Raw genomic sequence first — 115,343 nt, forward strand, 5'->3', positions numbered from 1 at the left:
GTAAAAATTAAGGGCGAACTTCCAGCTAAGAATATGGCCTTAGCCAAAGTCACCCTACGCAAACAAGGTGTAACTGTCCGTAATATTCGGGAAAAGCGTAAAAATATTCTTGAGGGTTTATTCAAGAAAAAAGTATCAACACTCGATATAACAATTTTTACTCGACAACTTGCAACGATGATGAAAGCAGGTGTGCCACTGGTACAAGGCTTTGAAATTGTAGCGGAGGGTCTAGAAAACCCAGCCATGCGCGAGGTGGTCCTCGGGATTAAAGGTGAAGTTGAAGGTGGTAGTACCTTTGCTTCCGCTTTAAGAAAGTATCCTCAACACTTCGATAACTTGTTTTGTTCTCTTGTAGAGTCTGGCGAACACTCTGGTGCGCTTGAAACCATGTTGGACCGTGTGGCAATTTACAAAGAAAAAAGTGAATTACTTAAGCAGAAAATTAAGAAGGCTATGAAATATCCAGCAACGGTTATTGTAGTTGCTGTGGTTGTTACCATTATTTTGATGGTTAAAGTAGTTCCTGTTTTCCAAGATCTGTTTTCTTCTTTTGGTGCAGATTTACCTGCATTCACCCAAATGGTCGTAAATATGTCGAAATGGATGCAGGAATACTGGTTCATTATGATTATTGTGATTGGAGCAGTGATTGCTGCTTTTCTGGAAGCCAAGAAGCGCAGTAAAAAATTCCGTGATGGATTAGATAAACTTACACTGAAACTACCTATCTTTGGTGATCTGGTTTATAAGGCGATTATTGCCCGTTATAGCCGTACTTTAGCCACCACGTTTGCCGCTGGTGTTCCGCTCATTGATGCGCTTGAGTCAACGGCTGGTGCAACCAACAATGTCATTTATGAAGAAGCCGTCATGAAAATTCGTGAAGATGTTGCTACTGGTCAACAACTCCAATTTGCAATGCGTGTTTCAAATCGTTTTCCATCTATGGCTATACAAATGGTCGCAATTGGTGAAGAATCTGGTGCGCTAGACAGCATGCTCGATAAAGTTGCTACTTATTATGAAAATGAAGTTGATAATGCCGTTGATGGTTTAACTTCAATGATGGAACCTTTAATCATGGCAATTTTAGGGGTGCTCGTAGGTGGTCTAGTGATTGCTATGTATCTTCCAATTTTCCAAATGGGCTCAGTCATATAATGCAAGAAATTATTGCTTATTTTATTCAAAACTTAACTGCACTTTATATTGCAGTCGCACTATTGAGCCTATGTATTGGTAGCTTTTTGAATGTGGTAATTTATCGCACCCCCAAAATGATGGAACAAGATTGGCAGCAGGAATGTCAAATATTGCTTAATCCCGAACTACCCATCATTGAGCATGAAAAGCTGACATTAAGTAAACCTGCTTCATCATGTCCTGCATGTCAGCAACCGATCCGTTGGTATCAAAATATTCCAGTTATAAGCTGGTTAATGTTAAGAGGAAAATGTGGCGATTGCCAACATCCTATTAGCATTCGTTATCCAGCGATTGAATTACTCACGATGCTATGTTCATTAGTAGTCGTCATGGTTTTTGGTCCAACCCTACAAATGCTTTGGGGGCTAGTGCTCACTTGGGTTTTGATTGCTTTAACATTTATAGACTTTGATACTCAGCTACTACCTGACCGTTTCACCCTACCTTTGGCTGCTCTCGGCTTAGGTATTAATACCTTTAGTATTTACACCTCACCTAACTCAGCCATTTGGGGATATTTAATCGGCTTTTTATGTCTTTGGATTGTGTATTACTTATTTAAAGTGATTACAGGCAAAGAAGGTATGGGTTATGGCGACTTTAAACTGCTTGCCGCATTAGGCGCGTGGATGGGGCCATTGATGCTGCCATTAATTGTGCTATTGTCATCTTTACTAGGTGCAATTATTGGCATCATTTTACTAAAATTACGTAATGATAATCAGCCCTTTGCGTTTGGGCCCTATATTGCCATTGCGGGTTGGGTTGCCTTTTTATGGGGTGACCAAATTATGAAAATTTATTTGGGAGGTTAAGATGGCTTTTATTCTGGGAGTTACAGGTGGTATTGGCAGTGGAAAATCTGCTGCAACACAATGGTTTGAATCCCAAGGAATCCAAGTCGTCGATGCCGATATTGTTGCTCGCGAAGTGGTTGAAAAAGGCCAACCTACCCTTCAAAAAATCCAACAAACTTTTGGAGATTGGGTACTTCAACCCGACGGCAATCTAGACCGCCGTGCACTACGTGAATATATTTTTCAAAACCCTGAAGCAAGACAAACGCTTGAGAAAATCACGCATCCAGCCATTCGCCAATCTATTATTCAACAGCTACAAAATCCAAAAAGTCCTTATGTGATTTTAGTTTCACCCCTACTTTTTGAAACCAACCAGCATGAATTGGTTAATCACACTTTATTAGTTGATGCGAGTGAAAAAACTCAAATTCAGCGTGCAAGCCAACGTGATGGGCAAAATCAAGAACAAATCCAGAAAATTATTGCAGCACAAATGCCACGCGAGCGTAAACGTGAACTTGCCAATGACATTGTGTTTAATGACGGATTACTCGAACATTTATATCAGCAATTAGAGCCTTTACATCAAAGCTATTTGAAGCGCGCCAACTAATCTTGCTTATTTTGCTGCTGAATCTTTTGTGCCAAGCTATCTTGTCGAAACCAGCGCCAAGGTTGTAAGGCACCTATTCCCATTCCCACCAAGCCCACAACAATTGATGGACTTAATGACTCACCAAGTAAAGGTACAGCTAAAATGGCAGCAATAAATGGGGCCAAAGTGACAATACTTCCCGTTTTAAAAGCACCAAGTCGCTGGATCGCTGCTACATAAGTCAAAGTTGCGATAATAACGACAAACACACCGTGGAAAATGCCTTGTATCGCTAGATGAACAGGACTGACTTCTATGAAATGCTTTGGTAAAAATAGAGCATAGATGGGTAAGTAAATAATTGCAGACCAAATCGCGACACTTGCCATAGAGTGCCATGCAGAAAGTTTCCACTGTTTAAGTAATACAGTGAAAATACCCCACCAAATCGCACTAATAAAAAGAAGTAAATCCCCCACGCCAAAAGCAGAAGCATTACCTTGCAACATCAACACACTCATGAGAGCCAAGGCAGTGATCATAACTGCCAGACTCACCCATGTATGCTTATCAAATGGTTGTCTAAATAAAATGTATGCTGCAATTGCAGTACAAATAGGAATACAACCATTTAAAAAAATGGCAGCATGTGCAGCGGGAGCATAGAGAAATGCGGTGTAGACCGTAAGACAATAAATGACTCCGCCAATGAGTGCCAAAATAACAGCGTGCTTACTCCATAAAAAAGCGAGATCTTTCTTATAGATCAGAATCGGCATCAAAATCAGGAAGGCGATAGCAAAGCGTAGCGCAGCAATGTCCCAAGCACTGATGTGCCATTGTGCATTTAAACGGGCAAAAAGTGTAAACCCGCCCCAAATGCACATGGTCACCAATACAAAAAAATAACCTTGCTTACGGGGAGACATATCAAGACTGCTTACAAACTAGAAAGGCAGCTAGATTATACCTCAGAACGCTGACGGCAAGCCTCATAAAGTGCCATACCTGTTGCCACGCTCACATTTAGACTCTGTAAATTTCCAGACATCGGAATATAAACTTTATGATCACACTGTGCCTGTGTAATTGGACGTAAACCTGTATCTTCGGCTCCCATTACGATCACGACTGGGCCAGAGAAATCACATTTTTGAATTGGCATTGCACTTTCATCAAGCATAGTGCCAATCACACGTGTATGAGTCGTCTCTTTGAGATGGGCTAATGTACGAGCCAAATTTGTTACTTGAATGAATTTAACTTTTTCAGCTCCACCCGCTGCAACTTTACGAGCTGTTGGGGTTAAACTTGCCGAACGATCACGAGGTACAATCACTGCTTGCACGCCCATTGCAGCAGCGGTACGGATGCAAGCCCCTAAGTTATGCGGGTCTGTCACCTGATCTAATGCCAGCAATAAAGCATCTGGGGTTTCAGCCAAGATCTGATCTAGATCTTTTTCATTTAAAGTCGGATGCGGACGTACTGCTGCAACCACACCTTGATGAAACGGTAGACCTGCAAGCTTTTCGAGACTATCACGGCTTGCTTTTTGTACACTAATTCCAAAAGGCTCTGCCAATTGCAAAATCTTTTGCAAACGCTGGTCATCCCGTCCTTTTAAAGTAAACAGGGTTAGCACACGTTCCGGTTCAAGTTCTAACAATGACTCCACTGAATGAACGCCATAATAATATTCCGGTTTTGCCATGCATGACCTCTAACAACGTTTGAGCAAAAAAATAAAAATCCTGCAAAGCCAACTTCACAGGATTTCTTTGGGCATAGTGTACCCGATTTGAATAGGAATTTCTTAGCCTTCTAAATGGCACACGTAATCGAGCACTTCATCAGTTTCGATTTTAAAAAGACTATTACCAGGCACATAAAATGATTGGCCTGCACGGAACAACTCACTTTCATTACTGTCCGCGATTGTTACACGGCATTCACCTGAAATAATTTCCATACGCTCAGGAACATGGGTTTCAAAAGTTAAAGCTTGCTCAGTCGGCAAAATAACACCTAGTGTTTTTTTTGTTCCATCTTCAAATTGCACGGTATGGCTGATACATGCTCCACCAAAATAAACGTTTGATTTTTTGATGACCGTTACATGATCAAATTGGGTTGAACTCATGCACATTCTCCAGATAATGCCGTATTTATATAAATTATGATGAATGTAGTTTAATTGTGCCTAAATAACTAATCAATCAGTTTTCATACGGATAGACTTGTAATTTCCACTGCTGTGCCTGAATTTTTTTGGCAAAAGCATAAGGTAAGTTAATCTCAATATTTCGACTATTCGACACAATTGCATCGTATCTGCAAACTTCGACCTGATTTTCATCTAGAAGTACCCAACACACTCTCTGTGCAGTTGGATGGGCAACTGCTGTAGCAATTACTGGTGAACCGTCATTCATTCCTACATGAAAATTTTCGCTGTCGTTTTGCATTAACGCCAGATCATAAACTGGAAAATCGATAGCTTCTGAATCGAATTGCTGGCTATCGTGTATAAGCACACTTTGTTTTAAAGTCGGCCAAATACAGTAGCGCAAATAATGCTGATCCATCACCCGATTATCCAGATAACGTCCGGTGGCAACATAATCCCTGATATGTGCTTCAATATTATGAAAAATCCCCGTACATCCACCCCACATTCCCGCCAAAATTAACTCGGTATGAGAATAATTATCTCGCATTAAGTGAAACCATTTATCACTCTTGAGCCAAGCATCGACAGCTGCTTTTTCGCGGTGCGAGACAATGGAGTCAGCATCACGTATCAGAAAACGCTTAATTGTCGGATCATCCATCACCAAAAAGCGCCAAAACAAACCAGATAACTGTTTTTGAGAATCTGTAACCTGAATAACTTGCGCACCCTTCTCTTTTAAACGCTGTTGCACCAGTACTGGCACAGTATCATCGACATAAAAGCGACATGTCCATTCTGGATAAATTTGTTTGGCTAACTGAATATTTAAAATAGAGGTTTCACAATAGCGGGGGTTTGCCCCAAACAATGAAAAAGCAATAATATTTTCTTGAGGATTTGCACTAAATGCTGATGGTGCATGATCTGGAATCGCCAAAACAGGTTCTTTCTCCGCTAATTCTTTTTTGGTTGCAATTGCCAAACGTCCAAATTTGATTGTTTCTTCTTTTTTCTTTAAATGATGACAAACTTCTGTGAGCCCATCATATAAGTTTGTATTTACATTAGCTCCACTTGCTTGAATCGCTTGTAAATAATGTTGATAGGCATCGTTATAACGGCCTAAGCGCAATTCGGTATAAGCTAAATCTGATAAGGCGCCAGCATGCTTGGGAACCAAATTAACAGCTTGTTTAACATGTTGATAAGCTTTGGCATAATTCCCTTGTGCTGCTGCCTGTTTAAACGCATTAAAATGCTGATTTAAAATTTTATTCATTTCCGCAGGATTGTTTTTTTTATGGCGGTTGATCATCCCTATTGGTGGTTTCGGTAAGCTTAATGTTTTTTTCATTGTAAATATCCGCAATCTTGCTGTTCTATAATTTCAGTTAGAATAATAGATCACTTGTAGCAAATTCAAAACTTCTCTATCTTTAACCCATAATTTGGCGCGTTGGATGCGTTTATGCTCACACATTTAACTTTAATTAATTTTGCATTAGCTGATCATTTGGCTATTGATATAGAACAAGGATTTAATGTTCTAACAGGCGAAACAGGTGCCGGAAAATCATTATTACTGGATGCACTCTCTGCCTGCCTAGGGGAACGTACAGATACAAATTATGTCCGTTATGGTTCGGACAAAGCGGATATCACCGCTGTTTTTACCTATCAAAATAATAGTCCTGAAGCAAAATGGCTCCAAGACCACGAGCTAGATGATGATTCTGGGGAAATTCATTTACGTCGTGTTATTTTTGCAACTGGCCGTAGTAAAGCATGGGTTAATGGTCGCCCAAGTAGTCTATCTGAACTCAAAGAATTAGGCCGTTTGCTGGTTCAGCTCTATAGTCAGCACAGCCAGCAGCAGCTGCTTGAACCACCTTATCCAAAGCATTGGCTAGATCGTTATAACAATTTTTATGCTGAAGCAAATGATGTACGTGAAGCCTATAGCACATGGCAACGTACCATTCGTTTGCATCAAGCAGCCTTAGATGCACAAGCAACCCGCCTACAACGCATTGGTACTTTAGAGCATCAAATTGAAGAGCTCGAAGAGGTCATTCAAACTGACTATAAAGAAATTGAGCAAGAGTTCGATCGCCTTAGTCATCATGAACATATCATGCAAGATTGTAGCTATAGCCTAAATGTGCTTGATGAAGCTGAGCAAAACATTACTCAAGAAATGTCTTCGATTATTCGCAGATTAGAATCCCACGCGGGCCGTAGCGAACAACTTTCCGAGATCTATAATTCTTTACTGAATGCTCAAAGTGAAATAGATGATGCAACGGCAAACTTGCGTCAATTTATTGATCGTCAAAGTTTTGATCCAGAGCGAATGGAAGAACTAAATTCTAAGTTGGAAGTTTTCCACCGTCTGGCACGTAAATACCGAACTCAACCAGAAACGCTTAAAGAAGAATATGAAGCTTGGCAAAGCGAGCTTGAGCAATTACATCAACTTGAAGACCCAGAAACACTGGCAGAACAAGTTGAGAAATCGCATAAGGAGTTCTTAGAGAAAGCTCAGCATTTAGACAACATTCGTCGTGAAGCTGCTGCTCCACTTGCTAAACAATTAACCGAACAAGTCAAACCTTTAGCACTACCAGAAGCACATTTTGAGTTTAAGTTTGAACCATTAGAGCAACCTACCGCTGAAGGCTTAAGCTTTATTCAGCTGTTATTTACTGCCAATAAGGGTATTCCTCCACAACCATTAGCACGCGTCGCTTCAGGTGGTGAACTTTCACGTATTGCGTTAGTTATGCAAGTCATGAACGCTGAAAAAACCGAAGCAGAAGTGTTAGTGTTTGATGAAATTGATGTCGGGATTAGTGGTGGTACAGCAGAAGTTGTGGGACGTTTACTTGCCGACTTAGCCCAACATGTTCAACTTTTATGTATTACCCATCAGGCACAAGTTGCTGCACAATCAGATCAGCATTTATTAGTTAAAAAGCAACAAACTGATCCGGCAAGCAGTACAATTGTGGAACTAGACGAAAATCAAATCATTTTTGAGTTAGCTCGCATGTCAGGCGGTGTTGAAATTAATGAAACAACCTTGCAACACGCAAAACAATTACGCCAACTTAAATTTCAGGCTTCTTCAAATTAATAAAAAATGAGAGAAAAAGATTGGCGAAATCCGATTAACTCTTGTATGTTGATAAAAAGAACCTATATAGATAAAAGGGTCGAGAGACCCTCTAGTGACATTTTTTGAGGGAGAACCGCTTAGGTGACCAAACAATATCTGACTCACCGTTGTCTGATTGCCCCGCCAGAAATGGCAGATGACTTTTTCGCAAACACTGTAATTTATCTTGCCCGTCATGATGAAGAAGGTGCTCAAGGCATTATTATTAACCGCCCTTCCGGCATTCAAATTAAAGAATTACTCAATGATCTCGACATTGAAGCAGACAATGTAAATCCACATGTGGTTTTACAAGGTGGGCCATTACGTCCCGAGGCTGGATTCGTTCTTCATACTGGACAACCGACATGGCATTCATCTATTGCTGTAGGTGAAAATGTTTGTATTACTACCAGTAAAGATATTCTTGATGCGATTGCCCACAATGAAGGTGTTGGTCGATATCAAATTGCTTTAGGTTATGCGAGCTGGGGTAAAAACCAGTTAGAAGATGAAATTACGCGCGGTGACTGGCTCATTTGTGATGCCGATATGGATCTGATTTTTAACCTGCCTTATGACGATCGTTGGGATGCAGCTTATAAAAAGATCGGTGTAGATCGTGCATGGTTAGCATCTGAAATCGGACATGCTTAATGACCGAAACACAATCAAAATCGATTATGGCTTTTGACTTTGGTACTCAAAAAATGGGAATGGCGATTGGCCAGTCTTCAATTGAAAGTGCCAATCCCCTCCCTCTATTTGTGATGAAAGATGGTATTCCAAACTGGGATCAGCTCTTAAAAATCGTGAAAGAATGGCAACCTGATCTATTTTTGGTTGGTTTGCCTTTGAATATGGATGATAGCGAGTCAGAACTTTCTACACGTGCCCGCAAATTTGCGAGACGTTTACGGCATCAAACCAATATTGAAACATTAATGGTAGATGAACGTTTAACTACACGTGAAGCACGAGAAGAACTCGGTTTCTACCAAGAGCAAGGTCGAGCAAAAAAACTTTCGGCAGATAGTTTTGCAGCTGCCTTACTCATTCAGAGTTGGTATCGAAATCCGGTCGGTTTAACACCGTAAAATAAAAAAGGAAGGCTAAAGCCTTCCTTTTTTATTTCTCGTTTTAGTTGTCGATAATATGTACAGTTGCCGTACGTCCAGAGACGAAAGCAAGCTGGTTCTTTGGTGTTTCATCCAATACGATTTTCACAGGCACACGCTGCGCTAAACGAACCCAACTGAACGTTGGATTTACATTGGCAAGAAGTTTAGAACTGCTTGAGCGTTCACGATCTTCGATACCAGATGCAATACCTTGTACATGGCCTTTAATTTTCTGGCTATCCCCCATTAACTGTACACTGGCCTGATCGCCGACATGAATACGGTTTAACTTCGTCTCTTCAAAATAGCCCACAACATAGAGTTGTTTACGATCAAGTAGTGCCGCAACAGCCTGACCAACTTGAACATAGTTACCTGGGCGCATATCAAAGTTAGATAAAGTACCATCAGCTGGAGCAATCACCGCAGCACGATGCATATTAAGCTCGGCCAAATGCAAGTTGCTCGTTGCCGCCTCAATCAGAGCCTGTTGTTGCTTAACAGTTGCTTCCGCTTGTTGAATAGCAGCTTGGAGTTGCTCATGTTCAGCATGAGATTGATCACGTGTTGCGAAAACTTGATCTTGTTCTTGTTTAGAGATAGCGCCATCCATAAGGTTTGAATAGCGGCTTGCGTTTTTCTCGGCTAACTTAATATTCGTATCCGATTTAATCAGGTTCGCTTTTGCTTGTGCTAAACCAGCTTGCGCTTGGGCAAATGCTGCATTTGCTTTTGCTAAATCAGATTTTGCCTGCTCTACATCTAAAGCTCGGCGAGAAACATCAATTTTAAAGAGCACCTGACCTTTTTTTACAGTCTGGTTATCTTGAACCAATACTTCTGTCACAAGCCCCGCGACATCTGAAGATACTTGAATAACGTCACCACGAACTCGACCATCACGCGTCCACGGCGCTGCATTATAGTAATTCCATAAATGCACAATGGTATAGACCGCCACCATTAATGCGACAATCAAAATTACTGGACGGATGACTTTTTTCAAATCCACCTGATTCATTTCACTCACCTAACTCAATCTTTAATTTCGCAAACATCTCTACGCACCGACCCCAACAAAAATTTGATGTATTACCAAAAGTAATAAGAGGTAAAAACACAAATTAAAAATACTAGGTAATGCAATCCAGCCTTGTGCAATCAACTTATTTGTTAAAGGACTTAACCCACGGAAACAGATATATGCCAAGAGTGCTTGAACGAGCAAAGAAGGCACATAAATACCATAAACATTAAACTCACCCATTTGCTGTGGCTCCTCTTAGGGTGCTGTTTTCATTCATTTGCTCTGATGAAACATGGCACATGCTATAAGCAATATTGTTCAGTGAAATGAGTAGTCTTTGTCGCATAGTCATATCTTCAACATTTGAAGCAAGCTGTTTTAATTCAAATAACGCTCGGTAGATTCGCTCTACTAAAGCGGTCATATCATTTTCATCGTTTTCTTTAGCTCTAAACAACTCATCCAGATTTTGTTGCAAATCGCCAATATGCTGAGTGAGTTCGGATGTTTGAGGAAACTGATTGGCTAACTCTTGCAATCGGCTTAAATCAACAATACTACTCGACTCAATCAGAGCCTGATGAATTGAAGTTTTAATCTCGTCTGATTGCACCATTTTGCTGTTTAGAATCCCAATCCGATCTAGCATACTGCGTAGATGAACTTTAAAATCAAGACCATATGGCAGATAGATCGCTTGTCGCATGGCGCGATAATGCAAGGCTAAAATACGGCTTGCACTTGTATCTGGTGACATGGCACGAACAACGTCAATGACAATCAAAGACACTAAAACACCTAAGATCATGGCAAATGAACTATCAAGATAAGACACTGCATCCATGCTATAAGCATTGTGCAGGTTTAATCCCATCATGGTATTAATACCCAACACCATACCTACTGGCATCAGCATCTGGTTAGCCATCATAGACACTGCGAATAAGAACATCGGTAATAAAACCAGTCCAAGTTCCCAGAAAGTGGTGACATGCGGGAAAATACCAAATGCATAAACGAAGACTAAAACTGCTGAAGCTATACTGCCCCAGATAAAAATACGCAGAACCGGAACAGGGTTGTCTAAGGCTGTTAAAATACAGGCGGTTACTGCGCCCATCTGTGCCATCATAAATCCAGCTTTCCACCCCGAAACAATCCAGACTCCAGTCACAATAAATGTAATAAGGACTGCACTGATACCACCTCGTATTGCCACACCATGGTCACGGTGCAAACTTGGATATTTGGTCGTCATTGGGGTAATGTTGTCAGGAATTTCTTTATTACCTTGCTGAATTCGCTGCCACAAGACTTTAACAGCCAACACATTGCTAATGAAATGGCGTACATCCATTTTCATGGCTGCAACTAAAACTTGTTGGTGTGTAGAAGCCGACTCCATCAAACTTGCAAAATCACTTTCAAATTCATCAGGTAACTGCAAAATATTTTCATCAACAATCAGGTCTTTTTGCTCTAAAAACTGTACAACATGAGCTGAAAGCTGTTGCAGTTTTTCTGCATGAGTCTCGATAAATCTAAGTTCTTGAAGCTGCTTAATACGCTCAGATAAAGCGACTAGATTAGCGACCACCATTGAGATTTGATGAAGCATTTCCTGCAAGGGTTTGGTCATACCATGCAGTTCGCCCTTTTCATAGCTCAAATGTACTGCCAAGGCATGAATATCTGTGGTGTCGCGAGTAATGGCAGCCAAGAGCTGAGTATTGTTCTGCTGCGAATCTGTATTTAATAAATTAGCAAACAGATTTTCTGTATCTTTTAGGGTTTTTATCACCCGCTGTTTAATTGCCGAGCCAATATGCATTGGAAGAATCGTGGCAGAAACCACTGCACTTGAAATCACACCAATCGAAATTTCTATAACCCGAGCTAAAGCAATATCGAATATATTGTATTGATCAATATAGGTAATCGCATTGAAGACGATCATGGCTGTCGAGTAACCAGCCAGCATAAAAGCATAACTACGTGGAGTACGATCGAGTAACGACACATAAAGCGCAAAACCCACCCACAACGACAACACCACGGTAAATATCCAAGGTGTATTAATTAAATGTGGTGTTAGAGTTAAGGCAATCACAGCTCCGCCAATTGTCCCTACCACTCGATAGACACATTTAGAGGACACCATTCCTGAATATGGATTGGCAATAATCAGGACCGTACCAATCGACCACATCGGGTTAATCAGATCTAATTCAAACGAAACAAATAGTGCCAACATTCCGGCAATAAATGTTTTTAAGGCAAAGATCAGATCAAGCCTACTCGGGCGGAACGCCAGTATTTGCTTTAATAACATGAACTCATCTCAAATACAGATTTGAACTGATGAGCATGCCCTTCAATATTTGATTGTCTTTCTAAAGACAACACAACTTTGCCATTTGCCTCAAAGCAAATGATATGAGGAGCATCCTTCAATACAATGATTTTTCCACATCTCGCCTGATTGGCAGAGATGATTTCAGTTTGGGCGCCATTTAAACGGCCAAGCTTTGGAAAGAAGAGGTATCAAGAAATCAATCTGGAACCGATCAATTTCTCGATTAGATATTTTGTTTGGCAATTTTTTCAAAATAAAGCTATTTAGTCAACTAAAATATCTCTATTTGATAATTTGATATATTTTTTAATTATCGTATATGATGTATAAGCCAAGAGAAGTTTTCTCTTTGTCAGAGTAAAATACTCAAATCACGCATTTATTTTAGAATTGAGACAAACCTTCTTTTTTTCTGTTATAAAAACTCAAAGATGACTCGTTGTTAAAGGATACGAACAAGACATTATGGCAATTTCAAGTTTTGGCAAAATTTTAACAGTACTGGATCTATTTTCAGTTTCGCGTCCAATCATTAATGTCGATATTATTTGCGAAGAACTTGGCTTGTCCAAACCAACGAGTTACCGTTACCTCAAAGAACTAGTATCGGCTGATCTATTAAAGCGTATTAATGGAACCTCTGGCGATTATACCTTAGGCTCAAAAATTGCTGTTCTTGACTATATATCCAGAACAACCGATCCATTAGTTCAGATCAGCACACCGTTTATGCGAAATATTGTAGAACGTACCGAACTGTGCTGTTTGCTTACCTATTTAAATGATGACTATTGCATTGACATACATCATGAAATATTTAAAGACACTGAGCTACTTTCATATGGCCGAGGGTGCCCAAGACCGATTTACGTTGGATCATCTCCAAAAACAATGGTTTCGCATTTAAGTAAGCAGCGCATGCAAGACTACTACCACCGTTATCAGCAAGAATTAAAACAATCAGGTTTTGCTGAAGATGAACCAAGCTTTATTCAGCGTATGCGTAAAATTAAAAAACAAGGGTTCTATTTCTCACAAGGTGAGATTGACCCAAATGTTTCAGGTCTAGCGGTTCCTGTCCGTTTTTCAAACAAAGAAGTACCTTTGGCTTTGACCTTAGTTGCCTCTAAAAATCGTTTTGATTTTTTAAATGTTGAAAAGCTCATCGAAATTTTGCAAGAAAATGCAGCACTTATTGAACAACGTTTTATGGAGTTATCTGAAAAAGGGGAAATCTAAACCCCCACCTTATGATAATTTAAACTTTTCTTACACTTTAAAACATTGAATATATCACAATATTCTCATATTATGATTTTAGCTCCTATTGATGATTCTTTTCATCAGCAGCTCATCAATAGAAGCATCCCCCTCAGAGGAATAAGCTCATGCTACCATCATGAGCTTTTTTCTTGCCCTATTTTTATAACAACTTAAATTGCCGAAAAGTAAGATTAATACGTGGTTGTAAAATCTTTGTTGAGCGATTTAAACGGTGTTGCCAATATTGTTGAGTCTCACCACGCATCACAATGAGTTGGCCTGGCTGTAGCCACAATTCAACTTTCTCTTTACTTTGAATATGCCTAAAAGAAAATTTACGGGTAGCACCAAAGCTTAGAGAGGCGATTGTTGTCGTTCTTGCCAAAGATACATCCGAGTCACTGTGCCAAGCCATTCCTTGAGTTCCATCTTCATAAAGATTTGCCAAACAAGAATTAAATTTTTCTGAAAGTATTTGTTCTACCTGTTGTTTTAGTTTGGCGAGTGCTTTGTCCCAAGGTAAAGAATCACGTGCGACACCCGAATATTTATATTGATAGTAATCATCTCCATACCATGCAACTTTTCGAGCTGTAATAAAGTGTTTGCCATACAACTTAGCCTCGTCATGTTTCCATGCGAGGTGCTGGTAAAGATAATGAAAATATTGTTCAGCTTCTTCAGGGCTTAAAATACAACCATAGTCCTGAACTTCACCATCGTAGGGTAATAAATTCTCACAAGGCTCTGGAGAAAATAAATCCAAGGTCATACGGTCTCTCCATGTTGCTTTGACATCTCCCAAGCTAACAATGCCAATTTACGCCCTTTTTGCCAATGATATTCTCCAACCATCCCTGTGGCACGGATCACTCGATGACAGGGAATCAGATATGCAATCGGATTTTGTCCAATTGCTGTAGCAACGGCTCTGACTGCTTTAGGCTTCCCAATTTGCTCTGCAATGTCTTGATAAGTACGCAATTGGCCTTCTGGAATGGTGAGCAAGGCTTCCCATACTTGCAGCTGAAATGGGGTTCCAGCCAAATTAAGAGGAAGTTTCTGCTGTAAGTGTTCTGAAAAATCCTGTTCAAACCACTTTGCAATTTGTTGATGCCAAATCGGTGATTGATTTTTTAATTGAGCTTTCGGAAAAGACTGTTGAATGAGATGTTCAATATTGTTGTGAGTTTCGATAAACCTTATAGAACATATCCCTTTTTCACTACTGACAACCAACAACTCACCGAAGGGACTTGTCTCAACCGAATAATTAAGGATAATGCCTTCGCCTTGTTGTTTATATTCACCAGGCGTCATCCCTTCAAGCTGAATAAACAGATCGTGTAAACGTCCTGTGCCAGACAACCCCGTATTTAAAGCAGTTTCCAATAAACTCCGCTGTTGCATCAGATAATATTTAGCCTGTTGCAAACTCATATATTGCACAAATTTTTTCGGGCTAATCCCTACCCATTCTTGAAACTGGCGTTGAATATAACCTGAACTTAAATTCATATGGCTCGCAACATCGTCCAGACTCGGTTGCTGGTCTAGATGTTCATATAAATATTCAATTACATTGGCAATTACAGCAAATTGCCGAGAAGAAAGCATTTGCATGTGTCACCTCCTTAGCACTTATATCTTACATTAAAGTAGCCAAAGCCCTATGACGACCCGATTCTTGCACTCTTTAAAAATAAAAAAAGCCTTTCATTGTAGAAAGGCTTAATCATTCAATATGCAGCACTTAAGGTTGCTTTAAATAAGGCCAAGCTGCTTTAAGATAAATAAACATTGACCATAAAGTTAAAATGACTGCCGTATATAACAAAGCATATGCGAGCATTTCTAAAGGCTGCCAATTGAGTAAGAACACACTAATGGCAATCATCTGAAAGGCTGTTTTATATTTACCTACAGTCGATACTGCCACACTGGTTCGTGCGCCAAGTTCCGCCATCCATTCACGTAAAGCAGAAACTGTAATTTCACGTGAAATAATCACAATTGCTGCAAAAGCCATTGAGATCGTTGGATTCCACTGCACTAAAACAATCAGTGCAGCCGCCACCATGAGCTTATCTGCAACTGGATCTAAAAAACGGCCAAATGCTGAAGTCTGGTTTAAAGTTCGTGCTAAATAGCCATCAAACCAATCGGTAATAGCAGCAAACACAAAAATAGCCGTCAAGATAATATGACGACTCATACTACCTTCATGCTCACCAATACCCATTGCAGGCGGCCAATACGCGATCACCAAAAATACAGGAATAAGCGCGATACGCGCTAATGTTAGGATATTTGGGATATTCAGGATTCGCCCTGTGGTCATAAACACCGCCAATTAAGTCTTCATGCATCTTGTAACAGACAAAAATACTTTCTTCAATATTGTATCTATCTGTAACAGCCACTTTATACGAAATATATGAATCGAGGAAGTGGACTGCTTAGGTAAATACCGTAACAGTTTGCCGTAAAATTGCAATTAAATGATCATTTTGGTCCCAAAGATGGGCATATTCTGTGGAATAACCTTCACCTGCATATTCAGTTACCACTTTATATTTAAACCAGTCACACAATTGATGTTGGAACGGATGGACATAGGTAATGTGCCAAGTTAAAGAACTTGCAGGAGCAACTTGCTTAAACATCGGCAATACACCAGGCGGCCAAATATCCATCAAAACAATTAAATCTGGCAAAGTCATTTGACGATTTTCATGCTTATCGGGATTAAACCTTGACCATCCTCCAAAGTCAGCATACTGACTTCCTGTAACAGGATAATGACCTTCCGCCCAGCATACATCAAAATGTTGATAGCATTCTGGCATTTGTCTAGCAAAAGGAATAGGTTGCAACTCTTCAGGTTGCCTATAAACTGGAACGATAGGCTCATGTCGTACTTCAATATTCGACGCACGCGGCACACCAAAGCTTGCGACCAAAATCGTTTGTACCGCACCATCTTGCCATAAACGGGTTTCAAGCGTAGTGACCGACTTTCCTTCCCTTAAAATTTCAATAGTCAATTGGGCAGCTCCCTGCTGTACAGGGCCCACGAAAGTAACACTACAACTTAATAATCTTTTATTTGGATCTTGAATATTGCAGCAGGCTTTTTGCATGAGTAGTCCAGCAACAAGACCACCAAAAACAGTTCGCCCTTGTAGCCACCCTTCGGGTATTTCAATCCATTCCTTTTGTTTTATTTCTTCAAATAATTGCAGTAATGACATTCACTTCCCTAAAGCACTCTGACTCTTGATGAAACATCTTTCATCATTTTAAAGGGAATGTGAATGATCATTCTTGTACTTATATACCAACTATTTGGTCACTCGGTATAGAAACCTATCTTTATTCATGCAGAATTTTATAAATCGTTCTTGCCATCATTTCACCAAAACCGGGCACAAGAGTAAGCTCTTTTTCGGATGCTTTTAAAACGCCCTGAATCCCGCCAAAATGAGTTAATAAATCTCGACGGCGCTTTGGACCCAACCCTGGAATTGCTTCTAAAACTGAGGTACTTCGGCGTTTATCACGTTTAGCACGATGTTTAGTAATCGCAAAACGATGGGCCTCATCACGCACCTGCTGAATCAAATGCAATGCCTTATGGTCTTCTGGCAACTGGATTTTTGTGCCATCAGTAAAATGTAGAGTTTCAAGCCCAGGTTTACGCCCTTCACCTTTAGATACACCCACCATAAAAGCGTCTAGCCCAAGCTCTTGCATGACCTCCATCGCCATATGGAGTTGGCCTTTACCACCATCAATCAACAGCAAATCAGGCAATATGGCCTTTTTATAACGGCGTGTTAAAGCTTGTCGCATAGCTGCATAGTCATCGCCTGCTGTGATGTCTTGAATGGCAAATTGGCGGTAGTCACGCTTACGAGCACCCCCTTGATCAAACACGACACATGAAGCAATTGGAGCTTCACCCATGGTATGACTAATATCAAAACACTCAATACGATCGACAGGTCTTCCCACCACTTGCTCTAACTGATGGAAACGTTCATTAAGTTCTAAATGATTACTCAACTGCCCCTTAATGGCATGTTGAACGTTCATTTCGGCTAGCTCCAGCCACTCGGCACGAGTTTCTCGAACATTACTCTTAATCTGAACCTTTTTGCCAAACTGCTGTGCCAATGCTTCTTCTAATTCTTTACAGTCAGGCAAAGCAATATTTACGATGAGCTCATTGGGAACTTCATCGGCAACCTGAAAGTAAAAGTTCGCCATAAAGTCACTCAGCATTTGCCCAAGATCATCACCGAGCATGTCTGGGAAATAACTTTTTCCACCCAGCATTCGCCCATTGCGTACATACATAATTTGCACGCATGTCACACCTGCCTGATATGCAATTGCCAGAATATCCGCTTCGCCTTTAACTTTAAACACGGCTTGTTGCGCTTGAACTTCACGAAGTAAAGATAATCGATCACGGTAAAAAACAGCTTTTTCAAATTCAAGCTCAGCCGCTGCTTGTTCCATTTTGGCAATGAGTTCTTGATTAAGCTCTTTGGTATCACCTTGCAAAAAGCGAATACTATTATTAACGTCTTCTTTATAATCTTCGGGCGAAATCAGACCTACGCACGGAGCTGAACACCGCTTGATTTGATATTGCAAACATGGACGCTTGCGCTGTGAGAAATAGCTATTTTCACACTGACGTACATTAAAAAGTTTTTGCAAAACTAGTAACGTATCACGTGCACTATAAGCACTTGGGTACGGGCCAAAAAACTTACCAATTTGGTGCTTACCTTTACCACGCCCACTGGCAAGCCGAGGATAAGGTTTATCAGCCGAAACAAAAATATAGACATAAGACTTATCGTCCCGCAGCATAATGTTATAAGGCGGGCGGTGTTGTTTAATTAAGTTTTGTTCTAAGAGTAAAGCTTCGGTTTCTGAACGAGTAACCAAAGTTTCAATATCATAAATTCGTGCAACTAAAGCTTGTGTTTTAGGATGCTCAATCGTTTTAACAAAATAACTCGACACCCGATTTTTTAGATTTTTTGCTTTGCCAACATATAATAATTCGCCCTCCTTCCCTAGCATTTTATAAACACCTGGAAGCTGGGTCATGTTGGCTAAAATTTTTTCAATATGAGGACGAGCGTTTTGATTCACTATTGGCATGCATGGCTTAATACTGAATACCTAATGTGATGTTTTCACCCCTAATTTTCAAGTGCTTTACTGTGCCAGAACATAAATTTGGAAACAGATTTAGATATGGTCCGACAGATTGTGTCGTACTCGCTTAAGAATCTAGACGATAGTAACTATATTTAACGTCTTTTTCTTTGTAGACCGCATAGGTTTTTTGACGAAAATCCGAGAACCAACCATTGCCCGTATAGCCTGCAATATGACCATAGGTGTGACCACTTGTTCGCTCAATAATGTAAATGTCACCTTCTTGTGGACGGTTGAAAGCAGGTTTAATTTTCTTATAACCATTCTTTTCTAGCGTTTGCCCCCAATCAGAAGCAGCTACAGGATGCTTTGACACATCTGCTCCAGCCGCTTGTAGAGCAATGCGGATATTTTTGGCGCATTTCTCTTTACTATGGTTGGCAGAGATACTTTCGAGCTTACTCGAGAACTTATGCAAATTAATATTTTGGTCTTCAGCTTTATGATTTTGAGTTTTAGATCGTTTAGATTTTCCAGTCGTTGAAGCTACTTGTCTTAACATCACTTTTGTTTTTAAATCGCCTTGAGAACTGTCTTCTTTTCTCTCTTCGATATGATGAACATGTGCATGAGCTGCGTGATGAGCATGAGCCATTTTAAAACCTACTTCCGCTGACCAGTCTTCGAAAAAACCGCGCCATTGTAGAATCAAAATTGCCTATTGGCTCTTAATAGTTGTAACAAATTACCAGCACTGTGAAATAGGTCACAAAATTAATCATTTAGATCAATAATCAATACATTTTTCATATTATCTACTTAGTACAAGTTTACATAAATTTATTTTTTATAAAAAAATATTAAAAAACAAAATATTATTAAAGTCTACATAAAATAATATTTTAATAAAACTGAAAAAAATAATGTCATTTAACTTTTTTAATATTTGGATTCAACTCTTAAAATATCCATAATATATAAATATATATATCTTAATCTTTAATCTAATCGGTAGCATGATCTACTCAACTCAAGGTTTTTCAAAAGACTGGAGCCAAGTTCCTCTATGCAGTACAGACCAACCAGCATGTATTACAGGCCTTTCTACGTTGAAACCTGTAAATTTAGAAAATGGAAAAATTGTCTTTGATTTCGATACAGATGGATGTTTAGCTTCAGCACCAGTACAAAAACAAGGTGAAAACTATTTCCCTAATAATGGTTTGGATACTTCAGGCACTTTAGAGGGTCAATGCAGCTATAGGGATCAATTGAGCAAAGCAAATATTATTTATAAAGAAAAATGTACGACTTATCAGAATTCCATTTACTGCGGTCGTATTTTTGCACTTTACACTGTTAAAGATAAAGCCGTAAATGGTAGTTTAGACTTCATAGGACACCGACATGATCTAGAGCACGCTGTAGTCTGGATGAAGGATGGTAAAGTGACGCATATAGGTGTAAGTGCACATGGAGAACTAATTAATACACCCGCCAATCAATCTCCACTAGCAAAAGAATATGGTAATAATGCCTACGCCGTTGTTTACCATAAAGATGGGGTATTGACACATGCTTTGCGTTTAGCAACATCCAAGACATCAAATAATATTCAAGTCGTTAATGAGGTTCCAGAAAATCCAACAGGAAAATGGGTTTTACCTAATGTGATTGAAATTGATCAGGTACCTACAAATTACATTAATACTCTTTTTAGCTCGGACTACGGTCAAGCAACACTTGAAATAAAACCATCTCGAATTATTAATTTTTTAAATAGTAAGAAACCTGCTGAATGGAACAATGTGACTTTTTATTAATTAAAACTTAATTTATTGGAACTTTAACTATTTTTAGAGAATTGATATTTAAAATAATTTAAATAAAATTGCTTAAAGTAAAAAACGCCCTTTGGGGCGTTTTTTATTAAAATACATATGGTCGAACAAAAATCAAAAAGAAAATCCCAAGCATCAAGAACCATTTCAAGAAATAATACAACTTACGGTTCGATGCTTTTAAGGCTTTAGCTTTAATACGAATTTGATAAAGATAAGCAAAAGCTTTATTTAAGCCACCTGTTTGGTCGCCTGTTTCATTCGGTGAACTTGCCGCAGTCATCACTTTACGACCAAACCAATGGTTGAAACGCTCCATCCATTTTACTTTCATTGGACGTTCAACGTCTGCAAAGAAAATAATACGGTTTTGATCAGTCTTATTTTCAGCATAGTGAATATAAGTTTCATCAAACACAACACTTTGACCATCACGCCAAGAATATCTTTCGCCATCGACGTCAATAAAACAACGATCATCATTCGGCGTAATCAAACCCAAGTGATAACGCAATGAACCTGCATACGGATCACGGTGTCTTACCAAACGGCTGTCAGGTGCAAGCTCGGTAAACATTGCTGCTTTAATTGTCGGCAATGTTTTAAGAAGTGCTGTAGTTTTTGGGCAAAGCTCAGCAGCAGATGGATGACTCGATTCATACCATTTTAGGTAAAAACGCTTCCAACCTGTTTTAAAGAATGAGTTAAAACCTAAGTCGTTATAGGTACTTGAAGCTTTAATTCCGCCTTGGTCATATAAAGCTTTCGCTTCATCTCGAATCATTTCCCAATTTTCATCCAGCACTTTTAGATCTTTAAAATGCTGTGTGTCGATATAAGGCTGATTCGGCACCTTTGAAAAGATGTACATTAAAAAGTTAATCGGTGCGAGCAAGGTTGAATGGTCAAAAAATTGACGATAAAACGAGTGACGCACTTTGCCGCGATGTTGGATATACAATGCTGATATCACAAAAATCGCTAATATGATCCACTTAATCATATTGCTACTCTTTCAAAAGATTAGGGGCAACTTCACCTTATATTTAAGGAGAGAGAAACCGGAAGTTTATTTAATTGGCGCAAATTTTAACAAAATTGACTTAGAAAAAGCGAATGTAAAAAAATTAAGTCAAATAATAGACAGCGCTGGTGTAATAAAAATTTTAAATATAGTGTATTTTTCCATAAATTTAAGGAAGTTAAAATTTATTACTATTATTACTGTTATTTACAGATGATCCCACTAACAATTGACATTTTTGACAAAAAATTAACTTTTAAAACTTATTCGTTTTTTATATAAAAATTTGATAATTCCAATGCTTTATCAAGAAAAAGTTAAATTAAAACAAATGTCTTTCGTTGTTAGCTATCTTTATGATTTCTTTTATGCATTTCATATAGATGAATTGAATAGTAAATAAGATGACCCTTGCGTCACGGCTTGATACAACTTGTCAGGTTTTTTTTAGATATAGTTATCGTAAGATTAGCGAAGCATAAATGTGTACCTAAGATGTGCACACGCTTCATAACATCAACTTAGAAGTCCTCCAAAACTAAGGAGATCAGGCATGATCCACGCTGGCAATGCCATTACCGTCCAAATGCTTTCGGACGGAATTGCAGAATTCCGCTTTGACTTACAAGGTGAGTCGGTCAATAAATTTAACCGTGCAACAATTGAAGATTTCCAAGCTGCTATTGCTGCGGTAAAAGCAAATAATGATATTAAAGGCTTAGTTGTTACCTCAGGCAAATCGACATTTATTGTTGGGGCAGACATTACCGAATTTGGTGAAAACTTCGCACAAGGCGAAAAAGCAATTGTTGACTGGCTTATGCCTGTTCACGAAATCTTCAATAGCTTTGAAGATTTAGAAATTCCAAAAGTTGTTGCTATTAACGGTATGGCGTTAGGCGGCGGTTTTGAAATGTGTTTAGTTTGTGACTATCGTGTGATGTCAGAAGCTGCACAAGTGGGCTTACCGGAAATTAAACTTGGTATTTACCCAGGTTTTGGCGGTAGCGTACGTTTAAGCCGTCTGATCGGTATCGACAATGCGGTTGAATGGATGGCGATGGCTGCTCCTAAAAAACCGGCTGCTGCTCTAAAAGATGGTGCTGTAGATGCGGTTGTAGCTGCTGATAAATTACTTGAAGCTGCAACTGACTTAGTTAAGCAAGCAATTTCTGGTCGTTTAAACTGGAAAGCAAAACGTCAAGAAAAGCTTGAAGCTGTAAAATTGAACCCACTTGAACAAATGATGGCGTTCAATACTGCAAAAGGTGCAGTGCTTGCTAAAGCAAACCCTGCTCAATACCCTGCTCCAAAATTATTATTTGATTCATTACAAGCGGGTGCAAGCCTTGCGCGTGACGAAGCATTAAAAGCTGAAGCTGAAGGTTTTGCAAAAGCTGCGATTACACCACAAGCTGGCGCATTGATTGGTTTATTCCTCAATGACCAAGTTGTTAAGAAAACTGCTAAAAAATATGAAAAAGGTGCACACCCTGTAAACCAAGCAGCTGTACTTGGCGCTGGTATCATGGGTGGTGGTATTGCTTACCAAGCGGCAAGCAAAGGCACACCAATTATCATGAAAGATATTGGTAATCCACAACTTGCTCTAGGTATGAAAGAAGCGAACAGCTTGTTAACTAAACAAGTTGAACGTAAGAAAATGAAACCTGCGCAAATGGGTGAAACGCTTGCACGTATCCGTCCTACTTTAAGCTACGATGAGTTTAAAGAAGTTGACATCGTGATCGAAGCAGTTACAGAAAATCCAAAAGTAAAAGAAATGGTACTTGCGGATACTGAGAAGAATGTTCGTGAAAATACGATTATTGCTTCTAATACTTCTACGATTTCAATCACACGTTTAGCAAAAGCATTACAACGTCCTGAAAACTTTGTAGGTATGCACTTCTTCAACCCAGTTCACATGATGCCGCTTGTAGAAGTGATTCGTGGTGAAAAGACTTCTGAAGAAGCGATTGCAACTACTGTTGTTCTTGCCCAAAAAATGGGTAAAACACCAATCGTTGTAAACGACTGCCCAGGGTTCTTGGTTAACCGTGTATTGTTCCCTTACTTTGGTGCGTTCGACCTTCTTGTAAAAGATGGCGCAGACTTCCAACAAGTTGACAATGTAATGTCTAAGTTTGGCTGGCCAATGGGTCCTGCTTACCTCATCGATGTTGTTGGTATCGACACAGGTGTACATGGGGCAGAAGTCATGGCTGAAGGTTTCCCAGACCGTATGAAGCCAGACTTTAAAGGTTCAATCCAAGCAATGTACGAAGCTAAACGCCTTGGTCAAAAGAATGACGTTGGTTTCTACAAATACGAACTCGATAAGAAAGGCAAAAAAGCAAAAACTGTTGATCCAACAGCGTATGAAATCATTGCTCCTTTCGTAACGGGTGAGAAACGCGAGTTTGATAACCAAGAAATCATTGACCGCATGATGCTTGCTTTCTGTAACGAAACAGTTCGTTGCTTAGAAGACAACATTGTTGCAACTGCTGCTGAAGCAGACATGGCAATGATTATGGGTGTAGGTTTCCCTCCATTCCGTGGTGGTCCATGTCGTTATATCGACCAGACTGGTGTTGCTGAATACGTTGCACTTTGCGACAAATATGCACACTTAGGTAAGGCTTATGAAGCGCCGCAAATGTTGCGCGACATGGCTGCTAACAACAAAAAATTCTACGGTTAAGGAGCAACGTGAATGGCTACTTTAAATCCACGTGACGTTGTCATCGTTGATGGCGTACGTTCTGCAATGGGTAAAACCAAAAACGGTATGTTCCGTAATGTACGTGCTGACAGCTTATCTGCTGAATTGGTTCGTGCACTCGTTGCTCGTAACCAGTTTGATGTAAACGAAGTTGAAGACCTAATCTGGGGCTGTGTAAACCAGACTCTAGAACAAGGTATGAATATTGGCCGTAACATCGGCTTATTGGCTGACTTACCAAAAACTGTAGCAGGTCAAACTGTAAACCGTCTTTGTGGTTCATCTATGCAAGCACTTCATACTGCTGCTGCACAGATTGCAACCAACCAAGGTGATATTTTCATTATTGGTGGTGTAGAGCACATGGGCCACGTAGGTATGATGCACGGCATCGATCTAAACCCAGAAGCATCTAAACACTATGCAAAAGCATCTAACATGATGGGCTTAACTGCTGAAATGTTAGGTCGCATGAATGGCATTAGCCGTGAAGAGCAAGACGCTTTTGGTGTTGAATCTCACCGCCGTGCTTGGGCTGCAACTCAAGAAGGCCGTTTCAAAAATGAAATCGTTGGTGTTGAAGGCCACGATGCAAATGGTTTTAAAATCCTTTGCGACATCGATGAAGTAATTCGTCCAGATGCAAACCTTGAAGCGTTCAAAGCATTACGTCCTGTATTTGACCCGAAAGGTGGTACGGTAACGGCTGCTACATCTTCAGCTTTATCTGATGGTGCTTCTGCAATGTTACTTATGTCTGCTGAACGCGCACAAGCGTTAGGTTTAAAACCACGCGCTGTAATTCGCTCTATGGCAGTTGCAGGTTGTGATGCAGCAATCATGGGTTACGGTCCAGTTCCAGCAACTCAAAAAGCGCTTAAACGTGCTGGTTTAACGATGGCTGATATTCAAACTATCGAGTTAAACGAAGCATTTGCTGCTCAAGGCTTATCAGTAATGAAAGGCTTAGGTATTTACGACAAGCAAGACATCATTAACTTAAATGGTGGTGCGATTGCTTTGGGTCACCCACTAGGTTGTTCTGGTGCGCGTATCACCACTACGTTGTTGAACGTAATGGAACAACAAGATACTCAAATCGGTCTTGCGACCATGTGTATCGGCCTTGGTCAAGGTATTGCAACAGTGATCGAACGTGTTTAATTAACAGCAAGATAAAAAAATCCCCGCTCAATGCGGGGATTTTTTTAACGGCCAGCTAATCCATTTTCGATTTTCTTCTGTAAATCTATAATGTCATTAATATTTACTTTCATCGTACCCTCACGATAAGCATCGACATTACTTCGATTAATATTCAAATCTTTTAACATTACAAAGATGCCATTGGTTGGATCAGAAGACTGTATTCCACCCGCCACAGCTAGAATATATTCTCGTAAAAATGGAGAAAGTTGTGAGAGATCAGGCTGTGCCATAACAGGTTGATAGTCTACTGTCGTCATGCCTTCAGGCACCAAAGCATTTTGTATATCATAATGCGTTTTATACTCATGATGTTGCAGCGCCTGACGCACTTTTTTATCTTCTTGGAAGGGTACAAATCCCACCTCTTCACGTAGCTCAGATTCAGCCATAACGCGTATTGTTGGTAAAGTAGCCACTTCTTCTGCTTGAACAGTCGGTAAACCCATAAAAGCAAATGCAGCAATGAAGGCTGATTGTTTTAGAAAGTTCATAACTTGCTCCAAAAATCACTCACCTTATTTCAACTAAAAGATGATGATTAAATTAAAAGTATCTATAAATAGGCTACAACAAAGTCGAATTTGATTCAGTAATGCTCAGATAAACGGTAAATATAATTAAAATTTTTAATGTAATAGTAAGGGACTTTCTAAAATATTTTAGAAATTAGTCTGAGTATAACTAAGTCAGATCATACTACTAGATTTAAATATTAAGATCTTTTGTTTATAGTCAGACTTTTATAAATCCATTGAATTCAACAGAAATAATGAACTTTAAAGTATTAAATCAGAATATTCTTATGAGCTGCCTACTCGTCAGTTTCTTTCTCACTGGTTGTGTGAGTAACCGAATTATTGGTGAAAACACGCGAGAGCTATTTACAAAATATGACTCAGGCCATGAATGGATCACTTTAATTGAAGATGATGTAATTGCATTTGGTAAACCATCAGTATCTCTCCCTAATGAACCAGAGGACAGTGTTGTCATCGCCGGGAAAAAATATAGTTATGTCATTAGTAAAGGCGGTAACGATTTCATTCAATTAATTAATCAATTAAATCCACAATATATCCAAATAAGTAATGAACTAGATTTTAATGCTCCAGCTCCGGATAGTAATCATTTTTACGGACATATTAGATTTTCTTACACCCCACCTAATGGGAAATTGAACGAGAAAGAATCAGCTTTATTTAAACAATATGGTGTAGTTCCATGTGGCTGTGCAAAGACATCAGAACCACATAAATTTGATTTAAATATTAAAGGAACTGTTTATCCTCCTGTAAACAATCTTAAAACAATAACCCCTTTATCTAAGCCATATCACATCAAAATCCAATATCTTCACGATAAGAGCGAAAAAGTGACCTTATCAACAAAGGAGAAGCTAGCAAGTTTACCACTGCTTCCGTTTACCTTAACTTTTGATCTGATCGCCTTACCTGCGAAAGTCATGGGTATCATTTATCAGCCCTAATAGACTCCGAATAAAAATTACAAACTTTCAGTAAAGATTAAAAATCCCCGCTTACTACGGGGATTTTTATTAATCATTTAACATCTGTTTTAAAGAATCAACTAATTGCGGAAATTTCGTATAACCTTCTCTACCTAAAAAATGCCCGCCATTAGGAACAGTAATGTATGGTGCATCAATTTCTTTCGCCAATTCAATAGTCAGTTTGGGCGGCACCAAATCATCATTATCAGATAAATACACCAGCTTTTTCTTTGTGTCCTTAAAGTAATCCGTATCGACTTTACTCTTCGTTATATAAATATTAAGAACAGAAGAATCTGAAATGAGACCAGAGAATCCAGATACTAGAATCATTCCTCCAATATTTTGATAATCATGTTTTTGCAAAAAGTGCAGTAACGTAATCACCCCTAAACTGTGCGCAACAAAATAGGTATCCTCATCCACCTTAGGGATCTGTTGATCTAAAACCTTCTGCCAAGCATCTACATCCGGATGCTCAGAATCTGGAAATGGAATTAAGGTAACAGTCGTATGCTCATCTTCTATTTGATGCTTTAAATCTTGAAACCAGTGATCATCTATAGAAGCAGAGTAACCGTGAAGTACAAATATTTGACGCATGTTCTTCTCCTGAAGTTCAAGTGTTCTGGCATTTGCAACAAATGACATTAATCCGAATAACACCAATAAAATGAGTTTTCTGATCATTGAACAAGTACCATTTTGAAAGATAAAAACATGCTAAACTATGACACCACTGTTAAGGTCAACCCCATTTTATGAACTTAGCTAAAGTTGCCGAGCTCACAAAAGTAAGTCCTCGTATGCTGCGTTATTACGAGAGCTTAGGGCTTATACAGCCTCTTCGAGCAAGTAATAACTATCGAAGTTATACGCAAAAAGATATTGAAAACATTAAGAAAATTAAAATATTAAATGATGCTGGCATGCACCTAAAAGATATTCAGGTTTTGCTGCCTTGTTTTGATTTAGATGAACGAGTATTTACACTATGCTCAGTGGTTCAAGAAAAACTACAGACTGAACTCATGCATGTGTCTGAGCAGTTAAACAAACTGCAAACTTCTCAAAGTTTATTACAATCTTTTTTAACCAAAGGAAAAGTCGAGAGCACCAAATCATAATATTTGATGCTCATGCTTTGCTTATTCTTTTAAATCTCCTTCGAGTGCAGCTACATTCTTTTTCTTAATTTTTTCAATTTTTGCATTTAGCTTTAGAACATCTTGATAAAGCCCGTTAAATTTTTTGACCTGAGCATTTTCATGAAAAAGAATCATCTGATCTTTCTTTTGCCATTCATAATTTTTTAGAAGTTTAAACATTTCTTCTGCTTTATCTAAAATTTGTAGCTCAATCATAAAAATTGCATGATCTTGATCTGCTTTTTGTTGAGTTCCCAATTTCATTTCAAGAAGTTGCCTCATCTCTGCATCAACAGATAACTCTTGAACCTTCGCTAAGAAAGTTTTATGAATCTTTTCATATTCAGTCTGATACTGATCTGACGCTTTACGGACATCAGCTAGCATCTTTTCGGTTTCTGCAAATTTTTGTTTTTTATCAAGATCTAAACGGTCCACATTTAAAAAAGTATCCCATTTAGCTGCTTTAAGTTCTCTTAAGTATGCATTACGTGCATTAATATTTTGAATCCAATAACTTAAAAGAAATTCTGAAATTTGCTTATAGTGTCCTGCCAAACGCTTATCGTGAATATCGAGCTGGACGGGTTTAGACCAGTCTTGTGCTTGGTCATAAAGCTGATTCATTTTTTCAGTCATGACGACATCAAACATTTGACTACTGTCTTTGGCCTGCTGCTGTTTGATATGTTGATAGGTGAAAAAAATAATGCTTGTGATAACAATCAGACTTGCAATCGCAATCAAAACTCGGCGCATACACACCTCCTATTTCCCTTCTTATAGTTTTGCTCTTTATAGTTATAAAATAGAGCTTATTCTTCTTTATATGCCATTTATTTCACAATACGCAACACTGTATTCGCTACCCAAAGCTTTAAATCCTTATCCATCATCCCTATTATGATGGGTAATTAAAATTTATGAGATTCTCCCATGCGTGTTGATGTCTGGTCTGATGTAGTTTGCCCTTTTTGTTATATTGGTAAAAAACGCCTTGAGCATGTAGCTGCTGAAGCAGGTATTGATCTTGAAATTCACTGGCATAGTTTTGAATTAGATCCTGATGCGCCAGCTAAACATGACACTTCAAATACTGAACGTCTAGCTAAAAAATATGGCCGTACCTATGAAGAGATGGAAGAAATGGAGCGCAATATTGCGGCCATGGCTGCTTCTGAAGGTATTGATTTTCAATGGCAAAAAGCCAACTCAGGCAATAGTTTTAATGCACACCGTATTATTCACCTTGCGCAAAGCAAAGGTTTAGGTAATGAAGCTAAAGAAGCTTTTTTCCATGCTTATATGACCGAAGGTCTCGCAATTGGCGAACGTGAAGTTGTAGAAGAAATTGCATCTCGTATTGGTTTAGACAATGCTGAAGTTGAATACGTACTAGATACCAACGAACTATCTGACTTTGTCCGTCATGATGAAAAAATTGCACGTGAGCAGCTTAATGTAACTGGCGTGCCATTTTTTGTATTTGACCAAAGAATCGCTCTTGCTGGCGCTCAACCACGTGAAGTCTTTTTACAAGTTTTGGAAAAAGCACAAATCAAAGCAGATAGTGAAGAAGTCGAGCAAGATGATGCAGCTGCTTGTACCGATGAAACTTGCGATATTCCAAAGAAATAAATGAACACAATTAAAATGTGATCAAATCGTATGTTTTATCATCATTTTAGCAATAGAGCGTTCTAAAAAAAGAACTATCTAATTGCTAAAAATCAGTTTATTATTGCCGCTTAGAATATTCGCGCTGTAATGTTCTGTTTTTTATGTGTTTAATGATCGGAATTTGAAGTTTCCTTGATCTATCATCCCCCTTCACTGGGGGATTTTTTTTGGCTAAAAATAATCGCTAATAGCTTAAACTTTTTCATTTATTTCAAATATGTAAAAAAAGTTAAATTTACTTAACTTTTGTGTCTCCCTCTTGATTTTATTAGAAAAATCAACAAAAGTGGAAACAACAACAAAACATAAAGATAGATATGAAAACATTTCATGTAATGCCGTACCGGCAGCTTTTTGCACTTTTAACGATTGGATTTGGTTCAGTATGCATCGCTCATGCAGAGACCGCCTCTTCTTCTGCAAACCAACAAGTAGGAAGTACATCATCTGGAGTACAAACTGAAGTCACCACAGACGAAAATCTCTTAGATCAAATTCCGCGTTGGGTGGACGCAACCCCAACCATTTTTCCAGAGCAATCTAATGAGCCTATTGTTCCACCTACCGAACAAACCGAAGATCAAACCTGGGTTGATCGTAAGCAAAAGAAAATTCGTAATTGGGCCGATCGTACTTCTGAAAAAATTGATAATTGGTTTGGTGAAGTTGATCCACAAAAACCAGCTAGTGCAACTATTCGGGTAATGGTTGATAACTATTGGAATGAATACGACAACTTTGAAATTAAGCCCAGAATTCGCGGTAAAATTAAGCTCCCTACGCTAGAAAAACGTTTAAGCGTGGTATTTGGTGATGATTCTTTAGATGATGAATTTAATAACAGTCCAGCCAATATTAATCAGAATCCGAATCAAGATCCAAATAAAAAATTAGATGGCAAACGAACTCGAGATGACAACAGCTCAATTGCCTTACGTTGGTCAAATTTTTCTAAAAAACTGCCTTTCGAAACCGATGCCGACTTAGGTATTCGTTCTGGGGACGATATTTATGTTCGTTTAAAAGCATCGAGAGATTGGCAACTTCGTAATGATTTTAAGTTTTATGCTGAACAAATTTATCGTTACGGCATAGACAGCGAAAACTACTTACGTACTAATCTTGAACTTACCCATGCTAGACCGAATCAACCGATTTTATCCAATCAGTTCAGCCTAACCTATGCCGATGATCAAGATGACGATCTAGCTTGGGAAAACCGAACATTCCGCGAGCACAGTTTCTTTGCAAACAACCGTTTTAACTATGGTATTTATACTAGCGGTTATTACAACGACAATGACTTACGTTTAAACAGTTGGGGACCCTTTGTTTCATGGCGCCAACCCGTTTTACGTGAATGGTTCTTTGTACAAGGCGATGTAAATTACTTTAATGACCACCGCGAAGACCGTAATCATTTTGTCAGCACCTTCTTACGTTTAGAAGCACTTTTCTAAGCTAGCAAACATCACCTTGGACCTCATCCAAGGTGATAAATAACAAAATACTTTTAAATAAAATTTTAAGCTTAGCCTTCTAAAGTACTGTTCTAATTTTTGTTTTTGATTCCTTATCTTTAAAAATGAATCAATTTTCTTCTCCATTTCAAAATAAATCGACAGTCTTCATTTGTATTTATAGTTTAGGTGTATTAGCTTTACTTCCACATACTCATTTTTTTTATAACTCTTTAAAACACCAACGGTCACGGCGTTATCCCTATTCTTCTACGAGTTTCGCTAAAGTAAAAAGACAATCACTTTCACGCTCACCTTGTGAAGTAGAAGCAAACAATACTTTATCTGATGCTGGTTTAATTCAAGAGCTTATGGCTGTATTTGGAAATGATACGTTATGGAAACGTGCGACTCAACCTGAACAAACGTATAAAGCTTTGGGTAAAAGAAAGAAGAAGAATTCATCAACTCAGGTTTCAGTCACAAATCCACTGAGTGCGAGCTGGGCCACCATTTCAACATGGATGCCTTTTGAAAATGACCTCGATTTAGGCTCAAATTCAGATAGTGATATCTACGTACAATTTTTAGCAAAGAAGAAATGGAATTTGAGACATAACATTAGAATTGATACAGAACAGATCTTTCGTTACGGCTCTACCAGCCGAAATTATTCTGAAACTACCCTAAACTTAACGCAGAAAATGCAAGATAACACATTATTTTCTAATAAATTTAATGTGAACAAGAGCGAAAATGAAGATTACAACTGGGGCAATTGGACTTTTCAACAATTTGAGTTTGTGAAAGATAATAGCCTGACTTACGGTATTTATAGCGGTGGCGTATATACTAAAAATGATATTCGACTAAATAGCTGGGGGCCTTATATTTCATGGCGTCAACCGATATGGAGAGATTGGATTTTTATGCAAAATGATCTTAATTTTTTTAACCATATTGATGATGATCCGAAACACCAACTCAGTGTGCAAATGAATCTTGAAGCTAATTTTTAAACAAAAATCATCAGGTTGTGGATAACTCTTTCTTTATCCACAAAAAAGCCCCTGACAGTTCAGAGGCTTTTTTTATATCAAAAAATTATTTCAACAATAAGCTATTAATGCGTTTCATGTAAGCTGCTGGGTCTTCAGGTAAACCACCTTCAGCAATCACAGCCTGATCGAAAATCACATTTGCCAAGTCATCAAATTGCTCTGAGCCTTCAAGTTTTTTCACTAAAGGATGCTCAGGGTTAATTTCTAAAATTGGCTTAATTTCAGGTACGGCTTGCCCCGCTTGTTTAAGCATACGAATAAGTTGTGGAGACAACTCACCTTCACTTGTTACTAAACACGCTGGAGAATCAACTAGTCGTGTAGTTACACGTACTTCTTTAGTTTTAGCCTTTAATGAGTCACTTAGTTTCTCAACAACAGGCTTAAACTGTTCAGCTGCTTGCTCAAGTGCTTTCTTCTCTTCAGCATCTTGCAAATCGCCTAAATCAACAGCCCCTTTCGACACATTCTTTAATGGTGTACTGTCAAACTCTTGAACAAAATTCATTGCCCATTCGTCAACACGCTCTGCCATTAATAACACTTCAATGCCTTTTTTCTTAAACAACTCAAGCTGCGGCGAGTTTTTCGCTGCTGCTAGACTGTCAGCAGTCACATAATAGATGGCTTTTTGGCCCTCTTTCATACGTGCCTTATAGTCAGCAAAAGAAGTCGTTACTTCATCATTTGTTGAAGTCGCATAACGTAATAATTTTAAAATACGTTCACGGTTACCAAAGTCTTCGCCCAAGCCTTCTTTAAGTACTGAACCAAACTCACTGTAGAAGGTCTTAAATTTTTCTTGGTCTTTTTCATCTTCCGATTTAGCCAAACCATCAAGTACAGTTAATACACGGCGTGCGTTACCTTCACGAATCGTTTTGACATCACGGCTTTCTTGCAACAACTCACGGCTAACATTAAGCGGTAAATCAGCGCTGTCCACTACACCTTGCACAAAGCGCAAATAGTTTGGAATTAAATTATCCGCATCGTCCATAATAAAGACGCGTTTTACATATAGCTTAATTCCCGCTTTTGCTTCACGAGTAAAAATGTCATGTGGTGCTTTACTTGGAATATAAAGTAACTGGGTATATTCCGTACTACCTTCAACACGGTTGTGTGCCCAAGCGAGTGGTGCTTCAAAGTCATGAGTTAAGTTTTTATAGAACTCAATATATTGCTCTTCAGTCACTTCGCTTTTGTTACGTGTCCATAAAGCACTTGCCGAGTTAATCGCTTCCCACTCGTCAGTTTTGACCATTTGGCCGCCTTTAGGCTCTTCACCTTCAGCAACTTCTTCTTCCTGCCAAACTTCTTTTTGCATTTCAATTGGCAAGCTAATGTGGTCAGAATATTTATTAACGATTTGCTTAACTTTATAAGATTCTAAATAATCAAGCGCATCATCACGTAAGTGAAGAATAATGTCAGTACCACGTGAGGCTTTATCAATTTGCTGAACTTCAAACTCGCCTGTACCACCACTAATCCAGCGCACCCCTTCAGATGCCTCTAGACCCGCACGGCGTGATTCAACCGTAATCTTGTCGGCAACAATAAAACCTGAATAAAAACCCACACCAAATTGACCAATCAACTGAGCATCTGCTTTTTGATCGCCAGTTAATTTTGACATGAAATCTTTAGTACCTGACTTAGCAATTGTACCTAAGTTATCAATTGCTTCTTGCTGGCTTAAACCAATACCATTATCAGAAATCGTTAACGTTTTATCTTCTTTATTTAAACTGATTCGTACATGTAAGTCTGGATCATTTTCATAATATTCAGGATGATTAATTCCTTCAAAACGTAACTTATCACATGCATCTGATGCATTAGAGATAAGCTCACGTAAGAAAATCTCAGGGTTAGAATAGAGAGAATGCGTCACTAAATGTAAAAGCTGGGCAACTTCTGCTTGGAAACTATAATTTTGTGATGCTTGTTCACTCATAAATCACTCCTTAAATTTTGAAGCTGTTTGTTCTCGAATGCTTTATGAATGGAGTACTTCTAGAATTTTTCAATCCTGAATATCAAAAATTTTTACTCTAATTAAAATGGGCCGTGGCTTAACACCCTATCTTGCAATATCGTATCTAACTGCTTTTGACGTTGTTGGTAAGCTTTGCTAATACAACTGACATTGGCAGCACAAGCATTTCTTTTTTTCAGCCATTGTTGCTGAGTATCTTTCTGGTTATCTCGCCCACCCATAGGTAAAGCATGCAAAACGATTTGATACGTCGTTGCCATTTTTACATCTGCATCATTTAAAGAACGGTTTTTACAAATACTTTTTTCCGTTTTCGTTTTTGCAGCATCGCACGAAAAACTTGCAGCTTGTAAATTTTGAGTAAAAGCAATACCACTCAAAAGTGCTAAACAAATCGCTAATTTGTTATTCATGTTTTTATTCCCATGCTTGTAATGAATAGAAATTAGTTTAGAAAAAAACTTGCAGAAAATATGTATAAAACTGTCTGTTTTATGCTTTTTTTAGTGCAAATAAAATCCATAAAAAAACCTCACATAAAATATATGTGAGGTGCCTGAGTCTAGGTTTATTATTATATTTTTCTATTTATTATTATGCTTAAAATTTATAGCTATAACCTAAAGTATAAACAAACGGATTAATATCTAGATCAAATTTAGCACCATTTGTTAAGGTAACTTCTGGGCTTAAATCAGCATAACGTACATCTACAAATACACCCCAGTTTTTAGCATCAGCAGGTTGGAAATTAAAACCAACTTGTCCTGCCACACCAAAGTCTTCTTTTACTTTGTCAGCAACGCCTTGCTCGTCCCAAGGAATAAATGCTGTAGCACCAATACCAATATACGGAGTGAAACGTGTAGAGTTTTTAAAATGATATTTTGCTGTAATTGTGGGTGGTAACTGTTTAATACGCGCTACATTTTTACCATCTAGCAATACATCATGATTAACCGGTGCTGCTAATAATAATTCTGCCGAAAATGGAGACTGACCAAAAAAGTATTCTACCGATGGTGTAAATGCATATTCATGATCTGCTTTTACCACGCCTAAAGGTGTTGTTGTATCTTCAGATGGAGCAATAACACTACCACCAAATTTCACTTGCCAGTTACCAGCAAAAGTAAAAGAAGACATCCCCATTAATGCAATAACCAAAGCTTTTTTGAACACTTTAATATCTCCAACCTTATTTATATTTATAATAAACATTTATTTTAAAACCATGCAATACTCATTATAAAATTATTTTATAGTTTATTTTTAAACTACTGTTTTAAATAAAATTATATATTATCCAACTATTTTAATAGGTTTTTATCCCAACCTCATTAATCAAGATTATTTTATATTACCAACTATTTTAATATACTTTCAAATTCCGAGTATTTTAATATAATTTATTTTAAATACATGTTTTATTTAGACAATAAAAAACCTTCTTAATTTAAATCTAAAGATCATGATTAAGAAGGTTTATACTTTAATATTTTATAAAAACTTTATAAAACCATTGCAGCAATCCAGCCAAAAATTAATAGCGGAATATTAAAGTGAATAAAGGTAGGTACGACTGTATCCCAAATATGATCGTGTTGCCCATCTACTCCTAAACCAGCTGTTGGCCCTAAGGTTGAATCAGAGGCTGGCGATCCAGCATCACCTAATGCTGCTGCTGTACCAATAAGTGCAATCGTTGCTAATGGTGAGAAACCAAACTGCACGCATAAAGGCACGTAAATAACAGCTAATACAGGAACACTTGAGAAAGATGAACCAATACCAATTGTCACAAATAAGCCAATACAAAGCATTAAGAATGCTGCAAGTGCACGGTTATCTCCAATAATCTCGACTACACCATTTACTAACTGATTAATATCACCAGTATGAGTCATTACTGAGGCGAAACCGGCAGCAGAAATCATGATAAAGCCCACTAAAGCCATCATTCGCATGCCTTGTACAAAAACATCATCTGCATCTTGCCATTTAAAAATTCCGGCAGTAGATAGAACAGCAAAACCGACTAAACCACCCAAAATCATCGAACCTGAATACAGCTGCGCAGCAAGTGTCAAGCCAATCGCGAGTAGTGCCATCAAGATCGTTTTCTTTGCAATAACTGGTGCTTGCTCTGCTTCATGCTTTAACTCTTCAGCATCTGCTTTTAAGTCGGCTGTTTCAACTTGAGTAGTTGCACGAATAGGTTTATCTAAATCAATCGTGGTCACAGGTGTAATCGCACGATCAGCATAAATTCTTGGTTTACGGTAGCTAATAAATACAGCAACCAAGGTGCCTAATACCATACCTAAAACAGGAATAGCCATGCCAATTGGCATCATTGCCCGATCAACATGCAAGCCGTACGCTGCCCCAATTTTGTTGATATTTCCCATCAGAATCTGTTCAAGGAAAATTGCACCAAATCCAACCGGAAGAAAAATATAAGTACCAACCAAACCTAACGTAAGTACACAGGCTGCGGCGCGGCGGTCTAATTTTAAATGGTTCATTACCCGTAACAGTGGCGGAACCAGTACAGGAATAAAGGCAATATGAACTGGAATAAGGTTTTGAGAGAAAATAGCAGAAATTAATAAAATACCTAAGAGGAGATATTTCACTTTAGTCTGACGGCTTTTTCCAGCTTCCATTCCCAATAGACCAATCAGCTTATGGGCAAGTAAATCAGGTAAACCAGATTTTGATAGAGCCAGAGCAAATGCCCCTAACACTGCATAGGCAAGTGCAACTTCAGCACCATCGCCAAGACCAGCGTTAAAAGCTTCAACGGTTTGAGAAAGGCTTAAACCTGCTACGAGGCCGCCCACAATGGCAGAAACCACTAAAGTCAGTACGACAGAAACGCGCGCCAGTGATAATAAGAACATCACTGCAATCGCAATAACGACAGCATTCATGAATAAGTTCAGAGCAAAACAAAAGGCGATATTCTAGCAGATTCATATCTATGAAGCCGAAAATATCGCCGAATTAACAGTTTTATGCAGTTATTTAACTGTTACGCTTGAGCTTTAATAAACTCACGAATATGAGTTGCTATTTTCTCTGGCTCACTCAGAATGGCCCAGTGATTTGCATTAAGCTCTACATATTCAAATTTTTCAACCCACTTTGGCATGGCCTCAGTGATGTATTCTGGGCTTACAAAAGTATCATATTTTAAAATAACAGCTTTTACTGGACACTGCGCATAACGTTGACGTGGGTCGGTTAAGCGAGGAATAAAATTGGCACGATATAAATTAATGCCATATTTACCATCAGCATTAATATTATTATTTAAAGGTAAATTACTTTTCCTCTCCAACTGAGTAAGAACTTTCCCCCATTTTTCTGGGCTAAAAAGAGACCATACAGTTGGTGCTAATAACGGAAGATGGAATGCCCCGATATACCAAGATTTGGTTAATATTTTTAAGATTTGAGATGGTGAAGATTTAAATTTATCACGTAAAAATAAAGCGGCATGATCAAGACATGGTCCAGAAATGGTGGTGTATGATGATAAACGACCTTTGAACTTAGGCTCGGTGACAGACTCCCAAGACTGAATTGATCCCCAATCATGTGCAGCCATATGGAATTGGCGATTTGGCAATAGCTCATCAACAACTTCTTGGAGATCTAGAGATAAACGCTCTAAACGGTAATCACGTATACGTTTTGGTATAGATGATAAACCAGCTCCACGCACATCGTAAGTAACAATATAGAAGTCATTGATTAAATGCTCAATGATTGATTCCCATACTTCTTGATTGTCTGGATAACCATGTACTAAAACCAAGGGAGTATTTTTTTCGTCACCCCATGTTTTAGCACAAAGCGTTTGTTGATCACTTGTTGTTACTGTATGAACTTTTGGCTGCATAATCATTTCCTATCTTGTTTTTCAATCGATCATGTCGTTAGTCGGATAGAGCATTGCCATCAATATAAAAAAGATGATACTTATCTAGTATGAATACTGTTGCAATAAAAAAAATTGACTATTATGGCTATTTTAAGAAGACTTCAGAACAATCCTACGATTTCAAAATTTCTATTTAATCACTATCCCCCTTATCGTGGCGCAGGGATTTATATTGAAATCATGAATTTAGAACTTTGCCATGTGCGTGTAAAAATGCCGCTGACGTGGAAAAACCAAAATTTAGTCGGTACACATTTTGGTGGAAGTCTTTATTCAATGGTTGACCCATTTTATATGATGATTCTTATGCATCATCTCGGATCAAAGTATATTGTTTGGGATAAAGCAGCTGAAATTAATTTTCTTTCCCCAGGACGCAGTACTGTACATGCAGATATTCGAGTTGATTTAGCTGAAATAGAACAAATTCGTGAACTTGCCGAGAACTATGAACCTGTTTTAAGAACATATCATCTAAACATTTTTGATGAATCTGGGGTAAGAATTGCAGAGGTTCAGAAAACGCTTTATATCAGACGAAAAAAAGCAAAACCTTTTCCTCAATAAAAATAAGCGCTAAAAGCGCTTATTTTTTATTTGTTAATTTTTTATCTTTTCTCTTCAATCGCAGCACCAGCACCACCACCGATTGCACCGCCAATTGCAGCACCAGAGTCACCACCAATGAGTGCTTTACCTACGACTGAACCGATACCAGCACCAATCGCACTCTTAGTCGTTGTCTGTTTACTGCCGCCTTGGGTATTAGAACCTACGCCTGCACCTACCGCTGCGCCTAAGCCTGCACCAATACCACCACCTACGTGGTTACCTAAACCACCACCAAGTGCTCCACCTGCTGCTGCTGCACCAATACGTTGGTCAGATGGGCTCATATTTTGGCAGCCTGTGAACATAAGTGTAGACAACATTAAAGCAGAAACTAATCCAATTGTTTTTTTCATGACCGTTCTCACAATGATCTGTTCTAGAGAAAAGAATAATCCCCTTTTATGAGGAATTTGATCAGATTGTGTTATCCGTCTGTCCTAATCGATTGATATTTTGTAAAGCTCTGCCTTTTATATTTATTAAGCAAAATTTTAATTATAAAAAAGAAGTCTTTAATCACATAAAGACTTCTATAGTTTAACAATTATTAAGGATACTTTTAGTACTTCCCTTTCTTCTCTTCATAGGCTGCACCAGCACTACCACCCAATGCTCCACCTGTAGCAGCACCAGCGTCACCACCAATAATTGCTCCACCTAATACAGCGCCGACACCAGCACCAATTGCACTATTACGTACGGTTTTACTACTAGACCCTTTTGCATTAGCCGCAACACCTGCACCCAGTGCCGCTCCTAGACCTGCACCGATATTACCGCCCACGTGTTTTCCTACCGCACCCCCTGCGCCACCACCAATAGCAGCTGAACCAATACGTTGACTTTCTGGGCTTGCATTTTGACAACCAACAAACAAAGTTGTAGACATCAGGCCAACACTAACAATCATCATCATTTTTTTCATTAGATTTACTCCAGTCTTCATAAGCAGGTAGCCTAATGTGTTTTTGTGGAGTCTTTATCCCGCTTAAGTAATAAAATAATTGCTCTTTAATATGTTTATGTAATTACAATTTAAAATTGTTATAAATAAATATAAATAAAAAAGGCACCCTAAGGTGCCTTTTTTAGTGCCAGTCTAAACTTAGAATTGCTCAGAGTTTAATGCTTGGCTAAATGCTTGGTCTACTTCGCTGAAGTCATTATGAAGCTCATGCTCTGCAGCTTCTGCTTCTTGACGACGACGCTCTAAGTGGTATGCAAGACCAGTACCTGCTGGAATCAAACGACCTACTACAACGTTTTCTTTCAAGCCACGTAAATCATCTTCTTTACCTGTTACAGCCGCTTCAGTTAACACACGAGTTGTTTCCTGGAACGATGCAGCAGAGATGAACGAGTCAGTAGAAAGCGATGCTTTCGTAATACCCATCAATTGACGTTCAAACTTCGCAGGGAACTTGTTCTGAGCCAAGACAGCTTGGTTCTCTTGAACAACGCGGATGTAATCCACTTGCTCGCCTTTAATGAAGCTTGTATCACCGCCATCAGTGATATCAACTTTACGCAACATTTGACGTACGATAACTTCAATGTGCTTATCGTTGATTTTTACACCTTGGAGACGGTAAACGTCTTGAACTTCGTTCACGATGTAGTTAGTTAATGCAACTTCACCTTTCAAGCGCAAGATGTCATGTGGGTTTTGTGGACCATCAGAAATAGTCTCACCACGGTTCACATGCTCGCCTTCGAATACGTTGATTTGACGCCATTTTGGAATCAATTCTTCGTAAATCTCAGAACCATCATCAGGAGTAATTACCAAACGGTTTTTACCCTTAGTCTCTTTACCGAAGCTTACAACACCTGATACTTCAGCAAGAATTGCATGCTCTTTTGGCTTACGCGCTTCGAACAAGTCAGCTACACGCGGAAGACCACCGGTAATATCACGAGTACGTGATGTTTCTTGTGGTACACGACCAATAACGTCACCCACACCAATTGTTTCGCCATCACGGACAGTTACGATTGTATTTTGTGGCAAGAAGTAGAACTGTTCGCCGCCATCTGTTGTATCCAACACGATTGCAGGACGTAAATCTTTACCAGAAGCAGGACGAGCTGTTACAGGCAAGATTTCAACAGTAGTCATACCAGTTGCATCATCAGTTTTCGATGTTGCAGTTACGCCATCAGCGATTTGGCTGAAGCGCGCTTTACCAGCAACTTCTGTTACTAATGGATGTGTATGCGGATCCCAAGTCGCTACGATACCGCCAGCTTCTACAGCTTCACCATCTTTCAACAAGATGCTTGCACCGTAAGGAAGTTTATAACGCTCGCGCTCACGACCTAAATCATCGGCAATACCAATTTCACCTGAACGTGAAACTGAAACCAAATGGCCTTTTGCATGTTGTACAGTTTTCACGTTATGGAAACGTACAGTACCTTTGTTACGTACTTGAACACTGTTCGCAGCAGAAGTTCGGCTCGCAGCACCACCAACGTGGAACGTACGCATCGTTAACTGTGTACCCGGCTCACCGATTGACTGTGCAGCCATTACACCGACTGATTCACCTGGGTTCACCAAGTGACCACGTGCAAGGTCACGACCATAACAACGAGCACATACACCGAATGTTGATTCACATGCGATTACAGAGCGTACTTTAACTTCATCGACACCAGCTTCTTCAAGCTGAGCTGCGATTTTCTCGTCAATTAACGTACCACGAGGTAATACAACTTCATCATCAGATGCACGACGTACGTCTTCAGCAGTTACACGGCCTAATACGCGGTCACGTAATGGCTCGATGACATCACCACCCTGAATGAATGGAGTCATTACTAAACCACCCGCTGTACCACAGTCAGGTTCAGTAATTACCAAGTCTTGCGCTACGTCTACAAGACGACGAGTCAAGTAACCAGAGTTCGCAGTTTTCAATGCTGTATCGGCCAAACCTTTACGCGCACCGTGTGTTGAAATAAAGTACTGAAGTACTGTTAAACCTTCACGGAAGTTCGCTTTAATCGGAGTCTCAATAATCGAGCCATCCGGTTTTGCCATCAAACCACGCATACCAGCAAGCTGACGAATCTGCGCCGCACTACCACGGGCACCCGAGTCAGACATCATATAGATGCTGTTGAATGATTTTTGTTTCTCGTCTTCACCTTGTTTGTTTTTAACAAGTGTATAAGACAAGTTATCCATCATTGCTTTAGCAACTTGGTCGTTTGTACGCGCCCAGATATCGACAACTTTGTTATAACGCTCACCAGCAGTTACGAAACCTTGTTCGAACTGTTGTTCGATTTCACGAACTTCTGTTTCTGCTTTATCAATAATTGTGTGCTTAGTAGGTGGAATGAGCATGTCTTCCATACCTACAGATACACCTGAACGAGTCGCTTGACGGAAGCCCAAGTACATTAATTGGTCAGCAAAGATAACTGTATCTTTCAAACCAAGTTTACGGTAGCAAGAGTTGATCAATTTAGAGATGTTCTTTTTAGTCATCTCAAGGTTGATCATGTCAAAGCTCAAGCCTTGTGGAACAATTTCCCAAAGCAAACAACGACCAGGTGTTGTATCAACAATAATAGTTTGATGTTCACGTTCACCATTTTCATTGATAACAGTTTGGTGTACACGTACTTTAACACGCGCATGGATCGCAACCTGACCAGTAGCAAGTGCACGGTTTACTTCATGAGTATCCGCGAACACCATGCCTTCACCTTTGGCATTTACAGCATCACGTGTGATGTAGTAAAGACCCAAGACAACGTCCTGAGAAGGAACAATGATTGGCTCACCGTTTGCTGGTGACAAGATGTTGTTTGTTGACATCATCAATGCACGAGCTTCTAACTGTGCTTCAAGTGTCAATGGAACGTGTACCGCCATTTGGTCACCATCGAAGTCGGCGTTAAACGCAGCACAAACGAGTGGGTGAAGACGGATTGCCTTACCTTCAATAAGAATAGGTTCAAATGCTTGAAGACCTAAACGGTGAAGTGTTGGCGCACGGTTCAACATTACTGGGTGTTGACGAATTACAGAAGCAAGAACGTCCCAAACTTCCGGAGTCTCACGCTCAACCATTTTCTTCGCAGCTTTAATGGTAGTCGCCTGACCTGAAGCTTGTAGTTTCGCGAAAATGAACGGCTTGAATAATTCAAGTGCCATTTTCTTCGGAAGACCACATTGGTGAAGACGTAAAGTAGGACCTACAGTAATTACCGAACGACCAGAATAGTCAACACGCTTACCTAATAAGTTCTGACGGAAACGACCTTGTTTACCTTTGATCATATCTGCCAAAGATTTTAATGGACGCTTGTTAGAACCAGTAATTGCACGACCACGACGACCGTTATCAAGCAATGCATCTACAGACTCTTGTAACATACGTTTTTCGTTACGTACGATGATATCTGGAGCAGCAAGGTCAAGAAGACGCTTCAAACGGTTGTTACGGTTAATGACACGACGATATAAATCGTTCAAGTCAGAAGTCGCGAAACGACCACCTTCAAGTGGAACTAATGGACGTAAATCAGGCGGAAGTACCGGAAGTACATTCATCACCATCCATTCTGGCTTGTTGTTTGAATCTTTGAATGCTTCCATCAATTTCAAGCGCTTAGACGCTTTTTTCAACTTCGTTTCAGAAGTTGTTTGAGGAATTTCTTCACGTAAACGTGCGATTTCAGCTTCAAGATCGATATCTTTCAACAAGTCCTGAACCGCTTCTGCACCCATTTTCGCAGTGAATTCATCACCGTGTTCTTCAAGTGCATTGAAGTATTCTTCGTCTGTTAAAAGTTGATACTTTTCAAACGGAGTCATACCTGGGTCAGTTACAACGTATGATTCGAAATACAATACACGTTCGATATCACGAAGTGTCATATCTAATAATAAACCGATACGGCTCGGTAACGATTTTAAGAACCAGATATGTGCAACTGGAGAAGCAAGTTCAATGTGACCCATACGTTCACGACGAACTTTCGCTGTAGTTACTTCAACGCCACATTTTTCACAAATGACGCCTTTGTATTTCATACGCTTGTATTTACCACACAAGCATTCGTAATCTTTTACTGGACCAAAAATTTTGGCACAGAACAAACCGTCACGTTCTGGTTTAAAAGTACGGTAGTTAATTGTCTCAGGTTTTTTAACTTCACCATGAGACCATGACTTAATCATTTCTGGTGACGCAAGACCAATACGGATACGGTCAAACTCAATTGGTGCATGACCATCTGAGTCCGTTTTCTTACGCATGATATCGAGCAAGTCTTTCAATTTTTTTCTCCGTGTGTCGGGAAGCAATGCTTACCCGACTGGGTCACAAATATTGTTTTTACCTAAAAAATCGTGAGTCTTACGACTTAATCACCATTTTTCAGTTCAATGTTGATACCTAAAGAACGGATCTCTTTGGTCAATACGTTGAACGATTCAGGCATACCCGGATCCATATAATGGTTACCATCTACAATATTCTTATAGATGCGTGTACGACCTTCAACGTCATCCGACTTAACAGTTAACATCTCTTGGAGAGTATATGCTGCGCCGTAAGCTTCGAGTGCCCAGACCTCCATCTCACCGAAACGCTGACCACCGAATTGTGCTTTACCACCAAGCGGTTGCTGTGTAACAAGAGAGTAAGAACCAGTTGAACGCGCATGCATCTTGTCATCAACCAAGTGGTTCAATTTGAGCATGTACATGTAACCTACAGTTACAGGACGATCAAACTGTTCACCAGTACGGCCATCAAACAATACTGTTTGACCTGTACGAGAGATACCAGCTAACTCAAGCAAGTCTTTAATTTGACTTTCTTCAGCACCATCGAATACAGGAGTAGCCAAAGGTACACCAGCACGTAAGTTGCCTGAAAGTGCCAAGACTTCAGCATCAGTTAAGCTATCAAGATCTTCTTGCTCACCACCGACTTTGTTATAAATCTTGTCTAAGAATTCACGCAGTTCTAAAACTGTACGCTGTTCTTTCAACATTTTCTCGATTTTATCACCAAGCCCTTTAGCCGCCATACCTAAGTGAGTCTCAAGAATCTGACCCACGTTCATACGAGATGGTACGCCCAACGGGTTCAATACGATATCTACTGGTACACCGTTAGCATCGTGTGGCATGTCTTCAACAGGTAAGATGTTAGATACAACACCCTTGTTACCGTGACGACCAGCCATCTTATCACCAGGCTGAATACGACGTTTAACAGCTAAGTAAACTTTAACAACTTTCAATACGCCAGTTGTTAATTCATCACCTGTTGCAAGCTTACGTTTCTTCTCAGCGAATTTCTCGTCAATTTCTGCGCTCTTTTCTTTTAAGAACACTTGAATTTGAGTTAAACGCTCAGCGATTGCTTCATCTGCCGGTTGAATTTCAAGTAAATCAACAAGCTCTAAACCAGATAACACTTCTTCAACGAGTTTGTCACCACGTTTAGTTGAACCACCGCCATTAGACTCTTGGCCTTTAAGCAAACGAATTACACGCTCACGAGCTGCTTCTTCAAAGATCTTGTATTCTTCTTTCAAGTCTTTACGGTAAGCATCAAGTTGTGCTTTTTCGATCGCCAATGCACGGTCATCTTTCTCTAAGCCATCACGAGTGAAGACTTGAACATCGATAACTGTACCTTTTGTACCAGATGGAACACGTAAAGATGAATCTTTAACGTCAGCTGCTTTCTCACCAAAGATTGCACGAAGCAATTTTTCTTCAGGAGTTAACTGAGTTTCACCTTTAGGCGTTACTTTACCAACAAGAATGTCACCTGCTGTAACTTCAGCACCGATATAAACGATACCTGATTCATCAAGTTTAGAAAGTGCAGCTTCACCAACGTTAGGAATATCGGCAGTAATTTCTTCTGCACCTAACTTAGTATCACGCGCTACACAAGATAATTCTTGAATATGAATAGAAGTTAAACGGTCTTCTTGAAGTACGCGCTCAGATAATAAGATCGAGTCTTCATAGTTGTAACCATTCCAAGTCATGAACGCAACGCGCATGTTTTGACCAAGCGCAAGCTCACCCATATCTGTAGACGGACCGTCTGCCAAGATATCACCGCGAGCAACTTTGTCGCCCAAATTCACGATAATATTTTGGTTGATACAAGTGTTTTGGTTAGAACGCGTATATTTAATGAGGTTGTAGATATCTACACCCGCCTCACCAGCAATCATTTCATCTTCGTTTACACGAATAACGATACGAGAAGCATCTACGTATTCAATTGCACCACCACGGTTTGCGATCACACACACACCTGAGTCACGTGCAACGTTCGCTTCCATACCTGTACCTACAAGCGGTTTATCCGCACGTAGAGTAGGAACTGCCTGACGTTGCATGTTTGAACCCATAAGCGCACGGTTCGCGTCATCGTGTTCAAGGAATGGAATAAGTGATGCAGCAACAGATACGACCTGCTGAGCAGAAACGTCCATATGCGTCACTTTTTCTGGTGGCATACGTACGAATTCACCTTGATGACGAACAGAAACAAATTCTTCTGTTAAGTTGCCATCTTTATCTACTGCAGAATCGGCCTGTGCAATAACAGTACCTACTTCTTCAATCGCAGAAAGATATTCAACTGCATCAGTTACTCGACCATCTACCACTTTACGGTAAGGTGTTTCCAAGAAACCGAAGTCATTTGCTTTTGCATATACTGAAAGCGAGTTGATCAAACCAATGTTTGGACCTTCAGGCGTTTCAATTGGACATACACGACCATAGTGAGTTTGATGTACGTCACGGACTTCAAAGCCCGCACGTTCACGTGTTAAACCACCAGGCCCAAGCGCTGATACACGACGTTTATGCGTAATCTCAGATAATGGGTTGTTTTGGTCCATGAACTGAGATAATTGGCTTGAACCAAAGAATTCTTTGATTGCAGCTGCAACTGGTTTAGCGTTAATTAGATCTTGTGGAGACAAGTTATCTGTTTCTGCTTGGCTTAAACGTTCTTTAACAGCACGTTCAACACGTACCAAACCAACACGGAATTGGTTTTCAGTCATTTCACCAACAGAACGTACACGACGGTTACCCAAGTGATCGATATCGTCGACTTCACCTTTACCGTTACGGATTTCAACTAATGTACGTAATACATCAATGATATCTTCGTGCGATAAAATACCTTCTACTTCACGTGACTTCTGGTCAGTACCAACTTCGTATGGACGACCCAAACGACGGTTGAACTTCATACGACCTACTGGAGATAAGTCATAACGCTCAGAAGAGAAGAATAAGTTATTGAATAAGTTTTCAGCAGCTTCTTTTGTTGGCGGCTCGCCTGGACGCATTACTTTATAAATTTCAACTAATGCTTCTTCACGGCCAGCTGTTGTATCTGCACGTAATGTGTCAGCAACAAACGAACCACGGTCAATATCGTTCGTAAACAAGATATTGAACTGTTTAACACCACCTTCTGCCAACTTCACCATAACTTCATGGCTTAACAAAGTATTCGCAGCAATTACTTCACCATCACGCAAAGTAATATTTTCAGCAGTGATACGCTCATATAAGTATTCATCAGGAACTGAAAGTTTTGTTAAACCAGCAGCTTCCATTTGACGTACATGACGAGCATTAATACGTTTACCTTGCTCAACAATAACTTTACCGTCATTGTCAGCAATATCAAATTGAGCCATTTCCCCACGTAAACGTTCAGGTACTAGGTCAATCTGATAACTGCCCATGTCAAGATACACAGGTACTTTTTCATAGAACAAATTCAAGATTTGTTCGTTGTTATAACCTAGTGCACGTAACACAACAGTAGCAAGTAATTTACGACGACGGTCAATACGTACGTAAACTAAGTCTTTTGCATCAAATTCGAAGTCTAACCATGAACCACGGTAAGGAATGATACGTGCTGAATACAACACTTTACCACTTGAGTGGGTTTTACCTTTATCGTGATCAAAGAAAACGCCTGGTGAACGATGTAATTGAGATACGATTACACGCTCAGTACCATTAATGACGAATGTACCGTTTTCAGTCATGAGTGGAATTTCACCCATATAGACTTCTTGTTCTCGTACGTCTTTAATTGATTTAGTTTCGCGATCTTTAATAATCAAACGAATTTTAACGCGCATTGGTGCCGCATAAGTCGAACCACGAAGAATACATTCGCGTACATCGAACTCAGGTTTACCAAGGCTATACTCAACAAATTCTAAAGCAGCATTGCCAGAATAACTTTCGATAGGAAAAACTGAACGAAATGCGGCTTGGAGACCGATATCTTCGCGGTTTTTTGGAGTTTTGCCATCTTGCAAGAATGTTCTGTACGAATCGACCTGAATCGATAGTAAGTACGGTGCATCCATTACTTGGGGCAATTTACCAAAATTCTTACGGATCCGTTTCTTTTCGGTATATGAGTATGCCATCTGGAGTCCTCGGAAAGTAAACCAAGCCCGCCTGCAGAACGGGCTCAGAAGGAATTACGCAGGCCGATATGGCCACCACTGTTTACAAATGCTGCAATTTTTAGTGGTATAAAAACGCTTAACAATATTTTTAAAAAAGAAAAATATTGGTAAACATTTGAAATTACTTGTTTTATTTGAATTTTTCTAAAAAACAAACAAAACTAACAAAAATCGAGCCGATTATTGTAACGCAAAAAGGCTGATGACCCAAGAGCCATCAGCCATTTTATGGAGCCGATTTAAAAACCGACTCCTTTTACAATTACTTAAGTGTAACTGTAGCACCAGCTTCTTCAAGTTTCTTCTTAAGTTCTTCGCCTTCTTCTTTAGAAACGCCTTCTTTAAGAACTTGAGGAGCACCTTCAACTAGGTCTTTAGCTTCTTTAAGACCAAGGCCAGTTGCTTCACGAACTGCTTTAATTACAGCTACTTTGTTAGCACCGAAAGAAGTCAACTCAACGTTGAATTCAGATTGTTCTTCAGCAGCAGCAGCAGCGCCACCAGCTGGAGCAGCAACAGCAACAGCTGCAGCTGAAACGTTGAATTTCTCTTCGAAAGCAGAAATTAATTCAACAAGTTCAAGAACAGTTTTTTCAGCAACTGCGTTTAAGATTTCTTCGTTAGTTAAAGCCATGAGAATAACTCCAAATGGATATTGAATGGTGTGTAAAATTGATTAAGCAGCTTCTGACTCGTTTTTCTCTTTGAGCGCTGTAATAAGGCGACCCAATTTCGAAATAGGAGCTTGAAGGACAGAGGCAAGCATAGTAAGAGCTTTCTCTTGGTTCGGAAGGTTTGCAATTACGCTAACGTCAGCACCTTGATAAACTTTGCCGTCAAATGCAGCAGCTTTTAACTCAAATGCTTTGTTAGTTTTAGCAAAATCTTCGAACAAACGTGCAGCTGCACCCATGTCATCTTCAGAAGTTGAAAAACCTAGAATTGTTGGACCAACAAGGTTGTCGTTCAAGATATTGAATTGAGTATCTTGAAGTGCGCGTTTAGCCAAAGTGTTACGTACAATACGTGTAGAAACACCTAACTTACGAGCTTCAACACGAAGTGTTGTTAATTGCTCTACGCTTAAGCCTTGGTAGTCAGCAACAACGGCTGCAAACGCCTTAGAAGCAACTTCACTTACTTCCGCAACGATCTGTTTTTTGTCTTCAATAAGAAGAGCCATTGTAAAACCTCCTAAGGTGATTTATGTACCCAATGGGCACACTCCCAATTCGTAAGCCTTTCGACTTACACGCGGAGGAGGAACAAATCACACCACCGCGTCTACGCAGGCTGGTTTATTAAGAAAAGTGCTATTCGAAAACGACATCTTTTCGCCTGAGGTCTTTGACGCTGATAAATTCTCATTTATCAATTCAAAGTCCGCCTGACGGGTAAGGGATAAAGCTTTGCTCCACCCAACCAAATAGAAAACATTTCTATTTAAGTTCTGTCCCCAATCAGGACTTTAAAATTCTTTACTAAGTCTAAACTTAGTTAGAAACGTTGTTTACATCAACTGTAAGACCAGGACCCATAGTTGAGCTCAAAGTGATCTTTTTGATGTATACACCTTTAGAAGTCGCAGGTTTTAACTTTTTCAAGTCAGCAACTAAGGTTTCAACGTTTTGACGGATAGCAGCAGCATCAAAGCCTAATTGACCGATCGCAGCATGGATAATACCCGCTTTGTCTACACGGTAACGAGCCTGACCAGATTTAGCGTTTTTAACAGCATTCGCTACGTCAGGAGTTACAGTACCAACTTTAGGGTTTGGCATTAAACCACGTGGACCAAGAATTGTACCGAGCTTACCAACAACACGCATAGCGTCAGGAGCAGCGATTACAACATCAAAGTCAAGGTTTCCACCTTGGATGCTTTCAGCAAGGTCATCAAAACCTACAACATCAGCACCAGCTTCTTTAGCAGCTTCTGCTTGCGCGCCTTGAGCAAATACAGCTACACGTACAGTTTTACCAGTACCTGCAGGTAATGTAGTTGCGCCACGAACAACCTGATCAGATTTACGTGGGTCTACACCAAGATTTACAGCTACATCCAAAGATTCTTTGAACTTTGCAGCAGGTAGGCTGTTAAGAACTTGTACTGCTTCTTCCAAAGTGTAAACTTTGTTTGCTTCAACAGCAGCAGCAATGGCTTTTTGACGTTTAGTTAACTTTGCCATGTCTTATAGCTCCACTTCCAAGCCCATAGAACGTGCAGAACCAGCGATGGTACGAACACGTGCGTCTAAATCAGCACCAGTTAAATCTGGTTCTTTAGTAGTCGCAATTTCTTCTAACTGAGCACGAGTCAACTTACCAACTTTAGTTTTGTTTGGTACAGATGAACCCTTTTGAATACCAGCAGCTTTCTTAAGAAGAATAGAAGCTGGAGGAGTTTTCATGATGAATGTGAACGACTTGTCGTTGTACACAGTAATCACTACAGGAATTGGAAGACCTGGTTCAACTTTTTGTGTAGCAGCATTGAATTCTTTACAGAATGCCATGATGTTTACACCACGTTGACCTAACGCAGGACCAATTGGTGGAGATGGATTTGCTTTACCAGCTGGAACTTGCAGCTTGATATAGCCGTCAATCTTCTTAGCCATTTTAAAATACCTCTGGGTACAAACGCCGCTAGGCTCCCCAATCTTTACGCAACACTACTGTTACAACAACAATGCCCGATAAAATCGGGCGCTTTTCAACCAATTGAGATTAAATCGTTTTTTCGACTTGGCGAAACTCGAGTTCAACCTGAGTTGGTCGATTAAATACATTAATCGTCAACGTTAAACGTGACTTATCGTATTGAACTTCTTCCACCACACCTTTAAAGTCTGTGAATGGACCGTCAATAACAAGTAATTCTTCACCTGGCTCAAACATCGTTTTAGGACGTGGCGCTTCACCAGTATTACGTACACGCGCAAGAATCGCATCTGCTTCACGTTGAGTGATTGGTGCTGGTTTTTCAGGTGTACCACCGATAAAACCTAGAACCTTTGGACATTCTTTAACGATATGCCAAGTATCATCATTCATTTCCATTTCGACTAACACATAGCCAGGAAAGAATTTACGCTCAGATTTACGTTTCTTACCATCCTTCATTTCTACCACTTCTTCGGTAGGAACAAGGACATCACCAAAGCTATCGGCAACAGCGCTACGCTGGATTCGTTCTGTAAGTGAACGCATCACTTGTTTTTCATAGCCAGAGTAGGCATGAATAATGTACCAACGTTTCATAGCTCTTTTACCCGATAATCAACTTAATTAACCAACCCAAACCATAGTCAAAGCACCATAAAACCAATGATGCAACAACTACAACCAATAGAACCTGCCACGATGTAGTGACTGTTTCTTGTTTTGTTGGCCAAGTTACTCGACGCAATTCGACTCGTGCATCTTTTAGCAAGCGAACGAAGCCTTTACCTTGATGGGTGGCGTATAATAAACCTAAAGCCACAACGATACAAGCAAAAATTGCCCCAACGCGCACCCAAACATTATTTGCAGGTGCCCAATACGCTGGCAAATGTTGATTCACCATGGTAGCTAAAAGCAACAATGCTATTGCTATCACCCATAGAACAATATCTAAAGGCGAACCAGAACGAACAACTTCAGCAGAATTATTTCTTTGAGGAATTGGCGCGTCGCTCAATGCGTCACGCGATTTATCATTCGACATTTTTGTACTCGTCGTAGAACTCGCGACTTATTATATGAACAACTAAGCCAGCATCAAGCTTTTTATTTCAAAATATGGCAGGTCAGGAGGGACTCGAACCCCCAACATTCGGTTTTGGAGACCGACGCTCTACCAATTGAACTACTGACCTATAATGCAAGTTGAGAGCCAAAGCCCTCAACCTGAGACGTAATCCGTCACTATAATATGCTTATGCAGTTACTTTCGCAACAACACCAGCACCTACAGTACGACCACCTTCACGGATCGCAAAACGTAGACCTGGGTCCATCGCGATTGGGTGGATTAATTCTACTGACATTTCAACGTTGTCGCCTGGCATAACCATTTCAACGCCGTCTTGTAATTGGATTGCACCAGTTACGTCAGTTGTACGGAAGTAGAACTGTGGACGGTAACCATTTAAGAATGGAGTGTGACGACCACCTTCTTCTTTAGAAAGTACGTATACTTCTGCGTCGAATTTAGTGTGTGGCTTGATTGTACCTGGTTTAGCAAGTACTTGACCACGTTGTACGTCTTCACGCTTAGTACCACGAAGTAAGATACCACAGTTCTCACCTGCACGGCCTTCGTCAAGAAGTTTACGGAACATTTCTACGCCAGTTACAGTTGTTTTAACTGTATCTTTAATACCAACGATCTCTACTTCTTCACCAACTTTAACAATACCAGCTTCTACACGGCCTGTTACTACAGTACCACGACCAGAAATTGAGAATACGTCTTCGATTGGCATTAAGAATGCTTTGTCGATAGCACGTTCTGGTTCTGGGATGTAAGAGTCAAGCGCTTCAACAAGAGCAAGAACTGAAGACTCACCATATTGACCAGCATCGCCTTCCAACGCTTTAAGCGCAGAACCACGGATAACTGGAGTGTCATCACCTGGGAAGTCATAAGTAGAAAGAAGTTCACGAACTTCCATTTCTACTAATTCAAGTAATTCTTCATCATCAACAAGGTCACACTTGTTCAAGAATACGATGATGTAAGGTACACCAACCTGACGAGAAAGAAGAATGTGTTCACGAGTTTGTGGCATTGGACCGTCAGTCGCAGCACACACAAGGATCGCGCCGTCCATCTGAGCAGCACCAGTAATCATGTTTTTAACGTAATCGGCGTGGCCCGGGCAGTCAACGTGCGCGTAGTGACGAATTGGAGAATCGTATTCTACGTGTGAAGTATTAATTGTAATACCACGTGCTTTTTCTTCAGGTGCTGAGTCGATTTGTGAGTAATCTTTCGCTTCACCGCCGTAAGTTTTTGCACAAATTGTTGCAATCGCAGCAGTTAAAGTTGTTTTACCATGGTCAACGTGACCGATTGTGCCCACGTTTACGTGTGGCTTATTACGTTCAAACTTAGCCTTAGCCATGTTTATAGTCCTCGTTTACGTCGAACACAATTCTGAGCAAAAACTCAGCATCGACATATCGCCTAAAAAATCAAACACCCAATACTTGAAAAGCAGACTAATAAGCCTGCTTTTTAAATCTTTGTAGAAAATCTACTAAACTGTATCTGGAGCTCTTATCGAGATTTGAACTCGAGACCTCTCCCTTACCAAGGGAGTGCTCTACCACTGAGCTATAAGAGCGATTATCCTTCGATGGAGCGGGAGACGAGGATCGAACTCGCGACATGCAGCTTGGAAGGCTGCCGCTCTACCAACTGAGCTACTCCCGCACTGTGTTGGTATATATACCACTTCAATCGAAGTTAATGGTGGTGAGAGAAGGATTCGAACCTTCGAAACTTTCGTAGCGGAGTTACAGTCCGCCCCCTTTGACCGCTCGGGAATCTCACCATATCACACTTATTTCAGTGTTGTTCTTTACTTCACAACTACACACCTTTAAGATGGTGCCGGCACACGGATTCGAACTGTGGACCTACTGATTACAAGTCAGTTGCTCTACCAACTGAGCTATGCCGGCTCTTCTTAGTGTTTCGTACGTTTCGTATCGGAACGGTGTGCAGTTTAGCAAAACTTCCAAACGATGCAAGCGGTTTTTTAAAAAAAACCGCTAAAAACTCATAAAATCAATCCGTTTGATGATAATTCAACCGCTTTGATCACTGCGCGAGCTTTTATTTGCGTTTCATTCCATTCAGATTCAGGATTTGAGTCCGCTACCAAGCCTGCTCCAGCCTGTACATAGACCTTTTTATCTCGAATAACACAAGTACGGATTGCAATCGACATATCCATTTCGCCGTGCCATCCTAAATATCCCACTGCCCCACCAAACACACCTCTTTTCACAGGCTCAACTTCATCAATAATTTCCATTGCACGAATTTTTGGTGCACCCGATAAAGTACCTGCTGGGAAAGTTGCTTTAAATACATCTAGCGCATCGATATCGTCACGAACTTCGCCTTGCACATTTGAGACAATGTGCATGACATGTGAATAGCGTTCAATCACCATTTGATCCGTTACTTGGACCTTACCTATTTTTGATACGCGCCCCACATCATTTCGACCAAGGTCAATCAACATTAAATGCTCAGCGATTTCTTTTTCGTCAGAAAGCAAATCTTTTTCTAGCGCAACATCTTCTTCTTTAGTTTTACCACGCGGTCTGGTCCCCGCTAAAGGCCGAACTGTAGCAATGCCATTTTCCAAACGAGAAAGAATTTCTGGCGACGACCCTACAATATGGAATGGCTTTTTATCAGTAATCGTTTGCCCTTGTACCAAGAATAAATAAGGCGATGGGTTCAGATGACGTAAAGCACGATAAACCTGTAAAGCCTCCCCATCGAAATCAGAAACCATACGCTGCCCCGGAACAACCTGCATCACATCACCAGCACGTATATATTCTTTAACTTTTTCGACTGTCTCTAAGAATTTCGTTTTACCAGTAATTGATTCAAAATGTGGAGGTGTATGCGGCTTAGCTTGCAAACTAACTGGAGTAGCTAACAACTGTTCCAATTGATCTAATTTTTGCTGAGCGTCTTCATAAGCATTACTCTGCTCTGTATCCGCATGCACAATTAGAAATAAAGTATCTTTAAGGTTATCAAAAACAATGACTGTCTTTGATAGCATTAACCATAAATCCGGCAATGTAATTGGGTCAGCTGTAGGAACATTCTTTAAACGTGGCTCGATATAACGGACTGCATCATAGCCTAAATAACCCACTAATCCGCCAGTAAAACTCGGTAAGTTTGGCAAGAGCTCAGCAGATGGCACTTTAAATTGCTTCTGAAATTCACGAATATACTGAAATGGGTCTTGGCAATCTTGTTGTGTAATTGAGCCATCAGCATGTTGTATAGACAGAACACCTGCATTACATGAGAAAACCGTCGACTCACCTAAACCAATCATAGAATAGCGCGCCCAATTTTCGCCACCTTCGACTGACTCAAATAAATAAGCTTGCGTGTGGTCTTTAAAACGAGCGAAAACAGATAAAGGGGTTTCTGTATCTGCTAAGCGTTGGCGATAAACTGGAATCGTGTTGTAACCAGCAGCCTTGAGTTGCTCAAATTGCGCTAATGTTGTCATGAATTTTCTCTAATATGGTTTCGATTTAAAAGTGTGTTTTTCTAGATTCGGTTTAGACACGCCATCGAAAAACCATACGCTTATTCATTCTGATCTCCATTTCATTCATTAGATAATTAACTCAGCAAGACTATCAACAACTTGTTGAGGTTGGCAATCATAGATATTTTCTCCATGATTATAGCCATAGCTAACCACAATACAATCAATTCCAGCACGACGCGCAGCCTCAATATCATTACTTGAATCGCCAATCATTAATGATTGTGAAGCAGATATTTTTAGGCTTTGCATGCAATGCAATAATGGCAATGGATGAGGCTTTCTCTCAGGTAGGCTATCCCCTCCAAGTACGACTTGAAAATAAGGAGAGAGCTGTAAAGCATCAAGCAAACCTTGAGCAAGTTGTACAGGCTTATTGGTAACGCATGCCATTTGTATATTCAAAGTTTTACAATGTTTTAAAAACTCGGTTACACCAGGATAAATTTGAGTATTTACACAGAGTTCTACACTATATATATCAATAAATTTTTGTAATAAGACTTTGTGCTGTTCAGGATCTAATTTTCCAAAAATATGAAGCAGAACACTTTCACAGAGTTTTGAAGCTCCTTTACCTACCCATTCTCGTATTTGAACTTCTGTTACCAATGGCCAACTTAGCGCCTCTAAACTTAAATTCATAGACCGATACAAATCAGCAGCAGAATCAACCAACGTCCCATCTAGATCAAATAAAATTAAATCGCGCTTACTTAGTTGTGCAACAGACATCTTTTTTCTACTCAAAATTAAAAAGGCATGCGTTTAGCATGCCTTGATTGTAAAAGCAGCAACGGATTATTTAAAGAATAACCATGCCAATACAGCTAAAATTACTAAAATAATAATAGTGATTAAACCAACTGAGGCATTCTTTTGTTGCTCTTTTTCTTCTGCAACACGTGAAACTGGTTCATCAAAAGCGATAGGTGTTTGCTGTTGCGCATTAATATCTACACCCTCTGGAATAGGTGCAGGTTTTGGAATAGAAATATTCTGCGGCATACCATCGCGACGAACTTCGACTTCTGCAGCGCGCTCTGCAAGGCTCGGCATTCCTTGATCGCTTAAATCTGGGGATGATGTTGTATGTACAGGCTCGGCTTCAATTTCAGGTAATTCCGTGATTTTCTGTGCAGGCGCTAGTACAGAAAATTTAAAACTAGCGAACTGAACAATATCACCATCATGTAGCTGCTTTTCTTGCTCAATACGAATATCGTTTACAAATGTGCCATTCGATGAATTAAGGTCTTGCACCCATAGCGCTTGATCTTTTAAAAGCAATGCAGCATGGCGACGTGAGATTTCAGCAGCTTGTAACAACACATCGGCATCTTGATGACGCCCTACCAACATATCACGATCAACATTAATTTCTTGGCCAGTAATTTCACCAGTAATTGCTTGTAGTTTCCAAGTCATGCGTATGTCCTATTCATTTTTTATCAATCATAACATGCTACTACTGTGCTGTGCTTGGGCGCAGTGTCGTTGTTGTTACTGTATTTTTAGTACGATTAACTTCAGGATCAGGTAACTGTAATGTTTGCTTTTGAACTGCTGGCTCTACCGCTACAGGTGTAGTTACCGTCGAGGTTTTTCCGCCCGAAGGAACCTGTTGATAATTTTTTGACTGAGGAGCAATACTCGGTGGTGTCATTTTTTGATTATAGACATCATCAACCTGTTCAGGCAGTTTTGCAAAATTGCCGTTTTTATCCATAGCCAATTGTAAGCTATAAAGCTGGCTATAGCGCTGCTGAGACAAACGGCGCACATCATTTGCATCACCCACAATTGTTGGGTGGATAAAAACAAGAAGGTTACGCTTCACATTACTTCGAGTATCCGAGCGGAATAATCTACCTAAGTATGGAATACTGCTTAACCCAGGAATACCTTGACGGTTAAATTCAACATCATCAGATACTAAGCCACCCAAGACTACTGTCTGTCCATGCTCAGCCAATACAGCTGTTTTTATAGCACGTTTGTTTGTAATCAAATCGGCAGCCTGCCCCTTACTCGCCTGAACATTTGAAACTTCTTGTTCAATTTCAAGTCGAACTGTGCCATTTTCACCTATGTGAGGTATAACTTTTAATGTCACCCCCACATCTTTACGCTCAACCGTGGTGTATGGGTTGATCCCCGTACTGTTTGTAGTGACCGATCCTGTTACAAATGGAACGTTTTGACCGACAACAATATAAGCTTCTTCATTGTCCATCGTTACAATAGAGGGGGTAGACAATAAATTAGAAGCTGTATTCTCTTTTAAAGCTTGAATTAAAGCTCCATAAAGCTGGCGAGAACCATCCGCACCCTCTTTATACTTCCCTAATGCAATTGAACTACCGGCTCCAATTGCACTTCCCAAACCAGAAGCACCGCCAGTTAAATAACCTGCTGCCAATGAAGCCAGACTTGAACCTGCATTGGTAAAGTTAATTAGACCAATACCACTATTAATGTCACCAAGTGCCCATTGCACCCCTAATTGATCGGCATCTTTACCTGAAACCTCAATAATCGCAGCTTCAATCAGAACTTGCTGACGACGAACATCAAGCTGCTGAATAGCAGATTCAATTTCACGCATTAACTGTGGGTCAGCTTTAACTACCAATGAGTTTTGCGCATTGTCTGCAATAATGCTCACACCATTTTGGCTAAAGCTAGAGATATTGTTCTGATTATTATTGCTCGAATTACCGTTTAAATTAATAGATGGCGTAGAAATTGAGCTACCATTTGAACCAGAGGTATTTGAACTAGAATTCTGGTTATTACCCATCAAATTATTGATCGGATTCGATGAGTTAGAAGAACTATTATTACTATTTGACGAAGAAACTGCTTGTCCTGTTACGAGGCCTTGCAAAATCTCAGATAAATTTTTTGCACTTGCATATTTCAATCGAAAAACTTTTAAACCACCTAAACGGTCGGCCGAAGGCACATCCAGCATTTCAATCATGTGGCGAATGCGCTTACGCGTTTCAGGATCACCCTTAACTAAAATACGATTGGTTCGGTTGTCTGCAATAATACGGATACGGGCACCGTTAAAATCTTTCGATGCTCCCGTAGCACTCATTGCCTCCAGTTGAGTAATGATTTCTTCAGCTTGGCTCGACTGAAGGCCTATTGCCTCAATATCATTCTGACCAGTACCATCTAAATTACGAATAATATTTTCAAGTTGATAAATATTTGCCGCACGGTCCGAAACAATCAGTGCATTAGTCCCCGCAATTGCAGCCATATGTGCAAATTGTGGCATTAAAGGCCGAAGTGCTGGAATTAAATCATTAGGATTGGTGTTTTCAAGCCAAATGACTCGGGTAACAATCTGATCACCACGCAATTTATTTCGCGAGTCGTAAGGAATTCCCGAATTTTTAACATTGCTATCCGGAACTAGCTTAATAGTGTTACCCGAAGGAATTGCCACCACCCCATTCACATTTAAGACCCCAAGGAATAGGTCGTAAACTTCATTTTTATTGAGGGGTTTATTCGATATTACTGTGACATTACCACGTACTCGTGGATCTACTGCAAAGTTTTTACCCGTAATGTCTGCCACTTCATTAATAAAAGCAGTTAAGTCAGCATCACGTAAATTGATCTTCCATGTTTGGGCATAGACGCTGCTGCTCACTGTCGCAATCAATGGGGCTGCTGCAAGTAATGCCCAAAGTGGACGTTGATGATTCAATAAAGCCATAACTTGCGATAATTCCTAACTCTTATGGTGACGTGTTATCACTAAAAATTTTGTTGTATGGTCATCACTTGATCACCACGTTTTATTTCTATTTTCACTTGCCCAGCTCGACGAGCCTGTTCAAGTAACTGCACATCCGTTTGTCCCTGCCCAACCGTTTGACCGTTTAAAGAAACAATCCGATCACCCGGCCTTAAACCTAACTTATTTCGAAGCGCAGTGGGTGTACGTTCTGTAACTTCAAAACCCTCACTAGAGTTCCCACTAACACCCATGTCACGTAGATATTGTTCACGGTTGCCTTGCATTTGCTGAATGGCCTGTCCTAACGCCTCTTGAGTCGTATTAACAGGTGCTGATGACTGAGGCGCAATAGCAGTTGGCTGTGAAGCATCTGGCGTCATAGGTTGATATAAACCGTTTGGCAAACCTTTAAATTGGAGTTCACGAGTACTTCCATTACCTCGACGTAATATCACATGATCCCAATAAACTTCTGCTAACTGATAAGATGTAGAACCTATTGTTTCTCCTACCCGATATCGGTCAGCAATATTATCTAGCTTAATAACAGCCGAAGAAAAACGGTTCGGATAACCCAGCATTACGCCTTGTAATTCTAGGTTGACATTTTCCTGAGCTGCATTGGCTGAAGGTTCATTAAAAAGCGAAAAAGTACTAATGTTAGGAATTTGCGGCTGCTGTGATCCTAACTCGACTCGATCAAACTGCATCATTTGAGGAGGGGCAATTACCCACCAAAATAATGAAGCTAATTTCCAACACAACCATAAAACCAAAAAGGCAAATACAACTACACTTAACCGATCTAATTTTTGCCACTGTAATTGCTGTAATTTTTCAATCCATACTTTCATTAGTTACCCCCTTGTATTAAGGGTTGACGAGAACTAATGACAAACGTATCTAAACCAGCTTTTCCATCATAAGATGGGATATTCAGTAATAACCTTTGGGTAAGCTGTACATCAAGCATCATGTTGGCATCTAATAAAAGATTCGCCATTTTTTGACTGCGTTGATCACGTATATCAACTTGTAATTGTCCATTCTGATCCGTTAATTGGCCATTTAAAGAAGGCATATTCATACGGTCTTGACGATCACCAATATTATAAATTAAAGCACCGCCACCCCAATGTAATTGACCATCAACTGCGGCGAAACCCTGCTCTTTCTTATAATTAAACTCAATATCTTTCAGTTGAATGCTGTTCGTAGGCCATTGCCAATTCACAATTTGTTTTAATGTTTCAGACGCAATTTGACCATTCATAGCCTTTACAATTACTTTTTTCCCCACACCATAGCCCATTACCCCAGCTAATTGGGTATTACCACTATGGATATCTACATCAGCAGCGAACCTTAATAAAAACAGGTCAAGAGGTCTAGTTTTCCAATGAATCGAACCTCTCAAAGTACCACGCCGCCAATCTGCTTGGCCTTGCCAGATATTTCCACTTACATTGTGTAGAGTTTGATTATTCTTTGAAAATTTAGAAATAAGCCAAGTCGCCGGGATCTGTAAAATAATAAAAATTAAAAATGCAATGAGGGCAAAAAACCACCACTTCCATTGCTTAGACTTTTTCTTCATTCAGCCTTACCAACATGCAAATTATCGTCCTTATTTTGAGAGTAGCTCCCTAGTCTGACATTATGCATACTTTTTCAACATCGCCAATTCACTTCATATAAAAAAACCAAGCAATCGGGCTTGGCTTCGGTATTGAGACTATAAGTTGAACGTATGACAAAATCATGAAAACTTGGCGCTCAATGAAGTAAATGCACATTTGATCTCAACAATTCATTTAAAGAGCAATTTAAACACTCAATTTTTTAAATAATATTTATAGCAAAATTTTGAGATATTTTTATCAATAAAAAAGCCAAGCAAATTTGCTTGGCTTTTAAAAACGGCAATTTGATTAGATTAAGAAATCTTCAAGTTTTGCGCCTTTTTCAATTTCAGCAACTAACCAGCGTGGTTGTTTACCGCGACCAGTCCAAGTCTCTTCAGCATTGTTTTTGTTGCGGTAACGAGGCTCAACAGATTTACGAGTTGTTTTCTTACGTTTTTGAGCACCAAACTCAAGAAGTTGTTCAACACTGAAACCTACATTTTCAGCAATCTCGATAATTTGATTATAAGCATCTTCGATTGCTTGATCTTTTTTACTTGCAATTAAAGCTTCTGCTTCTTCTTGTAAGCGTTTTAACTCTTCAACAGATAATTCACTGATATCCGGTTTCATTAATAAATACTCCAGTCTTACAGACAATTCAAAATAATACAGACAAAATTTAAAAACATAAAATCAAGACCAATATTATTTATAATCTATTCAATAAGCAATAGTTTGAAAGCCGTGTTCATCAGAATAATCAAAAAAATTACCTTTTAATTACATTACCAATTATAAATGAAATATATTTTATTAATATTTATTTAAGATAAATGTATTAAGTCATGCCCAACTGATTTTTCTAGCTCAATAATTTTTTGTTTTATTTCCTGTGGTATTTCACATTTTCGTTCTGTCAATTTATCTACGCATACCATAACAGCTTCACCAGTAGCGACTATTTGTTGTTGGGTTTCACTCCACAATATATAAGCCATACGGAATGCGCTATTACGGAGCTCTTCCACGCGAACACCAACTTTCAATACGTCAGGATAAAAAACAGGCTTTAAATATTTACACTGACTTGAAGCAACAACGGTATATAAATGTGGGGTTAATATATTGATTGCTTCCATATATAAAATACGTGAGCTTTCAATATATCGATAATACTGTACATTATTGACATGACCAAAAGCATCCATATCTCCCCACGCTACTTTCTGTTCATATATTACTGGGTAGACAGACAGTTCTTTCATTTTTACCTCATATTTTAAACTTTAAAAAATTTGCATCATTTTCAAAGATTAGATTTAACTGTTTGATTAACACGTCATCTTCTTTAAGCGTAGACTTAATACGTAAATAGCTCATTAAAATATTATCTGGATATAATGATAATAATGTTTCAGCTTCTGTTTGACGTCCAGTTGCCATATAGATATGCCATTTTGCAAAGGTTAAAACTGGCAAATTCATATATTGATTTTCAAATTGAATAATTTTTTCTTCAACATCGGCATAGTCTGGAACTTGTTTAAGCAACTGCTGCTGAAACCATAGATAAAACACTTCTGGGTCAAACTGCTCTTTTAACAAATGTAGTGTTAAGGCCGCATGCTGCATGCTCATATCTGGCATACGTGCTAATAGTTTTAGCCATAACAACTTACTGCTATAAGGTCGAGTTTGTATTTCAGACTCTAAATCCAAATAACGTTGCTGCAAGGCATGTAAGTCATCGATAGACGCTTGGTCAAATTGCTGAAGAAGCTGCTGTAACCATAAATCACGGTGTTCTGCATCTAGCAAACCGTATTTCATAGAACGTAAATATACCCATGGATGTTGCAGCGCTAATTGCCCCCATAAAGCCGTTAATCTTTGCTGGTAAGCAGTTTCTATTTCTTGTAACCACGGTGATAACTGATGTTGGTATAAAAACTCGAGATGAGTTAATGCACGATCGGCTTCATTTTCGGCTAAAAAGATTTCAATTCGTTGTAACTCTGCCAATTCAAATGCCATCGGTGGTGATTGATCGAGAGCAGCCAATGCTTTTGGATAGTCCCCACTTAAAACCAGAAACTTGGCATCAATAATATTTTTTAAAAGCCCTGATTGAGTAAAAACACGTTCAATAAATACACGTTGATCTTCGGCCGCTTCTAACAACCAAACGATACCTAATTGTTCATAAGGATGAAGGTTTTTAAATTGGAAGATGTTTTCACTTTTTCTTTGTTCACGAGATGAATAACGTTTAATCCACAGCCATAAGAGTTGAGCAATAAAACTCATCACTACAAAAGTAAGAGTTAATCCCCAGACATTTGTTTGCAGCTGCAATTGTCGCCAGTAAATATAGACATACCCCATTCCATAGCCATAACTAAATAAAGCTAGGGCTGCAAAGAGTATTAAGCTGATTACGAAATAAACCCACAGGAGGTGTTTCATATATCCTCCTTATGAGCCAATTAGCCCAAGTGTAGAGAGTTTAGGAACTGGCACCACAGATAAATGTGCCACTTTAGCAATACGTTTTTTTAACTGCTGACTGGTTGCATCAGGCATTTCATCTAACTTTTGCATCACAGATTGCAACTCATTTTGATACTCAGTCATTTTTCCTTGATTGAGTGCCTGTTCGGCAATTAACAATCTTAATTGCACTTCTTTAAGCACAACGCTTCGACTCATTAAATTAATAGACGGCGTTTCTACCTTTTCTATACGGAACCACTTTTTCCACCAAGACACAGTCTCGGATTGATCCATTTCAAGTTTAGGCTGGCTTAAGGCTTGTTGAATATTCTTATCAATGTTCTGTAATAAATCATCGATTAATTGATGGCGTTGATTTTGAGCCAAAGTAAACTGTTGAACTGCCTGCTTATCCTGCTCGAGCGATTGATTCAAGCTATGCTGCAATGCAGGAGCAATTTCATAGTGTACGAGCGATTGCTGTAACTGATTTAATTGATCAACTGCATAAATCAACTGCTGCTGATCAATCGCAAATTGAATTAAATCTAACTTTTGTTTAATTAAAACTGTAGGTGCAATACCTGTCGGTGGAGCATCTGGTTGAACTACTGAACTCGCTTTATTCCCTGTACTTACGGGTTGATTCTGCAACTGTCGCTGTAAAGCAACCAATTGATCATTTAAATTGGCATAGTGCTGTTCTGATTGCAGCAGACTTTGTTTAAGCTCGGGAACAGTACGAGAAATTTGCCACATATCGTAACTGAGCTTAGCCAACCAAGCTACGCCCAGTAAAATGATGATAGAAACAAGTTTTCTCATACGAATCCTTATAATGCCTGAATGTGATGAATCATCCCCGAAGGCGATAAATTTTCAAGTTGAATAATGTGAAAATGAGCCTGTTGCTGATCGCGATACTCTTTAACAATTTGAAAAAGACGAGGTCCTAAAACCAGATATACACCATCAGGTTGTACATTATTTTTTGAACAAAGCTCTAACCAATATTTCCAGCTCGCTTCACTGGTAATTAAGACGAGCCATTTATTTAAATTATAATTTGAATTCTGTGTCAGATGTTTGAATGTAGAATATGAAGTTTCTGGGCATTGCCGATGATATAGAACAAAATTTAAAATCTGAATTCCTTGTTGTTGCAAGGTCTCCATCATAAATTGGCGTCCACCTTCTCCCCGCCAAAAAGCCACACTACCCGTCTGTTGCATATTGTGCAGAATAGGCAGGTTCAACATTCCTTCAGAAGTTTCAACATCTGGGATATGTGCTTCTATTCCATATTCGTTTAGACAATTGGCTGTTGCTTGCCCTACCGCAATCCACTGAATATGTTTTAAGTCGCTAATTTTTAAACCGCTTTTTACTAAATACTCCATACCCAATTCAACAGCGGTTGGGCTGACGACAACAATAGCTTGCGCCTTGATTAATTGTTGGTAAAGCTGAAGTAAGTGTTCAGAAAAGGGTTTTGTAACGAGCTCTAAAAGGGGTAAAGACTCAACCTGATAACCTTCATTTTGCAAAGCTTCCGTTAATTCAGCTGCACGCGAATCAGGTCGAGTATTAATAAACAGCATGGTTTAGTAGAGGGCCTTTAATAGCTCGCCAGCACCTTGATCAAGTAAGTTTCGAGCAAGGTTTTCCCCCAATTGCTGAGCATTATTGGCTTCATCTGTTAGCTCAGCACGTAATAATGTTTGGCCATCAGGGCTTCCAACACGACCTTCGATATGGATTTGACCATTTTGCAGTGTGGCATAACCTGCAATTGGGACCTGACAACCGCCTTCAAGATAGGCATTAAATGCACGTTCAGCACGTACACAAACATCTGTTTCTTCGTGTAATAAAGGTTGAATTAAAGCCAATACATCTTGGTCAGCTGCACGACACTCTAAACCCAATGCACCTTGTCCCACAGCAGGCAAACTAACATCTGGTGTTAAACAATGACGGATACGTTCTGACAAACCTAAACGCTTCAAACCAGCACTGGCTAGAATAATTGCATCGTATTGACCTTCATCTAGCTTCGCCAAACGTGTGCCAACATTTCCACGCAAGTCAATAATTTGCAAATCAGGACGTTGTTTTAAAATCTGAGATTTTCGACGCAAGCTTGATGTACCGACTTTTGCACCTTGTGGTAAATCAGCGAATGTTTCAAAACGATTTGAAACAAAAGCATCTAACGGATCTTCACGCTCACAAATTACTGCTAAAGTTAAACCTTCAGGCAAAGCCATTGGGACATCTTTCATTGAATGTACGGCTAAGTCTGCACGCCCATCTAAAAGTGCTGCTTCTAATTCTTTAACAAACAGCCCTTTGCCCCCAATTTTTGCTAAAGGCGTATCTAAAATTTTATCGCCCTGCGTGACAAATTTAACCAGTTCCACCGTTAAATCAGGGTGAAGCCCCTCTAAACGGGCACGAATATGTTCTGCCTGCCAAAGAGCAAGTGGGCTTTGTCGTGTAGCAATTTTCAAGGTTTTCATAAATTCAAGCATGGGCTGGTCAAACAATACACCCTAAACTTAACTTGATCCCTTAAAATTGCAAGTAAAATCTCGCAAGTCCAAGATAACTCTTTTAAATTTAGAGCTGATGAATTCGCTCTCTAAGCGTAGACAAATGTCGACGGCTCACTGAAAGTCTTTCATCTAAGCCACGTAAACGAACCTGATATTGCCCAGAGCTAACGAGCTCTAGTCCATCTAAATATGTGACTGCAACTAAGGCATTTCGATGAATACGAATAAACTGATCTGCGAATTCGGTTTCAAGCTCTTTTAATGTTTCATCTATTAACACACTGCCATTTTTATGTCTCACAGTGACATATTTCTGATCGGCTAAAAAGTAATAGATATTTTCAACAGGAATCAGCTCAACACCACGATAGGTTTTTGCAGCAATTTGATGACGCTGTGTTTTTAAATCTTGTAAAAGCTCAGAATTTGGTAAGGCATTGAGCTGTGCTTGAGTAAGTTGCGTTAGTTGACTTAAAGCTTGCTCAAGTTCAACCGGATCAATCGGTTTAAGAAGATATGCTTGAACCTGGGCTTTAAAAGCTTCCAATGCATGCTGATCGTAGGCGGTACAAAATACAATTGCAGGTCGAGGATTTAGCTGACTTAACTGTTCTGCACAGACAAGCCCATTCATACCTGGCATTTGAATATCAAGTAAGATTACATCCGGTTGATGAAGCCGTGCCTGTTCCAAGGCCTCCTGTCCATGATGAGCCGTCGATACAACCTCATGTCCCATCTTTGAAACTAAACGTGATAAACGCTCCACTGCAAGTGGTTCATCATCACAAATTAGCACCTTCATTCATCCTCCTTGTCACCGTTAACTTGGTCCATTTTTTTATGGTTAACTCTGACTGACTTATTATTTTGTTTGATATTGATAGCTCATAATAGTGGTATATAAAGCTTCACCTTTATAAACCTGAAATCTAACGGTGTTCCCATAATACGCTTTCAGGCGCTGCTTAACATTTTCAAGAGCGATTCCATGCCCTTTCCGTGAATTTATTGTATCGTCTGTATATGGGTTGGTAATGACTATACTGACCTGATTTTGCAATATTTCAACCAATACCCCTATGGTTGCTTTACCCATCATTGGTTCTACCCCATGAAAAATACTATTCTCTAACAAAGGTTGTAATGTCAATAAAGGAATAGTGATCTGTTTTAATTGCACAGGAGAAAGCTCGATCTTCCAATCTACTTTTAAACGTTCTCCCAAACGGACCTGTTCAATCATTAAATATTGTTTACTCAGCTCGATTTCTTCATGCAGACTCACCAATTTTAATTCTTGGAAACTTGCTCGAAATAAACGCGACAAACTAATGAGCATGCTTTCTGCTTTATCTGGATCTATCGCAATTAAACTCACCACATTATTTAAACTATTAAATAAGAAGTGAGGGTGAATTCGTGCTTGCATGGCCTGAATACGGGCATTTAATTCGGCATATTGCTGATGCAACCATTGTTCCCTGACATATAAATAACGTAAGCAAAAAGCCCCGAGTAATATTCCATAGCTTAGATATAAAGATACATTGGTAAAATAAACACTCCAGCCCTGCGTTAAAGAAGCATGTTTATTTAAAAGACCAAACTGAAAAAAATTACTCATCAAAGTGGTTAAAACAACAATACTTTGCAGCATGACAAAACCAATAGCCAAAGCAAATTCTTGACGCAAGCTGCTAAAAAAACCTTGAAAGCGTTCAACCAATGCAAAAAAGGACAATATTACCCAGTTAATAAAAACGATGTATTGAAAAAGCCTTCCCCCGCTTAAGGCTTGCCAAGACTGTGCTTCAGCCAATGCCAAAACCAGTGCCAAAACATTACTTGCGATAATTAATTCGAATAAGTGTTGCCAACGCCCGCTTTTCGTAAAAAAATAGGAGGAATTTTGATTTCGGTATGCTGTAGGAAACAACTTTGTTTGTTGAGCTTCGGCAAGTGATATACTCTTTTTTATTTTACTGAGCCACCATGACCACATCTTCAAATCCCCCTAATTCAGTAACCCCAGACCAAACCTCAGGTATGTGGGGTGGTCGTTTTTCTGAAGCGACGGACGCTTTTGTAGCCGAATTTACCGCCTCTGTTCAGTTTGACCAACGTTTTTATAAGCAAGACATCGCTGGTTCGATTGCGCATGCTACCATGCTTGCGAAAGTTGGCGTACTCACAGAAGCAGAACGCGATGACATTATTGAAGGTTTAAGCACCATTCGCTCAGAAATTGAGGCTGGAAACTTTGAGTGGCGCATCGATCTTGAAGATGTTCACATGAACATTGAATCACGTTTGACTCAACGTATTGGCATTACAGGTAAAAAATTACACACAGGCCGTAGCCGTAACGATCAGGTTGCAACTGATATTCGTCTTTACCTGCGCGACGAAATTGATGATATTTTAAAATTATTAGAACGTTTACAAAAAGGCTTGTTAGGCTTGGCTGCCAAAAATGTAAATACGATTATGCCGGGCTTTACACACCTACAAACCGCTCAACCAGTAACTTTTGGTCATCACTTGTTAGCATGGTTTGAAATGTTGGTACGTGACACTGAACGTCTTCAAGACTGCCGTAAACGTGTTAACCGTATGCCACTTGGTTCTGCCGCTCTTGCTGGTACAACTTATCCAATTGACCGCGCATATACAGCAGAACTTTTAGGTTTTGAAGCTGTATCTGAAAACTCTCTTGATGCTGTATCTGACCGTGACTTTGCCATCGAATTTAATGCTGCTGCAGCACTTATTATGATGCATTTATCACGTATGTCAGAAGAGCTCATTCTTTGGACTTCTGCACAGTTCAAATTTGTGAATATTCCTGACCGCTTCTGTACTGGTTCTTCAATCATGCCACAGAAGAAAAATCCGGATGTTCCAGAACTTATTCGTGGTAAATCTGGCCGTGTATTTGGTGACTTAATTAGCTTACTTACGCTCATGAAAGGTCAACCATTGGCGTACAACAAAGATAACCAAGAAGACAAAGAACCTTTATTTGATGCAATCGATACGGTTCGTGGTTCACTGATGGCATTTGCAGACATGATTCCTGCATTGGTTCCAAATATTGAAATCATGCGTGAAGCTGCTCTTCGTGGATTCTCAACTGCAACCGATCTTGCTGACTACTTAGTGAAAAAAGGCGTTGCATTCCGTGATGCGCATGAAATTGTAGGTAAAGCTGTTGGATTAGGTGTTGCGGAAGAAAAAGATTTATCCGAACTCACACTTGAGCAATTACAGCAATTCTCTGACTTAATTACAGCAGATGTGTTTGACAAAGCCTTAACTCTAGAAGCTTCTGTAAATGCTCGTGATCATATTGGTGGAACTTCTCCAAAACAGGTTGAAGCTGCAATTGCGCGTGCCCATACACGTTTAGAACAGTTATACGCTTAAGGATAAAACATGAGTCGCCAAGTATTTTGCCTTAAATATCAAAAGGAAATGGAAGGTTTAGACTTCGCTCCTTTCCCAGGTGCTAAAGGCCAAGATTTTTTTGAAAATGTTTCTAAGCAAGCATGGCAAGAATGGTTACAACACCAAACTACGCTAATTAATGAAAAGCGTTTAAATGTGTTTGAACCAGAGGCTAAAAAGTTTCTGGAAGAACAACGTGAAAAGTTCTTTAACAATGATGAAAGTGTAGAAAAAGCTGAAGGCTGGAAACCAGAATAATCGGTTTGTTTTAGCTTTATCATCATTAAAAAGGTGGGTCTATATACATAGATCCGCCTTTTTTTACGTGAAACTTACACAAACATAAAAAGCCTTACATAGAGCGCACAGGACTCTACATGACATCAAAAAGCGAAGAACTTAATATCACTCTATAGCAAGAAGAACACGATCCCTGTCGTGTTTATGCACTTGATTTTCTGTCCTGAACTTCCCCCCAAAGTTCGGGACATTTTTTTATCTATTATTTTTAAAAATAAAAAGGCCTTGTTTGAAACAAGGCCTTTAAATATTTCAGCTCAAGATTACTTTTCGTGGACTTTGGCTTCAATTTCTTCAATTTTGGTATGACGAGCATCAAAGCCTTTCGCCATATAAATCACTTGCTCAGCAATGTTACGTGCATGATCGCCAATACGCTCTAATGAACGTAAAACCCACATGACATTAATCACACGAGCAATATGGCGCGGGTCTTCAATCATATAGGTCATTAATGTACGTGTTGCTGATTGATATTCACGGTCAATGTCAGCATCCGCTAAAAGTACACGTAAAGCTTGATCTGCATCTAAACGTGCAAAAGCGTCAAGTGCATCATGAATCATGACACGAACTTGGTTACCAATATGACGTGTTTCCATGTAGCCACGCGGTGACCCGCCCTCTTCACACAGATTTTGTGCAATACGGGCAATTTTTGCAGCTTCATCACCAATACGCTCAAGGTCAGTATTGGCTTTGCTCATGGCAATAACCATACGCAAATCAATCGCTGCCGGATGACGACGCGCCAAAATTAATGTTAAGCCTTCATCAATATCACGTTCATATTGATTGACTGCATTATCTTTAAATTGAACATCAATCGCTAAATTTGCGTCAGTATCAAGTAAAGAATGAATTGCATTTGCAACCTGCTGTTCGACCAAGCCACCCATGGTCATAAACTTTGTGTTTACATCTTGCAAATCTTCATTAAATTGAGAAGAAATATGATGGCTTAACACCGGATTACTCGGACTCAAGGGAAGCCTCCAACATGATGGCGCGGGAATAAAATGATTGAGCATTAAAACACAGCAATCATTAAGTTTTTATGACAAAATTAAATTTCAGATAAAAGCTTTTAATTACTGATAAGTTAACCAGCTATTAAGCTCAACCAGATCTTTTTCACCTAACTGGCCTACCGCAGCTTTTAAACGAAGCACATTCAATAAATAGTCATACTGAGCATTAAGATAATCCTGTTTTGCAGAAAAAGCATTACGCTGCGCCAATAAAACATCAACCATACTTTTTAAGCCTTCGTTATAACTCGCTTTTGAAGCTTGAGAAACTAAAGAAGATGAATCCATTGCAGCCTTTCTTGCTTCAAGTTTGGCTTGATCTGTGTCTACCTGCATAAATGCACTTTTCACATCGACATTGGCACGGCGGATGGCTGTATCAAGTTGTGCCTGCGCTTTACTGGCTTCTACAGTGGCTTTTTTAATTGATGTTCGAGTGCGCCCGCCATTAAATAGATTCCAGTTCATTTCTACCCCAACCTGATCAAATTTTCCGTCAGTCGAAATAAGAGTCTCTGGGGTCTGTTTGGTATAACCATAGCTCGCCACAGCATCTATTTGAGGATAAAGTGCTGCCTTTTCTACACGGCGCTGGTCTTCACTATATTTTTGCTGTAAACGGGCTTGCTGGATCTTTAAGTTTTTTTGCTGCGCCAAAGAAAGCCAGTCATTAAGTTCTGCTGGATAAGGCTTTTGAAAACTAAAATCACTACGCAGTACAGCGAGTTTATCTTGATAAGAACCAATATATTCAGAAAGTTGCTCTTGGGCTAAAAGTAATTGAACATTGGTAGAAATACGATTGGCTCTGGCATTTTGATATTGAGCATTTGCTTCACTTACATCACTACGTGCCACCAACCCTTCTTTGAGTTTGGCATTCATCATATTAAGCTGCTCAAGCAAAGCCTTTTCTTCTTGTAAGTATGCAACACTAAGTGCCTGCTGACGCAACACATTAAAATAGGCTTCTGCCACATTTAAAACATGATCTTGTTTTTGTAGTCTTAAAGTGATTTCACTTAAGGCAACCGAAGTTTTAACTTGCTTATAACCTTCCCAAGCATCCATTCGAAATAATGGCTGACGTGCAGTGAGAGTGGCTTGTCGAGTCGTTGATGTATTACTTACCAAAGCATCTGACAGGCCTTCTTGATCAACACCCGGAAAGTTTGAACGTTTTACAGTTTGTCGATTACGAGTAATGTTTCCAGACAATGTGACAGTGGGTAATAATGCCCCTGTTGCCAAGCCTAAATTAAGTTGATCTGCTTCAAATTGTTGTTGATTGGCTTGCCACGTTGGGTCATTTTGTTTTGCGCGCTCATAAGCTTCAACCAAATCTAGAGCAAAACTCGAAGATGCAAAACTCCAAAGGCCAACAGCGACCATTAATTTTATTTTCATTGTTCAAATCAACGATAAAACTTGCCTTTAAGACTAAGAAAAATTCAAATCAAACTCAAGCCATTAAAAGTTTTAGTTTTTTAAGCGTTCTTAGTTTTTGACAATATTAAAATACAAATAAAAATCAAAAACATGCCTATCCAACCTACCCATGAAACATGCTCGCCAACCAAAACAATCGCAAAAATCGCAGCGACTAAAGGTTCGAATAAAGTTAGGGTGGTCGCTTTGCTGGCATTTACTGTTTTTAGACCAAATCCAAAAAGCAAATAACCTAAAAACATAGGAATCAGCATCATATAGCCAGCTACAAGTAAATTGGTTGAGCTTTGTAGTAACCCTCCACCTGTAATCAACAAAGTAGGAAGCAAAATAACCGCTCCACCTCCCATAATCATGCCCATTGCAGCTTTAGCAGCAACACCCCGATCTATTAATCTTTTCGCGGCCCATGAATAAAGCGAATAAGTTGTAGCAGCGACCAGCCCAAGAAAAATACCGAAGAATTTATTCCATTGATTTGTACTCTCTTGGACCGCATGACTTTCGCCCATCGACAACATACTTACACCAAGCACACCGCACACAAAACTTAGAAACCAGATAGCCGATAAAGCTTTGCGATCAAAGAATCGTTCTAAAATTGCTGCGATTAGTGGAGCAGTACCAATTGAAACCACGGTGCCAATCGTAATGCCCGCATAATGCATTGAGGAATAAAAAGCCAAAGGATAAATACCCACCGCCGCTATGCCTAAAAGCAGTATTGAAATATTTTCCCTTATAAACTGGCGGTTTTCCCGTATTGCTCGTGATGCAACCAAAGCTTGTAAAAGGCCTCCACCGCCCATCGCTACAGCGCCAATAGCAAGTGGGCCAAGTGTCGGTGCAAATGCTGCCGCCGTACCTGTTGTTCCCCACAAAACAGAAGCAACCAAAATCGCAATTGTGCCTCCATAGCTACTATTTTTAATGAGGCTAATCATGTGGACATTCTCTATTTAAAATGTCTTCTGCCATTTGTTTTGCTAATAGAAGTTGACGACTGTTTCCTTCTAAGCCTGCTCGTGCCATAGAACCCTCTAAAAGAAAAGAAAGCTGGGTGGCTACATAGTTAACGCGCTGTGACTCTGGGATTAGTTTTTTTAAATGCTCAGCAACAATAGCCTCCACTTCTTCTTTATGCTGCCTTACCGAACTTCTCCCTGTACTATTGGCCGGAAACTCAGCCGCAGCATTCAATAAACCACAACCTCGAAAGCCTTTTTCGTAGGCAAATTCCGCATGGTCTTGATAGGCATCAAATACGGCCAAGATGGCTTCTTTAGCTGTTTTTATTTTTTCTAAACGCTTTTGGTAGAGATCAAGCCACTCTTGATGGCGTGCAGCAATGTAGGCATCGACAAGCTCACCTTTTGAAGAAAAATTATTATAAAGCGACATCTTCGCAACATCTGCTTTAGCCGTAACTGAGTTAATTCCAGTTGCAGTAATGCCATCGTTATAAAACAAAGTTGAAGCGGCATCGAGAATTTTCTGTCTTGCTGTTTTATCATTCATAATTTTTTAATTAAGTAGACCGACCTACCTAATAATAAAGATTTCTAACAATGATGCAATCTTTTTAAGCGTTATAATTTGAGCAATATTAATTTCTATAAAAGTACAATGATGAAAAAAGTTCTAATAATGAGTATGTGCGGTGCACTACTTTTAGCTGGATGTAATAAAACATCAGAGCAAGATCAGGCTGTATCTAAAGAGCAAAAACCAACTGAGCAAAAGGCCACTCAAAAACAAGACAGTAGCTGCTTACAAATTATGGTAGCTATGCACACGATTAATCAAAACAGCAAAATAGAAGACTTAAATCAAATTAATGAAAAGCTTAAAACCTGTGTTCCCTCTTTAAAAAATCATGAGCAGCTTAAGCTGATTGATGCATCAACTGCCATGTATCAACGTTTTCTAAAACAAGACTACACTGAAAAAACAGGTAGAGCTTTTGAAGCATTTGGCTATGCCGTTTTAGAACACAAACAAGATCTTAAAAAGGTCATCCAAACTCAAAAAAAACTCTTCGCCCAACTGAGCCCGCGTGATCAATATTTACTTCAACATGAAGGCCAAGCCTACATTGAACTCCTTTATCAAGGCGAAGGCATGTTTACCTATCGACGCCAGCCAAGCTATTTAGTTGACGTTTTTTCTAAGTCCTTACCCGCGGACCAAAAAGAGTTTTTAACTCGTATGGCGAAAGACAATCAAGATATTTTTTATAACGATGGTGCTTTGGCTATTTCATGGAAAGAGCTCACTGAACGCGCATTATTTTGGGAAAATTTTATTCAGAAATATCCAAAGAGCCACTTTATTAATGATGCAAAACTACTGTTTAATGAATATCGCTATTTTATTTTCTTTGGGCTAGATAACACACCAGTGTCAGATGAATATGCGCCAAACACATGGTTTGATAAAGATGCGCTTCAGCAAATTCGGTTTCTCTCTACACAAAATGAGTCGAGTTTAGCCAAACCTGCTCAACTTTTTCTTAAGTTTATTGCCACGCCTGTAGAGGAACGCAATAAGCAATTTAAAATAGATTTAACTGATAAAAATGGCAATAAAAAATCAAATTATCAAATGACTCATGAACAACTTGAGCAGCTCTTAAAATTTGATTCGCCATGGAACACGGAAGTCTATCGTGACTGCCATATGGATGCGGTTTGTATAGATACAAATTGACAATGCCAGCCAACCTAAAACATGTTAGTCTGTAAATCGCTTGACGGAGCGCGAGTAATAGCTCGCTGAGATTGTGTAAATTCCGTGTTATCGCAACACCAGTTTGATCACAAGTACCGTTGAACCTGATCAGGTTAAGACCTGCGTAGGAATCAAGCCATCTGAAAACTTAAGCCTTAAATTTATCTAGTAAAGATAAATCCGCCATCGTTTTTGGTCGTGCTTGATTCGTTGATGTTATTCATAAGGATCATGTGATGAACCAGTTAACGAATCTTTCTTCTGCTGAAATTTCAGCACAACATGAACAAGATGCAAAAGATTTAACTCGCATCTTACCCGCTTCTAAAAAAGTTTATATTGAAGGCTCTCGCCCTGACATTCAGGTTCCAATGCGGGAAATTTCTTTAACCGACACCCCTACCGGTCTTGGCGGTGAACATAACCCTCCTGTTATGGTATATGACACTTCAGGTGTTTATACCGACCCAAATGTTCAAATTGATTTAGACAAAGGTTTACCTTCAGTTCGCCAAAACTGGATTGAAGAACGTAACGATACTGACGTACTTTCTGGCTTGACCTCAAAATTTGGTCAGGAACGTTTAAAAGACATCCGTACCGCTGATATTCGTTTTGCCCATATTCAGAATCCACGCCGTGCTAAAGCAGGCAAAAATGTCACTCAAATGCACTATGCCAAGCAAGGTATCATCACACCTGAAATGGAATATATTGCAATTCGTGAAAATCAACGCCAGCGTGAAGGTGTTGATATGCGTCAACATGCTGGTCAGAATTTTGGTGCAAAAAACTTAAAAGAAATTACACCTGAATTTGTTCGCCAAGAAGTTGCTGAAGGTCGTGCGATCATTCCTGCCAACATTAACCATCCAGAACTTGAGCCAATGATTATTGGTCGTAATTTCTTGGTTAAAATTAATGCCAACATTGGTAACTCAGCGCTTGGTTCTTCAATTGATGAAGAAGTTGCAAAAATGACTTGGGCAACCCGTTGGGGTGCCGACACCATTATGGATTTGTCGACAGGTAAAAACATTCATGAAACACGTGAATGGATTATTCGTAACTCACCTGTTCCAATCGGGACCGTACCTATTTATCAAGCGCTTGAAAAAGTTGATGGTGTTGCAGAGGATCTGACTTGGGAAATCTTCAAAGACACACTAATTGAACAAGCTGAACAAGGTGTTGACTACTTCACTATTCACGCAGGTGTATTACTTCGCTATGTGCCACTTACAGCAAACCGTTTAACAGGTATTGTGTCGCGTGGTGGTTCAATCATGGCGCAGTGGTGTCTAGCGCATCATGAAGAAAACTTCTTATACACTCATTTCGATGAAATCTGTGAAATCATGAAAGCTTATGACGTTTCATTTAGCTTAGGTGATGGCTTACGTCCGGGCTGTATCCAAGATGCAAATGACGAAGCACAGTTCAGCGAACTAAAAACATTAGGTGAACTGACTCACCGTGCATGGGAACATGATGTTCAAGTCATGATTGAAGGCCCTGGTCACGTACCAATGCACATGATTAAAGAAAACATGGACCTTCAGCTAGAAGTGTGTAAAGAAGCGCCATTCTATACACTTGGGCCATTAACAACAGATATCGCTCCGGGGTATGACCACATTACCTCTGCAATTGGTGCAGCCATGATTGGCTGGTACGGCACAGCAATGCTTTGCTATGTCACACCGAAAGAGCATTTGGGTCTACCAAACAAAAAAGATGTTAAAGACGGGATTATTACCTACAAGCTTGCAGCACATGCCGCCGATCTTGCGAAAGGACATCCAGGTGCACAGGTACGTGATAATGCCTTATCAAAAGCACGTTTTGAGTTCCGTTGGGATGATCAGTTCAACTTAAGTTTGGACCCTGATACAGCACGTAGTATGCACGATGAAACCTTACCAAAAGAGGCTCATAAATCTGCACACTTCTGCTCAATGTGTGGTCCAAAATTCTGTTCAATGAAAATCACTCAGAATGTACGCGACTATGCCAACAACCTCACCAATAACGATTCGGAGGTTGAAGAAGGCCTCAAAGCGATGAAAGAGGTTTATCAGGAGCAAGGTCAAAAACTGTATCATAAAGTGTAAATATTCAAAAAAAACACTTGCCTAGCCCTGATTCTCGGTTAGGATGAAATAAATAGATTTCGTCCTGACCGAATCATGAGTATTGTTGAACGTCCAAGTTATACATCTAAAGATGTCGAAGTAACATCACGTGAATCTCTATTCCGTGGTTTTATTCAAGTTGAAAAAGTCAGCCTTCGACATCGTCTATTTAATCAACCTGAATATACTCATGTATTGCAGCGTGAACTCGTTCATCGGCCTGAAGCAGCGGGTATCCTACTCTACAACGATCAAAAACAACAGTTTGCACTGATTGAACAGTTCCGTGTTGGGGCTTTAGATGACTCTCACTCCCCATGGCAGCTAGAAATAATTGCAGGTGTGTTAGATGGTGATGAATCACCAGAAAGTTGTATTCGACGAGAGAGCCTTGAAGAATCAGGTTGCGAAGTTCAAGATCTAGAGCATCTATTTAGCTTTTACCCGTCAGCTGGTGCTTGCTCAGAGTTATTTCATCTCTATGTTGCCGAAACTGAATTACCCGCTGAAGGGGGTGTATTTGGCGTAGATGATGAGGGGGAAAATATTCAATTACACTTATTTAATTATAGTGAAATCCAGACTCTACTCGACAGCGGACGTTTAAGAAATGCTCCTGTCATTATGGCATTACAATGGCTGGCCCAACACAGCAAAACGATAATAAACCCGAAGAGGTAGGACGGTGACTTTTCAAGTCTCAACACTTTCACAAAAAGACCATGTCATTATACAAATTACCGATACCCACCTATTGGAGTATCCGCATTTAGAATTTGTGGGTATGAATCCTGAAGAAAGCTTTCATGCCATTATTCAACAAATACTTAATAAACATCCTGAAATTGATGCAATTATCCATACTGGGGACCTAGCTCAGGCACCAATGCCTATTACTTACAAACGTTATATTCAATATATGCAAACCTTGGGGCTGCCCTTTTTTCAGACCTTAGGTAATCATGACAATGTTGACCATTTTCCGTTGCATAAAGAGAATCATCAGGAACCTGTAGTTATTTGCTTAGGGAACTGGCGGGTTATTTTATTAAATAGTGCGGTAAAAGGTCATATTGATGGACATCTATCAGAAGAACAGCTAGACAGCTTAACGAATTTACTCGAAGAGTTTGCAGACAACCCGATTTTGCTAGCTTGTCATCACCATCCTTTTGCCATGAAATCAAAATGGATTGATCATCACAAACTACAAAATTCTAATGCTTTGCTTACTACCTTGGCTCCATTTAAAAATGTAAAAGCTTTAGTCTGCGGGCATGTTCATCAGGACTCAATAAACACTTGGCAAGGGATCGAATTTTTCTCGACTCCATCAACAAGTGTGCAGTTTAAACCGTTTAGTAATGATTTTGCTTTAGATCAAAATGCTCCCGGCTACCGTTACATTCGTCTAAAAAACGATGGTAGTTTTGAAACAGAAGTCTTCCGTCTTGAAAATTTTCAAGGCCATATAAACACTGATATTTCAGGCTATTAGCCCTATTTCTTATATGCTTATATATAATTATGACTGGGGTAAACACGTTTTGAAAATATTTACGGGTCGGAATGACTATCATCTTGCAGGAAAAATCTATATGATGACGACCCGATGGGAAAATCCCATCGATGGTTTTCTATAAAAACACTTGCATATCACCATATTTTTTGCGTATAGATAATACGTGTATGATGAGGAATGCCCTATTATGGCGAATGACAACCACAACCAAGTTTTGGATGAACATACAGAAGTTGTAGTGGAAGGTGACAAAGCTTCTGCAAAACGTGCACGTAAAGTGAAACCTAAAACTTCTGACATAGGCACAACTGCAAGTTTATTTGGTATTGCACCTTATCAACCTAAGAAAAATGAAGAGTACATGTCTGAAGGACAGCTCGAGCATTTCCGACAAATTCTGCAAGCATGGAAAGCTGAATTAATGTCTGAAGTTGATCGTACTTTAAATACGATGCAAGACGAATCAACTGCACTGCCAGATGTAAACGACCGTGCTACCCAAGAAGAAGAATTTGCAATTGAATTACGTACACGTGACCGTGAACGTAAGTTAATTCGTAAAATCGAACAATCTATGGAAGCTATTAAGAATGAAGACTACGGTTTCTGTGAAACTTGTGGTATTGAAATCGGCTTACGTCGTTTAGAAGCACGTCCAACTGCAACTTTATGTATTGATTGCAAAACTTTGGCAGAAATCAAAGAGAAGCAAAATAACGGTTAATTGTGACTGTTGATAATTCTCCAGCCGAGCACAACTCGGCTCTTGCGCAGCAGTTAAATCGCCTGCCAGAAAAGCATAGCTTTTCTCTTGCGCAGCGGCGGAACAATGTTCCGCTTAATCGCTGTTCATACTCAGGTCGGTTTGCGCCATCGCCAACCGGCCCTTTGCATTTTGGATCACTCATTACTGCTGTTGCCAGCTATTGCGATGCAAAAGCCCATCAAGGCAAATGGCTCGTTCGTGTTGAAGATACAGATATCCCTCGTATTTATCCCGGCAGTGAAGAGCATATTCTCACATCACTTGAAGCCTTCCAGTTCGAACCCGATGCAGAGATCATCTTTCAAAAAAATCGTTTAGACATTTATGAAAGCGTATTAGACCAACTCAAAAAAGAAGGTCTTATCTATGCATGTCAATGTACCCGCAAAATGCTTGGTTCAAATGCAATCTATGCAGGTACTTGCCGCGATCTCAATCTTGATTTTCAAGGTCAAGCGATTCGGGTAAAAGTTCAAGATCAGCAGATCTGTTTTGATGACCAATTACAAGGACATCATTGCTCCAATCTACAACACGATCTTGGAGATTTTGTTCTTAAGCGCCGTGATGGGATTATTAACTATCAACTTGCGGTCGTCGTGGATGATTATCTACAAGGTATTACCCATGTCGTTCGAGGTGCAGACTTATTAGATAACACTGAACGTCAGATCTGGTTAAGCCAGCTTCTAGGTTATCCTCAACTAAGCTATATGCACCTTCCCCTTGCCATGAATGACCAAGGACAAAAGCTCTCTAAACAAAATCTAGCTCAAGCACTCGATTTATCAAAAGCACCTGAATTACTTCAAAAAGCGATACTAGCCTTGGGACAACCCAACGTTGATTTAGATCAACCTAGACTGATGCTCAAACAAGCTGTAGCACAGTGGAATGTTGATTTGATTCCCCATGAGCAAGAGCTCAGCGGAACATATCTATAAATAATAAAAAAGCCCGATATCAAATCGGGCTTTTTAAACTTCTAAATACTCAATTAGAAGTTCGACTCTTCTCGTTCTGGATTGACTTCTTGTGTTGATGCATCAATCTTTAAGATTAAGCTAATCATCGCAGCACACATCATTAAAGACGTACCACCATAACTAATGAATGGCAAAGTCAAACCTTTCGTCGGCATTAAGCCCATATTCATGCCCGCATTTACTAAAATCTGGAGCAGGAAAATAATACTAATGCCGTAAGCTAAATAGCCTGCGCGAAGGTAATGATGTTTCAAGGCACGGTGACCAATTTTGATACAACATGCCAGCATCAAGAAAGACAAGCCAATAACAATAGAAATACCCACAAAGCCAAACTCTTCACCTAGCACTGCCAACATAAAGTCAGTATGCGCTTCAGGTAAATAAGATAGTTTTTGTACACTATGCCCTAAGCCTGTACCAAACCATTCACCACGGCCAAAAGCCATTAATGCATTTGATAACTGATAACCTACACCTAATGGATCTGCCCATGGGTCAGTAAATGAAATCAAACGTTGGAAACGGTAGGGTTCAAATAAGATCAAAAACACAATACCTGTGACAATCGCACCAAGCATGATTAAGAACTGAGTTGGCGGCGCGCCCGCTAAAAAGAACACACCAACCATCATCATGACAATAACGACTGTTGCCCCTAAGTCAGGCTCAGCAATAATTAAACCGACCGTGATTGCCATTACCCCACTTAAACGCAATAAGCCTTTCCAATGAGTACGAACCTCTTTGGCTCGGCGCACAACGTAGTCTGCGGTAAAGATCGCCATCATGACTTTGGCAACCTCGGTTGGCTGCAAGGTAAAGCCACCAATCTTAATCCAACGTGTAGAACCGTTGACTTCCGAACCCACCACCAAAGCAGCAAGCAACAGAACCATGGTTAATAACCACAGCGGGAAGGTATTTTTAAACCACGTATTAAGTGATATTCGATAGGTCAAATAAGCCACTACACCCGCAGCGACAATCGAAATACCATGACGAATCACATAGTGAAACGGGTTTTCATGCATATATTCAGCATAGGGCATCGAAGCAGATGCAACCATCACTGAACCGATACATAATAATGCAACGACACAGAAAATCAGGACATTACGTGGCGTCACTTCCGCTGGCCATTTAGGCAATATCCGTTCATACCAATGATTGATTTTCTGGATTGTGGTCTGAGCTAAGCCTGCCATACTACATTCCTAATCATGTTTTCTTTAAACCAACGAATTGACGCAGGCAACAAACTGCTGACCACGGTCATTATAACTTTTAAACATATCAAAACTTGCACATGCTGGTGATAACAACACCACATCTTCGGCCTGTGTTTCACGTTGAGACAGCTCTACAGCTTCTTTAAGCGTTGCTGCATGTAAAATTTTGGTTGCGCCTTGAATGGCTTGTTCAATCACCGGAGCATCCTCACCAATCAATACCACAACTTTGGCATATTTTTCGATAGAAGAACGTAATGGACCAAAATCCTGACCTTTACCTTGCCCACCTAAAATCAAGGCAACCTTACCTTTTTTAACCTCAATTGCAGCGCCTAATCCATCAATCGCTGCAAGCGTAGCGCCAACGTTTGTACCTTTAGAATCATTGTAATAACGTACATCATGCACAGTCTTTACATATTCACAGCGATGCTCTAAGCCTTTAAATTGTTTTAAGGTTTCAAGCATAGATTCCATAGGCAGGCCTATTGCCTCACCTAATGCGAGACAAGCTAAAGCATTTGCTACGTTATGCATGCCTTGAATATATAAATCTGAGCTTTTAATTAAACGCTGTAAACCACGCGCAAGCCAAAGCGTGCCATCGCCATCTCTTAAAACACCATATTGATTTAAATCTGGTGCATTTAAACCAAAGCTTTGCATTGGTGTGGTATCTGGAACAAGAGGACGACTTAAAGCATCATCACGGTTAAATACTACTTTTTTAACGCCTTGGAAAATACGGTGTTTTGCTTGATGGTAACCCAACATATTGCCGTGACGATCTAAGTGGTCTTCACTCATATTGAGAACCACAGCAACTTCAGCATTTAAGTGAGACGTGGTTTCTAGCTGAAAACTTGATAGCTCAAGTACAATTAACTCAGGTTGATCTTTTAATAAATCTAGAGCCGGACGTCCAAGATTGCCACCCACGGCAACTTTCTTACCCGCATCTTTAGCCATTAAGCCAATTAAAGTCGTTACTGTACTTTTAGCATTAGAGCCAGTGATCGCCACAATAGGCACATCGGTTGCACGGCGTAATAATTGAATATCACCTACCACAGAAACACCTTTAGCAATAGCTGACTGAATTTCCGGTAATTGCGGTGCAAGGCCTGGGCTTAAAATAATTTCTTCTGCTTGTAATAATAATTCTTGGTCAAGTTGACCAAAACTGGTTTTAACGCCAGCTGGGATCTGATCATGCCCTGGTGGCGTGGGACGAGAGTCTGTTACTGCAACTTGGTAGCCTTGTTCATGCAGGAAATTTACAGCAGAAACGCCTGATATTCCCAAGCCTGCTACAACTTTTAACCCACCACGTTGTATTAACATTTTTGCCCCACAATTTATCAATCGACAGAATGGCAAAAATGTTAGCACTTTGCTGTTTTGAATGCTTTTTCAGTTTGAACTTTATTCATCTTTTTTTGTGTCAGTGCGTAAAAAAGCCATCAATATGATGGCTTTTTAAACGAAACAAGAAATACTAAATTTATTGCCATTTAATCGGCTTAATTTCTTGAACTGTATTGGTAGGTTTATCTTCGCTTGAACATCCACAACCGCCAGCACAACCAAAGGCCATTTTCGGTTTAAGCCATTTTGCCAAGGTTACCCAACCTTGCTTTTCGCAAAATGCAGAGAGTGAAGAAAAGACTGAATTTGCTGTTTTTGGAAATACTTTCTTAAAAACAACTACAGCACTCCAAATCACTAAAACCGCAATAATCAGATATTGAACCATATACAACCTCCTTTATTGCTTTAGCCCCAGTAGTGGGAAGCAATTTGATAGGTAACAAACGATGCAAAATAAGCTAAACCAAACAGATATGCAGTCATAGCTGCAACATGTTTCCATGAACCTGTTTCGCGACGTACCGTTGCCAGTGTTGCCAAACAATGTGGAGCATAAATGAACCACACTAAAAGTGATAAACCTGTTGCCAAAGACCAACCTGTTCCATCCGCACTAATCAGATGTGACAAACCTTGTGCCACAGCATCATCATCTGTTGCAGACAAGGCATAAACTGTACCTAATGCCGCGACAACCACTTCACGAGCAGCCATAGCTGGAATTAAGGCGATACAGATTTGCCAATTAAAACCAACTGGAGCAAATAAAGGTTGGATAAGATGTCCGAGCATACCTGCAAAACTATAATCTATGGCAGGTAATGTCGCCCCTTCTGGTGGCTGCGGGAAAGTACACAAGAACCAGAGCAAAATAGAGAGCGCAAAAATGATTCCACCGACGCGTTTCAAGAAGATCTTTGCACGATCCAATAAACCGATTCCCACACTTTTTAAATCAGGGAAACGATAACTTGGTAGCTCTAGCAGTAAAGCATGCTGCGACTTATCTTTTTGCAAAAACTTCATTAAAAATGAAACGCAAAGCGCACTCACAATACCAGCCATATACAGACCAAAAAGCACTAAACCTTGTAGGTTAAAAATACCCCAGACCATTTTCTCTGGAATGAAGGCAGCAATGAGCAAGGCATAGACGGGTAAACGTGCCGAACAAGTCATTAAAGGCGCAACCATAATGGTCGTAAAACGATCACGAGGGTCACTAATACTACGCGTTGCCATAATTCCCGGTACTGCACAAGCAAAGCTCGAAAGTAAAGGAATAAAGGCACGGCCACTTAAACCAGCTTGGAACATTAATTTATCAAGCAAGAATGCTGCACGCGGTAAATAGCCTGATTCTTCGAGTACTAAAATAAAGAAGAACAAGATCAAAATTTGTGGCAAGAACACAACTACGCCACCCGCACCTGCAATAATTCCGTCAACAACTAAACTATGCAGTAGAGGTTGGGTAATCACAGTTCCCACTACCTCACCAAGCCAGCCGAAGAAGCCTTCAATACCATCCATGAATGGAGCTGCCCATGCAAAAACTGCTTGGAACACAATAAACATCATGATAGCAAGGCTAAGTAGGCCTAAAACTGGATGTAAGAAAATTCGATCTAGAAAATCAGTACGCTTATCTCCCTGATCAACATAATGAACTACATCTTTAAAAATCATATCGATTTTTTGATGATGAGTTCCAGTTAAACCACTTAGTTCGGTTTGTGGCACACTATATTTTTCTTGATCAAGGGCATGTAATAAATTTTCAATACCCGCATTACGGACGGCAACTGTTTCAACAACTGGTACACCCAAACGTTGAGACAACTTTTGAGTATTAATTTGGATGCCACGACGACGCGCTTCATCCATCATATTCAGTACAAGTAAAATCGGACGACCCAACTCGATCATTTCGAGTACTAGTCCTAAATGCAATTTTAAGTTAGTGGCATCAACCACACATAAAAAGGCATCTTGCTGCCCTTCTTCTGCAATTTTACCCAAACACACGTCACGGGTAATTACTTCATCAGGACTGGTGGCATTAAGGCTATATGTACCGGGTAAATCAAGTACACGCACTGCTCGGCCTGAAGGCAACTGAAAATGACCAACCTTACGCTCGACCGTTACACCAGCATAGTTTGCAACTTTTTGTCGGGTTCCAGTTAAATGGTTAAAAAGAGAGGTTTTACCACAGTTAGGGTTTCCCACAAGGGCAATACGTAATGCATCACTCATGCGGGTACTCCTTCTTCTACTTGAATTTCAATTTTTTCCGCTTCTGCTTTACGTAAAGCGAAACGAGTAAAGCCAATTTGGATTAAGATCGGATCACCACCAAAAATACCTTTGGTAATCACTTCCACTCGTGTGCCTGGTACAAAGCCCAGACTTTCCAAACGAATTGCGACCAAATCTTGCTGCTCGGACTCTAGTTCTATCCGATTCACTTTGGTGATGGTCGCCGCTTGCTTCACTTTTAAAGCTGATAAACGCACCGCATCCGATCCTAAACCTTTTTTAATAGTATACATATAAATGAGAATAATTACCAAATAAGGTTAAATTTCACTTCTTATCAAGTTTAATCGACAAACCTTAAAGTTTCTTTTACAGTACAGAGGTTTAGAGGATCTAGTGTATGTTGAATAAAAAACCGCGTATTCCAAGCCCTGTTCAAATTCCTGAACATTTGAGCTTTTTACAAGGTTTTCGTGACTATCTCGTTGCTCAGACGGTAAGTCCACATACACGTAATGCTTATTTATCCGACCTTATTCAATGCAGTGAACTTCATAAAAAATTAGCTCTTCCAGAGTGGACAAGTGATGATATCGCTGATGTTTTGATTGAGTTAACTAAAGCGGGAAAAAGCCCACGCTCGATTGCCCGCTGCTTATCTGCCCTACGCCAGTTTTACAAATTTTTACGTGAACAAAAATTACGAAGCGATAATCCGGTAGCAACCCATCATTCTCCAAAAATTGGCAGAGCCTTACCCAAAGATCTATCAGAAGAAGATGTCGAAACACTGATTCAGGCTCCAGACATTAATACAGCACTTGGTTTACGTGATCGGGCAATGTTTGAAGTTCTTTACGCATGTGGTTTACGTGTTTCAGAACTGCTGAACTTGCGCCTAGAACTTATTAACTTAAAACAAGGCTATTTAAGAATTACTGGTAAAGGTAATAAAGAGCGTTTGGTCCCGCTAGGGCAATTTGCTTGTGAATGGGTAGAACGCTACTTGCAGGATGCTCGGCCTCAACTCTATAAAAGCTCTACTGACTATCTCTTTTTAACTCAACACGGCGGAATTATGAGCCGTCAGAACTTCTGGTATGCCATTAAGCGTTACGCCTTACAAGCCAATATTCAAGCTGAACTCTCACCTCACACATTACGTCACGCCTTTGCAACACACCTGCTCAATCACGGCGCCGATTTACGCGTAGTACAAATGTTATTGGGCCATAGTGACTTATCAACTACTCAAATTTACACACATGTAGCACAAGTGAGAATGCAACAATTGCATGAAAAACATCATCCTAGAGGTTAAAAAATTTAAAACTTATTATTTGAAATACGCCTAACAATCACTTGATTTCGTTCACAAAGGTTAAGAAAGTTTTAACAATACACGCTAGATTTTTTGTTATGCTTAGCAGCTTCTGACTATAAATACTGATGAAATAAGGGTTATCTATGTCTTTTACCCGATCTCAACTTTTTCTTGCCTGTGCTTTGGCTTCTAGCCTGTTATTCAGTGCTTGTTCTAAAGAAAACAAACCACAAAAAGAAGATGCGCTCACTGCGACCGCACCTGCTACTGGGGAAGCTTCAACCATCATTGAACGCAATGCTAAACAGCGTTTAATTGAAACTTTGCAAAAACAATTTAAGAATGCAAACATCAACGCCAAAATTTTAGATATCAAGCCTACTGAAGTGCCTAACTTATATTGGGTAAATCTCGAAGGAATGACGTCGATTTATACAACCAGTGATGGCAAATACCTGATTCAAGGTGATGTCATTCGTTTAGGCGGTAAAGAACTACATAATATTGGCGATAATCTTCAAGCTTCAGAAAACAAGAAGCATCTGGCTGCTTTAAAAAATGAAGATTTGATCGTTTACCCAGCTAAAGGTGGTAAGGCTAAACATGTGATTTATGTGTTTACCGATGCAAGCTGTCCTTATTGCCACAAATTACATGAGCATTTACCTGAAATTAATGAAAAAGGTATTGAGGTACGCTATATCGCTTGGCCACGCGGTGAACAATTTATGCCGACCATGGAAGCTGTATGGTGTAGTGCAGACCGTAAAGCTGCCTTTAACCAAGCAGTACAAGGTATTAATATCCCACCTGCTCAATGTAAAAACCCTGTTCGTGAACAATATCAACTTGGCTTAAACATGGGTGTAAATGGAACACCAGCTATTTATAATGTTGATGGCGAGTACTTAGGTGGATACCTAACACCAGATGAATTAATTAAACGTCTGGATAAATAACATCCTTTAGGCTGATGAATGATTAATCATCTATCTCTTTTAAAAAGCGCTGCTCTGATTGCAGCGCTTTGTTTTTTCAACAATTAATATTTAAACAACCTCTGTTTAAAGACTGATCTACTCTTCTTTTCCAAACATCGCACTCTAATTCATTGAACAGGCACTAAAAGCGCTAGAGTCTGGCGTTTTTTTTAGCTATGATCTAGCTTCAACTAAATGATTAAATGATGAATGGAGTGTGACGTGAAACCAGTTCGCCTGGCAATACTCGGTCTAGGAACCGTAGGTGGAGGAGCCCTTAAACTACTACAAGAAAATGCCGCTGAAATTAAACGTCGCACCGGTCGAGAAATTCAAATTACCCACGTTGGAACACGCCGCCCTCGTCCAGATCTTGAATTGGAAGGGATTAAACAAAGCGCCGATTTACTTGACATCGTTCGTCAACCAGACGTTGATGTAGTTGTAGAAGTTATGGGTGGGATCCACCCTGCTTACGAAGTTATCATGGAAGCGATCAAACACGGCAAACAAGTCGTGACTGCAAATAAAGCGTTACTCGCTGAACATGGCAATGAATTATTTAAAGCAGCAGAAGACAATGCTGTGCAAATTGCTTATGAAGCAGCAGTTGCTGGCGGTATTCCAATTATTAAAGTGATCCGTGAAGGTCTTGCTGCAAACCATATCGAATGGTTGGCTGGCATTATTAATGGTACAGGTAACTTTATTCTGACTGAAATGCGTGAGAAAGGTCGTGCATTTGATGATGTATTAAAAGAAGCTCAAGAACTCGGTTATGCAGAAGCAGATCCAACGTTTGACGTTGAAGGTATTGATGCTGCGCATAAACTTACCATTTTAGCGTCTTGTGCGTTTGGTATTCCTCTTCAATTTGATAAGGTTTATACCGAAGGTATCAGCAAAATCACTGCGCAAGATGTGAAATATGCAGAAGATCTTGGTTTCCGTATTAAACATCTTGGTATTGCACGTCGTGCTGAAAAAGGTATTGAGTTACGTGTTCACCCAACACTTATTCCAGATGAACAACTGATTGCGAATGTAAACGGTGTTAAAAATGCAGTGTTAGTTCAGGCAAATGCCGTAGGTCCAACACTCTATTACGGCGCGGGTGCAGGTGCAGGTCCTACAGCTTCTGCGGTTGTTGCCGACGTTATTGATATTGTTCGTGACATCTCTTATACCGAAGACGGTGCAGGAACAATTCCTCAGTTGGCTTTTGAAGCATTAACCAATGTACCAATTTTAAGCCGTGAAGAAATGACCACAGGTTATTACATCCGCTTAAATGCAGAAGACCAAACTGGCGTACTTGCCGATGTAACGACCATCTTAAGTCGCGCTGGAATTAGTATTGATGCGATCATGCAACAATCTCGTTTAAAAGACCTTATTCCAATCGTGATTCTGACCGATCCAATCGTTGAATCAAAAATGGATGATGCTCTTGCACAAATTCAAGCATTACCTGCAATTCGTGGCGAAATCGTAAGAATTCGTTTAGAATCGCTCGATAGTTAATCAGGTTGAGGGAAAGATTCCCTCTCCCGCTTCACCTCTAATTGGAACACCATCATGTCTAATGCCAATCGTTATACTGGTCTTGTAGATCGTTATCGTGACCGTTTGCCAGTTTCGGCAACTACTCGTGCTATCTCTTTGGGTGAAGGCAACACCCCACTCATTAAACTTGAGAATATTCCACGTATTATTGGCAAAGATGTTGAAATTTATGTGAAATATGAGGGTTTAAACCCAACTGGTTCATTTAAAGACCGTGGTATGACCATGGCTGTAACCAAAGCGGTTGAAGAAGGCTCTAAAGCGATTATCTGTGCATCTACTGGTAACACTTCTGCTGCTGCTGCTGCCTATGCTGCACGTGCAGGCATCAAAGCATTTGTTTTGATTCCAGAAGGCAAAATTGCGATGGGTAAAATGGCACAAGCGATGATGTATGGTGCGATTACTATGCAAATTCGTGGTAACTTCGATGATGGTATGCGTCTTGTAAAAGAAGTCGCTGATCAAGCGCCTGTAACGATTGTAAACTCAATCAACCCTTACCGTTTGCAAGGTCAAAAGACGATTGCTTATGAAATCGTTGAAGCTTTAGGCCGCGCACCTGATTACCACTGCTTACCTGTAGGTAACGCAGGTAATATCACCGCTCACTGGATGGGTTATACCGAAGCTGTAGCAAACCAGCCTGCTGATCAGTTTGAACAAGTGATTTATGATGCTGCTACTGATCAATTCACTGGTCCAAAACCAGAAGGTTTACCAACAATGGTGGGTTACCAAGCTTCTGGCGCAGCTCCATTCTTACGTGGTGCTCCAGTTGAAAGCCCTGAAACTGTTGCAACTGCAATCCGTATTGGTAATCCACAAAGCTGGAACCATGCAAAAGCTGTAGTACGCGACTCTAAAGGCTGGTTTGATGAACTTCAAGACAGCGAAATTTTAGAAGCTCAACGCTTACTTTCTATGTATGAAGGCGTATTTGTTGAGCCAGCGTCTGCTGCTTCTATCGGCGGTGCGATCCGTGATATTAAAGCGGGTAAAATTGCTGAAGGTTCTGTAATTGTATGTACAGTAACTGGTAATGGCTTGAAAGATCCTGACACTGCAATCAAACAATGTGCTGATGCAGTGATGTTGTCAATTGATGCAACAATGGACCAAGTAAAAGATTCGATTTTATCTAATATGTAAGATCTGATTTTTAAAAAAACGGCTGTTTTAAACAGCCGTTTTTTTTTATGTCTTTTTTATAGCCATAAAAAAACGCTTCTTGATAGAAGCGTTTTTTAGAATATTGAACTTAAATACGTTTTGGTAAATTACTTAACCAACCCAATAAGTTAGTTGCATCATTATTACGTGCCTGTGTACTTGGTTCACCAAGTAATACAATGACTGCTGGACGTGAATTTACAGTCGTGTGCATCACAACACAGCGACCTGCTTCATTAATATATCCAGTTTTAGACAAGTTAATATTCCAACCACCATTGCGCACTAGAGCATTGGTATTGTTAGATTTCAACACGCGATAACCTAAGTTAAAGTCATAAGTTGGTGTAGTTGAGAATTGACGAATCAAGCCATATTGAGAAGCTGTACTTGCCAAAATCCCTAAGTCACGCGCAGAAGATACATTACGTGGATCTAATCCAGTTGACTCATAATAGTGAGTTGCGTTCATACCTAAAGCACGTGCTTTAGCGTTCATTGCAGCGACGAATGCAGGACGACCACCCGGATAAGTACGTGCTAAAGCCGCCGCTGCTGGGTTTTCTGATTTCATTAGAGCAAACAGAAGAACTTCTGCACGGTTCATCTTGTCGCCAACACGTAAGGTTGAACTTGAGTTTTTACCATTTGCACCAGCAAAATCGATTTGCTCAAGTGTAATTTCTTCTGACATGTTTAAACGGGCATCTGCCGTTACAACTGCTGTCATCAACTTAGTAATAGAGGCAATTGGCACAGAAGCGTTGGTATTTTTACTGTAGAGCACTTCACCAGTTTGCGCGTCCATCACAAGTGCAGCTCGAGCGCTTACACTCGGCTGGGCATTGTAACCAGTCGTATCACGGATTGGAGCAATCTTCGGTGCAGATGCTACAATTTTCGGTGCACTACCACCACGCAAAGTTGTGGTTACCGATGTTGAACCTTGCGGAGTAGGTTCGTCATCTTCATCATTTAAAAATTGGCTAGCATCAGCTGAAGACCAATTTAAGCTTGCAGTACCACTATTCCCTGAGGACGGGTTATTGACGAGTTCTGCAAAGCTTGTTGAACTCAAACTAAGCAAAATAGACATGCTTAGCACATGCATTAAAGACTTTTTAGAATTTTTCACGGCACAATACTCGACTCAGGGTGATACACATTTGCGCTTACTATAATTATGCCTTACATTTGAGGTATAAGGTATAACGCTTTTACCGACACAATTGTGCACAACTATTCGCTCACTATATAAGAATAGGATTGCTAATTTTGTCATTCCATTGCAAGCTAATTTTGCTTTATGTAACAAAAAACTTGTTTTTTGAAAGAAAGGAGGTCTTCTTGATTACAGTTTTAGTTGTGGATGACCATGAACTTGTACGTACAGGTATCTGCCGTATGTTAGAAGATCATGCCGATGTAGAGGTCATTGGACAAGCCGAATCGGGTGAAGAAGCAATTGCTATTGTTCGTCAGAAACATCCTCAAGTTGTGCTACTTGATGTCAATATGCCTGGCATCGGCGGCGTAGAAACAACACGTCGTTTACTGCAAACCGCACCAGATACAAAAGTGATTGCAGTCAGTGGCTTAGCAGAAGAACCTTACCCTTCTCTTTTGCTTAAAGCAGGAGCTAAAGGTTACATCACCAAAGGTGCTCCAATTACCGAAATGGTTCGGGCTATCAATAAAGTGATGCAAGGCGGCAAATACTTTAGTGCCGATATTGCGGAGCAATTAGCAAGTTCTTATTTATCCGATACACAGCAATCACCTTTTGATTCTCTCTCTGAACGAGAAATGCAAGTTGCAATGATGGTTGTAAATTGTATTAGTGCTCAAGAAATTGCAGACAAACTTTTTGTAAGTGTTAAAACAGTGAATACTTACCGCTACCGTATTTTTGAAAAGCTAGCCATTGATAGTGATGTTAAACTGACTCATCTCGCGATTCGTTACGGTCTGATCAAGCCTTAATCAGACTTACATGCAATTTCCCGTAAACTCATCCTTGTCCCATACGATATTTCGTTTGGGCACGTGGTATGGTTTATATCGCCTTATTATTGCGGTTAGCCTGAATATTATTTTGGTTTTAACCGATGCTCAAATCGACAATAGTCTACAACAACCCACTTTATATTCTTATACACTACTCGGCTATTCGCTCTTAAGCCTTCTTCAACTTTTATGCTTCAAGTTTATTGCCACTCAGGCAACAAGGCAGCTCATTTTATTTTTTGTAGTTGATATTATCTGTCTGAGTTTACTTACATTTTCAGTAGGCGAACCCAATCTTCAACTCAGCTTGCTCTATGTTATTGCCATATTTACTTCGGCTATTTTACTTAGCGCAAGAATGTCGTTGCTCATTACATTACTTGCAGTCATTGCGGTTATTTACCAACGCTTCGTTGGCAGTTTATTTGACTACAATAATTTAAATACGATTGGTAATAGCGCTTTATTGGCCTTCTTGTTTTTTGTAGTACACGGAATCGGACAAATTGCGGTCCAGCGCTTTAAATTACTTGAAGCGCTAACTTTCCATCAATCAATAGAACTCTATCAACTACAAAATATTAACCGCTATATCTTGGAACAAATTGAAGAGGGCTATTTAGTTCTAGATGAAAACTATGACATTGTTTTAAGTAACCCAGCCGCCTGCTCTCTTTTAGGAATTCCACCTCAATTTGCCAGTGAAAAATATCCCTTAGCAAAATGGCATGCTGACTTATTTGAAATTCTTAAATTTGATAACCTAAAAGAAGGTGATCGATTTATTTTTGAGTCCCGACTGTCGGCTTATTCTATTAATATTAAAGTGCAACATCTTTTGGTGCCACAGCAAGCATTAACACTACTCATCTTACAAGATGCACAACAGATTAATCAGCAAGCTCAACAACTCAAACTTGCTGCTTTAGGACAACTCTCAGCAAGTATTGCCCATGAGATCCGTAATCCTCTTGCAGCCATTGTTCAAGCAAATGAATTGCTCAAAGATAGTGACGCGGAACAGCAAAATACTTTGCGCAATATGATTGGTAAGCAAACGAAACGCATTGATAGTATTGTTCAAGATACGTTAGGACTTGCCCGCAGTGAAAGAACATATCCCATCCAGATTGAATTAAACGACTTCTTAAAAACGTTATTAGATGAAGATCTATCTGATGTTAAACATGCGATCCAGCTTAAAAGTTCTGATTTATCCTTAAAGCTATTGTTTGATGAAAAGCAACTCAGACAAGTGCTCATTAACCTTGTTAGGAATGCTCTACGCCACAATGCACCCGACTCTCCCTATGTTCTGATCAATATCCATTCACAAACAAATAAAATTTATATTGATGTGATCGATTACGGTGAAGGTGTTTCAAAACGTGATATATCTCAATTATTTAAACCATTTTTTAGTACCGAAATTAATGGAACTGGTTTAGGATTATATTTGTCTCATAGTTTTTGTGAGGCAAACCATGCAAAGCTCACTTATGTAGAGCAAAAACAAGGGGCATGCTTCAGAATAGAATGCCCAATAATATATTGATTTTTTATTAGGTTTTTGGGGAAATGGCAGAACAGCAACCACTCGTTTTGCTTGTAGACGATGAAGAAGATTTGTGCCTGTTAATGCAAATGACTCTTGCACGAATGGGGATTAAGACACATCTTGCTTATCGGGTTGAACAGGCCAAACAGCTCTTTACTCAGTTTCATTACGATGCATGCTTGACCGATTTAAATCTACCTGACGGTAGTGGCTTAGAATTGGTCCAACATGTTTCTCAAACTTACCCACACACTCCCATTGCAGTCTTAACTGCATACGGCAATATGGATATTGCAATTGCAGCATTAAAAGCTGGAGCTTTTGATTTTGTCAGCAAACCTATTAACCAAATTCACTTAGATCAATTGTTAAAAAAGGCGCTCAACCAGCCAAAACCAGAGCATGAGTTCGGTGAAACAACATTAGAAAATGACTTATTAATTGGGCGTTCACCACCTATACAAAACTTACGGACAGCTATTAAAAAAATAGCCCGCTCCCAAGCTCCTGTATTTGTTACAGGCGAGTCTGGTACGGGTAAAGAAGTTGTTGCTAATCTGATTCACCGATTAAGCAACCGCAGTGAAGGACCATTTATTGCAATTAACTGTGGAGCAATCCCAACTGAGCTCATGGAAAGTGAACTTTTCGGGCATAAAAAAGGGAGCTTTACTGGCGCGACTCAAGATAAACAAGGTCTTATTTTATCAGCACACGGTGGCAGTTTATTTTTAGATGAAATTGCCGAATTGCCTTTAAGTATGCAAGTTAAATTGCTTCGGGCAGTACAAGAGAAAAAGATTCGCCCTGTAGGTTCAGATCAGGAAATTGATGTTGATTTTCGAGTAATCAGTGCCAGTCACCAAGACTTAGATTTATTAGTTCAACAAGGTAAATTCCGGCAGGACTTATTTTTCCGTATTCATGTTATGGATATTATGCTGCCGCCACTGCGTGACCGTGGTGGAGATATTTTGCTATTGGCCAATCATTTTATTCAAAAGGTTTGTACGGAATGGGGAATTTCAAGCAAGCAATTAACGGCGAGCGCCGAAACTTACTTATTGCAGCAAGATTTTCCGGGTAATGTTCGTGAATTAAGAAATATGATTGAACGAGCTATTACTTTAAGTGATGATGAGTGCATTGATTTGACTCACTTAGCTCCTCCTCTTAGAGGTAGTAGTGTGAGCCCGCAAATCGTAACGAAACAACTAAATCAAACACCGACTGTTCAGACTCACCCAAAATTTCCAATGGAAGGTTTAGAACGCTACTTAGAAAATATCGAAAAAGATATTTTACTGAATGCGCTAAATATGACTCATTGGAATCGAACTTTGGCAGCTAAAAAGCTGGGAATGACATTCCGTTCTTTGCGCTATCGGCTCAAAAAGTTTGGCTTAGATACTGAAATGGGAGAGGAAGTATAAAAATTACTTCCTCTTTAGGAATAAATCTGCAACGCGCTCTAAATATACGTCTTCTTTCATTTCTGCAGGTAATGGATAGGTCTGGTTAGGCTGAATACCCTGTCCTTCAATCATATTGCCATTGGGTGTGTAGTAGTGAGAGACTGTCATTTGTAGAGCTGCTCCACTCGGTAAAGGAAATAGCTTTTGCACTACACCTTTTCCATAACTTTTTTCACCCATCACCCAAGCACGCTGGTGTTCTTTCATGGCCGCAGTAAAAACTTCTGCTGCCGATGCAGAGCGGTGATTAATTAATATACCCAGTTTTATATTCTGAAATTCATTACCGGGCAAAGCCTGAAACTGCTGGTTACCTTCCGAACGGCTTTTGGTTGAAACAATAACTCCGTTATTTAAAAATAAATCTGCTGACTCAACTGCTGCCGATAACAACCCACCCGGATTGTTTCGCAAATCGATTAAAACAGCCTTTAAACGTGGAGAACTGTTTTCTTCAATTAATCTTTTAATTTCATTAGCAGTGTCTTGTTGGAATACTCTAATTTTGAGTACGAGCACCTGATTATGTAACATTACAGGTTCTATATCGGTTTCTATTTTTTTATTACGGACTAAGTTAATGTTTCCGTTTAGCTCTTCTGCTTGTACTTGAAGTGTACTTCCTATAGAACCGTAAAGTAGTCCAAGCACCTGATCTTGGTTTAAATTTTTTAAATCTTGGTTATCAATTTTGAGAATCGTCTGACCATTTCTCAAACCTAATTTATAGGAATCAGAACCGGTTTTAAGATCACGAATCATCCATTTATGAGCATGTGATTCAGGGCTTAATGCAAAATCAACTGATGCAAGATCACCCTCTGTGTATTGAATCAGTTGGCGATATTCTTCTGCCGATAAATAACGCGAATAACGATCTAACCCACTCACTAACCCTTTTATGGCTTGTTGAAACAATGCATCGTCAGACTTCACATCAACGTAATTATCTCGAACAATTCCATAGATTTGCACAAACTGTTGAATCGACTCGATCGGCACCTCTGCATAGCTATGTTCCGGTTCTTCCGAATCCGAATGCAAAGGTGACATTTTTTCTTTTACAACTGGCGCTGCAAAGGTAAATTGGCTGCAACACAGCAACATACTTACAATAAGTTTTTTATATTTAATGTGTTGCAGCATCCAATCACCTTTAACTTATGCAGATAGTGTAATCAGATTACGTCCTTGCATTTCGGCAGGAACAGGAATCTTCATTAAATTGAGAATTGTCGGTGCTACGTCTGCAAGCACACCACCTTCTGCAATTGTGGCTTGTGTTGGACCAACATAGATAAACGGCACAAGCTCGGTTGTATGTTGAGTATGCACTTGCCCACTTTCGTAGTCTTGCATTTGTTCAACGTTACCATGGTCAGCAGTAATGAGCATATGGCCTTTTTTCGCCATAACTGCTTCATAGACACGACCTAAACAAGTATCAACCGCTTCAACTGCTTTAACCGCAGCATCAAATACACCTGTATGACCGACCATATCACCATTTGCATAGTTCACAACCAATAAGTCGTATTCACCTGAATTAATTGCCTTAACCAACTCATCAGTGACTTCATAAGCACTCATTTCAGGCTTAAGGTCATATGTCGCCACGTTTGGAGACGGAATTAAAATACGTTTTTCACCCGGATATTCATCTTCACGGCCACCACTAAAGAAGAATGTCACATGCGCATACTTTTCAGTTTCAGCAATACGTAACTGGGTTTTACCTAAAGAAGATAAATACTCACCCAATGAATTTTTAAGGGCTTCTGGCATATATGCAACTGGTGCATCAATGCTTGCCTGATAACGCGTTAACATCACAAATTTAGAAAGATTTGGTACAACTTTGCGTTCAAAACCAGCAAAGTCTTTCTCTACAAATGCGCGAGTAATTTCACGAGCTCGGTCAGCACGGAAATTCATAAATACAACGCTATCACCATCTTGAACTTTAGCAATATCACCAATACGAGTCGCTTTTACAAACTCATCATTTTCGTTGGCTGCATAAGCTAGCTCTAACCCTTCAACCGCTGTTTGCGCAGTACGAAGTGCTTCACCTTCGGTCAACAAGCGATAAGCTTGCTCAACGCGATCCCAACGGTTGTCACGGTCCATTGCAAAGTAGCGACCAATCATGGTTGCGATACGGCCTTGGCCCGGATATTGAGCAAATAATGCATCTAATTTTTCTAAAGATGGTTGAGCACTGCGTGGAGGTGTATCACGACCATCAAGGAAAGCGTGTAAATAAACTTTTGCACCGCGTTTTAATGCAAGCTCACACATCGCCACAATATGATCTTCATGTGAATGGACGCCACCTTCTGAAAGTAGTCCCATAATATGAACAGCACCGCCAGCAGCTTTGGCTTTTTCAACAGCGTCGATCAACACTTCATGTTTGAAAAAGTCACCAGTACGGATATCTTTAGTAATACGGGTAAAGTCTTGATATAACACACGGCCAGCGCCAAGATTCATATGGCCAACTTCAGAGTTCCCCATTTGCCCATCAGGCAATCCAACATCTTCACCTGAACCAGAAATTAGACTATTCGGATGCTTGGCTTTCATTGCCGCCAAATTTGGTGTTTTTGCTGCAAGAAAAGCATTATCTTCAATCGCTTCACGGTGTCCAACACCATCCATAATGACCAGAACGTGAGGGATCTTGCCAGCAGTTGCATCCGTCATAATCAATTTCTCTTTTGTCTACAATTTCGTCACAATATCTTACCGAATTTTCGGTCAAGACTCTATTTATTCCTATGGCTTTCACCAATATCCGCGATTGATGAAAACCATAAATATCACTTATTTCTAGCGAGCGCGGTAAAGCAAATAACTTCCGGCACCAAACATTAGCAAGATAGGTACAAGTACGAACCATGCTGGAGATGGGGAATAAACCAAGCTCGCATAGCCCAAGAAATCTTGCAAATAATAGAAACTCAAACCAATAAACAATGCGATCACCAAACGGAAACCCATCGATTGTTGGCGTAATGGTCCAAAAATAAAAGAACACGCCACGAGAACTAATGCAATGAGTGAAAACGGCGAAGCAACTTTTTGCCAGAAAGCCAATTGGTACGTCTTTGGTACCTGACTATATTCATCCATATAACGCATAAAGCTAATCAGTTGACTTGGTGATAAATCTTCAGGATCTAAAGTCACCATGTGCACATATTTAGGCTGTAATGCTAAAGCAAGCGATTGTTCTTCATGGTCAGTTTTGATGGCATTGCCTGCCGCCAAAATGTCCATTTGTTCAGCTTTTTTCAAAGCCCATTGACCATTTTTAATAAACTGTCCTTGCTGAGCATTAATTAATGATTGCAAGTAATAGTTCTGGTCAAAGTCGACCACTTGAATGTCTCTTAAATTGCCTTGAGAGTTAGCATAGTCGATATAGATAAATCGCTGCCCTTCACGTGACCAATAACCTTTAACTTCACCTAAAGCAGCTACTGAACGATGGCTTTTAACACTTTGTGCTTTTTCATTCGTGTAAGGGATAACCCATTCACTTAAAGCAAACGACAAAATAATAAGCAGTAAAGCTGAGCGCATAACCCAACCGACAATACGCCATAAGCTAACACCCACTGAACGCATAACAATGAGTTCACTACTCGTTGCCAATGAGCCCAGTCCAATCACAGCACCAATCAAGGCAGAGATAGGTAAAATTTCATAGAGATAGCGAGGAGCTCCCCACAAGACATAGACGAGAGCTTGCCATGCGTTATAGTCTGGTTTGAGCTCACCCAACTCGCCAAGATATGTAAATAAGACCTGAAGAATGGACAAAACAACTGTGGTGCCAAACATCGCAAGCGCAGTGGTTTTCGTCACATATTTGGCGACTATTCGACGTGCTAACATTATAATTTCACTCGCTTGATCTGTTTCTTGATTTTTGGTCCCAACTTCTGCTTACGTGAGAATAAAGCGGCAGCAACGCCATACACAACCAACACGGCAGGATAAGCCCAAATATCGAGTTCTTCTTTACTAATACGAGTCTTGATTGCAATCATTAATACGATCAGACTGGAAAAAATAAAAATCGCCGGAATAAGACGGTAATAACGGCCTTGTCGTGGGCTCACCTCAGACAATGCCACTGATAGCATTAACGCAATAACAATGGTGAATGGCCCAAATAAGCGCCATCCCAACTCACTTCTAATAACTGGATCATTTGTTTTTGAAAAGAGTTTTGTTGTCGATAGTGCTTCTACATCGCCACTCTCAAACTTAACATCTTTGTCATTTTCTAAACGCAGACGATAAGATTGAAACTCTGCTTGTGTATATTTTGGTTGTCCCGGGAATATTTCATAACGACGACCTTGTACCAGATCAACGACATTGGCGGTGTCATTTGCAACTTCTACACGAGTCGCTTCTTTTGCCAAAATCATAACATCTGGCTTATCTTCTTTAGCAGCGCGCTGATAAAAGAAAATATCCTTCAAATTCTTTCGGTCTTCTGACAATGACCCCGCATAGATCGTATATGGCCCAGAAGAAATAAACTCTCTTGGTCGAACCAAATCGAAACCTGTCCGAACAGCTTGTGTTGTTGTCAGTTTTTCAAACTCACGTAGTCCCCACGGCGTCATCCAGAGCATAAGCACAGACTGAAAAACCATATAAACAAGCGTCATTGGAATGAGTAATCGTGCTAATTGATGACGGCTTACACCACTACCATTTAATACAGCCATTTCATGGTCAACATATAAACGACCAAACACCAACATTAAACCAATGAAAAAACCCAATGGTAAAATGAGTGTTAGAAATTCAGGTAAACGATATCCAATGATGCTAAATAAGATACTGGCATCTAAACGCCCCTGCGCCGCCACACCAAAGTATTTGATCAGACGACCACCCATCATGATTAAGGTCAGTAAAGAAATGACCACCAATGAGGTAGAGACAACTTGCTTGACGAGATAACGCCGAATAATCAAAGTAATACTTCCAAAAGGCTAATCGGGACGTGTGCTAGTTTACCCGAATGTTAAAAATATAAAACCGCACATTGCAACGCTATGCTTGAAAGTGTTTCAATGTTTTAATCCAACATAACTTTCTATAGGCAATCACGGCAGCCATGAAATTTACAACTTATACAACTTTTCCCGAACAGACATCTAATGAATCTTTGTGGGTTTTAGTTGATTCAGAACAGCTACAAAGCAACATCAACACATATCAAATCAATAACCTAGAAAGCGTTCTTACTGCCACCCAATTCAAAGGCAACTTCAATGAAACTCTGCCTTTATTCGGTCAGATTTCAAATCAACCTCATAGCCAATTACTTGGCCTAGGAAAAACAGCCGAACTTCAGGCGGTTAAGCTCGCTAAACTTGCCCAAACCATTATCAAATCGACACAAAATAAATTTAAGCATATCGCGATTGATATTGCTGCGTTACCTGTCGAATACCATTATTTATTCGCTTTAAGCTTAACTCAAGCAGCTTATGGTTATGATGAGTTTAAATCGAAAAAAAATGAATTTGTGTTACAACAGGTTGATTTAATTAGTTCAACGACTAGCCTCGATGAAAAACAACTGGCTTTAGTGCATGCTGTACAGTCTGGTCAGTCGTATGCACGTGACCTTGGAAACCGTCCAGGTAACATTTGCTTCCCTGAATATTTGGCAGAACAAGCATTAGCTTTAGCTGCAGAATTCCCTGACTTACTCAAAGTAACTGTCTTAAATGAACAGCAAATGGCTGATTTAGGTATGTATGCTTTTCTTGCAGTCAGCAAAGGATCTGAACGTCCGGGTCGTATCGTAACACTCGAATACCAAGCTGGAATCGATCAAGCGCCTGTTGTGCTTGTTGGTAAAGGCGTTACTTTTGATACAGGCGGTATTTCTTTAAAACCAGGCCTAGGCATGGATGAAATGAAGTTCGATATGTGCGGTGCAGCCTCTGTACTAGGTACTATTCGCGCGCTATGCGAGGCAAGACTTCCTATTCATGTCGTTGGAGCAATTGCAGCTGCGGAAAACATGCCTTCAGGTAAAGCAACTCGCCCAGGTGATATTGTGACAACCATGAGCGGACAAACTGTTGAAATTTTAAATACCGATGCTGAAGGTCGTTTGGTACTGTGCGACACATTGACCTATATCAAACGCTTCAACCCAGCAGTCGTGGTTGATATCGCAACATTAACTGGTGCATGTGTAGTCGCTTTAGGTAAAGTACTGAGTGGTTTGTTCTCACCAGATGATGCTTTAGCAGCTGAACTTCAACAAGCGGGTGAGCAATCATTTGACCGTGTATGGCGTATGCCAGTGATTGAGGATTATCAAGAATTACTTGATTCACCATTTGCTGATATTGCAAACATCGGCGGTCCATACGGCGGTGCGATTACGGCAGCATGTTTCCTTGAGCGCTTTACACGTGAGTACCGTTGGGCTCATTTAGATGTAGCAGGAACAGCGTGGTTATCTGGTCCAGCTAAAGGTGCAACAGGTCGTCCAGTACCATTACTCATGCAATTTTTAGCGAATCGTGTAAATACGAATGGCTAAAGTTAGTTTTTATCTGTTTGAAACCAGTGAAGAACGGCAAGTCGATAGTGCTTGCCGTTTATGCCGAAAGATTTTACAGAAGCATCCTAAAATCTGGTGGTATTGCCCAGATGTGCAGCTACAACAAACTCTTGATGAAAGATTATGGGATTTCGACCCTGCAAGTTTCATTGCGCATGGCATTGACCAAGCTGAAGCTGCTGTATGTATTTCGGCTAAACAACCGCTTGAACAAGGCTTGTTAGTATTTAATTTTAACAATCATGCACTTGAACAAGTTGATCATTTTAGCCACATTATAGAAATTGTTGAAAATAATGAAACAGCCAAGCAAATTGGCCGAGAAAAATTTAAAATGTATCGCCGTTTGGGTATAGAACCGCGGACCTTTAAATTATAACGCGCTAAAATGTAAATACTGTTGAACAAAGGAGAAGCATGGTGGCATTAAATGTCGGGCAAGATTTTAAAAAAAGATGGTTAAATGCGCCTGAAGCTGTCCGTCATGCCTATCAACAAGATCTGGCACGTATTTGCGACCTATTAGAACCACAAACCCCTATTCAGCTTTGGGTTTTAAATGATGAAAAAGCGCAGTTAGAATCACAGCAAAAAATTGAACAAGCTTACGCGGACCTTAAGGCAGAGCTTATTGAGCAAGCACGTATCCGTCGTCAACTCGCTTTAGAAAAAGCACTTGCTGATAAACGTGCATCAGAAGCTGCTTATGCTGCGGAGTTGCAAGCAGACGAAATTCGCAAGTTTAATGAACAAACTGAAACATTACAGACATTACGTAGTCATTTAGAACAAGAAGTTGCAGAACAAACCGCACGTTATCAGAAAAACCCTGAAACCCCAGCCGTCAATTACTCTGCTGGCGTAAAACTTAGTATCACCGATGATCAAATCTTATCTGAGCTTGAAAGTTTACGCATTCGTTTAGAACTTGAAGCTGAAAACTTAATTGAAGAGTCTATAACGGCTTTCCGAGCCAAACTACATTCGGCAGCTCAAGAAGAAATTGAATATATTTTAAAGAACTCTAAGTTTTCTGATGAAAAAATAGAGAAGTAATGTTGTAAAACTTCTTCTGTCATAAAACTGACACCTATATGTCACAAAATAGACATAAATATTATTCTTGTAGATCAATTGATTATGAGAATAGAAAGTAGCGTTTTTAAGATAATTAATGAGGGTAAGAAATGGACATTCCGCATCAGATTTCAAAGCAACTTGAGCAGCTTAATCAGGGTGAGCAATGGACATTTTCAGCACAAGAACTTTATATGAGTCATAACGACTTTAATTCGCTTTCAATCTTGCTGACACGAGCGTCGGAAAAAGGTGAGTTTTCAATTACAAGCACTCAGCATACTAAACCATGGGTTGGCACACATTCGGTTACACTCACCAAGCATTAATTTTTAAAAATAAAAAAACCGGAACATATGTCCGGTTTTTTTATTTTGATGATCTGGCTTTTATTTTAAAAAACCATTTTCAGCTAAAAAAGCCATACTAATATTTGACTCAGTTTTTTGTTCAGTTGCTTTATCACCTAGCAATAAACGTTCGATATAACGCGCCAACACGTCGACTTCAAGGTTGACCTTACTGCCTACTTGCCATGTTCCAATATTGGTACGTTCTGCGGTATGCGGAATCAAATTCAAGCTTAAAATATTTCCACGTAAGTGGTTAATCGTTAAGCTAATTCCGTCAACGGTTACAGAACCTTTTTCCGCCAAATACTTAGCAAGTTCTGTCGGTGCTGTAACTTCATAATAGATTGAACGAGCATCTTCACGCACTACGGTAATTTCACCTACGCCATCAACGTGACCACTTACAATGTGCCCGCCAAAGCGCGTTGTCGGTAACATTGCCTTTTCAACATTGACACGTTGCCCCACTTTCCAGTTACCCAATGTTGTTCGATTTAAACTTTCACGAGAAACATCTGCCGCGTACCAGTTATCGCCCCATTCAATCACTGTAAGACAAATACCATTGGTTGCAATCGAATCACCCAAATGTACATCAGACATATCCAGATCTGTCTGAATACGTAGACGTACATCACCACCTACACTTTGCAGGCTTTCAACTTTACCTAAACTTTCAATGATGCCTGTAAACATGGCTCAATCTCCAAATCTTTTTACACTGCTTAAATTGCAGCGCTTACCAAAGTGCGAGCTGTGTACTATTGCCTGAGGTATCTACACCACCTAGCTCGGCGAAGTGGTAAAGCTGGCCTAATAACTGACGTAATGGTGGTCCTGACTTAGCATGAGTATCAGTAATCACAATAAACTCAAGCACCCGTGCACGTTCAGACTGTCGTTGTTTACTCACTCGATAACGCGGAACATCTTGTGTTAACAAGGTCACTTTGCCTCGTTCCAGATTGGCCATAAGTAAATCTTTCGGCTCGATATTACCATCAGTTGAATAGCTGGTCAGAATATAGCGTGCATTGATCGTTGAAAGTAATTTCTCATACGCATCTTTTGCATGTTTAGAAGAGTTATATGGACTTGGGCGTTCTTTACGCCATGCTCTATCAATACCACTCTTATAACCTTTGGTATCCGGTGAAGGTAAATCCACCTGATCCCATAAAGTTAATGCATTTAAAACATGGTAATTACTACTATATGCGTGCTGGTTATATGGTGGATCGAGATAGGCAACATCAACCTCAAAACCACTCATTTGATTTGCTAGATGTTGTGAATCTACACACCACATTTCAGCAGCCGGACGTTTGCGATCACCAATCTCACAAAAACGGCTCGGTGTTAACCAAAGTAATGATTCAATTCGTTCTAACGCAGTTTGAGTACGTCCGCCCCACCCTTGGTGGAAGCTTTTAAATACACCACTCGTGTTACTGACAAAACTAGCTGAATAGAGCAATGGCGCAAGCAAAGCACTCATCTCTACATCATTAATTGCACCTTGTGCTTGCCATGTTGCAATCTGCTGACGAATTGCATCGATACGCATACCGTTACGGCGTTTAAAGAATAAACGGTCACGGGTTGGATCGTATACATCATCGTTACGTGGACAAAGGTTATGCGTTACCCAACCTTTAACTTCAGGTAAGCGATTTAAATAATCGATTGCCTTTTGATAGCCACCTAATTCTTTAAAAGCAGGCGCATCTACACAGGCTAAAATCGCATGATTTAAAGCATGACTATAAGGTTCCCAGTCGTTTGCAATGACTCGGTAACCATTTTGACGTGCTAAACGAGATACAACGCCACTGCCGGCAAAGAAATCGGCAAAAATCGGTGGATTCTTTTTCTTGCTATTCAGTGTCCCTGTAATTTCAAGGGCTTCTAAAATTAGATGGAGCAATCGGCGCTTGTTACCCAAGTACGGCACAAGCTGATGGAAAAGATATTCGTCTGTCGTACGGGCTGCATGACGACGTTTGTGATAAACCGAAGGCTCTGAATTCATACTTTCTCTTGCGTAGGGATTAACCTTAAGCGTATATCTTGATCAATTTTTGTCACATCAAGAAGTGTAAAACGAAGTTGCTCTGCCATATATTCAAACTCTGCATTGAACATGGCCCTTGCACTTTTCCCCAATAAGGTCGGGGCAATATAACTGATCAATTCGTCCACCAAACCTTCTTGCAAAAAAGCAGTAGACAATGTTGCGCCAGCTTCAACCAACACATCATAAATTTGATGTTGCTTAGATAGGGTCTGTAACAGCATTTTTAAAGGCTGAATTTCTAATTGTATCACGCCTAAATCAGCAAGTTCTTGACGATACGGCCCCATTACCATCACAGTTTCAGGATTCTCTAAGATCTTAGCGTTAAGTGGTAAACGTCCTTGGCGGTCTAAAACGACACGTTTTGGCTGAGCAACCATCTCGATATCAAAATTATTGAGTGAACGCACGTTAAGCTGACAATCATCTGCAATCACAGTTTCAATACCTGTAATCACTGCTCCAGAAATGGCACGCCAATGTTGTACATCTTGGCGTGCAGCCGAACCAGTAATCCACTTCGACTCACCTGATGCCATTGCAGTACGTCCATCTAAACTTGAGGCTACCTTTAAACGTACATAAGGCATGCCTGTAGACATTGCCTTTAAAAAACCTTGATTAAGTTTTGATGCTAAATCTTCACAAATGCCAACTTCTACTTCAATTCCGGCATTTTCCAAAATCTGAACACCCTTACCTGCCACCAATGGATTTGGATCAGGACAAGCGACCACTACTTTTTTAACTTGAGCTTTTACCAATGCTTCGGCACAAGGAGGGGTTCTGCCATAATGTGCACATGGTTCAAGCGTAACGTAAGCTGTTGCACCTTGTGCATGTTCACCCGCTTCGCGTAAGGCAAAAACCTCTGCGTGTGGCTGACCCGCTTTAGGATGAAAACCTTGTCCAATTAACTGATCATCTTTGACAATCACACAACCAACATTTGGATTAGGCTTGGTCGAATATAGTCCTCGTTTGGCCAGTTCAATAGCTTGCTGCATCCAATACTGATCTTGTTTCAACTCAGACATAAAAATCTCAAATGATTAGTGTTCACGTTGCTGCATTTGCTCTATTTGACGGCGAAATGCTTCAACATCCTGAAAATCTTGATAGACAGAAGCAAATCGGACGTAAGCTACATGGTCAAGTGCAAATAAAGATTGCATGACGATTTCGCCAATTGTTCTAGATTTCACATCACGCTCACCTAAACGGCGAATCTGCAACTGAATATCACTTAAAACTGTTTCGATCTGCTCTTGTGTGACCGGACGTTTTTGCAAAGCATGCATTAACGAACGACGTAATTTGGCCTCATCGAAAGGTTCATTTTTTCCATTCGATTTGATCACACGGGGCATTACCACTTCATAGCTTTCAAAAGTGGTAAAACGTTCACCGCAACTTACACACTCACGACGTCGACGAATCTGACAGCCTTCGGCGGCTAAACGTGAATCGATGACTTTACTATCTGCGGCGTTGCAAAATGGACAATGCATAGCGGATTTATAGGGTCGATTACTTTGACCTAGTGTAGCAAAATTTCTACACTTACAGAACCAGCATTCTTCAAGACAAAAAAACAGTCCGAAGACTGTTTTTTGATTGGAATATATTACGAATTATTCGATACGTTCGCCATGTTGGCTTAAATCCAGACCCATGCGTTCATCATCAGCATTAACACGGATACCAATCACAAGATCAATCACTTTAAGAATAACGAAAGTCGCGATACCGCTGTAAACCATGGTTGCCAATACGCCTTCAACTTGTACCCATAATTGGCCAGCGAATGTTGGAGCTAATGCAACGTTGGCTGCTTTAATAATTTCGTCACTGTAGAATACGCCAGTTAAAATCGCGCCGACAATACCACCTACCGCATGCAAACCAAACGCATCCAAAGCATCATCGGCTTTAAGTAAGCGTTTAAGTGCTGTAATACCCCAGAAGCACACTACGCCACCAATAAGGCCCATCACTAAAGCACCGCCTACCCCAACAAAACCTGCTGCTGGTGTAATCACAACTAAGCCAGCTACCGCACCAGAAGCACCGCCTAATACAGATGCTTTACCACGGATCATACGTTCAACAACTAACCAAGAGAATGCAGCAGCGGCAGCGGCAACTTGAGTCACTAAAATTGCCATACTTGCACGAGCACCAGCGCCTAGAGCACTACCACCGTTAAAGCCGAACCAACCCACCCAAAGTAAGCTTGCGCCCACTACAGTTAAAGTCAGGTTATGCGGAGCCATAGATTCGCGGCCAAGGCCAATACGTTTTCCAAGCATGTAAGCAGCAACTAGACCTGCAACACCTGAGTTGATATGTACAACTGTACCACCAGCAAAATCTAATGCGCCTGCTTTAAATAACCAGCCATCTGCAGCCCACACCCAGTGGGTAATTGGTGCGTAAACAACGAGCACCCAAACTGCAATAAACACCATGAAAGCTGAATATTTCATACGGTCTGCAATAGAACCGCTAAGAATCGCCACTGTAATAATGGCAAAAGTCATTTGGAAAATAACAAAGAGACTTTCAGGAATTGTCCCACTTAATGCATCAAACGCTACCCCGTTTAGCATTGCTTTAGACAAATCACCAAAAAATGCACCTGTGCCAGAGAACGCGATTGAATAACCAGCAATCACCCACAGCAAACTTACCAAGATTGCAGCTGAAAGGCTGAACATCATCGTACTGAGTACATTTTTTTTACGTACCATACCGCCATAGAATAATGCCAATCCCGGAATGGTCATTAATAGAACCAATGCGGTTGAAACTAAAATCCAAGAGGTATCACCCGTATCAAGCGTAGGTGTCGGTGCAGGAGCTGCTGGAGTTTCAGCAACTGGTGCTTCTGCAGTAGTTGCAGTAGCTGGAGATGTTGATGCAGCCGCAACTTCCGATGTTGGCGTTGTTACAGCTTCTTCTGCCCAAACGGCAGTACCACCCAAAAGAGCGCCTGATAGACTGAGCGCCATAAGTATTTTTTTCATTCGTGTCCCCCAACCTCATTTGCGAGTTATTTTCTACTCAGCAAGCTTTGTGCCAATTTAGACAGCATCCGGTCCAGTTTCACCCGTACGGATACGGATTACTTGTTCCAGGTTAGTCACAAAAATCTTACCATCGCCGATTTTTCCAGTGCTTGCGACACGTGTAATTGATTCAATTACTGCGTCGACCATTTCATCACTAATCGCAATCTCGATTTTTACTTTAGGTAAGAAATCAACCACATACTCCGCGCCACGGTAGAGTTCAGTATGCCCTTTTTGACGACCAAAACCTTTAACTTCAGTTACGGTAATCCCTTGTACACCAATGTCAGAGAGTGCTTCACGCACGTCATCCAATTTAAACGGTTTTACAATTGCAGTTACAAGCTTCATGTTTGTTTCCTTCGGCTTCTTTTCACCAGTAAGGTTTTATGTTCAATTTTCATGCCAATATTTCAAAGGTTGAGGGAAATGAATCTTTTGCATGAACTTTCTTTATAACCTATTTAGTGAGCAAGATGTAGATGAGCTATCAAAAATAAAATGAATTTTCAGTAGTGTTACATGCTGATTTAATGATCTATTTGCACTAAAAAAATTGAAACCTATATCCAGCGCTTAAGCAGTGTTAAACTGTAAAGCATAAGGTAATACAACACTTTGGATATTTCATGCTAGAAACTTTGCTACAGGCCATTCTGGAACAAATTGATGAGCCTAAAAAAGATTTGGAAAAAAATTTACGTGCATTATTAAATGAAGCGGTCGAAAAGTTGGATCTTGTTTCCAAACAAGAGATCGACCGTCAAAAGACTGCACTTCAATCAGCCAATCAACGTTTAGAAGAGCTACAAAAACAAGTAAGTTTGTTAGAAGAAACTTTAAAGAATAAAAAATAAGCACCAACGTAGCGCATTTATACTTTACAACGATTAAAAATGAAGCACCATAATGGAACAATAAGATGTCTTTTTCTAAAATTTATACACGGGGACTTTTAGGTTTACATGCACCTCTGATTGAAGTTGAGGTACATGTGAGTCAAGGCTTACCTTCTCTTACTATTGTCGGCCTAGCAGAGGCGGCGGTAAGAGAAAGTAAAGACCGAGTTCGCTCAGCCATTATTAATAGTGGATTTCAATTTCCAACAAAACGGCTGACCATTAATCTTGCACCAGCAGATTTGCCCAAAGATGGATCACGTCTAGATTTACCTATTGCTATAGGTATTTTAATTGCTTCTGGCCAGCTCCCAGAAAACTGTGCCGAAGATTTTGAATTAATTGGTGAATTAGCTTTAGATGGCCATGTAAGACCAGTGTCAGGTACTTTAACTTTGGCAATGGCGTGTCAACAGGCCAAGCATAAAATGCTTTTACCTCTCGATAACAGTCAGGATATTAGCCATTTACCAAATCTTGAATGTTATCCAGTGAGCCATTTAAAAGAAGTTTGTGATCATTTCTTGGGCATCAAATCGCTATCTTCGACTGAACCTGCAACGACCTCAAACCAAATGCCTTATAAATTTGATCTGGCAGATGTAAAAGGTCAGCTACGTCCACGTCGCGCACTAGAAATTGCCGCCGCAGGCGGGCACTCGCTGCTCTTTAAAGGACCACCAGGTACAGGTAAGACTTTACTCGCTTCACGCCTTCCTTCAATTTTGCCACCGCTTTCTAATCAGGAAACGCTTGAAGTCGCGAGTATTTATTCTATTTCAAATACACCCCATACCTTTGGTCAGCGTCCATTTCGTGCGCCCCACCATACAGCATCAGCGATTGCACTAGTTGGGGGCGGTTCACATCCTAAACCGGGTGAAATTACCTTATCTCATTTAGGCGTTTTGTTTTTAGATGAACTCCCTGAGTTTGACAGAAAAGTTCTAGAGGTCTTACGTCAGCCGCTTGAGTCAAAAGAAATCATTATTTCACGTGCAGCTCGGCAAATTACTTATCCTGCAAACTTTCAGCTCATTGCAGCGATGAACCCTTGTCCATGTGGTTATGCGTTTAATCAAGACAGCCGTTGCCAATGTTCACCAGAGAGTATTAAGCGATATCAAAACCGTATATCGGGGCCATTACTTGACCGTATCGATTTACATATTGATGTACCGCCTTTAAAAGCTCAGGAACTGCAAGATCCAACGCCTGCTGAAGACTCTACGGCTGTAAGACAGCGTGTGATTTATGCTTATGAACAACAAATGCAAAGACAAGATTGTTTAAATCAAGCACTTTCACCCAAACAACTTGAGCAATATGCTGTACTTGATAGTACTTCTCAACGAATGATTGAAATGGCACAACAACGTTTGAATCTGTCGGCTCGTGCTTATCATCGTGTTTTACGAGTAGCTCGTACCATTGCCGATTTGGCTCAAAGTGAGATGATCCAAAGTCCTCATCTTACAGAAGCGCTCTCTTATCGAGGCAATCATTCTTAAAATAAAAACAGCGGATTATGAGTCCGCTTTTTTAATATTTATAGAAGTTATTAATAAGAGAATTTATTACTCCCTATGTATTAATAGAAGTAAAGAGGATGCTATGAAAATTTTGGCTATCTCAGGTAGTGTAAGAAAAGAATCTACAAATACTGCTCTATTAAGAGCAATGAAGGATATAGCACCGTCCGACATTGAATTGACAGTTTTTGATCATATTAATAATCTGCCTGTCTTTTCTCCAGATAATGAAGGAGAAAAAACGCCTACTGTAGTGGAAGATTTCATCAAATCTGTTTCTGATGCAGATGGCATTATCATCTCAAGTCCAGAATATATCCGTTGTATTCCAGGTGGTCTCAAGAATGCAATTGATTGGATGGTTTCCCGTACCGAAATTATAGATATACCTATTGTCCTGGTTCATGCATCTAGCCGCGGCGACGACATGCTAGTTTCTTTAAGAAGAGTATTGTCGACTGTTAGTAGCAATTTCTTTGAAGATTTATTTTTAAGGATTTCTCTCATCGGCAAATCTCCTGAACAAATTAGCGAGATGCTACAAACCGAAAAATATAAGTCACAAATTACTCCCTTTCTGCTTACCTTTGTCTCAGAGATTCAAAAATGTAGAAATGAATTAGAGTGAACTTTCTTAAAATAAAAGAGCGGATTATGAGTTCACTGTTCTTTTATTAAGAATCTCATTTAGCTTCTCGATTAAAGCAGTGATTTCCTTTTCTGATAAAGCAGCAAAGCCAAAACGAACACAATGGTTAGAAGGCTCCCCCTGTTTAAACTTCTGCTCTGTATCAATGTTGAGTTCTTTTAATTTCATAAGCTGATCTTGAGTAAATGGTTTCTGGAATTTCACCCACAAAGCCATTCCACCTGCGGGTGGCTGTATCTGAACACTCTCTGCAAAAATTCGATTGAACTCAGTTAATGCATGGTCTCGGCGTAGTTGATATATTTTTTTCATTTTACGGATATGTCGCTTGATCTCCCCTCGCTGCATTAAATCTGCTAAAGCAAGTTCCGTAATGTTATTGCCTTGCCGATCAATCAATAGAATATCTTCTGTAATCGATTGAATGATTATTGACGATGCCACGACGTATCCCAAGCGAATACCGGGTGCAAAGACCTTTGATAATGAGCCCACATGAATGACTAACTCAGAATGAGGCAAACTTGCCAAGGGTGGCATAGGCCGACTGTCATAGTGGAATTCGTGGTCATAGTCGTCTTCAATAATATAAAAGCCCATTTTTTTTGAAAGCTCTAAGAGTTGAAGACGACGGCTCATTGGCATCGTTACAGTTGTAGGGTATTGATGATGCGGAGTTGTATAAATGGCAGCTACAGAATGCTCTTGTAAAATCCGTTCTAAATCTTCAATGATAATACCTTGTTCATCTAATTTAACAGAAACCACTTGAAAGCCATTTGACTGAAATGCTTTAAAAGCAGATGGATAATATAATTCTTCAACAACGATAACTCCCTGCCGATTGGGTAATGCTCGAGAGGCAAGAAAAATTCCCATCTGGCTACCACGTACAATACAAATCTCATCTTCAGCAACATTCATAAAACGTTCCATTGACAACATTTGTTGTAAAGCCTGTCTTAGCTCAACCATCCCTCGTGGGTCACCATATCCCATGTACTGGTTTTGCGTAATTTTAATCAGTGCATGGCGGTATGCCCGCGAAAATAGTTCGTAGGGAATAAGCCTCGGATCTGGTACACCATCGTTATGTGGGCGTTGAATCACTTCTTGAGTGATTGGTTTATCATTAACTGTTCGCTCAGATACTGGCTCTATTTGAAGCTGTTTTTCCGGCAAAACATCCGCCACAAATGTGCCTTTTCGGGGACGGGTCACAAGCCATCCTTGTGCCTCTAACTCTTCATAGACTGCTTGTACGGTTTTTCGATTAATTCCTAGTTCTTTTGACAAGCTACGAGACCCAGGCAGCATCGTACCCTGCACTAAACGGCCACATAAAATTTCCTGACTAATCAAGTTAGTCAGTTTTAGAAATACCGTTTTTTCTTCTCTTTCATCGATACGAAAATGTACTTGCCAAGGTCTTAGCATATTCGCCCCATCTGGACCATATAACTTCTAAAAACTGGATGTATTGATTCATCCAGCTATTTTCTATTCTGCCTTCACCTACTTAATTTGGTCAACTGGACTGGAGAAGAGATGAAGACTGCTTCTGTAAACAAACAAGACCTGATGCAACACGCACAGCAAGACATGCAAAAGTGGATTAGCGACTCAGATTTAACTGATCGTCAAAAGCTTGCACTCACTTGCCGTATTTTATTTGACCATGGCCATGATGCTGGTTTAGCAGGCCAAATTACCTGCCGTAGTGAAAATAAAGAGTCCTTTATTACCCAACGTTTTGGTTTAGGTTTTGATGAAATTACTGCCTCAAATTTACTTGAGGTGAATCAAGATTTAGAACCTATCAATCAAGAAGGAATGGCAAACCCAGCCAATCGTTTTCACACATGGATTTATAAAGAACATCCAGAAGTGAACTGCATTATCCATACTCATCCTACCCATGTAGCAGCCCTATCGATGCTACAGGTTCCACTTATGATTTCCCAAATGGACGTTTGTGCACTTTACGAAGACTGCTCATTTGTAGGTCATTGGCCGGGTGTTCCTGCAGGCAACGAAGAAGGTATTTTGATTTCTTCTGCGCTTGGTAAAAACCGTGCTGTTTTGTTGTCTCATCATGGCCAACTGGTTACAGGAAAAACCATTGAAGAAGCCTGCAACTTGGCTCTTTTAATTGAACGAGCAGCTCAACTGCAACTGCTAGCCATGTCTGCCGGACAAATCCAGCCCATCCCCCATGCTTTAGCAACAGAAGCTCATGACTGGGTTTCTACCGATAAACGCAACAAAGTGAACTTTGCCTACTACGCACGTAAAGCTTTGAAAAAACATTCTGGCTGTATTTAAAAAGAGATTTCTACCATGAAACTAAACGGCATTATTGGCTACCCTGTTACCCCATTTTCTGATGACAACACCATTAATCTTCCTGTTTTAAAACAGATGCTGGATTTGCTTATTGAAAACGGTTGCGACGCGATTGCGCCTTTAGGCAGTACAGGCGAAAGCGCTTATCTTGAATGGGATGAATGGTGCTTAGTCGCAAAAACTTCAATTGAAAGTATTAATAAACGCGTGCCTGTCATTATTGGAATTTCAGAACTCACGACTGATCAAGCCATTAAAAAAGCCCAAGTCGCGCAAAGCTATGGTGCAGATGCACTTATGGTGATTCCTATATCTTATTGGAAGCTAACAGACCAAGAGGTTTTTGAATATTATCAAGCAATTGCCAAAGAAACTACTCTACCAATTATGATTTATAACAACCCCGCGACTAGCGGTGTTGATATGTCTCCAGAGTTAATTGTGCGTATGTTTAATAGCATTGCAAATATTACGATGGTGAAAGAAAGTAGCGGTGATATTCAGCGCATGCATAAAATTTATGAGCTATCAAAAGGAGAACTCCCTTTTTATAACGGGTGTAACCCTCTAGCTTTAGAAGCTTTATGTGCGGGAGCAAGCGGTTGGTGTACAGCAGCACCGAACCTGTTAGGTCAGCGACCTCAACAGCTTATTGAACATGTGAAAAATGGTGAATTGGAACACGCCCAAAATTCATTTTATCAGCAACTTCCTCTACTACGCTTTATTGTAAATGGTGGTTTACCTAAAACGATTAAAGCTGGTTTACAACTAAAAGGTGTCTCTGCGGGCTTACCACGCAAGCCATTATCTAAAGCTACGGATATTGAGCTTAACCAGTTAAAACAGCTATTTTCTGAAATAGAAAACTAATAAAAAAGCGGGTTACTCACCCGCTTTTTTAAAACTCAAACTTAGAATGTTTTAGTTAAACTAAACACTAAACCTGTGTCATAAGGTTTTTTCTGAGCATCAGTCATACCAGAAGTACTAATGTCTGTACCAACAACA

111 protein-coding genes, 5 tRNA genes and 1 riboswitch (2 of these 117 running past the window's edge) are annotated in these 115,343 nt (G+C 39.9%); of the genes, 41 read left to right on the plus strand and 75 right to left on the minus strand.

What is annotated here, in order from left to right; genetic code table 11:
* The 3 genes in view from H7R46_RS16955 to coaE are tightly spaced (at most 1 nt apart) and all read left to right on the plus strand, a layout consistent with a single transcriptional unit that may run on beyond the window.
* Positions 1-1,164, plus strand: the 3' portion of a protein-coding gene (locus H7R46_RS16955; protein WP_042783374.1) for a type II secretion system F family protein. The gene continues 63 nt to the left of window position 1, outside the view; the window shows 1,164 of its 1,227 coding nt (coding positions 64-1,227); its start codon lies off the left edge, out of view; the stop codon is at positions 1,162-1,164.
* Positions 1,164-2,024, plus strand: coding sequence for a prepilin peptidase (locus tag H7R46_RS16960; RefSeq protein ID WP_032012472.1), 861 nt, complete (start codon positions 1,164-1,166; stop codon positions 2,022-2,024). The genes H7R46_RS16955 and H7R46_RS16960 overlap by 1 nt, the downstream gene beginning before the upstream one ends.
* Before the next feature lies 1 nt (position 2,025).
* On the plus strand, positions 2,026-2,622 hold the full coding sequence (gene coaE, locus H7R46_RS16965; protein ID WP_032012473.1) for a dephospho-CoA kinase: 597 nt from the start codon (positions 2,026-2,028) through the stop codon (positions 2,620-2,622).
* On the opposite strand, the gene H7R46_RS16970 is transcribed toward coaE, so the two are convergent.
* The 4 genes from H7R46_RS16970 to H7R46_RS16985 all read right to left on the minus strand — a co-directional run bounded on the left by H7R46_RS16970 (position 2,619) and on the right by H7R46_RS16985 (position 6,134).
* Positions 2,619-3,533, minus strand: coding sequence for a DMT family transporter (locus H7R46_RS16970; RefSeq protein ID WP_042783373.1), 915 nt, complete (start codon positions 3,531-3,533; stop codon positions 2,619-2,621). The genes coaE and H7R46_RS16970 overlap by 4 nt on opposite strands.
* Positions 3,534-3,568: 35 nt before the next feature.
* Positions 3,569-4,318, minus strand: coding sequence for a 23S rRNA (guanosine(2251)-2'-O)-methyltransferase RlmB (rlmB, locus tag H7R46_RS16975; protein WP_005079348.1), 750 nt, complete (start codon positions 4,316-4,318; stop codon positions 3,569-3,571).
* Between the two features lie 102 nt (positions 4,319-4,420).
* The gene (locus H7R46_RS16980; RefSeq protein ID WP_002115102.1) at positions 4,421-4,747 is read right to left on the minus strand and encodes a pyrimidine/purine nucleoside phosphorylase; all 327 of its coding nucleotides are present in this window, start codon (positions 4,745-4,747) and stop codon (positions 4,421-4,423) included.
* 76 nt (positions 4,748-4,823) lie between these two features.
* Positions 4,824-6,134 (minus strand): tetratricopeptide repeat protein, encoded by a 1,311-nt coding sequence (locus tag H7R46_RS16985; protein WP_032012475.1) that lies wholly within the window; start codon positions 6,132-6,134, stop codon positions 4,824-4,826.
* A 114-nt stretch (positions 6,135-6,248) separates the two neighbouring features.
* Here H7R46_RS16985 and recN point away from each other — a divergent pair, with 114 nt between their 5' ends.
* The 3 genes from recN to ruvX all read left to right on the plus strand — a co-directional run bounded on the left by recN (position 6,249) and on the right by ruvX (position 9,034).
* Positions 6,249-7,916 carry a DNA repair protein RecN gene (gene recN, locus H7R46_RS16990; RefSeq protein ID WP_005079353.1) on the plus strand — a complete coding sequence of 556 codons (1,668 nt, stop codon included), beginning with the start codon at positions 6,249-6,251 and terminating at the stop codon, positions 7,914-7,916.
* Positions 7,917-8,039: 123 nt separating this feature from the next.
* Complete coding sequence (locus H7R46_RS16995) at positions 8,040-8,594, plus strand: YqgE/AlgH family protein (protein ID WP_002114753.1); 555 nt, start codon at positions 8,040-8,042, stop codon at positions 8,592-8,594.
* The gene (gene ruvX / locus H7R46_RS17000) at positions 8,594-9,034 is read left to right on the plus strand and encodes a Holliday junction resolvase RuvX (protein WP_002115066.1); all 441 of its coding nucleotides are present in this window, start codon (positions 8,594-8,596) and stop codon (positions 9,032-9,034) included. Before H7R46_RS16995 ends, ruvX begins: the two co-directional genes overlap by 1 nt.
* Positions 9,035-9,077: 43 nt before the next feature.
* Here the strand turns inward: ruvX and H7R46_RS17005 are convergent, their stop codons facing one another.
* Genes H7R46_RS17005 through H7R46_RS17020 form a run of 4 tightly spaced genes read right to left on the minus strand, consistent with a single transcriptional unit; the run spans position 9,078 to position 12,539 of the window.
* The gene (locus tag H7R46_RS17005; protein WP_032012478.1) at positions 9,078-10,079 is read right to left on the minus strand and encodes an HlyD family secretion protein; all 1,002 of its coding nucleotides are present in this window, start codon (positions 10,077-10,079) and stop codon (positions 9,078-9,080) included.
* Between the two features lie 39 nt (positions 10,080-10,118).
* Positions 10,119-10,325, minus strand: a complete 207-nt coding sequence (locus tag H7R46_RS17010; protein ID WP_002115096.1) for a DUF1656 domain-containing protein — start codon at positions 10,323-10,325, stop codon at positions 10,119-10,121.
* Entirely contained in the window at positions 10,318-12,417 is a 2,100-nt protein-coding gene (locus H7R46_RS17015; protein ID WP_042783372.1) for an FUSC family protein, read from the minus strand. The genes H7R46_RS17010 and H7R46_RS17015 overlap by 8 nt, the downstream gene beginning before the upstream one ends.
* Positions 12,408-12,539 carry a hypothetical protein gene (locus H7R46_RS17020; protein WP_002115031.1) on the minus strand — a complete coding sequence of 44 codons (132 nt, stop codon included), beginning with the start codon at positions 12,537-12,539 and terminating at the stop codon, positions 12,408-12,410. Before H7R46_RS17020 ends, H7R46_RS17015 begins: the two co-directional genes overlap by 10 nt.
* Positions 12,540-12,906: 367 nt before the next feature.
* Here H7R46_RS17020 and H7R46_RS17025 point away from each other — a divergent pair, with 367 nt between their 5' ends.
* The gene (locus H7R46_RS17025) at positions 12,907-13,680 is read left to right on the plus strand and encodes an IclR family transcriptional regulator (RefSeq protein ID WP_002114686.1); all 774 of its coding nucleotides are present in this window, start codon (positions 12,907-12,909) and stop codon (positions 13,678-13,680) included.
* Between the two features lie 184 nt (positions 13,681-13,864).
* Here H7R46_RS17025 and H7R46_RS17030 read toward each other — a convergent pair whose 3' ends face one another.
* The 6 genes from H7R46_RS17030 to H7R46_RS17055 form a co-directional block, all read right to left on the minus strand.
* Positions 13,865-14,476, minus strand: a complete 612-nt coding sequence (locus H7R46_RS17030; RefSeq protein ID WP_032012481.1) for an alpha-ketoglutarate-dependent dioxygenase AlkB family protein — start codon at positions 14,474-14,476, stop codon at positions 13,865-13,867.
* Positions 14,473-15,327, minus strand: a complete 855-nt coding sequence (locus tag H7R46_RS17035) for a methylated-DNA--[protein]-cysteine S-methyltransferase (protein WP_032012482.1) — start codon at positions 15,325-15,327, stop codon at positions 14,473-14,475. The genes H7R46_RS17030 and H7R46_RS17035 overlap by 4 nt, the downstream gene beginning before the upstream one ends.
* 130 nt (positions 15,328-15,457) lie before the next feature.
* Positions 15,458-16,045 (minus strand): CDP-diacylglycerol--glycerol-3-phosphate 3-phosphatidyltransferase, encoded by a 588-nt coding sequence (pgsA, locus tag H7R46_RS17040; RefSeq protein WP_002114808.1) that lies wholly within the window; start codon positions 16,043-16,045, stop codon positions 15,458-15,460.
* A gap of 118 nt (positions 16,046-16,163) precedes the next feature.
* Positions 16,164-16,958, minus strand: coding sequence for a thioesterase family protein (locus tag H7R46_RS17045; protein ID WP_086260960.1), 795 nt, complete (start codon positions 16,956-16,958; stop codon positions 16,164-16,166).
* A 121-nt stretch (positions 16,959-17,079) separates the two neighbouring features.
* A complete protein-coding gene (gene uvrC, locus H7R46_RS17050; RefSeq protein ID WP_002114749.1) occupies positions 17,080-18,879 on the minus strand; it encodes an excinuclease ABC subunit UvrC in 1,800 nt (599 codons plus the stop codon).
* Positions 18,880-19,012: 133 nt separating this feature from the next.
* Entirely contained in the window at positions 19,013-19,543 is a 531-nt protein-coding gene (locus H7R46_RS17055) for a CHAP domain-containing protein (RefSeq protein WP_002114964.1), read from the minus strand.
* Between the two features lie 361 nt (positions 19,544-19,904).
* Between H7R46_RS17055 and H7R46_RS17060 the strand changes: the two genes are divergently transcribed.
* A complete protein-coding gene (locus H7R46_RS17060) occupies positions 19,905-20,711 on the plus strand; it encodes an NPP1 family protein (protein ID WP_032012484.1) in 807 nt (268 codons plus the stop codon).
* Positions 20,712-20,817: 106 nt separating this feature from the next.
* On the opposite strand, the gene lpxO is transcribed toward H7R46_RS17060, so the two are convergent.
* On the minus strand, positions 20,818-21,732 hold the full coding sequence (gene lpxO / locus H7R46_RS17065; protein WP_002114943.1) for a lipid A hydroxylase LpxO: 915 nt from the start codon (positions 21,730-21,732) through the stop codon (positions 20,818-20,820).
* A gap of 307 nt (positions 21,733-22,039) precedes the next feature.
* On the opposite strand from lpxO, the gene H7R46_RS17070 reads away from it, so the two are divergent.
* From H7R46_RS17070 to fadA, 3 genes are all read left to right on the plus strand, one after another.
* Entirely contained in the window at positions 22,040-22,156 is a 117-nt protein-coding gene (locus tag H7R46_RS17070) for a hypothetical protein (RefSeq protein WP_080630990.1), read from the plus strand.
* Positions 22,157-22,306: 150 nt separating this feature from the next.
* Positions 22,307-24,460, plus strand: a complete 2,154-nt coding sequence (fadB, locus tag H7R46_RS17075; protein ID WP_182924225.1) for a fatty acid oxidation complex subunit alpha FadB — start codon at positions 22,307-22,309, stop codon at positions 24,458-24,460.
* A gap of 12 nt (positions 24,461-24,472) precedes the next feature.
* On the plus strand, positions 24,473-25,645 hold the full coding sequence (gene fadA, locus H7R46_RS17080) for an acetyl-CoA C-acyltransferase FadA (RefSeq protein ID WP_005065826.1): 1,173 nt from the start codon (positions 24,473-24,475) through the stop codon (positions 25,643-25,645).
* A gap of 44 nt (positions 25,646-25,689) precedes the next feature.
* Here the strand turns inward: fadA and H7R46_RS17085 are convergent, their stop codons facing one another.
* Positions 25,690-26,181 carry a hypothetical protein gene (locus H7R46_RS17085; protein WP_032012485.1) on the minus strand — a complete coding sequence of 164 codons (492 nt, stop codon included), beginning with the start codon at positions 26,179-26,181 and terminating at the stop codon, positions 25,690-25,692.
* Between the two features lie 278 nt (positions 26,182-26,459).
* Between H7R46_RS17085 and H7R46_RS17090 the strand changes: the two genes are divergently transcribed.
* On the plus strand, positions 26,460-27,176 hold the full coding sequence (locus H7R46_RS17090; RefSeq protein WP_032012486.1) for a hypothetical protein: 717 nt from the start codon (positions 26,460-26,462) through the stop codon (positions 27,174-27,176).
* 69 nt (positions 27,177-27,245) lie between these two features.
* Here H7R46_RS17090 and H7R46_RS17095 read toward each other — a convergent pair whose 3' ends face one another.
* Complete coding sequence (locus H7R46_RS17095; RefSeq protein ID WP_017398712.1) at positions 27,246-27,890, minus strand: RBBP9/YdeN family alpha/beta hydrolase; 645 nt, start codon at positions 27,888-27,890, stop codon at positions 27,246-27,248.
* A 71-nt stretch (positions 27,891-27,961) separates the two neighbouring features.
* On the opposite strand from H7R46_RS17095, the gene H7R46_RS17100 reads away from it, so the two are divergent.
* Entirely contained in the window at positions 27,962-28,327 is a 366-nt protein-coding gene (locus tag H7R46_RS17100; protein WP_002114700.1) for a MerR family transcriptional regulator, read from the plus strand.
* A gap of 21 nt (positions 28,328-28,348) precedes the next feature.
* Here the strand turns inward: H7R46_RS17100 and H7R46_RS17105 are convergent, their stop codons facing one another.
* Entirely contained in the window at positions 28,349-29,107 is a 759-nt protein-coding gene (locus tag H7R46_RS17105; RefSeq protein WP_002114707.1) for a hypothetical protein, read from the minus strand.
* 177 nt (positions 29,108-29,284) lie between these two features.
* Here H7R46_RS17105 and H7R46_RS17110 point away from each other — a divergent pair, with 177 nt between their 5' ends.
* The 3 genes from H7R46_RS17110 to H7R46_RS17120 all read left to right on the plus strand — a co-directional run bounded on the left by H7R46_RS17110 (position 29,285) and on the right by H7R46_RS17120 (position 32,507).
* Complete coding sequence (locus tag H7R46_RS17110; protein ID WP_002114847.1) at positions 29,285-29,986, plus strand: DsbA family oxidoreductase; 702 nt, start codon at positions 29,285-29,287, stop codon at positions 29,984-29,986.
* A gap of 359 nt (positions 29,987-30,345) precedes the next feature.
* Complete coding sequence (locus H7R46_RS17115; RefSeq protein ID WP_032012487.1) at positions 30,346-31,488, plus strand: hypothetical protein; 1,143 nt, start codon at positions 30,346-30,348, stop codon at positions 31,486-31,488.
* Positions 31,489-31,613: 125 nt separating this feature from the next.
* Positions 31,614-32,507: a hypothetical protein gene (locus H7R46_RS17120; RefSeq protein WP_017398710.1), complete on the plus strand. Its 894-nt coding sequence runs from the start codon at positions 31,614-31,616 to the stop codon at positions 32,505-32,507.
* An 85-nt stretch (positions 32,508-32,592) separates the two neighbouring features.
* Here the strand turns inward: H7R46_RS17120 and htpG are convergent, their stop codons facing one another.
* From htpG to H7R46_RS17145, 5 genes are all read right to left on the minus strand, one after another.
* Positions 32,593-34,512 (minus strand): molecular chaperone HtpG, encoded by a 1,920-nt coding sequence (gene htpG, locus H7R46_RS17125; protein ID WP_032012490.1) that lies wholly within the window; start codon positions 34,510-34,512, stop codon positions 32,593-32,595.
* A 101-nt stretch (positions 34,513-34,613) separates the two neighbouring features.
* Positions 34,614-34,967 (minus strand): lysozyme inhibitor LprI family protein, encoded by a 354-nt coding sequence (locus H7R46_RS17130; protein WP_001060531.1) that lies wholly within the window; start codon positions 34,965-34,967, stop codon positions 34,614-34,616.
* Positions 34,968-35,154: 187 nt separating this feature from the next.
* A complete protein-coding gene (locus H7R46_RS17135) occupies positions 35,155-35,736 on the minus strand; it encodes an OmpW/AlkL family protein (protein WP_014208202.1) in 582 nt (193 codons plus the stop codon).
* Between the two features lie 329 nt (positions 35,737-36,065).
* Positions 36,066-37,490: a Na+/H+ antiporter family protein gene (locus tag H7R46_RS17140; protein WP_002114813.1), complete on the minus strand. Its 1,425-nt coding sequence runs from the start codon at positions 37,488-37,490 to the stop codon at positions 36,066-36,068.
* A gap of 101 nt (positions 37,491-37,591) precedes the next feature.
* Complete coding sequence (locus H7R46_RS17145) at positions 37,592-38,470, minus strand: alpha/beta fold hydrolase (protein WP_078224381.1); 879 nt, start codon at positions 38,468-38,470, stop codon at positions 37,592-37,594.
* A gap of 117 nt (positions 38,471-38,587) precedes the next feature.
* Here H7R46_RS17145 and H7R46_RS17150 point away from each other — a divergent pair, with 117 nt between their 5' ends.
* Positions 38,588-39,073 (plus strand): DUF4442 domain-containing protein, encoded by a 486-nt coding sequence (locus H7R46_RS17150; RefSeq protein ID WP_005079397.1) that lies wholly within the window; start codon positions 38,588-38,590, stop codon positions 39,071-39,073.
* A gap of 41 nt (positions 39,074-39,114) precedes the next feature.
* On the opposite strand, the gene H7R46_RS17155 is transcribed toward H7R46_RS17150, so the two are convergent.
* The 30 genes from H7R46_RS17155 to H7R46_RS17300 form a co-directional block, all read right to left on the minus strand.
* On the minus strand, positions 39,115-39,471 hold the full coding sequence (locus H7R46_RS17155; protein ID WP_002115127.1) for a hypothetical protein: 357 nt from the start codon (positions 39,469-39,471) through the stop codon (positions 39,115-39,117).
* Between the two features lie 206 nt (positions 39,472-39,677).
* A complete protein-coding gene (locus tag H7R46_RS17160) occupies positions 39,678-40,043 on the minus strand; it encodes a hypothetical protein (RefSeq protein WP_005065793.1) in 366 nt (121 codons plus the stop codon).
* A 180-nt stretch (positions 40,044-40,223) separates the two neighbouring features.
* Positions 40,224-44,417 (minus strand): DNA-directed RNA polymerase subunit beta', encoded by a 4,194-nt coding sequence (gene rpoC, locus H7R46_RS17165; protein WP_002114988.1) that lies wholly within the window; start codon positions 44,415-44,417, stop codon positions 40,224-40,226.
* 86 nt (positions 44,418-44,503) lie between these two features.
* Positions 44,504-48,592: a DNA-directed RNA polymerase subunit beta gene (gene rpoB / locus H7R46_RS17170; protein ID WP_002114857.1), complete on the minus strand. Its 4,089-nt coding sequence runs from the start codon at positions 48,590-48,592 to the stop codon at positions 44,504-44,506.
* Positions 48,593-48,896: 304 nt separating this feature from the next.
* Positions 48,897-49,268, minus strand: coding sequence for a 50S ribosomal protein L7/L12 (rplL, locus tag H7R46_RS17175; RefSeq protein WP_001229360.1), 372 nt, complete (start codon positions 49,266-49,268; stop codon positions 48,897-48,899).
* Positions 49,269-49,310: 42 nt separating this feature from the next.
* A complete protein-coding gene (gene rplJ / locus H7R46_RS17180) occupies positions 49,311-49,817 on the minus strand; it encodes a 50S ribosomal protein L10 (protein WP_002115099.1) in 507 nt (168 codons plus the stop codon).
* Positions 49,818-50,127: 310 nt separating this feature from the next.
* Positions 50,128-50,823: a 50S ribosomal protein L1 gene (gene rplA / locus H7R46_RS17185; RefSeq protein ID WP_005065788.1), complete on the minus strand. Its 696-nt coding sequence runs from the start codon at positions 50,821-50,823 to the stop codon at positions 50,128-50,130.
* A 3-nt stretch (positions 50,824-50,826) separates the two neighbouring features.
* Positions 50,827-51,255 (minus strand): 50S ribosomal protein L11, encoded by a 429-nt coding sequence (gene rplK, locus H7R46_RS17190; protein WP_001074682.1) that lies wholly within the window; start codon positions 51,253-51,255, stop codon positions 50,827-50,829.
* A 109-nt stretch (positions 51,256-51,364) separates the two neighbouring features.
* A complete protein-coding gene (gene nusG, locus H7R46_RS17195) occupies positions 51,365-51,898 on the minus strand; it encodes a transcription termination/antitermination protein NusG (RefSeq protein WP_002115092.1) in 534 nt (177 codons plus the stop codon).
* A 7-nt stretch (positions 51,899-51,905) separates the two neighbouring features.
* Positions 51,906-52,346, minus strand: coding sequence for a preprotein translocase subunit SecE (gene secE / locus H7R46_RS17200; protein WP_002114837.1), 441 nt, complete (start codon positions 52,344-52,346; stop codon positions 51,906-51,908).
* Positions 52,347-52,421: 75 nt separating this feature from the next.
* Positions 52,422-52,497: transfer RNA gene (locus H7R46_RS17205), tRNA-Trp, on the minus strand.
* Between the two features lie 60 nt (positions 52,498-52,557).
* Positions 52,558-53,748 (minus strand): elongation factor Tu, encoded by a 1,191-nt coding sequence (gene tuf, locus H7R46_RS17210; RefSeq protein ID WP_005065785.1) that lies wholly within the window; start codon positions 53,746-53,748, stop codon positions 52,558-52,560.
* 147 nt (positions 53,749-53,895) lie between these two features.
* A tRNA-Thr gene (locus H7R46_RS17215) sits at positions 53,896-53,970 on the minus strand.
* Positions 53,971-53,983: 13 nt separating this feature from the next.
* Positions 53,984-54,059, minus strand: a tRNA-Gly gene (locus H7R46_RS17220).
* Positions 54,060-54,096: 37 nt separating this feature from the next.
* Positions 54,097-54,180 (minus strand) — tRNA-Tyr (locus tag H7R46_RS17225).
* A 54-nt stretch (positions 54,181-54,234) separates the two neighbouring features.
* Positions 54,235-54,310: transfer RNA gene (locus H7R46_RS17230), tRNA-Thr, on the minus strand.
* 98 nt (positions 54,311-54,408) lie between these two features.
* Positions 54,409-55,902 (minus strand): anthranilate synthase component I, encoded by a 1,494-nt coding sequence (gene trpE / locus H7R46_RS17235; protein WP_042783291.1) that lies wholly within the window; start codon positions 55,900-55,902, stop codon positions 54,409-54,411.
* 108 nt (positions 55,903-56,010) lie between these two features.
* Entirely contained in the window at positions 56,011-56,679 is a 669-nt protein-coding gene (locus H7R46_RS17240; RefSeq protein ID WP_005079407.1) for a phosphoglycolate phosphatase, read from the minus strand.
* Between the two features lie 66 nt (positions 56,680-56,745).
* Positions 56,746-57,372: an FHA domain-containing protein gene (locus tag H7R46_RS17245; RefSeq protein ID WP_042783292.1), complete on the minus strand. Its 627-nt coding sequence runs from the start codon at positions 57,370-57,372 to the stop codon at positions 56,746-56,748.
* 40 nt (positions 57,373-57,412) lie between these two features.
* Entirely contained in the window at positions 57,413-59,683 is a 2,271-nt protein-coding gene (gene gspD, locus H7R46_RS17250; protein WP_042783293.1) for a type II secretion system secretin GspD, read from the minus strand.
* Between the two features lie 41 nt (positions 59,684-59,724).
* Positions 59,725-60,561 (minus strand): type II secretion system protein N, encoded by an 837-nt coding sequence (locus tag H7R46_RS17255; RefSeq protein WP_032013202.1) that lies wholly within the window; start codon positions 60,559-60,561, stop codon positions 59,725-59,727.
* On the minus strand, positions 60,561-61,304 hold the full coding sequence (gene gspN, locus H7R46_RS17260; RefSeq protein WP_032013203.1) for a type II secretion system protein N: 744 nt from the start codon (positions 61,302-61,304) through the stop codon (positions 60,561-60,563). The genes H7R46_RS17255 and gspN overlap by 1 nt, the downstream gene beginning before the upstream one ends.
* Positions 61,305-61,638: 334 nt before the next feature.
* Positions 61,639-61,965 carry an H-NS family nucleoid-associated regulatory protein gene (locus H7R46_RS17265; RefSeq protein WP_000801427.1) on the minus strand — a complete coding sequence of 109 codons (327 nt, stop codon included), beginning with the start codon at positions 61,963-61,965 and terminating at the stop codon, positions 61,639-61,641.
* Positions 61,966-62,159: 194 nt separating this feature from the next.
* Positions 62,160-62,600, minus strand: a complete 441-nt coding sequence (locus H7R46_RS17270; protein ID WP_002121251.1) for an acyl-CoA thioesterase — start codon at positions 62,598-62,600, stop codon at positions 62,160-62,162.
* Between the two features lie 7 nt (positions 62,601-62,607).
* A complete protein-coding gene (locus H7R46_RS17275) occupies positions 62,608-63,801 on the minus strand; it encodes a hypothetical protein (protein ID WP_005065771.1) in 1,194 nt (397 codons plus the stop codon).
* A 9-nt stretch (positions 63,802-63,810) separates the two neighbouring features.
* Positions 63,811-64,653, minus strand: coding sequence for a hypothetical protein (locus H7R46_RS17280; RefSeq protein WP_032012557.1), 843 nt, complete (start codon positions 64,651-64,653; stop codon positions 63,811-63,813).
* Between the two features lie 8 nt (positions 64,654-64,661).
* A complete protein-coding gene (locus tag H7R46_RS17285) occupies positions 64,662-65,429 on the minus strand; it encodes a uroporphyrinogen-III synthase (protein ID WP_032012556.1) in 768 nt (255 codons plus the stop codon).
* A 3-nt stretch (positions 65,430-65,432) separates the two neighbouring features.
* Positions 65,433-66,350 carry a hydroxymethylbilane synthase gene (gene hemC, locus H7R46_RS17290; protein ID WP_032012555.1) on the minus strand — a complete coding sequence of 306 codons (918 nt, stop codon included), beginning with the start codon at positions 66,348-66,350 and terminating at the stop codon, positions 65,433-65,435.
* 100 nt (positions 66,351-66,450) lie between these two features.
* On the minus strand, positions 66,451-67,191 hold the full coding sequence (locus tag H7R46_RS17295; RefSeq protein ID WP_032012554.1) for a LytR/AlgR family response regulator transcription factor: 741 nt from the start codon (positions 67,189-67,191) through the stop codon (positions 66,451-66,453).
* Positions 67,192-67,251: 60 nt separating this feature from the next.
* Positions 67,252-68,391 carry a sensor histidine kinase gene (locus tag H7R46_RS17300; RefSeq protein ID WP_032012553.1) on the minus strand — a complete coding sequence of 380 codons (1,140 nt, stop codon included), beginning with the start codon at positions 68,389-68,391 and terminating at the stop codon, positions 67,252-67,254.
* Here H7R46_RS17300 and argH point away from each other — a divergent pair.
* Both argH and H7R46_RS17310 read left to right on the plus strand, forming a co-directional pair.
* Positions 68,382-69,815: an argininosuccinate lyase gene (argH, locus tag H7R46_RS17305; RefSeq protein WP_042783294.1), complete on the plus strand. Its 1,434-nt coding sequence runs from the start codon at positions 68,382-68,384 to the stop codon at positions 69,813-69,815. The genes H7R46_RS17300 and argH overlap by 10 nt on opposite strands.
* A 9-nt stretch (positions 69,816-69,824) precedes the next feature.
* Positions 69,825-70,094: an oxidative damage protection protein gene (locus H7R46_RS17310; RefSeq protein WP_032012551.1), complete on the plus strand. Its 270-nt coding sequence runs from the start codon at positions 69,825-69,827 to the stop codon at positions 70,092-70,094.
* A 305-nt stretch (positions 70,095-70,399) separates the two neighbouring features.
* On the opposite strand, the gene phoU is transcribed toward H7R46_RS17310, so the two are convergent.
* The 4 genes from phoU to H7R46_RS17335 form a co-directional block, all read right to left on the minus strand.
* Positions 70,400-71,122, minus strand: coding sequence for a phosphate signaling complex protein PhoU (gene phoU / locus H7R46_RS17315; RefSeq protein WP_000075183.1), 723 nt, complete (start codon positions 71,120-71,122; stop codon positions 70,400-70,402).
* 105 nt (positions 71,123-71,227) lie between these two features.
* Positions 71,228-72,559 carry a TolC family outer membrane protein gene (locus H7R46_RS17320; RefSeq protein ID WP_082247742.1) on the minus strand — a complete coding sequence of 444 codons (1,332 nt, stop codon included), beginning with the start codon at positions 72,557-72,559 and terminating at the stop codon, positions 71,228-71,230.
* 95 nt (positions 72,560-72,654) lie between these two features.
* Positions 72,655-73,560 (minus strand): DMT family transporter, encoded by a 906-nt coding sequence (locus tag H7R46_RS17330; protein ID WP_032012548.1) that lies wholly within the window; start codon positions 73,558-73,560, stop codon positions 72,655-72,657.
* Positions 73,553-74,134, minus strand: coding sequence for a TetR/AcrR family transcriptional regulator (locus H7R46_RS17335; RefSeq protein ID WP_005079435.1), 582 nt, complete (start codon positions 74,132-74,134; stop codon positions 73,553-73,555). The genes H7R46_RS17330 and H7R46_RS17335 overlap by 8 nt, the downstream gene beginning before the upstream one ends.
* 108 nt (positions 74,135-74,242) lie before the next feature.
* On the opposite strand from H7R46_RS17335, the gene H7R46_RS17340 reads away from it, so the two are divergent.
* From H7R46_RS17340 to gluQRS, 6 genes are all read left to right on the plus strand, one after another.
* On the plus strand, positions 74,243-75,325 hold the full coding sequence (locus H7R46_RS17340) for a hypothetical protein (protein ID WP_032012546.1): 1,083 nt from the start codon (positions 74,243-74,245) through the stop codon (positions 75,323-75,325).
* A gap of 34 nt (positions 75,326-75,359) precedes the next feature.
* Positions 75,360-75,494: riboswitch (TPP riboswitch) on the plus strand.
* A gap of 88 nt (positions 75,495-75,582) precedes the next feature.
* On the plus strand, positions 75,583-77,460 hold the full coding sequence (gene thiC, locus H7R46_RS17345) for a phosphomethylpyrimidine synthase ThiC (protein WP_002121180.1): 1,878 nt from the start codon (positions 75,583-75,585) through the stop codon (positions 77,458-77,460).
* 75 nt (positions 77,461-77,535) lie between these two features.
* A complete protein-coding gene (locus H7R46_RS17350) occupies positions 77,536-78,162 on the plus strand; it encodes an NUDIX domain-containing protein (RefSeq protein WP_032012545.1) in 627 nt (208 codons plus the stop codon).
* Positions 78,163-78,166: 4 nt separating this feature from the next.
* Positions 78,167-78,979: a 3',5'-cyclic-AMP phosphodiesterase gene (cpdA, locus tag H7R46_RS17355; protein WP_042783296.1), complete on the plus strand. Its 813-nt coding sequence runs from the start codon at positions 78,167-78,169 to the stop codon at positions 78,977-78,979.
* A gap of 211 nt (positions 78,980-79,190) precedes the next feature.
* Positions 79,191-79,727, plus strand: a complete 537-nt coding sequence (gene dksA, locus H7R46_RS17360; protein ID WP_002121205.1) for an RNA polymerase-binding protein DksA — start codon at positions 79,191-79,193, stop codon at positions 79,725-79,727.
* A 2-nt stretch (positions 79,728-79,729) separates the two neighbouring features.
* The gene (gluQRS, locus tag H7R46_RS17365; RefSeq protein ID WP_032012543.1) at positions 79,730-80,713 is read left to right on the plus strand and encodes a tRNA glutamyl-Q(34) synthetase GluQRS; all 984 of its coding nucleotides are present in this window, start codon (positions 79,730-79,732) and stop codon (positions 80,711-80,713) included.
* A 53-nt stretch (positions 80,714-80,766) separates the two neighbouring features.
* Here the strand turns inward: gluQRS and ftsW are convergent, their stop codons facing one another.
* From ftsW to H7R46_RS17390, 5 genes are all read right to left on the minus strand, one after another.
* On the minus strand, positions 80,767-81,963 hold the full coding sequence (gene ftsW, locus H7R46_RS17370) for a putative lipid II flippase FtsW (RefSeq protein ID WP_005079447.1): 1,197 nt from the start codon (positions 81,961-81,963) through the stop codon (positions 80,767-80,769).
* 24 nt (positions 81,964-81,987) lie between these two features.
* Complete coding sequence (gene murD, locus H7R46_RS17375) at positions 81,988-83,334, minus strand: UDP-N-acetylmuramoyl-L-alanine--D-glutamate ligase (protein WP_032012542.1); 1,347 nt, start codon at positions 83,332-83,334, stop codon at positions 81,988-81,990.
* Between the two features lie 160 nt (positions 83,335-83,494).
* Positions 83,495-83,746 carry a DUF6587 family protein gene (locus H7R46_RS17380; RefSeq protein WP_032005839.1) on the minus strand — a complete coding sequence of 84 codons (252 nt, stop codon included), beginning with the start codon at positions 83,744-83,746 and terminating at the stop codon, positions 83,495-83,497.
* 20 nt (positions 83,747-83,766) lie between these two features.
* Complete coding sequence (gene feoB / locus H7R46_RS17385) at positions 83,767-85,620, minus strand: ferrous iron transporter B (protein WP_005079453.1); 1,854 nt, start codon at positions 85,618-85,620, stop codon at positions 83,767-83,769.
* The gene (locus H7R46_RS17390; protein WP_002121198.1) at positions 85,617-85,880 is read right to left on the minus strand and encodes a FeoA family protein; all 264 of its coding nucleotides are present in this window, start codon (positions 85,878-85,880) and stop codon (positions 85,617-85,619) included. Before H7R46_RS17390 ends, feoB begins: the two co-directional genes overlap by 4 nt.
* A 143-nt stretch (positions 85,881-86,023) precedes the next feature.
* Between H7R46_RS17390 and xerD the strand changes: the two genes are divergently transcribed.
* The 4 genes from xerD (at position 86,024) to thrC (ending at position 90,645) form a co-directional block, all read left to right on the plus strand.
* Entirely contained in the window at positions 86,024-86,944 is a 921-nt protein-coding gene (gene xerD, locus H7R46_RS17395; protein WP_042783297.1) for a site-specific tyrosine recombinase XerD, read from the plus strand.
* Positions 86,945-87,090: 146 nt separating this feature from the next.
* A complete protein-coding gene (locus H7R46_RS17400) occupies positions 87,091-87,906 on the plus strand; it encodes a DsbC family protein (RefSeq protein WP_002121175.1) in 816 nt (271 codons plus the stop codon).
* Positions 87,907-88,149: 243 nt separating this feature from the next.
* Complete coding sequence (locus tag H7R46_RS17405; RefSeq protein WP_002121263.1) at positions 88,150-89,451, plus strand: homoserine dehydrogenase; 1,302 nt, start codon at positions 88,150-88,152, stop codon at positions 89,449-89,451.
* A 54-nt stretch (positions 89,452-89,505) separates the two neighbouring features.
* On the plus strand, positions 89,506-90,645 hold the full coding sequence (thrC, locus tag H7R46_RS17410) for a threonine synthase (RefSeq protein ID WP_002048893.1): 1,140 nt from the start codon (positions 89,506-89,508) through the stop codon (positions 90,643-90,645).
* Between the two features lie 109 nt (positions 90,646-90,754).
* Here thrC and pbpG read toward each other — a convergent pair whose 3' ends face one another.
* Complete coding sequence (gene pbpG, locus H7R46_RS17415) at positions 90,755-91,801, minus strand: D-alanyl-D-alanine endopeptidase PBP7/8 (RefSeq protein ID WP_128839933.1); 1,047 nt, start codon at positions 91,799-91,801, stop codon at positions 90,755-90,757.
* A 212-nt stretch (positions 91,802-92,013) separates the two neighbouring features.
* On the opposite strand from pbpG, the gene H7R46_RS17420 reads away from it, so the two are divergent.
* From H7R46_RS17420 to H7R46_RS17430, 3 genes are read left to right on the plus strand one after another with little or no spacing between them, the layout of a single operon-like run.
* Positions 92,014-92,649 carry a response regulator gene (locus H7R46_RS17420; RefSeq protein ID WP_002121174.1) on the plus strand — a complete coding sequence of 212 codons (636 nt, stop codon included), beginning with the start codon at positions 92,014-92,016 and terminating at the stop codon, positions 92,647-92,649.
* A 10-nt stretch (positions 92,650-92,659) separates the two neighbouring features.
* Positions 92,660-94,228: a sensor histidine kinase gene (locus tag H7R46_RS17425; protein WP_032012538.1), complete on the plus strand. Its 1,569-nt coding sequence runs from the start codon at positions 92,660-92,662 to the stop codon at positions 94,226-94,228.
* A 23-nt stretch (positions 94,229-94,251) separates the two neighbouring features.
* Positions 94,252-95,664 carry a sigma-54-dependent transcriptional regulator gene (locus H7R46_RS17430; RefSeq protein ID WP_032012536.1) on the plus strand — a complete coding sequence of 471 codons (1,413 nt, stop codon included), beginning with the start codon at positions 94,252-94,254 and terminating at the stop codon, positions 95,662-95,664.
* 3 nt (positions 95,665-95,667) lie between these two features.
* On the opposite strand, the gene H7R46_RS17435 is transcribed toward H7R46_RS17430, so the two are convergent.
* The 4 genes from H7R46_RS17435 to lptF all read right to left on the minus strand — a co-directional run bounded on the left by H7R46_RS17435 (position 95,668) and on the right by lptF (position 100,712).
* A complete protein-coding gene (locus H7R46_RS17435; RefSeq protein ID WP_042783298.1) occupies positions 95,668-96,852 on the minus strand; it encodes a S41 family peptidase in 1,185 nt (394 codons plus the stop codon).
* Between the two features lie 15 nt (positions 96,853-96,867).
* Positions 96,868-98,415, minus strand: a complete 1,548-nt coding sequence (gene gpmI, locus H7R46_RS17440; protein ID WP_005065710.1) for a 2,3-bisphosphoglycerate-independent phosphoglycerate mutase — start codon at positions 98,413-98,415, stop codon at positions 96,868-96,870.
* A gap of 126 nt (positions 98,416-98,541) precedes the next feature.
* Entirely contained in the window at positions 98,542-99,612 is a 1,071-nt protein-coding gene (gene lptG / locus H7R46_RS17445; RefSeq protein WP_002121203.1) for an LPS export ABC transporter permease LptG, read from the minus strand.
* Positions 99,612-100,712 carry an LPS export ABC transporter permease LptF gene (gene lptF / locus H7R46_RS17450; protein ID WP_002121169.1) on the minus strand — a complete coding sequence of 367 codons (1,101 nt, stop codon included), beginning with the start codon at positions 100,710-100,712 and terminating at the stop codon, positions 99,612-99,614. The genes lptG and lptF overlap by 1 nt, the downstream gene beginning before the upstream one ends.
* Before the next feature lie 143 nt (positions 100,713-100,855).
* Between lptF and H7R46_RS17455 the strand changes: the two genes are divergently transcribed.
* The 4 genes from H7R46_RS17455 (at position 100,856) to H7R46_RS17470 (ending at position 103,731) form a co-directional block, all read left to right on the plus strand.
* Positions 100,856-102,304: a leucyl aminopeptidase gene (locus H7R46_RS17455; protein ID WP_005079478.1), complete on the plus strand. Its 1,449-nt coding sequence runs from the start codon at positions 100,856-100,858 to the stop codon at positions 102,302-102,304.
* The gene (locus tag H7R46_RS17460; protein WP_002121193.1) at positions 102,297-102,704 is read left to right on the plus strand and encodes a DNA polymerase III subunit chi; all 408 of its coding nucleotides are present in this window, start codon (positions 102,297-102,299) and stop codon (positions 102,702-102,704) included. Before H7R46_RS17455 ends, H7R46_RS17460 begins: the two co-directional genes overlap by 8 nt.
* Before the next feature lie 38 nt (positions 102,705-102,742).
* Positions 102,743-103,381 (plus strand): hypothetical protein, encoded by a 639-nt coding sequence (locus H7R46_RS17465; protein WP_005804042.1) that lies wholly within the window; start codon positions 102,743-102,745, stop codon positions 103,379-103,381.
* A 131-nt stretch (positions 103,382-103,512) separates the two neighbouring features.
* Positions 103,513-103,731: a hypothetical protein gene (locus tag H7R46_RS17470; RefSeq protein WP_005804040.1), complete on the plus strand. Its 219-nt coding sequence runs from the start codon at positions 103,513-103,515 to the stop codon at positions 103,729-103,731.
* A gap of 60 nt (positions 103,732-103,791) precedes the next feature.
* On the opposite strand, the gene H7R46_RS17475 is transcribed toward H7R46_RS17470, so the two are convergent.
* The 6 genes from H7R46_RS17475 to glnK all read right to left on the minus strand — a co-directional run bounded on the left by H7R46_RS17475 (position 103,792) and on the right by glnK (position 109,257).
* The gene (locus tag H7R46_RS17475) at positions 103,792-104,451 is read right to left on the minus strand and encodes a riboflavin synthase (protein WP_032012532.1); all 660 of its coding nucleotides are present in this window, start codon (positions 104,449-104,451) and stop codon (positions 103,792-103,794) included.
* Positions 104,452-104,494: 43 nt separating this feature from the next.
* Positions 104,495-105,787: a DNA adenine methylase gene (locus H7R46_RS17480; protein WP_002121221.1), complete on the minus strand. Its 1,293-nt coding sequence runs from the start codon at positions 105,785-105,787 to the stop codon at positions 104,495-104,497.
* Positions 105,784-106,869, minus strand: coding sequence for a bifunctional diaminohydroxyphosphoribosylaminopyrimidine deaminase/5-amino-6-(5-phosphoribosylamino)uracil reductase RibD (ribD, locus tag H7R46_RS17485; protein ID WP_032012529.1), 1,086 nt, complete (start codon positions 106,867-106,869; stop codon positions 105,784-105,786). The genes H7R46_RS17480 and ribD overlap by 4 nt, the downstream gene beginning before the upstream one ends.
* Before the next feature lie 15 nt (positions 106,870-106,884).
* Positions 106,885-107,343, minus strand: coding sequence for a transcriptional regulator NrdR (gene nrdR / locus H7R46_RS17490; protein ID WP_000543541.1), 459 nt, complete (start codon positions 107,341-107,343; stop codon positions 106,885-106,887).
* 123 nt (positions 107,344-107,466) lie between these two features.
* Entirely contained in the window at positions 107,467-108,861 is a 1,395-nt protein-coding gene (locus H7R46_RS17495; RefSeq protein ID WP_032012527.1) for an ammonium transporter, read from the minus strand.
* A 57-nt stretch (positions 108,862-108,918) separates the two neighbouring features.
* A complete protein-coding gene (gene glnK, locus H7R46_RS17500; protein ID WP_000780326.1) occupies positions 108,919-109,257 on the minus strand; it encodes a P-II family nitrogen regulator in 339 nt (112 codons plus the stop codon).
* Between the two features lie 278 nt (positions 109,258-109,535).
* Between glnK and H7R46_RS17505 the strand changes: the two genes are divergently transcribed.
* The 3 genes from H7R46_RS17505 (at position 109,536) to H7R46_RS17515 (ending at position 111,965) form a co-directional block, all read left to right on the plus strand.
* A complete protein-coding gene (locus tag H7R46_RS17505) occupies positions 109,536-109,763 on the plus strand; it encodes an accessory factor UbiK family protein (protein ID WP_002121136.1) in 228 nt (75 codons plus the stop codon).
* Between the two features lie 65 nt (positions 109,764-109,828).
* Entirely contained in the window at positions 109,829-111,316 is a 1,488-nt protein-coding gene (locus H7R46_RS17510) for a YifB family Mg chelatase-like AAA ATPase (protein WP_032037737.1), read from the plus strand.
* A 103-nt stretch (positions 111,317-111,419) separates the two neighbouring features.
* Positions 111,420-111,965 carry an NADPH-dependent FMN reductase gene (locus H7R46_RS17515; RefSeq protein ID WP_032012525.1) on the plus strand — a complete coding sequence of 182 codons (546 nt, stop codon included), beginning with the start codon at positions 111,420-111,422 and terminating at the stop codon, positions 111,963-111,965.
* Between the two features lie 24 nt (positions 111,966-111,989).
* On the opposite strand, the gene H7R46_RS17520 is transcribed toward H7R46_RS17515, so the two are convergent.
* Positions 111,990-113,423 carry a PLP-dependent aminotransferase family protein gene (locus H7R46_RS17520; RefSeq protein ID WP_086260983.1) on the minus strand — a complete coding sequence of 478 codons (1,434 nt, stop codon included), beginning with the start codon at positions 113,421-113,423 and terminating at the stop codon, positions 111,990-111,992.
* 111 nt (positions 113,424-113,534) lie between these two features.
* On the opposite strand from H7R46_RS17520, the gene H7R46_RS17525 reads away from it, so the two are divergent.
* Positions 113,535-114,311 carry an aldolase gene (locus tag H7R46_RS17525; protein WP_086260984.1) on the plus strand — a complete coding sequence of 259 codons (777 nt, stop codon included), beginning with the start codon at positions 113,535-113,537 and terminating at the stop codon, positions 114,309-114,311.
* A gap of 15 nt (positions 114,312-114,326) precedes the next feature.
* Entirely contained in the window at positions 114,327-115,205 is an 879-nt protein-coding gene (locus H7R46_RS17530) for a dihydrodipicolinate synthase family protein (RefSeq protein ID WP_002121240.1), read from the plus strand.
* A gap of 41 nt (positions 115,206-115,246) precedes the next feature.
* Here H7R46_RS17530 and H7R46_RS17535 read toward each other — a convergent pair whose 3' ends face one another.
* Positions 115,247-115,343: the final stretch of a TorF family putative porin gene (locus H7R46_RS17535; RefSeq protein WP_002121202.1), read on the minus strand. 716 nt of this gene lie beyond the right edge of the window; only the last 97 of its 813 coding nucleotides appear in the window; its start codon lies off the right edge, out of view; its stop codon occupies positions 115,247-115,249.

Source organism: Acinetobacter sp. BEC1-S18-ESBL-01 (assembly GCF_014169935.1).
GTDB lineage: Bacteria > Pseudomonadota > Gammaproteobacteria > Pseudomonadales > Moraxellaceae > Acinetobacter > Acinetobacter pittii.

Excerpts from the sequence above, each read along its gene's own strand:
- H7R46_RS17510 (WP_032037737.1), top strand. The coding sequence starts at position 109,829 with ATGTCTTTTTCTAAAATTTATACACGGGGACTTTTAGGTTTACATGCA.
- H7R46_RS17300 (WP_032012553.1), bottom strand. The coding sequence starts at position 68,391 with ATGTGGTCATGGTGGCTCAGTAAAATAAAAAAGAGTATATCACTTGCC.
- H7R46_RS17025 (WP_002114686.1), top strand. The coding sequence starts at position 12,907 with ATGGCAATTTCAAGTTTTGGCAAAATTTTAACAGTACTGGATCTATTT.
- H7R46_RS17130 (WP_001060531.1), bottom strand. The coding sequence starts at position 34,967 with ATGAATAACAAATTAGCGATTTGTTTAGCACTTTTGAGTGGTATTGCT.
- H7R46_RS17515 (WP_032012525.1), top strand. The coding sequence starts at position 111,420 with ATGAAAATTTTGGCTATCTCAGGTAGTGTAAGAAAAGAATCTACAAAT.
- H7R46_RS17085 (WP_032012485.1), bottom strand. The coding sequence starts at position 26,181 with ATGAACTTTCTAAAACAATCAGCCTTCATTGCTGCATTTGCTTTTATG.
- murD (WP_032012542.1), bottom strand. The coding sequence starts at position 83,334 with ATGTTAATACAACGTGGTGGGTTAAAAGTTGTAGCAGGCTTGGGAATA.
- recN (WP_005079353.1), top strand. The coding sequence starts at position 6,249 with ATGCTCACACATTTAACTTTAATTAATTTTGCATTAGCTGATCATTTG.
- glnK (WP_000780326.1), bottom strand. The coding sequence starts at position 109,257 with ATGAAGCTTGTAACTGCAATTGTAAAACCGTTTAAATTGGATGACGTG.
- H7R46_RS17455 (WP_005079478.1), top strand. The coding sequence starts at position 100,856 with ATGAAATTTACAACTTATACAACTTTTCCCGAACAGACATCTAATGAA.
- gpmI (WP_005065710.1), bottom strand. The coding sequence starts at position 98,415 with ATGACGGATGCAACTGCTGGCAAGATCCCTCACGTTCTGGTCATTATG.
- H7R46_RS17460 (WP_002121193.1), top strand. The coding sequence starts at position 102,297 with ATGGCTAAAGTTAGTTTTTATCTGTTTGAAACCAGTGAAGAACGGCAA.
- feoB (WP_005079453.1), bottom strand. The coding sequence starts at position 85,620 with ATGAGTGATGCATTACGTATTGCCCTTGTGGGAAACCCTAACTGTGGT.
- H7R46_RS17005 (WP_032012478.1), bottom strand. The coding sequence starts at position 10,079 with ATGAATCAGGTGGATTTGAAAAAAGTCATCCGTCCAGTAATTTTGATT.
- rlmB (WP_005079348.1), bottom strand. The coding sequence starts at position 4,318 with ATGGCAAAACCGGAATATTATTATGGCGTTCATTCAGTGGAGTCATTG.
- trpE (WP_042783291.1), bottom strand. The coding sequence starts at position 55,902 with ATGACAACATTAGCGCAATTTGAGCAACTCAAGGCTGCTGGTTACAAC.
- H7R46_RS17270 (WP_002121251.1), bottom strand. The coding sequence starts at position 62,600 with ATGAAAGAACTGTCTGTCTACCCAGTAATATATGAACAGAAAGTAGCG.
- H7R46_RS17475 (WP_032012532.1), bottom strand. The coding sequence starts at position 104,451 with ATGTTTACAGGCATCATTGAAAGTTTAGGTAAAGTTGAAAGCCTGCAA.
- tuf (WP_005065785.1), bottom strand. The coding sequence starts at position 53,748 with ATGGCTAAGGCTAAGTTTGAACGTAATAAGCCACACGTAAACGTGGGC.
- H7R46_RS17380 (WP_032005839.1), bottom strand. The coding sequence starts at position 83,746 with ATGGTTCAATATCTGATTATTGCGGTTTTAGTGATTTGGAGTGCTGTA.
- rplK (WP_001074682.1), bottom strand. The coding sequence starts at position 51,255 with ATGGCTAAGAAGATTGACGGCTATATCAAGCTGCAAGTTCCAGCTGGT.
- H7R46_RS17465 (WP_005804042.1), top strand. The coding sequence starts at position 102,743 with ATGGTGGCATTAAATGTCGGGCAAGATTTTAAAAAAAGATGGTTAAAT.
- H7R46_RS17480 (WP_002121221.1), bottom strand. The coding sequence starts at position 105,787 with ATGAATTCAGAGCCTTCGGTTTATCACAAACGTCGTCATGCAGCCCGT.
- fadA (WP_005065826.1), top strand. The coding sequence starts at position 24,473 with ATGGCTACTTTAAATCCACGTGACGTTGTCATCGTTGATGGCGTACGT.
- H7R46_RS17530 (WP_002121240.1), top strand. The coding sequence starts at position 114,327 with ATGAAACTAAACGGCATTATTGGCTACCCTGTTACCCCATTTTCTGAT.
- pgsA (WP_002114808.1), bottom strand. The coding sequence starts at position 16,045 with ATGACCACAGGGCGAATCCTGAATATCCCAAATATCCTAACATTAGCG.
- H7R46_RS17400 (WP_002121175.1), top strand. The coding sequence starts at position 87,091 with ATGTCTTTTACCCGATCTCAACTTTTTCTTGCCTGTGCTTTGGCTTCT.
- H7R46_RS17280 (WP_032012557.1), bottom strand. The coding sequence starts at position 64,653 with ATGAGAAAACTTGTTTCTATCATCATTTTACTGGGCGTAGCTTGGTTG.
- H7R46_RS17110 (WP_002114847.1), top strand. The coding sequence starts at position 29,285 with ATGCGTGTTGATGTCTGGTCTGATGTAGTTTGCCCTTTTTGTTATATT.
- H7R46_RS17335 (WP_005079435.1), bottom strand. The coding sequence starts at position 74,134 with ATGAATGATAAAACAGCAAGACAGAAAATTCTCGATGCCGCTTCAACT.
- H7R46_RS17350 (WP_032012545.1), top strand. The coding sequence starts at position 77,536 with ATGAGTATTGTTGAACGTCCAAGTTATACATCTAAAGATGTCGAAGTA.
- H7R46_RS17055 (WP_002114964.1), bottom strand. The coding sequence starts at position 19,543 with ATGGCTCATGCTCATCACGCAGCTCATGCACATGTTCATCATATCGAA.
- H7R46_RS17100 (WP_002114700.1), top strand. The coding sequence starts at position 27,962 with ATGAACTTAGCTAAAGTTGCCGAGCTCACAAAAGTAAGTCCTCGTATG.
- H7R46_RS17285 (WP_032012556.1), bottom strand. The coding sequence starts at position 65,429 with ATGCTGTTTATTAATACTCGACCTGATTCGCGTGCAGCTGAATTAACG.
- thiC (WP_002121180.1), top strand. The coding sequence starts at position 75,583 with ATGAACCAGTTAACGAATCTTTCTTCTGCTGAAATTTCAGCACAACAT.
- fadB (WP_182924225.1), top strand. The coding sequence starts at position 22,307 with ATGATCCACGCTGGCAATGCCATTACCGTCCAAATGCTTTCGGACGGA.
- thrC (WP_002048893.1), top strand. The coding sequence starts at position 89,506 with ATGTCTAATGCCAATCGTTATACTGGTCTTGTAGATCGTTATCGTGAC.
- H7R46_RS17320 (WP_082247742.1), bottom strand. The coding sequence starts at position 72,559 with ATGGTCGCTGTTGGCCTTTGGAGTTTTGCATCTTCGAGTTTTGCTCTA.
- H7R46_RS17470 (WP_005804040.1), top strand. The coding sequence starts at position 103,513 with ATGGACATTCCGCATCAGATTTCAAAGCAACTTGAGCAGCTTAATCAG.
- H7R46_RS17120 (WP_017398710.1), top strand. The coding sequence starts at position 31,614 with ATGAATCAATTTTCTTCTCCATTTCAAAATAAATCGACAGTCTTCATT.
- H7R46_RS17430 (WP_032012536.1), top strand. The coding sequence starts at position 94,252 with ATGGCAGAACAGCAACCACTCGTTTTGCTTGTAGACGATGAAGAAGAT.
- H7R46_RS17010 (WP_002115096.1), bottom strand. The coding sequence starts at position 10,325 with ATGGGTGAGTTTAATGTTTATGGTATTTATGTGCCTTCTTTGCTCGTT.
- H7R46_RS16970 (WP_042783373.1), bottom strand. The coding sequence starts at position 3,533 with ATGTCTCCCCGTAAGCAAGGTTATTTTTTTGTATTGGTGACCATGTGC.
- H7R46_RS17090 (WP_032012486.1), top strand. The coding sequence starts at position 26,460 with ATGAACTTTAAAGTATTAAATCAGAATATTCTTATGAGCTGCCTACTC.
- argH (WP_042783294.1), top strand. The coding sequence starts at position 68,382 with ATGACCACATCTTCAAATCCCCCTAATTCAGTAACCCCAGACCAAACC.
- lptG (WP_002121203.1), bottom strand. The coding sequence starts at position 99,612 with ATGTTAGCACGTCGAATAGTCGCCAAATATGTGACGAAAACCACTGCG.
- H7R46_RS17145 (WP_078224381.1), bottom strand. The coding sequence starts at position 38,470 with ATGATTATGCAGCCAAAAGTTCATACAGTAACAACAAGTGATCAACAA.
- H7R46_RS17255 (WP_032013202.1), bottom strand. The coding sequence starts at position 60,561 with ATGAAAGTATGGATTGAAAAATTACAGCAATTACAGTGGCAAAAATTA.
- H7R46_RS17295 (WP_032012554.1), bottom strand. The coding sequence starts at position 67,191 with ATGAAGGTGCTAATTTGTGATGATGAACCACTTGCAGTGGAGCGTTTA.
- H7R46_RS17425 (WP_032012538.1), top strand. The coding sequence starts at position 92,660 with ATGCAATTTCCCGTAAACTCATCCTTGTCCCATACGATATTTCGTTTG.
- rplA (WP_005065788.1), bottom strand. The coding sequence starts at position 50,823 with ATGGCAAAGTTAACTAAACGTCAAAAAGCCATTGCTGCTGCTGTTGAA.
- secE (WP_002114837.1), bottom strand. The coding sequence starts at position 52,346 with ATGTCGAATGATAAATCGCGTGACGCATTGAGCGACGCGCCAATTCCT.
- H7R46_RS17240 (WP_005079407.1), bottom strand. The coding sequence starts at position 56,679 with ATGTCTGTTGCACAACTAAGTAAGCGCGATTTAATTTTATTTGATCTA.
- ribD (WP_032012529.1), bottom strand. The coding sequence starts at position 106,869 with ATGTCTGAGTTGAAACAAGATCAGTATTGGATGCAGCAAGCTATTGAA.
- H7R46_RS17520 (WP_086260983.1), bottom strand. The coding sequence starts at position 113,423 with ATGCTAAGACCTTGGCAAGTACATTTTCGTATCGATGAAAGAGAAGAA.
- ruvX (WP_002115066.1), top strand. The coding sequence starts at position 8,594 with ATGACCGAAACACAATCAAAATCGATTATGGCTTTTGACTTTGGTACT.
- rplL (WP_001229360.1), bottom strand. The coding sequence starts at position 49,268 with ATGGCTTTAACTAACGAAGAAATCTTAAACGCAGTTGCTGAAAAAACT.
- gspD (WP_042783293.1), bottom strand. The coding sequence starts at position 59,683 with ATGGCTTTATTGAATCATCAACGTCCACTTTGGGCATTACTTGCAGCA.
- rpoB (WP_002114857.1), bottom strand. The coding sequence starts at position 48,592 with ATGGCATACTCATATACCGAAAAGAAACGGATCCGTAAGAATTTTGGT.
- coaE (WP_032012473.1), top strand. The coding sequence starts at position 2,026 with ATGGCTTTTATTCTGGGAGTTACAGGTGGTATTGGCAGTGGAAAATCT.
- H7R46_RS17030 (WP_032012481.1), bottom strand. The coding sequence starts at position 14,476 with ATGACCTTGGATTTATTTTCTCCAGAGCCTTGTGAGAATTTATTACCC.
- lpxO (WP_002114943.1), bottom strand. The coding sequence starts at position 21,732 with ATGATTAAGTGGATCATATTAGCGATTTTTGTGATATCAGCATTGTAT.
- H7R46_RS17505 (WP_002121136.1), top strand. The coding sequence starts at position 109,536 with ATGCTAGAAACTTTGCTACAGGCCATTCTGGAACAAATTGATGAGCCT.
- H7R46_RS17245 (WP_042783292.1), bottom strand. The coding sequence starts at position 57,372 with ATGACTTGGAAACTACAAGCAATTACTGGTGAAATTACTGGCCAAGAA.
- H7R46_RS17150 (WP_005079397.1), top strand. The coding sequence starts at position 38,588 with ATGGCTATTTTAAGAAGACTTCAGAACAATCCTACGATTTCAAAATTT.
- htpG (WP_032012490.1), bottom strand. The coding sequence starts at position 34,512 with ATGAGTGAACAAGCATCACAAAATTATAGTTTCCAAGCAGAAGTTGCC.
- H7R46_RS17045 (WP_086260960.1), bottom strand. The coding sequence starts at position 16,958 with ATGTCATTACTGCAATTATTTGAAGAAATAAAACAAAAGGAATGGATT.
- hemC (WP_032012555.1), bottom strand. The coding sequence starts at position 66,350 with ATGAAAACCTTGAAAATTGCTACACGACAAAGCCCACTTGCTCTTTGG.
- H7R46_RS17160 (WP_005065793.1), bottom strand. The coding sequence starts at position 40,043 with ATGAAAAAAATGATGATGATTGTTAGTGTTGGCCTGATGTCTACAACT.
- rplJ (WP_002115099.1), bottom strand. The coding sequence starts at position 49,817 with ATGGCTCTTCTTATTGAAGACAAAAAACAGATCGTTGCGGAAGTAAGT.
- dksA (WP_002121205.1), top strand. The coding sequence starts at position 79,191 with ATGGCGAATGACAACCACAACCAAGTTTTGGATGAACATACAGAAGTT.
- gspN (WP_032013203.1), bottom strand. The coding sequence starts at position 61,304 with ATGAAGAAAAAGTCTAAGCAATGGAAGTGGTGGTTTTTTGCCCTCATT.
- H7R46_RS17340 (WP_032012546.1), top strand. The coding sequence starts at position 74,243 with ATGATGAAAAAAGTTCTAATAATGAGTATGTGCGGTGCACTACTTTTA.
- H7R46_RS16985 (WP_032012475.1), bottom strand. The coding sequence starts at position 6,134 with ATGAAAAAAACATTAAGCTTACCGAAACCACCAATAGGGATGATCAAC.
- H7R46_RS17095 (WP_017398712.1), bottom strand. The coding sequence starts at position 27,890 with ATGATCAGAAAACTCATTTTATTGGTGTTATTCGGATTAATGTCATTT.
- H7R46_RS17015 (WP_042783372.1), bottom strand. The coding sequence starts at position 12,417 with ATGTTATTAAAGCAAATACTGGCGTTCCGCCCGAGTAGGCTTGATCTG.
- H7R46_RS17330 (WP_032012548.1), bottom strand. The coding sequence starts at position 73,560 with ATGATTAGCCTCATTAAAAATAGTAGCTATGGAGGCACAATTGCGATT.
- H7R46_RS16980 (WP_002115102.1), bottom strand. The coding sequence starts at position 4,747 with ATGAGTTCAACCCAATTTGATCATGTAACGGTCATCAAAAAATCAAAC.
- xerD (WP_042783297.1), top strand. The coding sequence starts at position 86,024 with ATGTTGAATAAAAAACCGCGTATTCCAAGCCCTGTTCAAATTCCTGAA.
- H7R46_RS17105 (WP_002114707.1), bottom strand. The coding sequence starts at position 29,107 with ATGCGCCGAGTTTTGATTGCGATTGCAAGTCTGATTGTTATCACAAGC.
- H7R46_RS17310 (WP_032012551.1), top strand. The coding sequence starts at position 69,825 with ATGAGTCGCCAAGTATTTTGCCTTAAATATCAAAAGGAAATGGAAGGT.
- H7R46_RS17275 (WP_005065771.1), bottom strand. The coding sequence starts at position 63,801 with ATGAAACACCTCCTGTGGGTTTATTTCGTAATCAGCTTAATACTCTTT.
- nusG (WP_002115092.1), bottom strand. The coding sequence starts at position 51,898 with ATGAAACGTTGGTACATTATTCATGCCTACTCTGGCTATGAAAAACAA.
- H7R46_RS17435 (WP_042783298.1), bottom strand. The coding sequence starts at position 96,852 with ATGCTGCAACACATTAAATATAAAAAACTTATTGTAAGTATGTTGCTG.
- H7R46_RS16960 (WP_032012472.1), top strand. The coding sequence starts at position 1,164 with ATGCAAGAAATTATTGCTTATTTTATTCAAAACTTAACTGCACTTTAT.
- nrdR (WP_000543541.1), bottom strand. The coding sequence starts at position 107,343 with ATGCATTGTCCATTTTGCAACGCCGCAGATAGTAAAGTCATCGATTCA.
- H7R46_RS17495 (WP_032012527.1), bottom strand. The coding sequence starts at position 108,861 with ATGAAAAAAATACTTATGGCGCTCAGTCTATCAGGCGCTCTTTTGGGT.
- H7R46_RS17525 (WP_086260984.1), top strand. The coding sequence starts at position 113,535 with ATGAAGACTGCTTCTGTAAACAAACAAGACCTGATGCAACACGCACAG.
- H7R46_RS17265 (WP_000801427.1), bottom strand. The coding sequence starts at position 61,965 with ATGAAACCGGATATCAGTGAATTATCTGTTGAAGAGTTAAAACGCTTA.
- H7R46_RS17155 (WP_002115127.1), bottom strand. The coding sequence starts at position 39,471 with ATGAAAAAAACAATTGGATTAGTTTCTGCTTTAATGTTGTCTACACTT.
- H7R46_RS17060 (WP_032012484.1), top strand. The coding sequence starts at position 19,905 with ATGATCTACTCAACTCAAGGTTTTTCAAAAGACTGGAGCCAAGTTCCT.
- H7R46_RS17035 (WP_032012482.1), bottom strand. The coding sequence starts at position 15,327 with ATGCAAATGCTTTCTTCTCGGCAATTTGCTGTAATTGCCAATGTAATT.
- H7R46_RS17115 (WP_032012487.1), top strand. The coding sequence starts at position 30,346 with ATGAAAACATTTCATGTAATGCCGTACCGGCAGCTTTTTGCACTTTTA.
- H7R46_RS17140 (WP_002114813.1), bottom strand. The coding sequence starts at position 37,490 with ATGAATGCTGTCGTTATTGCGATTGCAGTGATGTTCTTATTATCACTG.
- ftsW (WP_005079447.1), bottom strand. The coding sequence starts at position 81,963 with ATGGCAGGCTTAGCTCAGACCACAATCCAGAAAATCAATCATTGGTAT.